Consider the following 85,689-nt stretch of genomic DNA (forward strand, 5'->3'; position numbering starts at 1 on the left):
AATAGGTGAGGTGAATGGTGGTAGGTGTGAGGTTTTTTCGCCTCCAACAGACAATTCCATCCTGACACCCGACACCCGACACCCGACACCCGACACCCTTGCTCAACCGAGCTTTCACCTTAAGTTGACACCAATGGGCAATGCCATGCCCCTACCAAAGGGTAGAGATCATTAATTTGATTAGGTAGGGACACGATACTATCGTACCCTGATCTAGGGACAAATTTATCCTTGAAACAACGAGAGCCAATTACCGATTAAAACAAAAGGTGCCCAATAATAAGGATGCCGATAATTCGCATTCCCTAAAAAAGCTTTCTGAATCCGCTGTATCGCTTCCGCTTTGCTCATCGGTTCCGTGGAATTGGTTAACTGTTGATAGAGCAATGTAATAAAATCAGTCGTTGATTTATCATTCACTTCCCATAACGTCGCAATCGTACTCCGCGCTCCAGCACGAACCGTTATTCCCGCCAGCCCTAATGTCGCCCGACTATCCCCATTGGCAGTTTGACAAGCACTCAACACTAATAGTTCAATCGGATCAGGTAAACTTTCCTCGCGACTTTTGAGATAGTGACTTAATTCATTCACCTGAATCCGTTTATCCCATGCCAAAATAAAGGTTTCATTGGGATTAGAACTAAATTGTCCGTGGGTGGCAAAGTGAACAATGGAAAAGGGGCGGGCGTTGATTTTAGATTGCAAGGCTTGACTGGTAAATGCATCATTCATCAACTTGACATCTGAGGGAATTTGTGATAATTCTATTTCAACATTGGTGAGAGGAGTAAAGCCTTGATGGGCGGGAAATTCCGATCGCACCTGAGATAGTCCAAAAGCTAGCGTCTGTAAGGGGTACTGGGAGAGAGGTACAGGGGACAGTAATTGGGGTTCTCGATTCAGCGCGATCGCATATTTTTCAATTAGGTACTGATTCCCATCCCAAAGCACCGCCATGGGAACGGTTTGTAAGGCACCATCGAGGACAAAAACGAGGGTATTTATCCCATTCGCTTCAAGCTGGGATTCAAAGGGAGAAACTAACCAATTATAGATCGGTTGAGAGGTATTTTGAATCGCTTTACTATAGCGAGAAGTACGTTGAGGATTAGTGAGTTGAGTGCGGAGTTGATCAACTCTTTCTTCCACCTGACGGGGGGAAAGCTTGACGCGATGGTGTTGTAAGGTTGGCTGGGTTCCAGATTTAGAATGACTGGGATTAATTTTCGATCGCGATGGTGTAGAGACGTTGCATGCAACGTCTCTACACTGGGGTAGTTTGAGAATCACCTCTAACCGATCATCTAAAAGAATCGTATAAATAACCGCTGTATTTGGGGCGTGTTCGTCTACAATTTGGTCAATTAAAGCCGGATCTGATGACGCACAGGCTTCTTGTAAGTAATTCTCTAATTCCGCTAATTGCAGTTGGGCTAAAACCTCTCTGGCTTGGATTAAATTTTGCGGTGCTGGCGTTTCATCTCGCAACAGCAAATCAATCAATTCCCGATAAATCGGCTCAACTTCATCTCGAAAAGAAAAGCGAACATCAGGATTAAGAGTCGCTAAATCTGGGCGAATCGTATTGACAGTATTAACGGCGGCTTGATAAGCGGCGATAGCGCCCAATCCTTCGTCAATGTTTCCCTGGGCTTTCCGTAAGCGCCCCAGTTGCCATTGCCATTGATAAGCAATATCCCACGCCTGAATTGATTGGCTAATTTGAATGGCTTTATGGGTTAACTCCAGGGCATTTTCCAGGTTCTGAGTCGATTCATAGAGTTTACCACTAATCCCCGTCGCATAAGCCTCACTACGCCGATCCTCTAACTCGTGAGATTGTTGGATAATCTGTTTATTTTTGTCAAAGGTTGCGGTTAATAAACCATCCAATCTTGTCCAAATGCTGTGACGATAAATTGTGGGAACCTGTACCTGGTTTTGGCTAACCGTTTGCTGAATTTGGTTTAAAGTAACCAGAAGTTGAGCAAACTTAATTTGGCAATCAATAGCGGTGTGATTAGTGGGTAATGTGGTGATATTGGCTTGAATCTGGGTTAAAGTCGGCAGTTGCGGTACAATTTTTTCCTGCCACCATGTTTGAGCATTTGACCAGTGACGTTGCTTAAGTAACCAGTATTGGGTATTGAATAAAACACTCAGGTGATTTAGCTGAGATTGGAGCGGAATTAGGGGCGAATTAGATAGAGTTATTGCCTGTTGATAATAATCACCAGATTGAGCCACAGCATCCAGAACAGGTTGAATCTTCTGGAGAGAGGGGCGAGTTCGTTCGTATAAACTGCGCTGGTGATGATAAGTATCCTTCGCCCAGTTTCCCAATTGGAAATACGCTTCAGCTATCGCGTCTGTATTATCCAAGCTTTGCGCCAGAATTAAGCTTTCATCTAATAAGTATTTAGATTGCTCTAAGTTAGTTAAAGTATTGAACTGGAAAGATTCTTTTAAAGACAACCAATTTGGATCAGACAGATTAGAATTACCCACAACTCGCACCAATTCTCCCAAACGAGACCAAGCCGTAAATTTAAGCAAAGAATCCGGTTGGCGTTGTAGACGCATAGTTGCCAGAGTTAACGTTTTAAATGCCTCCCGTAACTGTCCTAAACTTTGCAACGCTTGGGCTTGATTAATCAAGCTACCAATACTTCCGGTTTCATCCCCCAAGCGGGTGTAGAGGCGATGTACCTTTTCCCAAGTTTTTAGAGCATCAGCCGCATTACCCAGAGAGAGTTGTAAATGTCCTTGATTATTAAGAACTTGAGCCAAAATCAAAGATTTATCCGGCGAATCAGGAAGAGATTGGAGTTGGTTAAAACTGAGTGCGATCGCGTCTTTCGCCTCTTGCCATTTTCCCAATTCTTGAAAAGCCAAAGCCAGATAACCCAAGACTCTCGCTTGTTGAAGTTGATTCCCTTCATCAGCCAATTGGGATACCGCTTCTTCCCAGAGACTTACCGCCTCTGTAAATTGTCCATTTTGATAATAACCTTGACCTTGTTGAACTAACCCATTGATATCAACAATAGGAGTTTGGCTAAGAATTCGCGGGAGTTCGGTACTCAGTGCCGATTGACGAATCAGATAAGTTTGACCCAAACCAATCAATAGAGTAAAACAGACAGCGATAACCCCATATTTAAAGAATAATTTCAGATGACGCCATAAAAATGGGAATTTAGTCATAATTTATAATAAGAATCATTCACCCTTGTTCGTAGTTGCGCTCGTAATTGCGCTCGTAGTTGCGCTTGTAGTTGCGCTTGTAGTTGCGCTTTAGCGCCAATTCATCGTCACGCTTTCCCCTCCCCCCAATAGCGACAGACCAAGATACAGCTTACCACCAATAAAAGTGGAATTGCGATGGGGAAAGAGAAAGAAGTTAACCCTTCAAGCTACCTGTAGGGGCACGATATTATCGTGCCCTTGATATTATCGTGCTTAAGTCCTAAGTTGCAAAGGTGCGTTACGCTACGCTAACACACCCTACAGATAGATCCTTTGCGTAAGTCCTACGTTTATCTTTCCGACACGTCGGTGCAGGGCGCACGTCGGTGTGCCCCTACGGGACAATCGTCTCATTCGGTACAGGACAAATCGGAGTTTGCCAGGAACTATACAGCGTCGGATTCGGTACTTCCGCCACCAATTCCACCTCTCCGTTTTCCTTAATAATCCATCCTTGCGCTTCAATAATCTGAGTCGCTTTTCTCTCCGTTTGCGGATTATTTTCCTCTGAGTTTACCCGATTGTCCGTCGAACTTATCGGATCACGGAAATCCACCCAACCCTGATTATAACCACCATTATTAATTGGATTAGGCGGTAAACCCCCGCGCCCGGAAATAATAAATTCACTGCTTCCACGCCGTTGACCGACTTGACATCTTGGTTCAATTGGGTCTACAGGTTGTAACTGGGGTAAAGGTTCGAGTTGAGGGCGAGTTTCCGTATTCGTTTCTACTGTCCCATCAATCCCTAATTCAGAACTAGCGATAAAGTCACTCTCTGGAGTACGGCGGTCTTCAAATTGGCGAAACCCTTCAATCAGTAAAGCCGTCGCCGAAATTGTCCCACCTTGACCCGCAAAGGCATTAGCAACGACATCACTATTTTCCGAGAGAATTGCCAAAACAATTCCCCCAGCATTAATCGTAATGTTGCCCCCATTTGCCGTACCAAATGCTTCCGCCGCAATTTCACTATTGAAGCGCATAATAATAGAATCGGTCACATCTAAACGAATATTCCCCCCTTCACTAGCCGTCGTCGTTGCCCGCAAACGTCCTTGATTAGTTAAAAAGATAGAATCAGCCGTAATCTCCAAATCCCCAGACGTGCCAGATCCACTCCCACTCACGGTTAATTGTCCGCCATTTTCCACCGTTAAACGACCTGTATTCAGCGTGATTCCTCTGGCATTTGCCAAACTTCGAGACTCAAAAAATAAGCCACTTCCTGAACCGTTAACGTCTACCGATTCTGAAGCGTTAACCTCTATAATTCCGCCCTGTCCCGAATCAAAGGTTGTCGCAGATATTTGTCCACCGCCTTGGAGAACTAATCGTTCTGTGTCAATCTTCAACTCTCCCGCATTACCGGAACCCGAGGAATCAAAGACTAAAAGGCTAGGGGTTTGACCATTCGGTGACGTACCAACAACTTCTACTGATTCAGACGCATTTACAGTTAATTTTCCCGCTTCACCAGTATTCGCCGTTGTCGCCGAAACCAATCCTCCATCTTGGACAATTAATCGACTCGTATCAATCGTTAATTCTCCTGCATTTCCTCCGGTTTCTGAGGCTAAAGAATCAAACCGTAAACTACTAGGAGTGGTTCCATCAGGGGCTGTACCAATAACTTCCACCGATTCAGACGCATTTACAGCTAGTTTTCCCGCTTCACCAGTATTCGCCGTTGTCGCGGAAACCAATCCTCCATCTTGGACAATTAACCGACTCGTATCAATCGTTAATTCTCCCGCATTTCCTCCCATTTCAGAAGCCGAGGAATCAAATAATAAGCTACTAGCCCTTTGACCATCAGCCGATGTACCAATTACTTGTACGGAATCAGCGTTTACCTCCAACGTTCCAGCTTGACCTTGATCAGTGGTTTTTGCTGATACCACTCCTCCATCCCGAACCAGCAACTGTCCAGTGGTAATGGTTAAATCTCCAGCATTACCTTCATCAGACGTATCAAAAGATACGCTACTTTGAATACCTGCCTCTGAAGTACCGATTACTTCCACTGAATCCGTAGCATTCACGTTCAAATTCCCGGCTCGACCTGAACTAAAAGTGCTAGATGATAGTAATCCCCCATCTTGTATCAGCAATCGCCTCGTATTAATCACCAAATCCCCACCATTACCAGAACCGCCAGTTATCGCCCGTACTTTGCTACCATTCCCGCTAACTCTTGATGTTCCAATTAATTCCACCGACTCAAAGGCGTTGATAATCAAGTTTCCTCCCTGACCTTCACGTTCAGTACCTGTTGATATTGATCCACCATCTTGAACAATCAATCTCCCTGTTTCAATATTCAATTCTCCCGCATTTCCAGAACCGCGAGAAAATGTAAACAAACCTCCAGGTGTTCCATCAGGTCTTGTGTCAATTAATTCCACTGAATCGGAGGCTTTGATTGTGACATTTCCACCCGCTCCACTACTGGTATCTTCAGTAGCCGCAGCAATCTCCGCCCCATCCCGGATAATCAATCGCCTGGTTTCAACAAAAACATCTCCGCCATCCCCATCCAGCAAACTCTGACTATAAAAACCACTGGGACTAAGACGAGGATCTTCTATGTCTGGTGTACCAGACAATTCTATAAATTCAGACGCATTAACTCTCAATGTTCCTGACTGCGCTGAACCACACCGACTAACTGCTCCGCTTCCACAATTAGTCGTTGATAGTATCCCACCATCTCGCAGAATCAACTGTCTCGTATTTACGGTCAAATTTCCAGCATCACCATCCCCCAAAGTTCTGGCTTGCAAACTGGTACTCCTCGGCTGATTGCCACCTGGGGGTATACCTACACCAATTAATTCTACAGATTCGCTGGCGTTAATTGTCAGATTACCGCCTTGACCTGAATCCTCTCCCTTTCTTTGAGTAACCGTAAAGATTCTAGCTCCATTTACGAGGGACAGCGACCTAGTATTAATCTCAATATCACCGCCCTTACCTTGACCTAGAGTTGCGCTAATAATTGAACTATTTACACTAGGGAGAACGATTTCTTCTTGAGCCGTCACGGTAATATTGCCGCCGACACCAAATCCTAAACCATCATCAGGTCGAACCGAAGAATCAACATTGTCTGTAAAGGTAATGTTTTGGTCAGAAATAATCCTGATTTCACCGCCATTTCCGGAAAAACTGCTGGTATCAATCTGACCCATTTCTATATCACCTCTGGAGTCAATAAAAATAGAGCCACTATTTCCCACAAACCTACGTTCAAAATCATCGGTAAAAATTCCTGGCACAGTAATCACTCCCCCCGACAAGGAAAGATTGGGGCGATACTGATTGGTTAAAAGTACCAATCCATCCGCCGCCTGAATATCGATCAAACCAGCAATTCTGATATCCGCACTCGTTCCTGTACCTAAAGCGTCAATCATCGGTGCTGAATCGAAGTCGCCAAAAGGATTAAAATTATCAATGGGTGCAGCATCAGGCGTGCCAAAATCAGTCGTACCCGCACGGATATCTAAAGTTGGTCTTATCGAGCCATTAATCGTGATTTCTGTCCCATCCGATAAGACGATAATATCCCCATTAATTGCATCAGCATTTGCCTCCACACCTTCTATGGCAACATTCCCGGAAATCGTGACACTCCCCCCAGCCAAAATATGCAAAGAGGGACCTGTGTAATCATTGAAACTCACATCCCCACTAGCTCGAATTACTGGGTCATAAGGACTTGACAAATTCCCTAAACTACTATCTAATTGTTCAATCCGAAAATTGCCACCACTCCAGAAGTGAGCATCCGCACTAACCGTATTGCCAGAACGCAGCACCATATCCCCACCGGAAAATAACCCACTATCGGGATGATTCAAGGCAAAAATATCAACCGCTTGATTTCCCTGCACCAAAAGTTGACCCATCGCTGAAGCAATAAACGGACTCGCTACGCTATCCCGCACCTTCAACGTATCCGTCGCGAATAGAGTCAAAATTCCCCCAGCTTGTACCTGATTGCTGAGGTCAAGAGTTCGACCCGCGAGAATCAAATCCCCTCCTACAGCTAAACTACCAGAACTTGCGATCGCGCCTTGATAATTCGAGCCATATTGCAATCCCGGTGTTAGGTTAATCGTCAGTAATGGTGGTGCTTGGGGGTTCGTCGCACTAAACTCTGTCCCATGCTCAAACACCCACTCCTCTGCGGTAGACGCCACAAATGCACCCTGAACATCCAACTGAGCATTTTTACCAAAAACAATCCCATTCGGATTAATCAGAAACAAATTTGCCCTACCATTAACCCCCAAGGTTCCCAAAATATCCGAAACATCAGTCCCCGTCACCCGACTGAGAATATTGTCAATTCCCGTCGGATTAGCGAAATAAACCCGTTGTCCCGCGCCGACATTAAACTCCGAGAAACTGTGGAACAGATTCGCACCTCGAATCGCCCCCCCATCAATCTGATCCGCAGAGAATCCCTGAATGATCACATCCGGCGTCACTACAGAGCGTTCCCCCCCTAGAGTAGAATCTGGGATAACTTGGGCAACGGTAGGAGTTGTCCAATGGGATAGAACCCACGCGATCGCAACGCCTGCGGTGAAATGGATTCCCCGACATGATTGACTTTGCCTGCATCTGACCATGACACCCTGTCTCAGACTCCGTATTTCTACTGATAGTAAAATTAAGCCAGATGGAGAAATGCGATCGCTACCGTAGAATTACGGAAATTTGGCGCTTATGGCACGCTTCAACCCGTCAATGTCTGATAACCACTTACCGCGAACACTGGGTTCACAGAACCTGATTCGTAAATTATTTGTAATATAAATGGCAGCCTTTAATCATCGAAACGTAAACTTCTATGTCATTTGCTTGTGCTTTCCCGTAAAGGTGATTACATTAGAAATTGAAGCCTAAAGGCTTACTAATGACAGAAGTTGAACTGACAAAATCAAATTAGGAGGTATAAAGCCGACTGATAAATTTTATCTCTATTTCCTCATTGACAAGTAACAGCAACGCTCAACAAATTGCTGAGATTTCCTAAAATTGTAAACTAGGGAGATTAAGATCTAAAAACTAAGTTTTTAGTGTCACTCCAGATAGAATTAACTTAAACAGGAAATTATTCAAGCGATCTAATTTTGAGAGTTGCTGTTGCTTTATGGTTTGTCATTTGTCATTCGTCATTCGTCATTCGTCGTACTCGCTTCTCTTCACGCTAGCGCAGTTTTCAACGCAGACTAAATTATAGAACCCTTCTTTTTTGGACTGATACCAGAGTAGGATTTTGACTAATCAAGGCTTAAAACTTTGCACTTCAATGTTCCTTTAATCCTCCTCTACACCGTTATTTGTAAGGGTGGACAGTTTGTGCCGCAAGCCCTACTTATCTGACTCCTTCTGTGGAAGAATGGCTAGGGATGCTCTTGGGGATGGTGCAAGACGGATAATTAGAATGGGTGTAACGGAAAATTGATCATGATTTATTTGGATTCGGCATTAGTCAGTGAAGCGAAAACGGTAGAGAAATGGGGATGGGTCAAGGGAATCACCACCAATCCGACACTACTTGCCAAAAGTGATCTACCCCCAGAAACGACACTGGAACAACTGGCGGCAATTAGTCCGGGAGAACTGTATTATCAACTCATGGCAACCGATTTTCAAGGAATGGTAGCAGAAGGACGAAAAGCGTTTGAGATGATTGGGGAAAAAACAGTGCTGAAAGTTCCGGCTACAGCCGTAGGATTTCAGGTTGTCGCCCATCTATCTCCAGAGATTCCCTGTTCTGTTACCGCCATTTACAGCGCCGCCCAAGCCGCCGTTGCAACAGAAGCTGGAGCCAAATATGCGATCGCCTACGTGAATCGCGCCACTCGTTTACTAGGGGATGGTTTGGCGTTGGTGCAAGAAATTGCAGCTATCCTCCAAGATAGTCCCACGGAAATTCTAGCCGCCAGTCTCAAATCACCAGCAGAAGCGGCGGGGGCTTTAATTGCTGGGGCGGATCATCTAACGCTTCCGTTAGAAATGTTGAATGCGATGACAACTCACAATTTATCCGAGCAAACCATTGATGAATTTGCCCAAAAAGGGCGGGGATTGTCGTAGCAGAGGTGCAGGGGAAGCTGAGGGAGCAGAGACGTTCCGATGAAACATCTTGTGTAGGGGCGGGTTTTACCACTAACGTTTCGTGTTCACCCTGATATAACTAAACCCGCCCCGACCTAACCATTCAATTATCACAAATAATAAATAACAAATGACCAATGACCAATGACCAATGACCAATGACAATCCCCACCATTAACTTTGAATTTCCCCACCTCCTAAAAATTCCAATTGAGCCGCCAAACCAAAATGGTCAGAGGGATACAGCGTAGAGTCATCAGGCGCTGGTTCAGTCAGAATCAGTTGACAATCTTGCACACGCAAATATTGATTGAAAAAAATATAATCCCGTGTTCCCCGCTCATGTCTAAACCTACCGTAGCGCTTCCAGTTACTTATGGCGTAGCGTAGCATCCGCTGCCAGCCGCGCCATAGGGGAGTAGGAGCGGTATACTCTGGTTCATGTCCGTGGTGCGCCCCATACGCTGACGTAAATTGAGATTGCATCAGACTAATTTCCGGAGTACCGGGACTCGCGTTAAAATCACCCACCGCCACCACAGGCATGTCTGGCAGAAATTTACCCAACCAATCCAGGAGTAAACGAATCTGTTTTTCTCGTTCGGGAGAGGAACCGGGCGACCAAAAATAATGCCCATTGCATAAAATCAAGGCTTGACCCTCCACTTCCACTTGCACATACTGCGCTTTGCGCCCCTGACCTTGCAGATCCAGTTCCGCCTGCTGTACGAATGGATAACGGCTCAAAATGGCTGCCCCATATTTGGGTTGCGCTTGATTGGGTTTTTGGTACGGTATCAAATAGACGTGGGGCATTTCTAACTGTTCAGCTAACCAAGCACTTGTATCTTCTGGCAACTTGACCTCCTGTAACCCAATCAGATCCGCCTGTTGTGCCTTGAGTCCGGCTGCCAAAAGGTCTCGTCGCTGTTCCCATCTGTCCATTTCAAACAAGATATTTATGGTGACGATTTTGACCACGGGTGAGTTTGCTCCTTTGATTTGTTCCTCTAATCGAGAATAAACCGAACCGAGGGAATCTACCGGGTACAATACAGCTATATCGATAAATAGTTATCAAATATTAAGTTTTGATGTAATCGTAATCCTATTCCAGCAGAGGGGCTGTATGATTGAATCAATCACTGTTTAAATAACGAGCAATATAAGTCTGCTAATCCCCTATCAAAACCATATAAGGTAAAACGTTCAAAACATAAAGGGTCAGCTATGAACACAAAACAACGAATTCTGATCATCGGTGGTGTTGCTGGAGGCGCATCCTGTGCGGCGCGAACTCGCCGTCAGTCGGAGTCGGCTGAGATTATCATCTTTGATCGTGGTTCCTTTGTCTCCTTTGCCAATTGCGGCTTACCTTACTACGTGGGAGATGTAATTACCGACGAGAAAAAACTTCTGGTTGCCAATACACAACTGTTCAAACAGCGCTTTAATATTGAGGTGCGTCTGGAGAATGAAGTTCTGGAAATTGACCGAGACGCTAGAGAAATCTCCGTCAAAGACTTGAACTCTGGACAAGTGTACCGAGAACGCTATGACGCCCTCGTCCTGGCACCAGGCGCTTCTCCCCTGCGTCCACCCTTACCGGGAATTGACCTACCGGGAATTTTTGCCCTACGTACCATTCCTGATAGCCGTCGGATTCGGAACTGGATTGTTGAACATCAGGTGAAGCAAGCGGTTATTGTCGGGGGCGGGTTTATTGGCTTGGAGATGGCGGAGAACTTAGTTAAGCGGGGAATTGCCGTGACCCTACTGGAAATGCTACCGCAAGTCATGCCTCCCCTTGATCCCGAAATGGTGACACCTGTTCACGATCGCTTAATGGCACATGGGGTACAGTTACGCTTAGGCGATGGGGTCACTGGGTTTGAGCAAACCCGTGAGGATACATTAATTGTATCGACAAAATCCGGGGAAAAACATCCAGCCGATTTAGTTATTTTAGGCATTGGCGTGCGTCCCGAAACTCAACTAGCTAAGGATGCTGGATTAGATATTGGCGATCGCGGTGGGATTCGAGTCAACGAACAAATGCGAACCAATGATGACCATATATGGGCGGTGGGTGACGCTGTAGAAGTGCGCGACTGGGTAACGGGGGAATGGATGTTAATCCCCTTAGCCGGTCCAGCCAATCGCCAGGGACGAGTGGCGGCGGATGCGATTTGTGGACGGAATACCACGTTTCGCGGCGTACAAGGAACGACCGTTTGTGGTGTCTTTGGGTTAATTGTGGCGGCGACGGGTGCGAGTGAGAAAACCCTGAAGCGGGTGGGGATGGCGTATGAGAAGGTTTATCTGCATCCGGGTCATCATGTGGGCTATTATCCAGGGGCAAAACCGATTGATATGAAGTTACTGTTTTCTCCCCAAGAGGGTCGTATATTGGGCGCACAAGCGGTTGGCGAAGAAGGGGTAGAAAAACGGATGGATGTGATTGCCATGGCGCTGCAAAATCAGGCAACGGTGTTTGATTTAGAGGAGGCAGAATTGTGTTATGCGCCTCAATTTGGTGCGGCGAAAGACCCGGTAAATTTAGCGGGAATGGTGGCGGCGAATGTGTTGCGCGGTGATGCACCAATTATTCACTGGGATAAGTGGGCAGAAGAAGAGGCGCTGCTATTGGATGTTCGGGAAATTGGCGAATTTGAGGCGGGTCATGTTGAGGGGGCGTTGAATATTCCTTTGACACAATTGCGCGATCGCGTCCATGAATTGCCCAAAGACCAGAAAATTGCTGTCTATTGCCAAGTCGGTCAACGGGCATACTATGCCACCCGTGCGTTGCGGTTACAGGGGTTTGATGCCCACAATCTCACGGGTGGATTTAAAACCTACAAGGCGGTTCAGTAGGTTATTTGTCATTTGTCATTTGTCATTTGTCATTCGTTGAAGTTAGTACAACACGAATGAGTTTGTATAGCAACCGCCATAGCGGTTGCTATAGTACCAAGTTGCCTCTCAAAGCGTTAATCTTACACGTCGGAACACAACTTGGTCTTAGGAATCGTTATTTTACCGTTTGGTATTCTTGCTGAAGGATGTTCGCTTGTCAACTTCAGGTATTTCAGGTGTTTCTGGCTTAACATCAACCTGCGTCACTTCTGTTTCTGCGACGTTTTTTCCCACAGCAGTGACAGGTTTTGCCGCGACTACCGCAGTTGGATCGGGTTCCACAATAATGCGTTCTTGTTTTTCCACTACCTTACCATCTTGATTCTTCTGATTCGATGGCTTTGCTTTCTCTGCCTTGTCTTGAACGTTATCGGCTGCACCCATCGCCGCATTTTTGGCTTGGTCGGCTTTACTCTGGAGAGAGGGTTTAGCCTTCTCAGCCGCATCTTGCACCTTATCGGCTGTCTTCACCGCAGCACTTTTGGTTTTGTCGGCTTGACTTTCAATCGCTGGCTTAGCCTTCTCAGCCACATCTTGTACCTTGTCGGCTGCTTTTTCCGTAGCACTTTTCGCTTGGTTAGCTGCATTTTCAATCGCTGGCTTGGCTTGTTCCGCCGCACCTTGCACTTTGTTGGCTGCCTGTTCCGCAGCACCTTTGAGTTTATCGGGTGCGTCCTCCGGGGTAGCCTTAGCCGTCAAACCACCCGCTACAGCGCCTGTAACAGCACCTACAACTGCGCCTCGTTTGCCAGCCACTTGACTACCAACTACAGCACCAACGGCTGCGCCAGCTACCCCAGCGCCGACTACACCCTTGCCTTGATTATCTTGATTGTCTTTATTGGACGAAGATTCATCGGGTTGATTGGCAGTGGGTTCAATCGGTTGATTATTGTTATCCAAAAATTGCTTATTACTATTCATGTAGAGTTGTCCTCCTTTACTGATATTGAATGTTTTTCTAAGGTTTAAGGCTTTCTTGTATCTTTCACCAACTTACCAATTCGCCGTTATCGCTGACGCCAAGCTAAAGGAGGATATGACACTATCTTGAATCAGTCGATAGATACATTTCATACCACATCCGCTTTGAAAACCCTTTTTTGCCATGGCGATTGAAATCGCTGCTACACAAACATAGGCGAAGCCTTCCCGAAGGGTAGTTCGCCTGGGCGGACTGGATTATAACGGGGTAGCTAACCCGGATTTGGTATCAGGAGGGAACAGAGGATAGAAGGGTCAAAACAGGGAGAGCCTCAGCGTTTCCAGAGTTTGAGCGGTTGCAGGATTTTGGCAATCCAACGGACGGTTCCGGGTTCGGTTAAAATTCCCTGGGTGGGACTGAATAGAAATGCCAGAATAAAGAAACTAAAGACAACCATGACGATCGCGGGTCCTGATGGCAAATCCAGGTGATAGCTTAAATACATACCCGTGACACCCGCCATTACACCGATTATTGCCCCTAATCCCATCATCTGATGCAATTCTTTGACTAAAAGATAGGCAGTAATGGCGGGACCAACCAGGAGGGAGATAACCAGCAGTACACCCACGGTTTGCATACTGGCGACAATCGTCAAGGTAATCGCACAGACGAAGCCGAAATACATGGTGGTGACGGGTAAACCACTGGCTTGAGCGCCGAGGGGGTCAAAGGTGTAAAAAAGGAGTTCTTTGTAAAACAGTTTGGTTAACAGTAAAACGATGACGGTAATGATTAGCGTATGCCAGACATCGCTGGTTCTGACGCCTAAAATGTCACCAAATAGAATAGAACTGAGGTCAAATTGATTTGTTTCTAAGAGGGTAATTAGGATAACTCCCAAGCCCAAAAAACTGGTTAAAGTTAACGCCATCGCTGCATCTACTTTCACTCGCGATCGCTGATGAATACCAGCCACCACTAAAGCACTCAATGTCCCAGCTACAAACGCCCCCAGAGACAGAAATTGTTCCCCCACAAAAAAGGCAATTGATAGTCCCGGTAAAACAGCATGGGCGATCACATGAGCGATCATGACCATCTGTTGCACAATCAAATAACTCCCCACAACCGCCCCTAAAATTCCCAGCAGCACCGCAATCGCTATGGCGTCACGCATATATCCCCACTGCAGCGGTTCAATTAACCAATCCCACATCCTATCCACCTCACTTATTCTTAATTTATTCTTTACTATTAATATTTCATTAGGATCTGTATTATGCTACCTTTATTCTTTCCGAATGTTGATGTTTAATGATTGCTATTATTTGCAACTTAAATTATCGGTCACAAGCCAGGGCGGGTTTTGTTTTTCAGCTATCAGTCATACGCAAGCTTTAATGGCTCGCCCCTACAGTAGCTAAACCCACTCCTACTGCTTTGAGATTAGGCAACAACCAGGCTCATGAGTTTACCATAAGCTTTTTTGAGATTTTCAGTAGTCAATACTTCTGACTTTGATCCCACCGCAATTAACTCTTTATTTAAAAGTAATACTTGCTCATACTGCTCCAAGGTTTCGCCTAAATCGTGACTAATTACCAATACCATTTTATTTTGAAACTTTAAGTCTTGAAAAATTTCAAAAATAATCTCTTCTGTCTTTTGATCAATCCCAGCAAACGGCTCATCAAAAAAAAACAACTCTGCCTGTTGCGCCAGCGCCCTAGCTAAAAATACTCGTTGTTGTTGTCCTCCCGAAAGTTCACCAATTTGACGATGGCGATACTCAAACAAGCCTACCCGTTCTAATGCATCCTGAACAATCTCCTGGGATTGACGAGACGGATGTTTAAACCAACCCGTGTGGATAGTGCGCCCCATCATCACGACATTCCAGACTGTAACCGGATAATTCCAGTCAATTTGGGTGCGCTGCGGTACATAGGCGACTCGTTTGCGCTGACTTTTAAGGGGTTTGTCGTGAAAGGTTGCTTCTCCGCTGGTGAGGGGAATGAGTCCCAGAATCGCCTTAATAATTGTACTTTTCCCAGCACCGTTGGGTCCCAATAGCACCGTTAACTGTCCCGGTTGGATGGAAAACGAAACACCGGAGATTGCCCAGGTATTTCGGTAGTTGACCGCCAAATCATTAACTTCGAGCATTACAACCTGTTTGTGAGAATGACTACCATTAACAAATTCTGCTTTCAGCTTATCGGATAATGATTGCCGTGATTTCATGCTTTGGGAAGGGATAGGGAAGCTAGGGAGGCTGGGGGAGCTAGGGAGGCTGGGGGAGAGGAAACTGTCGCCATTCGGGTCAACTCCAATATTAGAATGATTATCATTATAATAATCTCTCGGTTAAAGGAGCTTGACTATGGTGACGTATCTATCTACCCAAACCCTGAACGGATGGAAGAGTAAGGTTTTGGTATTAGCGATCGCACTGACAGGGTGTGTTCAAACCAACCAGACAACGGTTTCACCAACAGAGGATGGGACATCAGGTGAGAAGCCTAGTGTAGTGGTGTCTCATCGCGTTCTTTGCGATTTAACTGAAGAAATTGCCCAAGACACCATTCAACTCAACTGTTTATTAGATCCGAACCAAGATCCTCACACCTACCGATCAACCCCATCCCATCGCAAAGCTGTTGAAACCGCACAACTGATCCTTTATGGTGGCTATGAGGGGGAACCGGGCGTTGAGGGATTAATTGAAGCCAGCAATACATCAGCCCCTATCGTTGCTGTATTTGAGGAAGCTGTCCCCAATCCCCTGGAGGGAGAAGCACATCACCATGACCATAATGGAGATCATCATGATCACGGGGAAAAGGAACAGGTTGAACACTCAGATCATGAAGAAAACCATGCAGCCGATAAGGGGGAAAAGGTTTTCGATCCCCATGTTTGGCATGATGTGCAAAACAGTATGGCAATAGTTGATGTCATTGGTAACCAACTAGCACAGATTAATCCCGATCATGCTGACTTTTATGCAGAAAATGCCCAACAGTTAACCAATCAACTCGACCAGTTAGATACCTGGGTCAACGCACAAGTGGCAACAATTCCCCCAGGAAAACGTAAAATTGTCACCACTCATGACGCCTTAGCTTATTATGTCAACGCTTATGGATTTGAGGCGGCGGAATCGTTGCAAGGACTCAGTACCGAAGAAACCCCCTCAGCCGCACGGGTCAAGGAATTAGTGGAAACCATTGAACAAGCCAAGGTTCCCACGATTTTTGTGGAAACCACAACCAATTCCACCGCCATTGAGACTGTTGCTAGGGAAGCGAATGTCAAGGTTTGGGACCAAAAACTGTTTGTTGGTAGTCTAGGTGCCCAAAATAGTGACACAGCAACTTATATAGGAATGATCACCCATAATACCTGTGCGATCGCGAAAGGTTTGGGCGGAACTTGTACTCCGTTCAAAGTAATGACGGGTGATAATCAGCCTGAAGAGGAAGGGTAAAGCGTCGGTTTGGTTAAGGCGGGTACGATGCGATCGCGGTTGAGAATAAGGTGGGTTTTGTTGTTCGGTTATTGGTGAGGAGGGCGGGTTTTGTTGTTCGGTTATCGGTGAATATCGGAATTTAGTCCCTAAACCCGCCCCTACAATTGTCCCTAAACCCGCCCCTACATCTAATTTTTCTGAACCAAATGCCTTGGCAAATAAATTACGCAAATTTATTTTTTTTGTCCAAAGTTCAATGAATAACTGAAGTTTAGACTACGATGCGCGACAGAGGGGGTTTCACCAAAATCAGGGGAGTGTGAGGGGTGAGATGGATGTTTTCGACAAAGAACACCTTTTCATCCCGATTCACCAGTAAATTTGCTGACTCATATAAACTTGTCAAGTTCTGATAATTTAAACGATTCTTTCCCCCAGAAAGGTTTAAATTTTCAAATCAGATTCCCGTATTAACAAAACGTCATAATTGCTCGTTTTTTACCTCGTTTTGGGAAAAAGCTACGAATTTTCAAGGGTTGCAGCGATTGTGAGAAGATTGTGTGATTTTCAGGTATATTATCTATGGTGGGTTTTTTATGGGTAAAAACAAATTTGATCCAGCTAAACCCCTTGAATATTCGTAATACTTTGTATAATTTATGGTTTTCGTCTCACGGCTAACCTCCCCCTTGGACGCATGTATTTTGTTGAACTTATGATAAAAATCATTACTAAGTCTTGACAAAAACACAGATGACACAGATGGAATGGCATTTTCTCGAACACTGAGTAGTCAGGGACACAGATTGCAGTTGAAAACTTCCAAAAAAATAAGTAGCTTTAATTATGGCTTTCTCTGAATTTCAAACTAAAAAGCTTTCCTTTGCGTTCAATAAATACGACGTATCTAATGATGGAGTTTTAACATTATCAGACTTTGAGGAAATAGCCCAAAAGGTTGCTCAAAAGCTTGGTATTAATTCAGGTTCTCCAGATCATGACAAAATTATGGCGGCTTATCGTGCTATCTGGGATGGTTATTTCAAACCTGCTGATGTTGATGGTAACAACAAAGTAGTTCTGGAAGAATACATCAAGGCTTGCGAACGTTTTATCGAGTCGCCTAGCGCCAGAAAAATGGGTACGAATTTGAATAAAAGGCTTTATGATGCTATTGATTTAGATGGTAACGGAAGCATTGATAAAAAAGAGTTTATTGTTTTCTTGACGACGATAGGGAGTTCTGAAACCGACGCTAAAATTGCTTTTTCCCATCTTGATACAGACAAAAATGGTTTCATATCCCGAGAGGAATTTGTCCAAAATTTGTATGACTACCACACAACTCAAGATACACAATCACCCGCCAATTGGTTCTACGGTTCTATGGGGTAAAAAAGTTCTTATTCCTTCCTTCACCACACAAATTATCAATAGTAGAAGCCAAAAGGCTAAGGCGATACATCCTTTGAGAAGATCGGGGAATGGAGTCAATAGCCATCCCCATCTCATGCTCCTTTACCACTGGGGTAAATTCATCATTAACTGTTCTGCGGCTTGCCGATTCAATGGCTTAGAGAAAAAGTATCCCTGACCATATTCACATCGCCGCCCTCGCAGTTGGGCTAACTGCATATTCGTTTCTATGCCTTCAGCCACAACATCCATGCCTAAGTTGTGAGCCAAGGTCACAATCGCTTGCACAATCTCCCCATTTTCTCCCGCATCCCCCATACGACTGACAAAAGAACGGTCAATTTTTAAGGCATCAATGGGAAACTGATGTAAGCGACTTAACGACGAATAGCCGGTGCCAAAATCATCAATGTACAACTGAATATTCAATGCCTTAAGTCGCTCCAATAAAGCCGACGCCGAATCGGAATGTTCCATAATGCCGCTTTCGGTAATTTCTAACTTGAGAGTGCTGGGATTGACCTCTGTCTCTTGAATAATTTGGGCAATTTGCTCAATTAAATTCGTTTGAGAAAACTGTTTCCCCGACAAATTAACGCTCATGGTTAACGGGGGATAGTGGGGAAACTGTCGTTGCCATTGGCGTAGCTGATAGCAGGATGTCCGCAACACCCACTGACCAATGGGAATAATTAAACCCGTTTCCTCAGCTAAGGGAATAAACGCGCCCGGTGAAATCATTCCCTGTTCTGGATGCTGCCAACGCACTAATGCTTCAAACCCGGTAATTTTACCTGTCCCCAGGGAAATAATCGGTTGGTAATAAACCTCAAGTTCTTGGCGTTCAATCGCCCATCGCAGTTCGGTTTCCAACCGTAACTGGGCAAGGGCGCGACCAGACATGGCGGTATCAAACATGACATAACAAGCGGTTCCCTGAAGTTTTGCCCGATGCATGGCGGTATCGGCATCTCGTAACAAATCTTCCGCTCGGTTATATCCCATACCACTCAGGGCAATCCCGATACTGGCTGTGGCAAACACCTCATACTCATCTAAATTAAATGAGGATTCCAACGTTTGGTGAATCGATTTGGCAATATCCGTAGCTGCTGCCGGATTGGGGATATCATCCAGTAGAATCGTAAATTCGTCCCCTCCTAACCGGGCTAAGGTATCGCTGGGGCGTAAGCACCCTGCTAATCGACGAGCGATCGCACTCAGCAGTCGATCGCCGACCAGATGCCCTAAACTATCATTAATCACCTTGAAACGGTCTAAATCCAAGACAATCACCGCACATAAATAGTCCCAGCGTTGCTTTGACCGTCGCAACGCATACTCCAGCCGATCCATGAATAATGCCCGATTTGGTAATCCGGTCAATACATCATGGAAAGCATCGTGGAGTAACTGTTCCTCCATGCGTTTGCGATCGCTAATATCCACCACCTGACTAATGTAGTGTAGGGGTTGACCTTGAGCGTCTCTGACCAACACAACTTTCAAAATAGCATTGACAATCCTGCCAGATTTTGATATTAATCGCCGTTCAGTTTGCAGATGAGAGAGTTCCCCCTGGGACAAGGATTGGTATTGGGTAAAGTGGAGTGCCCGTTCAGTCGGGTGGCTAATTTCTGTAAACGTAAGAGTCAACAGTTCTTGAGCCGTATACCCCAAAGCGTCACACAATGCCTGATTAACCTTGAGGAATTGACCCTTAAGGGATGTCATTGCCATGCCAATGGGAGCCAGTTCAAAGGTGAGGCGAAATTGCTCCTCACTTTTGAGTAAAGCCGCCTCTGCCTGTTTGCGTTTGGTCATATCGGTAGCAATTCCATCCATGCGAATGGCAATACCCCTTTGGTTATAAATTAGGCGGGCGCGATCGCGCAGCCAACGCACTTCGCCATCCGGTCGTACAACCCTATATTCTAGATCTTTACTCCCCTGGTGCATCAGCGTTTGAGATGCTATCTCCACCCGTTGGCGATCATCAGGATGAACGACAAACTGCCAGAGACTGGGACAATTCACAAAGTCGGATACGGGGCGACCATAAACTCGTTCTGTCGCCGGATTCAGGTAAATAAACTGTTGAGTCTCCAGAGACGCTGACCAGACCACATCATCTAGGGAACTGAGAATACTATCCAGCTTTTCCTCACTCTGTCGTAGGGCTTCCTCTGCCTGTTTCCGTTTAGTAATATCGGTTTGAATCCCGACAAAGTGGGTTAAATAGCCGTCTCCATCAAAGACGGGCGACACATAGAGTTCATTCCAGAACGTGCTGCCATCTTTGCGATAGTTCTGTAAAATGACATGGCACTCTCGTTGCTCTTGAATCGCTGTCGCCAACTTAGTCACTCCGGCTTGATTATAATCAGGTTCTTGCCAGAAACGGCAGTTGTGTCCAATCACCTCCTTTGCGGTATAACCCGTCATTGACTCGAAGGCGGGGTTGACGTAAATTACCGGATTATCCGGCTGATTGGGGTCAGTAATAATCACCCCATTATTACTCGCCGCGATCGCTCTCTGCATCAGATAGAGATTTGCCTCTGACTGCTGATGTCCAATCGCCAAGGCTAAAACATTGGCAACCGCTTGGAGAAAGTGAATGTCATCTTCACTAAAACGGCGCTGGCTGCTGGTATGTGCCCCTAACACCCCAAAGGGTTGCTCTTGACCCGGAATCACCACACTCACACCACTGACAACGCGATGATTGTAGAGCAAAGGGGGTCCACTAAAGCGAGTATCAATCGGTAGATCTTCAACCACGACAGGTTCTTGAGATATCAGATTATAACCCGCTTGGGAATTCCTGTTGGCACCGACTAAAGCATACCCAACTAATCCCGGCGACCAACCCACACCCGCTTTGAGTAAAAACACATTACCATTGGGTAGGAGTTCTAACACTTTGCAATACTCAACCTCTAAGGTTTGAGCAATCGTACTTACCGCTTCGTCCATCAGGGTATTTAAATCCAGTCCCGAAAGCGCCCGTTGGCTCAATTTAGCGATAGTTGCTTGCTGACGCGCCCGTACTCTCAGTTCTCGGTCTGGCTGTTCTCTATGGGTCAGATCTCGAATCACCAGTTGGGTTGCTCTTTGACCTTGATAAACGGCGGGTAAACGGGCAATTTCCACATCAATGATCTGACCGTCTAACTGCACAACTTGTTCGGGAACAAATTTTGTGGGTAATGTTAGGGTGTGAGGTGGATTCGACCTTCGTTTGTGGTCAGAGAATTTCTCTGTATGCTCAGAACCAATAATTTGGTGATCTCTCCTATTTCTCTGATTTCCCTGATCCTTAGAGCTAAACTCTGACCAAGGTTTACCGATAAGTTGGTTTTGACTAATGGCTCCCAGTAGTTTGACACCTTTAGGATTCATATAAACCAGGGTTCCCTGACTTTCCAGGGCGATCGCGTTGGGAGACTGTTCGACCAACGTCCGATAGCAAGCTTCACTGTCTTTGAGAACGGCTTCTGTTTGCTGATATTGGGTAATTTGCTGATAGGTATCGCTGATATCATGGAATACACTCAGAATTGTTTTTTCCTGATTTAAGGTCAACACCTGCATCGATACCGTTACCCACAAGGGCGTGCCATTAATGGTATGGACACGAACTTGATCATTCTGAACAACACCCTTTTGGTCTAATCTGGCTAACAGTCTTTGCCAGTCGGCAGGATTTTCATAAAAATCGGGCATTGAGTTACCGACTAACTCTGAGGTAGCGACACCAAACAGTACGTTCGCGTGGGAATTTCCATAGACAATCGTGCCATCAGAGGCTTGTGCGATCGCCACAGGTACAGGAAAGGCTTGAGTAATTGCCCGAAATTGTGCTTCTCGCTGTTGCAGTTCGGCGTTAGTATGTAGACAGTCTGCTATCGCTTGCTTCAGTTCATCCGACTGGGCGTTCGTGCCGCCTTGATCGTACAATTTGCAGGTATAATACTCTTCCGAGTTAGGGTATGAAGGGGACAAAATGTCTAGCTTCTTGACCTTGGCAACAAACGGTAACCATTGCCATAAACCAAGCACCAGCAGTCCAAATCCCACTAAATAAAGCAGTGTCGCTGGCATCAGCGTATCGATTGGACTAGAGTTTAGGGTTGTCAACCCAAGAGTACGGTGGACTAAATCCATAAACCCATCTAGACAAATTAAAGCGTAACCTGCCAGCATATAGAACCAGCCCGGTTGTCGTTCAATCTGTGATTTTGAGCCGATCCACCACAAATAACCAAGAATAGGCATCATTAGGGACACCCTGAGGCTCCCAATTACAATTTCCCTCATAATTCATTTAGGGCAAGTGTGAGTCATCAACAAAAGGAACAATCTAAACCGCGTCTACGTTGAAACCGGTCGTTTTTCTCTAGGAGAATCTCCAGTTTTCAACTTGGACGGGGTATCTTTTGGAAGATCCAAAGGTTTGTCAGATGTTTTCTTAAAAACGAAATAACACCAAACATTCACCTTAACTGGCTAAGAGTCGAACTCCCTGGTGTCAGATTAAGTTTGGCTCGATGCATCTGCCCTGATATTTCTTCGCCAAAGTGATATATTCAGTAATTTTTCAGCAACATCTGCTTATTGACACCAACTTGGGGATAAAAAGGAACAGTAGATTGGTGACGACAAGTACGTCGCCATCTGTTTGTATCTTAGAACACTAACTTCGTCTTAGCCGTTGACAAAATCGTCATACTATGCATTGAAAAAGCGAGTATTCTAGTCTGATTTTCCCAATCCAGTACCAGCGCCCATAGGATGACTTGACTGACTCTAGCCCTGTAGTCTCTTGTCCCTTCAAAGACGCTCAGCCAATCTCAACTTGGCAGAACGAGCGCGGGGGTTTTCATCCCGTTCCGTGGGTTGTGGAGTTATGGGTTTTTTGGTAAGCACCCGCAATATTGGTGAATCCCGCAAGTGGTGTTTAACCAGACGGTCTTCCAAGCTGTGAAAACTAATAATACCAATTCTGCCGCCTGGTTTTAACCATCTAGGCGCACAATTGAGAAATTTTTCTAGGGAGGATAATTCTTGATTAACGGCAATGCGGATCGCCTGAAAGGTTCGAGTGGCGGGGTGAATCCTGCCATAACGGTATTTTTTGGGAACTGATCGCGCGATCGCCTCGGCTAATTGGGTGGTTGTCTCAAAGGGGCGGCGTTCCACAATTGCCCGGGCAATCCGTCGGGATAAGCGTTCTTCACCATACTCATAAATAATATTTGCCAGTTGGGTTTCATCCCAGTGATTGATAATCTGGGCGGCGGTTAAGGATTGGCGTTGATCCATCCGCATATCTAGAGAGGCTTGATGGCGAAAACTAAAGCCGCGATCGGGAATATCCAGTTGGGCGGAACTAACGCCTAAATCGGCAATAATGCCATCAAATAACGAGTCCGGCGGTTGATAGTCCACAAAATTCCCCTGCCAAAATTGGATGCGATCGCGATATGGGGCTAACCGGGTTTCTGCTGCGGCGATCGCGTGAGCATCTTGGTCAATCGCGGTGACATGGACATCCGGGGCGGCTGATAGAATTAACTCACTATGTCCACCGCCGCCCACCGTCGCATCTAAGTAATGCCCACCCGGACGAATCGTCAATCCGGCGATTAACTCCTGACTTAACACCGAGCGATGAAAAAACTGCGCTGCTTGCCCCTCAGACTCCATCTGAACATCCTCCCCCACTAAATCAAAGATTGCCGAAAAACCTGTGGTCTGGAGTGTAGGGGCGACCCACTTTGTCTAATCAACAACACCATTCCCCTCAATTGGGTCGGGTCACCCTCTCATTAATTGGCTATCACCAAACAGGCTGTCCGGGGCATAATATTATCGTACTCTTACTTTGGAACGTCACTTGAATGTCTATGGTAAGTAAATAAATAGGCGTCATCGCTAAAAATTGGGTAAACCAAATACATCACTATGGCACAAATCGAAACCAGAACCGACCCAATGGTTCTCAACTTGGGTCCTCACCATCCGTCCATGCACGGTGTTCTCCGCTTAATCGTCACGTTAGACGGGGAGGATGTGATCGATTGCGAACCAGTTATCGGCTACCTGCATCGCGGGATGGAGAAAATAGCCGAGAACCGCACGAATATTATGTATGTCCCCTACGTGAGTCGGTGGGACTATGCAGCGGGAATGTTTAACGAAGCGATTACCGTTAACGCCCCGGAAAAGTTAGCGGATATTGAAGTACCCAAACGCGCCAGCTATATCCGCGTGATTATGCTGGAGTTGAATCGCATCGCCAATCACCTGTTGTGGTTAGGACCCTTTCTGGCTGATGTGGGGGCGCAAACGCCTTTCTTCTACATCTTCCGGGAACGGGAATTAATTTACGACTTGTGGGAAGCCGCCAGCGGACAACGCCTGATTAATAATAATTACTTCCGTATTGGTGGAGTAGCGGTTGATATTCCTTATGGGTGGGTTGACAAATGTGAAGACTTTTGCGATTATTTCGCCCCTAAAGTCGATGAATACGAACGCTTAATTACCAACAACCCCATCTTCCGCCGTCGTGTTGAAGGGGTGGGTACGATTACCCGTGACGAAGCAATTAACTGGGGGCTGTCGGGTCCGATGTTGCGGGGGTCTGGCGTGAAGTGGGACTTGCGGAAAGTTGACCACTACGAATGTTACGACGACTTTGATTGGGATATCCATTGGGAAACCGCTGGGGATTGTCTCGCCCGGTATTTAATTCGGATTCGGGAAATGCGGGAATCCCTGAAAATTATTCGTCAGGCATTAAAAGGATTACCGGGTGGTCCTTACGAAAATCTGGAAGCCAAACGTATGGCTGAAGGAAAGAAATCCAAATGGAATGATTTTGATTACCAGTATAGTGGTAAGAAAATTCCGCCAACCTTTAAGATTCCTCAGGGTGAACACTATGTTCGCTTGGAAAGTGGAAAGGGAGAATTGGGCATTTTCATTATTGGGGATGATAATATCTTTCCTTGGCGTTGGAAGATTCGTCCACCGGATTTCAACAATTTGCAAATTGTACCCCATATTTTGCGGGGAGTGAAAGTGGCAGATATTATGGCGATTCTTGGTAGTGTTGACGTAATCATGGGTTCAGTAGACCGCTGATTAAGTTATAGATACTGGGAAGAAGTGGCACATCAACTAACGTGCCACTTTTTTTTTGCGATATTTATAGAACTTTTTTCTTCACTATTGCCCATGACACACCGAGCGTGTTACCGAGCGCAGTTCGACTAGGCTCACTGACCGTCGAGGTAAGCGTTCGACTGAACTTCGACAGGCTCAGTTGCCGCGCTCACGCCGAAGTCCGAGGTGTTGCCCATTGCCCATTGCCTAGCGCATAGCGCTATATATTTCCATTAATGTTGATGTACTCCCTACGACTCTTGCTTGTGAACCCGATTCACCGGAAACTAGAAAAGTTGTGCCGAAACTCGTCCAGTTGAGGGGGAGAAAATTGTGACGTTTACATCAATTCATGCTTGTCGAAAAAGCATCCGTCAAAAGATGGAAAAATGCCGTATGGGTACGTTAGTTCTCGTCGAAGGGATTGACGAAACCCGATTTTATCGCCAAGCGCATTCGGATTTTAGTCCCGTGGGTTGGCATTTGGGTCATATTGCTTTTACGGAAGCGTATTGGATGCTAGAACGCTATGCTGGCAAAAAACCCCTGTTTCCAGAGTATCATCGGCTTTTTGCGGCGGATGGTTTACCCAAGTGCGATCGCCAAAAATTACCGTCCTTGGCAGAAATTCAAGATTATCTGGATATCGTCAGAACCCAAGTCTTTGACTATCTGGAAATTGCTCCCCTGGATCACCAAGAACGCTTATGGCGATGGTTAGTTCAGCACGAGAGTCAACATGCTGAAACAATTGCCTTTATCTTGCAATTACACCGCCTATCTGCTAGGAGTAATACCCTTTGCCAAACCGGGCGCACGCCTACGTCATTCGTTCTGACTGAATCCTTTGCACCTCAAGGAGATAAGACGCCGGATAAAGGACAGATGATTGAAATTCCGGCGGGTGAGTTTGAGATGGGAAGCGACGAGATTGATGCTATGGATAACGAACGTCCGTGCGATCGCGTTTTTTTAGATACCTACTGGATTGATCGCTACCCGGTTACCTGTCAACAGTATCGGGCTTTTATTGAAGCGGGGGGATATCAAAATCATAACTGGTGGTCTGTAGAAGGATGGAAATGGTTGCAGGATAATCCTGTCGCCCATCCCCTCTATTGGTCCGATGAACCCTTTTGGGATAATCATCCGGTTTATGGGGTGAGTTGGTATGAAGCCGAGGCTTATGCTAATTTTGTCGGCAAGCGATTACCCAGTGAAGCGGAATGGGAAAAAGCGGCGAGTTGGGATGTACAAAAGGGGTGTCATTACATCTATCCCTGGGGTGATACAGAACCCACATCCTATTCTTGTAACTACGATAATACGGTAGGACATACGACTCCGGTTAATGCCTATCCCCAGGGGCAAAGTGCATCAGGTTGTTATGACATGTTGGGGAATGTTTGGGAATGGACAGCGAGTTGGTTTGATGAATACAAAGGGTTTGTTAGTTATCCTTATCGCGGCTATTCTCAAGCCTATTTTGATGGCGAACATCGGGTTTTGCGCGGCGGTAGCTGGACAACTCGTCCGTGGGCGATGCGGTGTAGTTTCCGCAATTGGTATTATCCCAGTGTGCGTCAGATTTTGGCTGGGTTTCGCTGTGCGGCGGATGGATAATTCGTGTAGGGAGATGGGGTGAGCTTACTTTTCACGGGATCTGGAAAACCTCTCTCCAAAGATAAAGCGACAGATGATCCGGGCGGGTTTTGAATGGACGTTATTATCAATAGCGAAACAGAATTCCCTAAACCCGCCCCTACAGACGCGATGCACGAAACGTCTTTAACCCTAAAATCTATTGTTTATCGTTCTAAACCTTTAACCGATTAACGATTTCTACTATTAATCACCGCCGCAAAAAGCAGATAAAGTACGCCAAAGGCAATGGCAACTTCTTCAGCCCATTTCGATCCATAGATTCTATACCAATTATCGAAACTTCTTAAAATACGAAGGATGGAATCTATACCCCAATCCAGAAGTTGAAACCCAATATAAATTAATGCAGCCACTCCTAATGCTTGTATAAAAGCATTTTTGAATAAATCATTCATGGCAATTTTTTAATAGTGAGGTTATTTTATTATAATCGGGATAATATAGCATTGGCAATCCATTTAAGTTGAATCACCATCGGTAGGGAACATGTTATGTCCCTCTATCAGTGGAGTCTATGGATTTATGCGATCGCCTAACTCTATTTGGTATCTTTGGCTACAGTTTTCTCCGTCGATTCCGGAAAGGCAGGTTAAACTTGATAGAAAAAGCTGCTGAAGGGAGGTCATAAAAATGGATGAAGTTGTCAAAAAAATTGCCGCGTTGGGATTACCTGGGGTGATTCTGGTGGTGACGATGGCGGCGACAGGATTGTCGGGGGCGGCGGCGATCACGGCGGCTTTAGCCTTTCTGGGGGGTCCGGCGGGAATGTTAGGCGGAATTGCGGTTTTGGGATTGACGGGATTGATTACCGATGCGTTGGCTGAGGTGGGGCTTGAGGATTTACTCACGGCGATTTATTGTCAGCGGCGTCAGAGTGAACCTCATGGGAAGTTGATTGAGGAGATTGAAGCGCTTTCCCTATTTGATGGGGATATTAAGGATAGGTTAAAAGCGACGGTAACGGATGGGTGTGGTTGTGATACTGTCGTGAATGCTTACTTAACAGATGTGACTCAAGACGCGATCGCAATTTTAGAACGGGTTCCGGGTATGACTCCTGCACATCACCGGGATTTTAAACAGTCTCATCCGATTATTAGGCTTAGGGATAGTGCAGCGGTGAGAACCTGGAAAAATCCCTTAGGCGTTGACCATGTTTTTGTGGCGGATAGTCAGGATCGAATGGTTTATGGGGGTTATGTGGGCTGGATTCATAGTGAAGGGTTAAATTCTGCGATCGCCCAAATTAGACGTGATTTGACTTAACTTTTATTTTTATCATCTTTTGTGAGATCGGGATAGATAAGAATAGGCGACGCTTGCCCTTTCACCCATCCCGGATACCAGAACCCAAACCCCTACTGTGTCTATCTACTTCTCTACATCTTCCCCCTCATCCCCTAACCCCTTCTCCACCCCCCTCGTTCCCCCCTATTAGATCCCCCTTCCGTCCCCCTTCAAAAGGGGGAGACCAAAGGATGCTTCGCTTTTTGTTCCATGGGGGATGACAGAGGATGCTTCGCTTTTGTTGCATGGGAGAAGGGGAACCGGACTCTTTTGCTCCCCTCTTGCTCCCCTCTCCCAAGCTTGGGAGAGGGGCTGGGGGTGAGGGCTGGCGTGGGAGAGGGGTTGAGCTTAAATTGACACCAATACCCGCTTTGCTTCATCAACAACACCACTCCATTTAATTTATGCGATCGCGTCGCCCTGTCCATGGGCGAGTAGCGGCTTTGATCTGTTGCCTGTTGCCTGTTGCCTTTTCCCCAACAACCCCCAGCAGCTACAGTAGGAAAAGAGGATTCAAGACTGGCTGATGACAGAAGACGAACTACTCCAACTCATTGAACAAGCAGCGCGGGAGGAATGGACGGAACTTGACCTCTCTGGCAATAATTTAACCGTGCTACCGCCGGACATTGGCAAGCTGACTCACCTAAAAAAACTGATTCTGGGTAAATATCGGTATCACGATAAGGGTTATATTGTCGATATTATCGGAAACAGGTTGAGTGCCTTACCTAGGGAAATTGGACAGCTTCATCAGCTTGAAGAACTTCAGGTTGTTGACAATCAACTCCAAGAACTGCCCCCCGAAATTGTTCAATTCACCTCCCTGCAATCCCTTTACCTAAGCCGCAATAAACTCCAAGAACTGCCCCCGGAAATTGTTCAACTCACCTCCCTGCAATCCCTTAACCTAGGCAGCAATAAACTCCAAGAACTGCCCAGCAAAATCCTTCAACTCACCTCCCTGCAATCCCTTTCCCTAGGCAGCAATAATATCCAAGAACTGCCGCATCAAATCATTAAACTCACTTTCCTGCAATCCCTTGACCTCAGCAGCAATAATATCCAAGAACTGCCGCCTGAAATCGGTCAACTCACTTCCCTGCAATCCTTTGACCTCAGCGGCAATAAACTCCAAGAACTGCCCCCGGAAATTGTTCAACTCACCTCCCTGCAATCCCTTAATCTAGGCAGCAATAATATCCAAAAACTGCCCCCAGAAATTGGTCAACTCACTGCCCTGCAATCCCTTTCCCTCTGGGGCAATAATATCCAAAAACTGCCCCCAGAAATTGGTCAACTCACTGCCCTGCAATCCCTTTACCTAGGCAGCAATAATATCCAAGAACTGCCCCCCGAAATCGTTCAACTCACTTCCCTGCAATCCCTTGCCCTATACAGCAATAATATCCAAGAACTGCCCCCCGAAATCCTTCAACTCACCTCCCTGCAATCCCTTTACCTAAGCCGCAATAATATCCAAGAACTGCCGCCGGAAATTCAACAACTGCCCAACCTAAAAACACTAGATTTACGCGGTAATCCACTACCCATCCCCCCAGAAATTTTAGAAGGAAATAAGTTGTTCACAAACCCTGGCGATATCCAAGAAATCCTCGACTTCTATTTCCGCATCCAAGACCCCACAGAAACCGCCCCCCTCTACGAAGCCAAATTCATCATTGTCGGCGAAGGTGCAGCCGGAAAAACCACCTTAGCCAAGAAAATCGAAACCGAAACCTACGAACTCCAACCCGATGAAAAATCCACCCAAGGTATTGATGTTATCCAATGGCACTTTCCCCACGCCAACGGAGAAGACTTTCGCGTCAATATCTGGGACTTTGGCGGACAGGAAATCTATCACCAAACTCACCAATTCTTCCTCACAAAACGTTCCCTCTATGCCTTAGTCGCCGATGATCGCAAAGAAAACACCGATTTTTACTGGTGGCTAAAAGTCGTGGAACTCCTCAGCGACAATAGCCCCGTTTTAATTATCAACAATGAAAAACAAGACCGTCAATGTCCCGTCAACGAACGCCAACTCCGGGGAGAATTCACCAATCTCAAAGACGTTATCCCCGCCAACTTTGCCACCAATCGCGGACTAACTGAAATCAAAGATGCGATTGAACAATATATCACCCGCCTCCCCCACGTCGGCACACCTTTACCCAAACTCTGGGTACGAGTTCGTGCAGCCTTAGAAAATGATTCCCGTAACTATATCACCCAACAAGACTACTACCAAATTTGCCGCCGCAATCAATTAACTGACCGCCAAGATATGCGGCGTCTCAGTCGCTATTTACATGACCTCGGTGTATGCCTCCATTTCCAAGATGACCCCACCCTAAAACACTATATTATTCTCAAACCCGAATGGGGAACCACCGCCGTCTATAATGTCTTAGATAATCCCATCGTTCAGAAAAATCTCGGCTGTTTCACCCAAGACACCCTCGCTGATATTTGGCAAGACGATAAGTATAATCAAATGCAGGATGAACTCCTGCAATTAATGATCCGGTTCAAACTCTGCTATCCCATCCCCAATCAGACAAATACCTACATCGCCCCCCAACTCTTAGATATCAATCAACCCGACTACGATTGGAATGAGCAAAATAATCTAATTTTGCGCTATGACTACGACTTTATGCCCAAAGGAATCCTCACCCGCTTCATTGTCGAAACCCACCCCTGGATAGAAAACCAAACCCGCGTCTGGCGCAGTGGCGTACTCCTCAACAAATACCAAACCCGCGCTGAAATTATCGAATATTACTATCAACGCCAAATTAAAATCCGGGTATCGGGAAACCGGAAAAAAGAACTCCTCGCCGTGATTACCCATGAACTGGAAAAAATCCACGAGTCTTACGAACGATTGCGGTACAATACCCTAGTTCCCTGTAACTGTAACGAATGCTTAGGCAATCCTAATCCCTATTCCTATCGCCTGGATAACCTCCGCAAACGCTTAAACGCGGGTCGCTATGAGATTGAATGCGATAATAGTTATCAAATGGTGGATGTCCGCCGTTTAATTGATGACGTGAACCTCTCCCCCTACCCGCAAGACTATGCTGATAAACTAGGGATAGACTCACCTTTCGATAAGGCGACAGATTCCCGATTACAACAGGAACTGAACCAGGAAAGAGAAGCCTCCTTTAGCCATCCCCACCGCCAAACCTCCCCCAAGGATTCCCCGATGATGGATAAACCCGACGCCGCCGACTTCGAGAAAGAAATCTTTATCTCCTATGCTTGGAGAGGGGAAAGCGAGGATTTTGTCAACCGTCTAGATGATGTTTTTCAATCCCAGGGAATCACGATTGTGCGGGATAAGCGAGACTTAGGGTACAAAGGGCTAATCAAAGAATTCATGCAGCGCATTGGTAAGGGGAAATGCGTTATTGTTGTGATTAGCGATCGCTATCTCAAATCCGAAAACTGTATGTATGAACTCGTCCAGATTGCCAAAAATGGCGAATTCTACCAGAGAATCTTCCCGATTGTTTTATCTGACGCCAAGATTTATAAGCCCACCGATCGAGCCAAGTATATCCTGCATTGGCAAAACGAAATCAAAGAACTCGAAACTACAATAAAACAAATCGACTCTTTCGCCAACCTACCCAGTTTACAACGTTCCATCAACGAATATACCGAAATTCGCGCCACCATTGACGGACTCACCGATACGCTACAAAATATGAATACCCTCACCCCCGATATTCATAGTGAATCGGGGTTTAATCATTTAATTAACGCGATTCAACAACAACTATTGTAGGGGCGGGTTTAGGGATACAATGAATGGGGATACTGATAACTTACCCACAAAACCCGCCCGGATTCTTGTAGGGGCGGGTTTAGGGATAAAATAAATGGGGATACCGATAACTTACCCACAAAACCCGCCCGGATTCAACAGTATTAGGGTTCCGTTACTATTATCAGGGGATTCAGCCTATGGGAAGACATTACGCCATAATTGGTACAGGTGCGATCGGAGGCTTTTACGGCGCTTGCTTGCAAAAAGCGGGACTCGATGTCCATTTTCTCCTTCGGCGCGATTATGACTATGTGAAAGAGCATGGTTTGGCAATTTCGTCAACCTTCGGAGACTTTACCTTACCCCAGGTAAATGCCTACAACCATGTCAAAGACATGCCCCCTTGTGATGTAGTATTAATCGCTCTAAAAACCACCCAAAATCATCTCCTTCCTAACCTGCTTCCGCCTCTGGTTAAACCGGGAACTGTGGTGATTACGTTACAAAATGGGTTAGGGGTTGAACCCGAAATTGCCGCCATAGTCGGGGAAACTGTGGAAGTATTAGGGGGACTCTGCTTTGTCTGTTCTAATAAAATTGGTTTGGGTCAAATTCACCATCTCGATTATGGTCAAATCCAGCTAGGTGCTTATGGAAATAACCATCAGCTTCAAGGAATTACACAGACAATGCGTCAGATTGCGGCTGACTTTGAGCAAGCTAATATTCCGATTCAGCTTTCTGAGAATTTACTCCTCGCCCGGTGGAAAAAATTGGTGTGGAATATTCCCTATAATGGTCTATCTGTCGTCTTAGATTCTACAACAGATGCGATTATGAAGGATAGTTATGGGTATCAGCTATCGGAACAACTGATGCGAGAGGTTGTAGCTGGGGCGGCGGGGTATAGTTTAGAGATAAAAGAAAGCTTTGTACAAAAAATGCTGGATTATACGATGAAGATGAAACCCTATCGTACCAGCATGAAAATTGACTATGATTGTCATCGCCCATTGGAAGTCGAAGCCATGTTTGGCAACCCCATGCGGGCGGCGCAAGCGGTTGGGGTGGCGGTTCCTAAAATAACGATGCTCTATCAGCAATTAAAATTCCTAGATGCCAGAAATATCGCGATTGGGAATTAGGGATTGGGTTTGTAGGGGCGGGTTTAGGAAATTTCATGTTGCCATTGCTAATAACCTTTATACAAAACCCGCCCTGACTAAATTTTGATTTTTGCCCACAATTGTGGCGTGACACAGCTAAAATTGTGGAATAGATTTGACAATTAAATCGGGCGCAAGCTTTCATCTGCGTCATCTTAAGCTCAACCCCTCTCCCACGCCAGCCCTCACCCCCAGCCCCTCTCCCACGCTTGGGAGAGGGGAGCAAGAGGGGAGCAAGAGGGGAGCAAGATAATCCGGTTCCCCTTCTCCCATGAAACAAAAGCGAAGCATCCTTTGTCATCCCTCCTCGCAGGGGGGAACGAGGGGGGTGGGAGAAGGGGTTAGGGGATGAGGGGGAAAATGCCAAGGAGTAAAGCCAGACGCTTCAAAAGCACGTCTCTACAAATTCCTCTGTTTCTCCGCCGGATTTCCTAATTAATCCAATAAATCGGGTTCCTGTTTAATCATCATCTCATAAAGGGGTTGGAAACTAAACCAACCCAAAGAATGAGAACCCACTTGACTGTGAGTCAACTTCGCCGTATCCGGATTAATTAACTTAGGTTTACCCACCGCTTCCGCCATCAATTGCGCTTGACAACATCTATCCATGGCGATGAACCACCAGGCGGCTTCATCGACTGAATGTCCCACCGTTAATAAACCATGATTGCCAAGAATAATCGCTTTCTTCTTCCCTAAGGTTTCCGCCAAACGTTCACCTTCGTTTGTATTCAAAACAACACCCGTATAGTCATCAAACACGGCATGATCCTCATAGAAAGCACAAGCATCCTGAGTGATGGGGTCAAGGTGACGTTTCAGCGTTGACCAACTTTTGCCATAGAGGGAATGAGCATGGGCGGCGGCGATAACATCAGGTCTAGCCTGGTGAATTTGGGCGTGAATGGCAAAGGCGGCGGCGTTGACGGGGTTGTCCCCCTTGACAATTTCACCGTTATGGTTAACTAATATCAAATCAGAAACCCGAATATGACCAAAGTACATGCCAAAGGGATTTACCCAGAAATGATCGGTGAATTCGGGGTCACGCACGGTGATATGTCCCGCAATTCCTTCATCAAACCCGTAGCGGGCAAATAGACGGAAGGCGGCGGCTAAGTGTTGTTGGCGGTGCAGGCGTTCCGCTTCTTTTGAGGTAAATGTTGGCGGTTGGGGAAGTTGGGTTGATTTTGAGGTTTGAATGGCTAATTGGGGATCAATTGAAGAAACCATAGATAGTTAGTAAATTCAGTCGGTAGATAAAAATAGATTGAACTATTTTATCAATGTTTAACCCACATTTTCGTAGGGGCGCACTGACGTGCGCCCTGATACTGAAGTGAAATGGTACTGATATCATGTTTGGTTAAACACCCCTGAATGAAAACTCCTGAAACGATAGCTTTTACAGTATTGCAATTAGGAGCAATTGTCAAGATATGATTTGATTTGAGCGTTTATGGTTGGTGTTTTAACGTTTAGGGCGCTAAAGCGCAACTACAAGCGCAACTACAAGCACAACTACAAGCGCAACTACAAGCGCAACTACAAGCGTAACTATTCAAAAATTACGGATAGTTCAACAACCTCCTGTTCCGTTAAACCGAAGTATTGGGCGCGAATGGTTTTTCCGGATTCTACGGGCATTAATGGGGTGATTGTTCCTAATGATAATAAGTCGCCTTTCTTCAGTCGCTTTCCTACGGATTTTAAATCATCCCGCAACCATAAAACTACGTCTAAGGGGTGTTCTAATAGTACATTACTTGTACCTGTGGCTAATTCCTTTCCGGTTTCATCCACAATCACTATTTGAATCTTACCTAACCGTTCTTGCCATTCGGGAGTAGCCGCCAGGGGAATCGGTTCGCCCACAATTCCTAAACGCGCCCCCACGTTAATTGCTATTAAATCAGCGGCGTCTAATTTTACCCCAGAGTCATAGATTAAATCTGGCAGTTCAATAAAGGGAATGACGGCATCTAAGGCGGCTAAAACCTCTTGGCGAGTTGTGGCTTCATTAATTGCATCACTTCCGACTCTGACGATTAAATCTCCTTCAAACAGGGGACGTGCGCCAAAATTGGCGGGGACAATTGACCCACTGGGTAGCAGCATTTGTTCTAAGAGAATCCCGCGTAAGGGATGAGATACATTAAACCGTTCTTGTGCGGTTGTATTTGTGAGTCCTGCTTTATATCCGATACTTTGTCCTAAAATAGGAGCAAGTCTTTCTATAAAACGATCGCGGAATTGTTCGGCTTCGGTTACAGTTAAGTCGGGTGGTGTGGTTTCCAGAGGAATACGGTTGATGTAATGGGTAACTAATTCTTCAAGAAACCGCGAATTTGGCGTTATAACAACACCAGCACAAGCCAATTCATCCTTGGTTTGGCAAGCGGTGCGTTTCTGGTTTGCTGTCGCCTCAACCGTACCTAACCCAAAAATTTGACTCCCTAATACAATTGTGAGAACAGCAGATTGCCAATAGTTATTTGTCATTTGTCATTTGTCTTATGTCATTCGTCATTTAGTCGGGGCGGGTTTAGTAACATCAGGGTGCAAATCAAATGTTAATGGTAAAACCCGCCCCTACAACAGACGTTCCATCTTCCCCATCTTCCCCATCACTACTCGCCACTATCTCCAGTTAATCTAATCTCTTCTAACACCTCTAACCCTGCCAAAAATTGCCGATCATTGCTAATATGAGGAAACTTTAACTGAGAATCGGGAACACCGCGTTCTAACTGACGCTGACGCAAAATGGCAAAACTACCGGGTGCTAATATCCGTAAGCGGGGCGCGGGGATATAATTATCCGGTCGTTTTACGGCATAAGATGTATTTGCTTGTTGCAGTTTACGGTCAAAACTGGTGAGAAAAGCTTGGGGATTGTCCAAACGTTGACCTGGTGCTAACTCAATATTAATTAAATAATGGGCGGTGACAATACTCTCCGAAAGGGTTAGACAAAAGTCTTCTAAAGGTACGTCAAATTCCTGTTGTAAAGCTTGCATCACCTGCGTTGCATGGTGTTCCGTTGTCTTCTCTGTAGTAGCCGACAGGGTTCCGCCGCGACGATAACGGAAAACAATTAAGGGTGTCTTATTGTAAAATCCCACAACTTCGATTACATCACCAATATCGTAGCGATAAAACCCACTATAATTTGTGGTTAAAAGGCGATAGTGTTCCCCTACTTTAACCTCAGTCGCCAGTAGGGTTTTGGGATGTTCGGCGTCCCATTGATCTTCGGGAACAAATTCAAAGAAGCCGCTTTCAATCGCCAAAATACTCCCATCGGTATCTACATCCGGGTAGATACTAAATGTGGCTTCTGCTGAGGAATAAACCGCCCCAAACACAGGCGTATTGCCAAAATAATCGGGAAAGCGCTGAAAGTAAAAATCAGACGTACCGCCGCGTGCGGTGGCGACAAAGGATAACTCTGACCAAACTTGTTTCGGAGTTAGGCGTCCCTCTTGGTGTAAAATATCTCGTAGTTCCTGTGCCCGTTCCGGATACGCTGACCATTGATCCTCTAATTGTGACCGAATCCCGGATTCTAAGTCTAGCCAATCGGCTATTGTCCCTTTTTCTAAATCCCGAATTAAATCTTCGGCGTAGGTTTCCAAATAACTTGCCGTTCGTAGCAGGAGCATGGGAAAATTAGCAATCATCCCTCGCATGGTGCGATCGCGTAGCGCAAACAGTAAGCAAACGTAATGGCGGACTAGGCTATCCCCCGGTTGCAGGGTTTCAAAGGGATGGGCAAACAGTTGTTGGTAGAGAAATTTCCCCATCCGCAGTACGCCAACACTGGCATAACCGTACCGAATCCCTCCTGGCGTCTGTCCCAGGGGTTGCACGGAGTTGGTAATTAAGAGTTTACCAAACTTACGGTTGCGAGTGTTCAGCGCATCGGCTAAGAACCCCATACTGGTTAAGTTAGCCCCTCTTAGGGAATTTTGAAACCGCTTGGTTACGGGAATCAGCTTCTTTGAACCCGTAGAACCACTGGTGAGATTAAGATAGACAACGGGGTCAGGGGTTAAAATATTAGACTCACCCTGGAAAATGCGTTCAGTGTAGGGTTCATAACTACTATAGGGCAGAACCGGGACGCGATCGCGAAATTGGTCGATGGTTCTAATCTCTCTCAACCCCCATTTCCGCCCTAGTTCGGTGTTACCATACTGTCGCAACAGCTTTAGCAGAAACCGTTCCTGTACCGCCTCCGTCTGATGCGTCTTGTTCACGAAATTGGCTTTAACCTGTCGGGTTAGCGTGGTTAATAGGGGCAGTACATAGTTTGACATGACATCCTCACACCAGTTGAATTTGAGCGGATATTGGGCGTTTCTGGTTAGCAGAATCAGTTTTTGGCAATTTTTCCGGCATTTTTCGGCAATTTATGGTATCTTCTTATACCGTGTCGTTGTCCAGATTCCTATCCTTGTTCGCCAATGACCGATCGCAAATTTCATCATTTTGGTCACTTCTTTGATCAATTGTCAAGTGTTTTGAACATCATCTCGGATATCGCCCCCACCCCTACTCTTTAATATAGAGTTGAACCCTTGCCAAGATGCGCTTTGTTTAGTCTTTGTTCCCGTTTCTCAAATGTTCCCGACTGCTAGACGTTTCAGCGGCTTACCTAACCATCGACAATCTTTTCTCAGGAGTTTGATGTGCCAATGAACCTTTCGATTTCCTCTGTACCGCGTGTCGATATATCTACCCTCACGCCAGAAGCCTTTAGCCAACGCTATCAACAAACGGGTACACCTGTCGTGATTACCGGATTGCTGGAGAATGAACCAGACTGGACGCTGGATTATCTTTGTGCAAAAATTGGCGATCGTGAGTTTATAGTGCGGAATTATGAACGGGCTAATTATAACAGTGGAGAGGCTAAACATTCTCGCGTCGGTAGTGGCGTCGCCTTAGAAACGATGCGATTCTCTGACTATGCCGAACTTTTGCGCCGTGGCGAAGTTCAAGAAAATGATCTTTATCTGGGGAAAGCCCCCCTCAAGACTACCCAACTAACCCAAACCTCTACCTGGAAAACCTTGGGCGACAAACTTGGTTTTACTCAACCTGTCACCGACTTTAAAATGTATATTGGTTCAGGAAGTCATCGTTCTGGATTGCATTACGATATCCTGGATAATACCCTCATTCAACTGCATGGCGTCAAAAAAATTGTCTTGTTTCCTCCCTCTCAAACCTACAATCTTTATCCCTTTCCCATTCTCGGTCATTTACGTCATGGGATGAAGTTGCGGTGCTGTTTTAGTCAGGTGTCTTTAGAGCATCCCGATTTTGACGCCTTTCCTAAATTTAAGCAAGCCCTAGAACATAAAAAAGAGGTCATTTTAGAACGCGGAGAAACCCTTTATTTACCTGCTGGCTGGTGGCATGATGTCAGCGGAATTCATAACACGATGATGTGTTCAGTCAATCGATTCTGGCGCATTTATCCGGCTAGACGCGCCTGGTTGAATTGGGAACGATGGCGGTCTATCCTGGGAGTTTTCTGTGCTATTCCTTATATAGGAAGCAATTTAATCGCGGCTTTATTTCAGCCTCATCCCCAATCCACAATTCGCCAAATATTGTACAGAATTTAATTCGATGGTTCAAATTCCCACAAAAGAATTAACCCTAGCCGAGTTTTTAGACTTACCAGAAACTCAGCCTGCTAGTGAATACATTAATGGTCAAGTCATCCAAAAACCGATGCCCCAAGGTAAACACAGCACAATTCAGGGAGAACTAATTACAACGGTTAATGCTGAGGTTAAGCCTCAACGTATTGCTTGGGCATTTCCCGAATTACGGTGTACATTTGCTGGACGTTCCGTCGTGCCGGATATTGCTGTTTTTACGTGGAATCGTATTCCTTTAGATGAACAGGGTGATATTGCCAATGTTTTTGCTACACCTCCAGATTGGACAATTGAGATTTTATCTCCCGACCAAAGCCAAACGAAAGTAATCAGTAATATTCTTCATTGTCTCAATGCAGGTTGCCAGATGGGTTGGTTAATTGATCCGACAGAGAAGTCTGTGCTTGCCTATCCTGCTAATCAACAACCCAGGATTTTTCAAGAGCCAGATCAGGTACTTCCCACTCCAGAATTTATGGGAGACTTTAAGTTGAGTGTTGGCGAATTATTTGGCTGGCTAAAACCCAGCAATATTTAACCCTCTGATATACCGTAGGGTAGATGAGTTAAAGGTGTCTAGTTGGTCGATATAGAAGAAATCAAAGAGTTGCCACTAAGCGAAGTTAATCCGAATAAGACCTGTGAAGGCGAAAGAGCGATCGCAAAGTGGAGTAGACAAGAGGTGATTCATACAGAATTGATCTCGATTTTCCATGAGGATGCTTTGATGAGTTGTCGCTTGTCCGATATCGGACAATTGCTGAGTCCAAGGATATTATATTTGTCTGCCGTCGGGTAGTGTATGATAAGGTAATGGAAAAGAAAGGGATTAGATTAATGACAATTGGGGGAAGCTTTGCAGGTGACTCCTTGGTATTTTTGAAGGAGTTAAGCTGATGAACAGGATGACAATTGAGGATATCTATCAGTTTTTTCAAGACCCTCCTCCAAACTATCTCAACAAGGAACTAGCGGTATGTTATGTGTTGTCTGTCCTCATAGAAGGGGATACTTATGGCACTCACTTGATCCAACAACTCGAACACGAATACCCAACCTATCGCCTGTCTGATACAGTTCTGTACAGCACTCTCGTGTTTCTCGAAGAAGTTGGGGCAATTACGGGGTATTGGAAAAAAGTGGAAGGACGAGGACGCCCCCGACGTACATATGAGATCTCTGATGATTGGCGAGATAAAGCTCGCGAATTAGCAGGGTTTTGGCGTAGGTATATCACTCAAGAGAAACAAGCAATATAGCACATTTCGGCAGAATTACACCATCAGTGACCACCAAAACCAACTCAAGGCGAGGTGTAAATATGGGTTTGTGGGACTAACTGATGTGTTGCACCAAAACCCCGTGGAAAGTCTCCAGGTTGGATCGAGGGGAACAAGCGTACTAAACGAACTCGTTATCCTGTGGTCAAAAAAGGTAAAGTACGACACAAAAAGCGGTTGAGAAAAGCCTCTTAATCTCTAATTTTTCAGTAATTTTACTTCTTTCTCAGCTTTGAGTGATAGCTGGGTTAATTTTTCGTAGTCTAAACTCCAGTATATAAGGTGCGTTACGCTGCGCTAACACACCCTACATATAGACATATAGCTACATATAGCCAGTAGGGTGGGTTAGGCGGTGTTGAATTTAGGAGACAACCATTCATTCGATATCTGCCGTAACCCACCAAACATCTCACTCAGGGCGCAAGCCTTGCGCCACTACATACTGACAATCATGCACTCAAAGAATAAAAATGATGCACTAGGCGCATATTTGCTTAAATTTTGTAATTAAATATACGAAACCTCCCTGGCAAGGGTGTGATTCTTGTAGCGGACATCGGGGAACCGTAAACAAAATACTTCGGTTAATTGAGAGCAATTGAAAAGGGTATTAGTCTATCCTTGAGCAACAATTCACTCAGCCACTGATGAATTCGGTGGATAAGAAAATTGCTCGATTAAAATTGCCCCCATTCTGAAATTTTTACACAGGGTTAAGTAACAGATGCTGCAAGAATTATGGTCATTTCGCGGTCGATACCGCATCTTACATCTAACGTGGTTCGCCTTCTTTCTCTCTTTTGTCGTTTGGTTCAATTTTGCCCCATTAGCGACAGCCGTACAAGAAGAATTAGGCTTGAGTGCGGCACAAATTCGGACATTGGCGATTTGTAACGTAGCGCTGACGGTACCGGCTCGGATTATTATCGGTATGTTACTCGACCGTTTTGGTCCACGGTTAACCTATTCTGTGTTGCTGGTTTATGCCGCCATTCCTTGTATTGCCTTTTCCCTGGCACAAGACTTTAGCCAATTAGTGATCAGCCGTTTAGCCCTAAGTATTGTAGGTGCAGGCTTCGTGATTGGTATCCGCATGGTGGCGGAATGGTTTCCCCCCAAAGAAATTGGCTTGGCTGAAGGAATTTATGGGGGATGGGGTAACTTTGGTTCGGCTGCATCTGCGTTTGCCCTACCCACAATCGCGGCGTTATTAACGGTTGGCGCTGGGGGTGGATTGATCAACTGGCGATTAGCGATCGCACTCACTGGTATTATTGCTGCACTCTATGGCATCTTTTACTATAGAAACGTTCAAGATACACCTCCGGGTAAAGTTTATCAGAAACCCAAGCGTCATGGTGGCTTAGAAGTCACCACCAAGCGGGACTTTGGATTCCTGATGCTGATGAATGTTCCTCTGGTGGGTGTTCTGGCTGTCTTGGCTTGGCGTTTAAGTAATGTTGGTTTCTTAGATCGAACTGGATTAATTATCACCTGGTTAGCGCTGTTGGGGTTATATCTGTTCCAGGCTTACAAATGCTGGGATGTAAATAAAGACCTGATGACCAATCAAAAACGGTATCCTGCTAATGATCGCTATAACTTCTCCCAAGTCGCCCTTCTGGAATTAACGTATGTGGTCAACTTTGGTTCAGAATTAGCCGTTGTGTCTATGCTTCCCGCCTTTTTTGAAGGAACCTTTGGATTGAGTAAGCAATTAGCGGGAATGATTGCTGCTAGTTATGCGTTTATGAACTTAGTTTCACGTCCCGGTGGTGGATTAATTTCAGATACTTTAGGAAGCCGGAAATGGACGATGACGGTGTTGACAGGATGCATGGGAATTGGCTATCTGATGTTGAGTACCGTAAATGGGAGTTGGTGGCTACCTGCTGCGGTTATTCTCACCATGGGGTGTTCCTTCTTTGTCCAAGCTGGTGAAGGGTCTACCTTTGCCATGGTGCCGTTAATCAAACGCCGAGTTACGGGTCAGATTGCGGGGAATGTTGGGGCGTATGGTAATGTGGGTGCTGTTGCCTATCTCACCCTATTTAGTTTGCTCCCAGAAGGCGATTTCGGTAACCGCGTTTTCTTCCAAACCTTAGGAGTTACAGCATTAGTGGTTACCTTCCTCTGTTGGTTCTTCCTCAGAGAACCTAAAGGATCTTTTGCGACACATCATGAAGGGGAAGAAACCGAATTGCCAGTCGAAGGTGTTCCAGTTTTGGTGGATGAACAAACCCATTGATGATGATGATTCATTGGTAAGTTAGCCAATTATCGACATCCCTTTGTAGAGACGTAGCATGCTACGTCTCTACAGGTTTATGGAGGGATTTGAGTGAATCTTTTAAAATTTGGTTTATGTGTTTCAATCCCGTTGCCGGGATTCATTATAAGGAAACTACTACAGCTACAGCGTAGCGGTCAACGTCATGGAAGTTTCAATCCCGTTGCCGGGATTCATTATAAGGAAACCCCGCCCTCTGAAACCCTTTCTAGCCGGGACTCCCACAGTCAATTTTGACGGCTGACGAAATCCAAACGCTGAAATGGACTTTTTGCCTTTTTTGCCCTTTCTCAAAAACGGCTGAAATCTTTAATTGTCAAGGTTCCTAGCGTTTTGACGGCAAACCGGGTTTTTTGCCCCCGCTTCGTCCCGTCAAAAATCCGCTTATTCACATCATAGAATAAGGCTCTCATCTTGTCGAGGTTAGCGCGTAGGTTGGAGAGCGATCGCGACACCCAATATCCCAGACGATTGGCTGAGATGAGACGTTGTTCACCCGAATGCGATCGCGTTTGCCCAGTTCATCAACCAGCGCCTAACCTCTATTATCTCATAGTGAAATACGCTCATTTTCACACCATTCTGTAAAATTAGCATTTCTCCAATGTAATTTTTTCATATCCCATGACTTTTTGTGGCTGTTTATACCAAATCAACAATTTTATTTCCTTAACCTGAACTGAAAGATAGTCAAAAAGATATGAATTCTAAATTTTAATTCCCTGTTCCCTGTGACACACCGAGCGAAGCCGAGGTGTTCCCCGTTCCCTGTTCCCTAAAAAAATCCATGACTAACTCAACAAAAACACTTTGTCCCTATTGCGGTGTGGGCTGTGGTTTAGAGGTCACACCACCCGCCCAATCCGGTAAAGCCACTCATCGCGATAGTGAAGGAACACCAATATGGCGAGTACGGGGCGATCGCGATCATCCCTCCAGCCAGGGAAAAGTTTGTGTCAAGGGAGCGACAGTAAGCGAATCCTTAGATAAAAATCGTCTCAAATATCCGATGATGCGAGACTCATTGGATCAGCCCTTTCGACGAGTCAGTTGGGATGAAGCCCTCGATCGCATCGTCCTCCAACTGCAAACCGTCCGCTTTACCCAAGGACCTGAATCCATCTGTATGTATGGTTCCGGTCAATTTCAAACCGAAGACTATTATATTGCCCAAAAATTACTCAAAGGTTGTCTGGGTACTAACAATTTTGACGCCAATTCTCGCCTCTGTATGTCCTCCGCCGTCTCAGGTTATATCCAGAGTTTCGGATCAGATGGTCCCCCCTGTTGCTACGAGGATTTAGAACAAACAGATTGTGCCTTTTTAATTGGTACAAATACCGCCGAATGTCACCCAATCGTATTTAATCGCCTGCACAAACATTGTAAAAAGAACCGCAAGGTGAAAATGATTGTGGTTGACCCCCGGCGTACTCCTACCGCAGAAGCTGCTGATTTACATTTAGCGATTCGACCAGGTACGGATATAGACTTGCTGAATGGAATTGCCCATTTGCTGATGCGTTGGGGGAAAATTAATACCCTATTTATTGATGACTGTACGCGAGACTTTCCCCTCTACGCCGATATCATTCGCCACTATCCCCCCGAACTTGTAGCGCGTAAGTGTGGGATTCGGTTAGATGAATTGGAGAAGGCGGCTCGATATTGGGGGGATGCGGAACGAGTATTATCCCTGTGGTCCATGGGGATGAACCAATCCTCGGAAGGAACCGCCAAAGTCCGCACATTAATTAACTTACACCTGATGACCGGAACCCTTGGTAGACCGGGTTCTGGACCCTTTTCCCTCACCGGACAACCCAATGCCATGGGGGGACGAGAAGCAGGGGGACTGGCGCATATTCTTCCCGGTTATCGGTTGGTCAAGAATCCCCAACATCGGGCAGAATTGGAACAATTGTGGGGACTCAAGCCGGGACAAATTTCCCCAGAACCGGGTTTACCAGCTTGGGATATGATCCTGGGATTAGAGACAGGTGCAGTCGGATTCCTCTGGATTGCGGCGACGAATCCGGCGGTGAGTATGCCCGATTTAGAACGAACGAAAGCGGCGTTGAAACAGTCCCCGTTTACGGTGTATCAAGACGCCTATTATCCCACCGAAACCGCCGCTTATGCTCATGTCATCCTTCCTGCCGCTCAGTGGAGTGAAAAAACGGGAACGATGACGAATTCCGAACGGGTGGTAACCTTATGTCCCCAATTCCGCAACCGAGTGGGCGAATCTAGAGCCGATTGGGAAATCTTTGCCGAAGTTGGGAGGCGTTTAGGGTTTACGGAACACTTTGACTTTGCGGATTCGGCGGCGGTGCATCGGGAGTTCGTGCAACTCACCCGTGGGCGGGTTTGCGATATGACGGGTATTAGCTATGAGCAGTTACAGGAGGGTCCCATTCAGTGGCCCCATCCGCAGGAAAACCCGGAGGCGGGGTTTACCGATAAGTCCTCAACCTCTAACGAGACTAAACCCACCCCGACAAATACAAAACGATTGTACACAGATTGGCGCTTCCCCACCGCCGATGGACGGGCAAAGTTTGCGGCGTATCACTCACGGGGATTGGCAGAACCCCCTGATCCGAATTATCCGTTGGTCTTGACAACAGGACGCCTTTATGGTCACTGGCACACCCAAACTCGGACGGGTCATATTCCCAAGATTCAGCAAATGCATCCGCAACCGTTCCTAGAAATCCATCCCCGTGATGCCCAGAAACTAGGGATTGAAGACGGGAATTGGGTAGACGTGCGATCGCGCCGGGGCAAAAGTCGGTTTCCGGCTCAGGTAACGAAAGCGATCGCGCCAGGGACGGTATTTGTGCCGATGCATTGGGGGGCGTTGTGGGCAGCCAATGCCGAAGCGAATGCCTTAACCCATCCAGAATCTTGTCCGGATTCAGGACAACCGGAGTTAAAAGCTTGTGCGGTGCAGGTGAGTTTAGTCCCAGAGTCCGCAGAGGTGTTATGGGAACAGGAGGTTGAGCAACAGTCGATGTTGGGCAAATAAACCCGATTTGAATGTCCACAAGTAGGGTGGGTTAGGCGGTGCTTCGTAAAAAAACGAACCATCTAATCCCATATCCGCCGTAACCCACCAGGTTATCCCTTCAAAAACAGCGCCATTAAGTAAAGGGCGACCCGAGTCAATTGAATGGACGCCGTTGTGAATTAATGCAAGCGGGTCGCCCCTACCATAATCAACCGTAGGGGCGCACAGACGTGCGCCCTTTGTCACAGGTTATCGGTAAAACCCGTCATTCATCCCCGAATCACCACAATGGCACGATTTCCGGGAGTTTGTGCCGACTCTGTGGTTGTGCGATCGCTAATTGGTGGAAGTCCCTGGCGCTGGTCGAAAATCACCAGCCAGCCCGTATCTAGACCCAACCCCGCCAGATAGCGATCCAGTTGTTCTAACCCAGCTTTTATCGGATCAGGACGCCCCTCGCGCCACACTTTTAACTCCATCCCTAATGTGACATCCCCATAACGCAGACATAGATCCATCCGATCCGTACCAATGGCATATTCCCGTTCCAAAGTACCGCCTCCATTCACCACCCGATGCAAAAATGCCATGAGTACCAGATGAGGCGCAATCTCATGGTAGGGCGCACTTTTAAGTAACGGTTCCCCATGCTGTCGCCAAAAACTAAGAAACGCATTCAAGAGTTCCTCTGGAGCAAGTTTTCCGTCTGGAGTCAGCCAACTGGGGGAAATTTGCGGTAAGGATGCTTGCGGGGTTTGGCTTAACACCCGAGGGAGTACCTCCTGATAGATGGGATTCGCGATCGCTAATCCTCCCTGGGGACTCATGCAACACAAGCCCAAATCCATCAGGAATTGTACATCATCATTGGGAATATCCCCCAACTCCCGACCGACAAGCATGGGTTCAATAATCGCCCGTACCCGATCTTCCTGAAGTAGGCTAGCTAAACTATCCAGGTGAGTATCTTGTCGTTGAATCAATATTTCCTTAGCTTGCTCGATATGATCCACTGTGATTACCTGTTGCGGATCAGGCAAAATGACTTCCACAATTTCTTTGGCTAAGGCATTGACTAACCAGGGTTGACCCTGGGTTAATGCAAATGCTCGCTGTACTGCCTCACGCTCAAAAACCTGCCCGGTTTCGTTGGTATGCTGCTCGTACAATTGGGCGACTTCTTTGGCGGTAAAGTTGCTTAGGGTCAAGGATTTAATCTTGATATTGAAGGGACTTGAAATGTTCAAGCGGTTACTCCCCCCAGAGGCGATTTTATAGTCCCGTACATCCCGCACCCCAATCAGCGCCAGAGAGTGAGGAAATCGTTGGGGACGTTTGGGATACCCAGAACGCAATTGACGCAGTACCGAAATTAGGGTTTCATCCTGCAACGCATCAATTTCATCGATGAACAAGACAAGGGGACGGGGGGAGACTTTTGCCCAAGCCCTTAATGCGGACTGGATACGCTGTCCGGGTTCTGCCGGAGACCATTGCGGTGGATGGAGTTCTGTGGGTAAATAGTCTTCGGCATTCTCGCGCCAACTGCCCAGCATGGCGTTTTCTGCGACTCCTGGATCATGGGGAAAGGCAGCGCCGACTTCTGCGGATACCATGACGGCGGCGTATTGTCCACTGGCAGTTAACTGTTGGGCGAGGGCAAGCATGGCGGTGGTTTTGCCTGTTTGTCGGGGCGCATGGATGACAAAGTAGCCCTGCTGCTCAATCAGTCGGTCTAGGTTAGGGAGTCGCGCTAGGGGTGAGAGCATGTAGTGGATGTCGGCTTTGCAAGGACCGGCTATGTTAAACCATTTGGGCATGGGAGGCAGGTGGCAGAAGGCAGGTGGCAGAAGGCAGGAGGGAACTCTTGAGAGTTTTCCCATCATTTCAAACCCGTTACTTTATGGTATCAATAGTTTTGAATGAGAGACCCTGTAGGGGCGGGTTTCACTACTACCCTTTCGTTCCTCACCTAGATGTGACTAAACCCGCCCCGATCAAGTGCGAGAGTTTTGACCCTTGGCAATGATTGTCGGGCATGGTTTCGAGACTTCCCGTGAACAGTCAGAATGTTTAACCGGGCATGATATGAGTTGGGTTTCGTTCCTCAACCCTAATCCCATATCCGCTGTAACCCACCAGGCAGTGTCCACCTGTAGGGTGGGTTAGGCGGTGCTTCGTAAAAAAACAAACCATCTAATCCCATATCCGCCGTAACCCACCAGGTTATAAACAGCGCCATTGAGTAAAGGGCGACCCGATTCAATTAAGTGGACGCCGTTGTGAATTGATGCAAGCGGGTCGCCCCTACACATCATCCTGGCGTCCTTTGTCAAAGGTTATCGGTAAAATCCGCCCTGACCGAGTTTTGATCGCGTGGATAGTTGACATTTCGTTAATTAAATGCATTCGGGGTAAGTTGGGAAGGCGATCGCACTTGATATCATGTCCTAGAATGACTCAAATTAACGGGAATTTCGATAATAAATTCTGTGCCTTTACCTAAGTCAGACACACAGCTAATTTTACCTTGGTGTTTTTCCACGATAATCTGGTGACTTATGGCTAACCCTAACCCTGTGCCACTCCCCACTGGTTTGGTGGTGAAAAACGGGTCAAAGATATGCTGACGCACATTTTCACTCATGCCAATTCCGTTATCGCTAATCCGAATAATAATGGATTGGGGGAAGTTTTGAGTGTTGAGTGTTGACCCAAGGCTAGGCTGATCTGGAACCTGGTTTATAGGGGTAAATTTTTGGATTTTCGTTTCGCTATTGATGATAATGTTTGTGCGAAACTTGCCCTGACTGACTGTTGAGTTAACCTCCTTATCTCCCCTACTTTCAGACGCGCCATGGCACGTCTCTACACGCTCCTGTGTACCTCCAGATTCTTTATTATTAGAGACTTCAGTGGTAATGGTAATCAATCGAGGTTCGGCTTGACAGTCTAAGGCTTCAATCGCATTATCAAAGATATTGATAAAGACTTGATTTAACTGACTGGCATAACAGGCAACTTGGGGAAGTTGGCTATAGTGTCGAATCACTTGAATTTCTGGGCGATTGCCTTCAGCCCGGAGTCGATGCTGTAACATGAACAGGGTGTTATCGATGCCTTCATGAATATCAACGGGTTTTAATTCTGCTTCATCTAATTTGGAAAAGGATTTGAGCGATCGCACAATTTTCTCGATGCGTTGAACCCCTATTTCCATGGAGTTAATCAGCTTATCCCAATCCTCGACCAGAAACTCTAAATCAATGTCCTCACTCAGTTGCTGAATCTCGATGGTGGGTTGAGGATAGGTTTGCTGGTAGAGTTGCATCAGTTGTAATAAGTCTTGGAAATAGTTACGGGCATAAGTAATATTGCCGTAGATAAAGTTGGTGGGATTATTGATTTCATGTGCCACTCCCCCAACCATCCGCCCTAAACTGGACATTTTCTCGGTTTGGATCAGTTGGGCTTGGGTGCGTTTTAATTCTTTGAGGGTATCTTGTAGCGCCTTGGCTTTTTTCCGTTCCCGGGTTTCTGATGCTTGTAGTGCCAGTTCCATTTGTTTGCGATCGCTAATATCGCGGTGAGTACCTGTCATCCGCCCAGGTAAACCGTTTTCATTCTCAGCGACGACTTTCCCGTAGTTGGAAATCCACTTATAGTTCCCGGATTTCGTTCGGAGTCGATAGTCTAATTTATAGGGAATAGAGTGATCATGTAAATGTTCTTGTAATAGGTTAATTACCCCTGGTTTATCATCGGGATGGATCAGGTTTTCCCAAGTATTAATATGTCCTGATAGTTCATCACGCTCATAACCCAGCATATCGAACCAGTGATGGGAGAAATACACCTCTCCGGTGTTGACATTCCAATCCCATAACCCATCTCCAGAGGCGTCTAATGCTAGTTGTAAGCGTTCTTCACTCTGGCGTAAGGCGGCTTGCGATCGCGCCCGTTCGATGGCTATTTTGGCAAGGTAGAGAATTTGATCAATTAAGTCTTGATCTAGGTTAGTTGCGGTTTGCGGTTGGTGATAATACCCGGCAAATGTGCCTAAAATGCTGCCATTACTGGATAAAATGGGGACAGACCAACAGGCTCGCAACTCATGAGCTAAGGCTAAGTCTTTATAATCTGCCCATAACGGATCAGTGGCAATATCGGTGACAATAACCGTTTCTTGGCGATACGCCGCCGTACCACAGGAACCCACACCCTCACCAATGTCCACACCATCGATCGCTTGATTATAGGTATCAGGTAAACTCGGTGCTGCACCTAAGCACAGTTTCCCCTGTTCATCGACTAAGAGAAAGGAACAGCGCATTTGCCCAGACTGTTCCTCTAGGAACCGGGCTAACGCTTCCAGGATATCTGGGAGGGGCGCATCGGAGGCAATCTGTTTCAGGAGATCATTTTGCTGTTCTAGCACCATTTGGGCTTGCTTGCGTTCTGTTATATCCAGAACGGTTCCCATTAGTTTAATCACCTGATTTTGGGCATTCAAGACAGGTTGACCTCGACCTTCTAAATAGCGAATTTCACCATCAGGGCGGATAATTCGATATTCGATTGTGTAGGATTGAGGAGTCTTGATCGCGTTTTTTACCTGTTGGGCAAATAAAGGACGATCATCGGGATGAATCCAAGTTAGATGTTGCTTATAGGTGAGGGGGTTTGGGTTAGGTTCAAGCCCATAAATTCGGAAGAGTTCCGTTGACCAAATAATCTCCCCCGTTAGCCGATCCGACTCCCAACTACCAACAGATGCAATTTTCTGGGCTTCGGTGAGTCTGGCTTCAGACAGGCGCAGGTTGGCTTCGGCTGTTTTGCGATCGCTCATATCAATCGCAGCCCCCAGGGTTTGTCGGGTTGTCCCGTCTGCATCCTGTTTAAACACGGTTTCTCGGCAAAATAACCAACGCCATTCCCCATTTTTGTGGCGCATCCGGTACTCTAACTCAAAGACTTCCCCCACGTTGGCATGTTTAATTCGTTGGGCATGATCTGAGAGGATGGCAAAATCATCGGGATGCATCAGTAGCGAGAGAACCTGATTCCCCATGTCTTGGATTTCTTCGGGGGTGTAACCTAAAATTTCATGGATTTCCCGGTTAGCGTAGATATTGCGTCGTTCTACCCAGTCATGAATGTAGATAATATTGGGATTCGCATCATTAATTGCTTGTAACCAGCGCTGAGACTCTTGCAGGGCTTGATCCAGTTGTTGGCGTTCAATTCCTACCGCGATTTCATTCGCAACGGAGGCAAGGGTATGCAAAGTCGATAGGGATAAGGGATGACGGGCGAACATTGCCATAACCCCCACCAGTTCATCTTCAACGATCAGGGGATAACCCGCAAAGGATACCATTCCTTCCCGTCGCGCCCAGTCTGGATCACTGATTTCTGGGTCATTGAGGATATCATTGGTGAGGTGGGGTTGGCGTTGACTGGCGATGCGACCTAGTTTTGAGTCACTCAGAGGTATTTTGGCATGAGCGCCATTAATATGAGTGTATAGTCCCGCCGAGGCTTGTAACTCTAGGATATTGTCTTGGGGATTCAGCGTCCAAATTCGGGCAAAGGCGACATCCAAATGTTGGACAAAAGCCTGAGTACAGCGAAACAGCGTTGGGGATAAATCACTTTCGGAGCTCAAGGCAAATCCGATATCTGAACGCAAGGCTAAGCGCCGCGTATGTTCGGCTAAATCGGCTTGGGCTTTTTGGCGATCGCGAATTTCTTGGTGCAACTGGGCGTTTTGGTTCTGGAGTTGCTGGGTTAATAGTTTGAGATGCAGGTGAATTTTAACCCGGGCTAACACCTCATCCAGTTGAATCGGTTTGCTAATATAGTCAACCGCCCCTAAAGATAATCCTTTGACTTTTGCCTCAGAATTCGACGTATCCACCGCCGCCGTCATAAAAATGACGGGAATATCTTTGGTTTTCTCCCAGGCTTTCAGATGACGACAGGTTTCAAACCCATCCATGTCTGGCATCATCACATCCAGTAAGATCAGATCGGGATTCAATTTCTCTAAGAGTTTCAACCCTTGCTCACCACTTTTAGCAATCCGCACCTCAAAGCCAGCGTCTCTCAAGAAATCCGAAACCAGTTTCAGATTCTCTGGCGTATCATCGATGACTAGAATTTGTGCATAGCTTTCAGAATTATGAATCTCCCCCCAGACGTTCGTCAACTTGTTTGGGGAATCTGGATGTAACTGAGAGTTTGGATAGAGTGACATCTTCTCTTCGCTTAGTTTCCCTTGCCCGGTAATGCTATTCTATTCGCTTGGCACGGGATGGGGTAGATAGAGGAGTCTAGTTTTACTCAAAATTTAACTTAGCTAGCATCGGTGAAACGATCTTCAGTTTCCCGATTACTCTGTCGCCGTTTTTATCTAGCTTGACGCTAGACTAAATCTATCAAAAAGCCGATCGGGTAAAGAGGGCGGGTTTTGTCTGTTCAATTATCTCAGACGATCAACATTGATCCCTAAACCCGCCCCTAAGTTAAATGCTACTGACTTTAGAGTTTGTAGTAAGCGCTTTAGCGCTTCTGGCACTAAAGTGCCTACTACGAACCCAGCTTAAGTCAATGACATTCCCCCTAAGTTAGGTGGACACAATTAAAGTTAGCGGTGGAGATTAGGGAACAGGGAACGGTACAGAATGTCCTAACCTGTCTTGGTACTGCTATAATCTTTCAATTTCAGCAATGCTTTAGCCTTAGCCATTCGCACCAAATGTTCTAAATATTCATAACTTTGCCAAATTTTTTCTTCATCAGGTGTTAACCCGACAGTGCGATTTTTCTCCAACAATGTTTGAATTTGAGTTTGCAAAGCTGGAGAGGGACGCAGGGCAATAATTTCTTCGGGTGTTGGTAGAGTTGCTAAGAATTCCAAGACTTCAGCTATCCCAGAAAAACCAACATGAGTGATAGCTTCAAATTCTCGTAAACCCAGTTCTAGAATTTGAGGTAAGCAATTCTCCAGAGCGTTAACTCGTTGTGCTACATCGTCAGGAAGGTTAAATGTAACTTGCATGGGAAAAATTATCTAGGATATAACGTACTATTTTACAGCGCTTTTCAAGTAAGTGAGGTACACAGACAGATCCCCGACTTCTTGGAGAAGTCGGGGATCTTGCTTAGAGAATGATAAATGACAAAATACCAATCACCAATCCCCAAAATAATTATCCAATAAATCAACAATTTTGTCATAGTCAAACTGAGCCGCTAGTTCCAACACTTCAAGGGCAAAGGGAATATAATCTGGATTAATATCTTGCAGTCGCATCGTTTCCTCCTCAACGCCAGCGACATCCCCCATACTCGCCGCTTCATAGAGAACCCTTAACTCCTCCTGCGTCGGAATTACGCGATCGCCTGATTCCAAATAAGAGTTAGAGGTTTCAGCTTTATCCTGATAAACCCATGACACATTTAAATACACCTGAACTTTCTGAAGTAAGTCTGCTGTAGCAATCGGCTTGGTAATAAAATCAGTACAGCCAGCCTCTAAACTCTCAACGCGGTTATTGGCAAAGGCATTAGCTGAAATGGCAATAATTGGTGTTGTTTTAAACTCAGGGATTTGACGTAATTCTTGGGTCATCTGATGCCCATCCATCACAGGCATAACAATATCAACCAGAATCAAATCCGGTTGCCATTCCCGCGCTTTGTCTAATCCCTCTTGTCCATTCGCGGCTTCTTGGATGTCAAAGCCAATGGGTTCTAAAACACTCCTGAGAACCGCGCAATTTTCCCAGCGATCATCCACAATCAGGATTTTACGTTTAGCACCAGAATACCCCACAATTGTCTCCATCGGTTTTGCCGGAATAAACTTGGCTGAAGAAGAGACTTCCGGTAAATCCACCTCAAACCAGAATTTACTCCCCACGCCGGGATGACTTTCAACCCGAATTTGGCTTCCCATCAAGGCGATGAGTTTCTTCGTAATTGCTAATCCTAATCCGGTGCCTTCATGGTGACGAGAAGTTTCCTTAATTTGCTCGAAAGGTAAGAATATTGTCTCTAAGTCTTCGGCACTCATGCCAATTCCCGTATCTTCAACCTGGAAGCGGATTTTGTCATTTTTCATTTGTCCTTGGTCATTTATCTTTTGTCCTTTGTGAATTATATTTACTGTAAAAGTGACACTGCCTTTATCGGTAAATTTAACCGCATTGGAAAGCAGGTTCATTAAGATTTGACGCAGGCGCTTTTCATCCCCATGAACGACTTGCGGTATCGGGGTAGAATCATTGTAGTTAAAGGTAATATCTTTTTGAATAGCTTTGAGGCGAAATATTTCACAGAGTCCGACGATAAATGAGGGAAAATGAAAGTCTTCGGGATAGAGTTCCAGTTTTCCGGCTTCCACTTTCGACAGGTCTAAAATATCGTTAATCAGGGTGAGTAAGTGTTCACCGCACTGGTGAATAATTTCAATGCCGTCCTTTTGTTTAGAGGTTAAATTAGGATTGGGTTTAAGAATTTGAGCATAGCCTAAAATCCCATTTAGGGGCGTGCGGAGTTCATGACTCATTGAGGCTAAAAACGCACTTTTGGCACGATTGGCGGCTTCGGCAGCATCTTTGGCTTTGGCTAATTCGATCTCAGTTTTCTTCAGGTCAGTTATATCAATTTGAATCCCATCCCAAACCGTGCGCCCATCGGCTAAACGACGGGGGGCGGAACGTAGATAAGACCATTGGAGATCACCGCTAGGTGTTCGGTTTCGCATCTGCATTTCAAACACTGAAAGATTACGTCGCGATTCTTCAGTTAATTGATCTCGTCGCCGACAATCTTCTTCAATTGTTAAATCAAATAACACATTGGCATCCTGGAGAATTACCTCAGGTTTAATTCCGAGTAAGCGTTCAATTCCGGCGGTGATGTAGGAGAAGTAAACCTTGCCATTAGATTCTTGAACGAGTTGATAAATTAAACCATTGGGCAGATTATCGGCTAGAGTACGCAGCCTGTATTCCCGCTCTTGTAACGCTAATTCTGCCTGTTTCCGATCGGTAATATCTTTACCAATTCCCACTGTAGAACCATCGGGTAAGCGAATATTTGCCCAAGTAATTTCTAGAACTTCGCCCCTGCGGGTTTGAGTCTGAAAGTCTTGCCAAGTCCCATCGGCTTTGAGCATAAACTCTAACACTGAGGCGCGATAGTCTGGGTCAGGATAAATCTCTGCCATAATATCAATATCTCGCATTTCTGCCAGTGACCATCCCAATGTTTGCTCCAATGCTGGGTTAATGAATTCTACCTCAACTCCTTCTTTATAGAAACACAACAGGATTGGGATAGAATCAAAAATCGTCTGGAGAATTTCTTTTTGCTGACTCAATGCCAGTTCAGCCTGTTTGCGATCGCTAATATTTCGGGTGAGGGCAATGACTTCAGTTTGATTCAGGGGAACCATTCGCGCCTCGAAGTATTGTTTCCCCTGATTAAGGGGTAGGAAATACTCAACACTAACCAGGGATTCAGTTGTCAAAACCTGATCAATCGCGGCATAGAGTTTTTCTCCGGCATCAGTCGGGAATACGTCTTGAATTTTATGGTTCAGAAATGAGTCGGGTGAGGTATATAACTCCTGATAGTTTTTGGTGCGAAAATCCAGAATCGTGCCATCTGCTGCCAGCCGAAATAGGATATCCGGAAACGCATCAAAAATAGCTTGCATTTCCTGATTCGTTTGCCGTAATTGGGTTTCCACCTGTTTCAATTCGGTGAGATTCCGACAATTGACCACGACGCCGGAAATCTGCTGATTAGCATCCAGGTAAGGGATATAGGTGACGCTGATAAATTCCTGTTTCCCTACTGGATAATCAAACCATTCTTCATAGCTTACCGTTTCACCTGCCAGACAGCGATCTAAATTCGGTTTAATCACCTGTTCAAACACCTCATCTCCCAGCAATTCACTCACCGAATGACCAACAATTTCGTTATAGTGTTTTTGATTCCAATCCAGATAGGCTTGATTGACAATCTGATAAGTGTAATTGCTATCCACCAAGGAAATGGCATCGATTGTTGATGACACAATCCGTTCATACCGTCGCAAGGCATCTTCGGCTTCTTTGAGTTCAGTAATATCTTGAGACGTTCCCAAAATCCTAATCACCCGATTATTTTCATCCCGCTCAAATACCACTTCCCGTGACAGTAACCAGCGCCACGAGCCATCTTTATGGCGAAATCGACTCTCAGTGGTTAAGATATCGCTATCTGATGCCGTGTTCCAAAAGTTTATATTCCGCTCAATTAACGGCAAGTCATCGGGATGGAGGACATCCAGGAAAAACTGTATTCCTCGTCCGACAATTTCGGCGGGAGTGTAGCCTAAGATATCCAGAGATTGTCGATTAATATAGAGATCGGTTCCCGCCGTTGGGTCAAACAGGTAAAGCAGTTGTGGCGAAGTATTGATGATTTTTTCAATAAACCGTTGATTTTCCTTAAGTTGGAGTTCAATCTGTTTGCGATCGCTAATATTAAAGCTAGTGCCAATCAGTCGATAAATGCGGGATTTGCTGTCTTTAATAGGGGTTAAATTACTAATCCACCAAGAGTCTTTTCCCTTCAGGTGCAGCGAATGTTCATAGGTTATTTTTTCTCCTGCTGCCAGACAGCGGCGATACCGTTGACACACCGCCTCAGCAATGTCTGGCGCTAATACCTCTTGTGGCGTTTTCCCTTGTATTTCTGAGTTACGCAGACCGGACATCCGTTCATGGGTGGGATTAATACTAACATAGCGAAATTCACCATTGTCCAGAACGTCAACGATAAAGACAGCCGCTTCAATGCCTTCGTAAATACTGCGTAAAAATGCTTCCCCTTCTTTTAAGGATTCCTCAGCTTGCTTCCATTCCGTGATATCTTGGGCGACAACCATCCCAGCAATAATCTCTCCCGCCTCATTTCGCACCGCCCGAGTCTGTACCAGATGAATATTATTTCGATAGGGTATTTCCAGGCTTTTTTCTATCCCGGCTAAAGCGTCACGATACAGGGGTTCAACTACGGCACATTCTTGGTCAGATAAGACCTCCCCAATTGTTTTTCCTTCTAAGACATTCCGACTATATCCTGATCCTGACCGACCTAATCCTTGACCATCCGCCACTAAATACCGAAGATCCTGATCAAACAAGAAAATTGCGCCATTGGGGAAATGTTTTGCCATGGTACGATACAGTTGCTCACTGTAGCGTAAGGCTTCTTCCGCTTGTTTTCGTTCAGTAATATCTTCAACTAATCCGATAAACCGCAAAGGTTCTCCTGTTTCATCCCGCACCAAAGAAATATCAGCAGTAATCCAGCGTTGTTCACCATTGGCTCGAATGATTCGATACTCCCGCTTCACTGAATGTCCTTGAAACTGTTGGTTAAGGGAATTGAGAACCAACGGACGATCCTCTGGATGTATCGCCTCCAGCCAGGATTCTGGGTCTTGATATAAACTCTCACAGGAACGTCCCCACATCCTTTCGTAGGCGGGACTAACGTAAAGAAACGTACCGGAACTGACGGAGCGAACAAAGAAGAACTGACTCACGGTGCTGGCAATTTCTTGGAAGCGGTTCTCGCTCCTGATTAAGGCTTGTTCAAACTGCTTGCGATCGGTGATATCCTGGGTGACAACCATCCCGGCGATGATGTTACCCGCATCATTTCTCACCGCCGTACTCTGACATAAATAGGTAAACCCTCCGAGGTTAATTTCTTGAGTCTGCTCAATTCCGGCTAACGCGGCATGATAAAGTGGCTCAACCATGGCACAGTTTTCTGGCGGTAAAACCTCCAAGGGGGTTTTGCCAAGCAAGGCTTCCCCGCGATGTCCGGCTTCGGCTAACGCCTGACCATCCGCCACCAGATAGCGTAGGTTGTGGTCAAACAGAAAGATTGCTCCATTGGGGAAGTTCTTAGCCATGGCGCGATACAGGTATTCACTGGTACGGAGAGCCTCTTCTACCCGTTTGCGATCGCTAATATCCCGCGCTACCCAAATTACCGCCTGATCGGACAAAGGCGTAATAGAGATAGTAAACCATATCTCATGGTTATCTTGGTTTAAATTCCAGTCAAAATAAAGGGGTTGCTGGGTGTCCAATACCTGTTGCACTTGGCTGAACCAAAGTTCCTCCGGGTCTTGAACAAACTGCTCGACAATGATATTTAGCAGCTCAGTGTCTTCCGAGGATAAGTAGGTTCGTTTAGTCGGGGCAACTTCGATACCTTTCTGCCTATCAATAATTAGGATAATATCGTTAATCGCCTCAAAAATAGTCCGAATTCGTTGCTCAGAACTATACAGCTTACCTGTGATTAACTGACGTTCTGCTATTTCTCGCTTTAATTGTTTATTCGCTTCCCTTAACTCAGCCGTTTGTTGAGCAACGTTGGCTTCTAGAGTACGATTATAATTCCGTTGAAGTGCCTCGGCTCGCTTGCGTTCGGTGATATCAAAAAAGGCGACGATTGCGCCGATAATTGTCCCCGTTTGCTCGAATAAAGGTGTTGCATAAGCTTCTACGGGAATAATCCGACTCCGTTGATGAATGACCATATCATCCACCATCATTTGTTCCCCATTCAGAGCGCGAACGACAGGCAGATTTTCTTCCGGATACAACTGCTGGGTGTCGCTCTGATAAATCTGATAGGTTACGGCTAAGTCCTCGATTTTGGCATCGGGTAATGTCTCAATTTCCAGTAACTCTTTTGACTTTTGATTAGCATAGGTCAATTGTCCAGTTACATCATGAACCGATATGCCCACGGGTATGGCTGCCAGAATTTGATTCAACTGGTTTTTACTCTGGTTTAAAGCTTGATTGGAGGCTTGCAACTGATTAAAATACTGGTGTAATTGCGCTACCATTGTGTTAAAAGAATTTGCCAGTTGACCGACTTCATCCTTACGGTTAATCGGCAGGGATTGCTGCCATTCTCCCCGTGCGATCGCGTCAGCGGCTCTATTTAACTTCAGAATCGGTTTTGTCACCCAGCGAACGGTAATAATTCCCAGCACAATAGACAGGATTAATGCCGCAACACACAATCCTATCGTGGTGCGCGTATTGGCATAAACTTCTGCCATAAAGTCTGATTCCGGAACCACGGTAACAATTAACCAATTCAACCCCGATTGCTCCTGGATGGGGTTAATTTGCAGGAAATAGCGATTGTGGTTAAATGTAAACTTAAACGTTTGGTCTTGCTTGATTTCAGACCAGTGATTAACCTGATTCAATAGAAAGCTTACAGACGCTTGAGTCAGAGGATTCCTACTCTGTTGAACAGGTAGCCGCCAGTCTTGAGGATTTAAGTTTTTCTGATAATCTGACTCTAAATCTGGATTAAAGGGTATTTCACCCGTAGAACTAGCAACCAGTTCTCCTTTTTGATTAACAATGAAAACTTGACCCGTTTGTCCCACTTCCACATTCTCTAGAAACTCAGCCAACTCAGGCAGAAAAAAGGTAGCGACCACAATCCCTTGAAACGTCCCCTCTGAGTCATTAAACGGCAAAAAATTAGCGATCAGCAATAGGGGTTGATCAACGCCCTGGGATAAACTAACAAGCGGATGCCAAATTCCTTTACCGGCTTGCTTTGTCGCTTGATACCAAGAATCACCTTGGGGTGGATCAGTGTGGGGATCAAAGTCATATCTAACTTGGGTTCGTTTAATTCGCTGACCCTGAAGATTGGCAGTATAGTAGTGAAAGGCGTAGTTCGTCGATTGATCTAAAACACGGATAACTAAAGAATCACTTGCTAATAATTTGCCTACATTCAAGAATTCTCGTTCCTCAGTGACGATTGCCATACTACTCACCGTGTCATAAATTTGCAGTTGCTGGGCGAAGTAGCGTTCTAAACCCGGAAAATTTTTCCAGTCTACAACTCCAGTGCGAATAGCGGCGGCAAGGTTTTGAGTAATATGCTGAGGAATCTCGATATAATGAGACACATTTTGCTCGACACGTTCGTCCACCTCATCGATTAACTGATAGGCTAAGTTGTCAACTGTCTTTTGACCATTACGATAGGAAAGATACCCAACCAATCCCACGGTTCCGACAATTTGCAGGACAAACGGAACAATAATAACGGTTCTCAGAGGAAGCTTTCCGGCAACATTAGCTAGGAATGATTTTAGGGATTGACCAGGATTTAGCATACAGGAAACGGGGAATAAGTAGGTGGAAACAATTAACGTGAACGGTGAATGTCGTCATTGGTCATTTGTCATTGGTTATTGGTCATTTGTCATTCTTCATTGGTCATTTGCGATAATTGAACGGTTAGGTTAGGGCGGGTTTAGTTACATCAGGGTGACAACGAAATGTTAGTAGTAAAACCCGCCCCTACATCCCCTTATAGGTGTAGGTTTTTTTATTTTAGGGTGGGGACTAGACTTGGAGGACAAGGGAGGAAAGTAGACAAGGGGAAAACCTCCCCATCTTCCCCATCTTCCCCATCTTCCCCATCTCCCCCATCTTCCCCATCTCCCAGACGTAGCATGCTACGTCTCTACATTACTTCCCCATCTCTGGCAATCTTGGCGAAAGAAGACACAGATTGGGCTTACTATTGGGTAGTTTCCCCTGTTGGGTTCACTACCTTCTGACACATGACTGAAGGATCACATCGCATTCAGACGAGTCGTCTGATACTATTTACAACGCTTTGGCTAACCTTATTTATTTTATCGGTTAAAGTTTCTGCGGCTTGGGCGACGCGATCGCTGAGTCTTATGGCAGAATCGATGCAGACGTTACTGGTTAGCTTCAGTACCCTGCTGAGTTTATATAAGCTAATCGCCCATGAGCATCCCATCAGGCGATCGGTGTATGGTCATGGTAAGTGGGAAACCCTGATCCTATTCTTACTGATTGGCTTTTTTGGGTTTACCGGATTAAATGTCTGGGGAATGTCAGCGCAACAATTATTGAACCAACCGTCAGATGAGTGGTTGACGTTTCCGGTGCGAGTGAGTTTACCCTTGATTCAATTACTCGCCGTTGTGATCATTACCAGTTTAGGATTGGCATTAGTTGGACGGTATCAAGGGAAACAACTCAGAAGTGCTGCTTTAGGGTTTAATGCTCGACAACTGTTGTTGGATGTTTGCCTGACTCTGGTTGTACTCCTAGGACTTTTGGGCGTCGAGGCGGGGTTAGTCTGGCTGGATGTGGTGCTAGCCATTGTCCTGGTTACCGTGGCGGTGAGGAATTGCTGGCAAGTGATCAACTGGCAATTTCCCCTACTGGTTGAGCAAACCGCGATCGCTCCCGAAATTCTAGCGCAAATTGCTCACCAAGTTGGCGGAATTACCCACTGTTATCATATTCAGTCACGAGGAGTTGTCGGGCGTTATGTGTATATTCAAATGCACCTAATCATCCATCCTGAATTTGCTGGTGTAACTTCTTTACTGGTGGAACGAATTAAGGGGATGATTGAGGAAGAATATGGACCTGTACAGGTGACATTTTATATTGATGATGACTTTACGATAGCGGCAAATCGTCATCGTTCAGGGTTTATGTCAGATCAGAATCCTGATAATCAAAATAATCCTGAGTTCGGGGATTGGTAATTTGTCGTCATTGGTAATTTGTCGTCATTGGTAATTTGTCATTGGTCATTGGTCATTTGTCATTTGTCATTTGTCATTTGTCATTTATCATTCGTCATTTGCGATAATTGAACGGTTAGGTTGGGGCGGGTGTAGTGGCGTGACCCAGCTTAATTGTGACTTTATAAAAATGCTACACCCCTTACATTACAAAGCTTTGAGCTAATTTGCTAATGCACCATTTTAGTTGGATCACGCCAGTAGGGTGCGTTAGCGAAGCGTAACGCACCATTTCAAAAGATAGTAGTAAAACCCGCCCCTACAAAAGATGTTTCATCGGAACGCCTATTCTCCCCCTGCTCCCCCTGCTTCCCCTGCTTCCCCTGCTTCCCCTGCTTCCCCAGCTTCCCCTGCTTCCCCAGCTTCCCCTGCTCCCCCAGCTTCCCCTGCTCCCCCAGCTTCTCCTGCTTCACCCATTTCCCTTATCTTCCTCATCACCCTCATCTTCCTCATCCGGAAGAGTAATATTATATTTTTCTAATTGATCCTGTAACTTGGCTTCCCGTTTCTCCATGTCTTGCTGTTGGAGTTTTAATTCAATTTCCAAGGCTTGAATGTTTTCGCGACGGGCTTCCATTTCAGCACGCTGACGAGTTAAATCTTGACTTTGTAACGTCAAATCCTGTCGCCATTGTTCGGTGCGGGTCACTTCTTCCTGTAAGAACATGGGGGTAATTCCGATAGTTAGATATCGGTGGACGAAGTTTAATACCCACTCCTTGGCAGATTGAATATCCAGAACCTCTTGATTGTCAGACATATCGACCAACACTAACGATCCTTGATGAAAGGCGTTCGCACCATCCAGCGAAATGCTTTCTGGTGGATTAATGACTGCCCAGCAATCATCCGATTCTTGACGGGCTAACAATTGGAGTTCAATGCTGCCGTCTTTGTCATTTTTTTGCACTTCACCCAGATGTAGCATAGCCTGTTAGTTGTTGGTCGTTAATGAGCAAGGAATTGATTTTCACGGAGGAATAATTTATTATCGTTTTAAAGTCGCTTTAGGCGATCGCGCAAAATTTCAGATTGATGCATAGACTCACTCAATGCATCCTTAGCACCCTGGACAATAGGGGCGGGGGCTTTATTGACAAAGTTTGGATTCGCCAAACGACTCGACAGAGATTTGACTTCAGCATCGATTTTACTGAGATCTTTTTCTAACTTAGCGCGAAGTGTTTCAACATCAACTAAACCCGCTAGAGGAATAATCACTTGAACCGTACCCGTTACACCTGCCATCGTGTTTTTCAATTCTTCGGTTAAGGCTGGCACAATCGTCAAGGTATCAACTTTGCCTAAGTCTTGTAGATAAGATTCACCCTTCTGTAAAATCTCTCGTTCATCCGGATTTTCGCTTTGCAAGATCACGGGGGCTTTTGTCTTCGGTTTCACACCCGCTTCTGCACGCAGGTTACGGATGGTGCGGATTGCACCAATGAGTAACTCGAACTGCTTTTCTAGATCTTGATTGATGGGAAATACACCCGGTTGGGTTTCCGAGTCGGGTAGCGCGGGATAGGGTTGTAGCGCTAAACACTCGTCTGTCTTTTGCGTTAAAGTATGCCAGATTTCTTCGGTAATGTGCGGCATAAACGGATGTAGCAGTTTCAGGATACCATCCAGGACATGTGCCAGGGTTTGCTGGGCGATTTGCCGCGATTGGGTTCCCTGCTGGCGTAACCGTTGTTTAACCAGTTCAATATACCAGTCACAAAAGTCACCCCAGATAAAGTCATAGAGTCCCTTGGCGGCTTCTCCTAAACCGTAATGATCGATATCCTGACGGGTTTGAGTAACAACTTGATAAAAGCGGGAGAGAATCCAGCGATCGCTTAACTCTAATGTATCCCCTTCCTGCTCCAATGGCGAACCCAAGACTTGAGGCGATTTCCCATCCAGATTCATCATCACAAACCGCGCCGCATTCCACAGTTTATTGGCAAAGTTGCGCGAGGCTTCTACGGATGCCGATTCATCGGTTTGGCGATTATACTCTAAACGAATATCTTGACCTGCACCTGCGACTTCCCGGATTAAGGTATAGCGCAGCGCATCGGTTCCATATTTCTCGATCAGAAGCAGCGGATCAATACCATTATTTGCCGACTTGGACATCTTTTTGTTATTTTCATCCCGGACTAAGCCGTGGATGTAAACCGTTTGGAATGGCATTTGATCGGTGAAATATCCGCCCATCATCGTCATCCGGGCAACCCAGAAAAAGATGATATCAAAGCCTGTAACTAATACGGTGGTGGGATAGTACGTCTCTAAATCTGGCGTCTGTTGGGGCCAGCCCATGGTAGAGAAGGGCCACAAGCCGGAGGAAAACCAAGTGTCGAGGACATCGGGGTCTTGGATAAGCTTGACAGATTCGCCAAATTGTGATTTTGCTTTTTCTAAGGCTTCGGCTTCACTATGAGCCACGATAAAGGGAGTATTATCGGTAATTTGTCCCCCGGTTTCACTCACCGCATACCAAGCCGGAATTTGATGTCCCCACCAGAGTTGGCGAGAAATGCACCAGTCCTCTAATTTAACTAACCAGTCCCGGTAAACTTTTGTCCAGCGATCGGGGACAAAATTGGGAGAGTTATGCTGATCCAGTGATTCAAGGGCTTTATCCGCCAGGGGACGAATCTTAACGAACCATTGGGTGGATAATAGGGGTTCAACCGGGACTTTGCCGCGATCGCTATAGGGAACGGTATGATGGTAGTCTTCTACCTTAACCAGGCATCCATCCGCCTCGAGGCGCTGCACCACATTTTTCCGTGCCACAAATCGGTCTTGTCCTTGAAACTCGCCCGCATTTTCATTCAGCGTGCCATCTTTATTCAAAATAGTAATGAAGGGCAAGTCATGGCGTTTGCCCATTTCAAAGTCATTAGGATCATGGGCGGGTGTAACTTTGACGCAGCCTGTCCCGAAACTAGGGTCAACCAACTCATCCCCAACCACCGGAATCTCTCGCCCCATAATCGGCAAGGTCAAGGTTTTGCCAATTAAATGCTGATAGCGTTCATCGTTGGGATTAACCGCCACTGCTGTATCCCCCAGCATGGTTTCTGGGCGAGTCGTCGCCACTTCCACTGACCCATTTCCCTCAGTCAGGGGATAACGAAAATGCCACAGATGACCATTAACTTCCTTATTTTCCACCTCCAAATCCGAAACCGCCGACTGGGATTGGGGACACCAATTCACCATATATTCACCCCGGTAAATCAGTCCGGCGTCATAGAGTTGGACAAAGGCTTCCAGCACCGCATTAGACAAGCCTTCGTCCATCGTGAACCGTTCCCGCGACCAATCCACCGACACGCCTAAGCGACGCAATTGGTTAACAATCCAACCCCCTGATTCTTCCTTCCATTGCCAAGCGCGATTCAGATAGGTTTCCCGTCCTACCTCTTGACGAGTTTTGCCCTCGGCTTTCAGTTGCCGATCTAAGATTGTGGACACGGCAATACTGGCATGGTCAGTCCCCGGAACCCACAGCGTATTAAACCCCTTCATCCGGTTGTAGCGAACTAGGATATCCATAATGGTTTGTCCCAAGGCGTGACCCATGTGCAGGCTACCTGTGACATTGGGCGGTGGAATCACCATGGAATAGGGTTCGCCACCTTGTTCGGGGTGGGCTTGAAAGACGCCCTGTTCTTCCCAGAACGTCTGCCATTTAGCTTCGGTCGTGGTGGGATCGTATTGAGTGGGTAGGGAGGGAGTGGTTGCTGTCATGGAAATCTTGCGTTTTACGTTTAATTTTGCCATACCCGATGACGGGGTTTGGGTTTCACCGAGATTAAAGTCAAAAAATAGATGAATTAAGTCTTGTTATTTTTTCAGACCACGATAAGATATAAAAGCCTCATGCCGAGACCCGATTATACATAAGCAAGAGGCAATTGCCTTTGTGCCACTTTGGTGTTAGCTGATGAAACACACCCTTTCCGTTTTAGTCGAAGATGAAGCGGGCGTCTTAACTCGCATCGCTGGTTTATTTGCCCGTCGCGGCTTCAATATTGAAAGTCTCGCCGTTGGTCCTGCGGAAAAAGTGGGAATTTCGCGGATTACGATGGTAGTGCCTGGGGATGAGCGATCGATTGAGCAACTCATCAAGCAACTCTACAAGTTGATCAATGTGATCAAGGTTCAAGAGATTACCACGACTCCTTGTGTGGAACGGGAATTAATGTTGATCAAAGTCAACGGCACCAGTTCCACGCGATCGGAGATTATTGAACTTGCCCAAGTATTCCGGGCGCGGGTGGTCGATATTGCCGAAGATTCCCTAACCATTGAAGTTGTGGGAGACCCTGGAAAAATGGTCGCGATCGTCCAGATTTTGAGCAAGTTTGGACTTCGGGAAGTCGCCCGGACAGGAAAAATTGCCCTAATCCGCGAATCCGGTGTCAATACCGAATATCTCAAGTCCCTAGAAGCCAAAGTATAGCTGAAAACCCGAACCGCTCATAAAAATGTATACAATCATAATCATTCGTTGCCACAAGTATACACCACGTCCAACGAAGCGGTAGTTGAACGATTCCGCTGTGGATTTTCACCACGTCTAGAAGTGCGTTTCCGCTTGCTCTGCATTCCGTCTTGCGACTCGACGCAAAGCATGACCTCTAGTTCTCTGTTAGAGAGCGTATAATACTGGTGACGCGGCAAACGTCCCAGCTTTTTATGTAGCTCCTGCCATGCAGACCATGAGTGTTTCGCTGATTTCACACCAGCGTAAGCTCTGTGGTTAGGCACTCGCTCTGATAGTCCCATGGCTCTACGCGCTAGAACCATTGCAGCAGCAGTATCGGACGATAAACCGTACTGCCTCATAAACTTAACTAAACCGATGAGTGAACTGTAGGCTGGGTTGACCTTGATTAGTTCAATCCCAGCCATCTGAGACTTTTGCTCAAGTATGAGAGTGAATTGGCCATAGACGAAGCCTGACAGCATCCGGGCGTAACGCCTGCCTTGCTCTCTCATCTGAGATTTCTTGGCACTGAAGTCTAGATTCTCAATGGCAATGGGGCATTGCAACGACTGAGCAATCAAGACAATTTGCTTGATCACATCATGCAGTGTGGCTTCAGTCTGTCCTGACTTACGACCGTGCAAGTTCAGCCTGAACTGCCCGTGATGTTTGAGGTTTCCATCGCCATCTACATACGTCCAACCAATCACGCCTGGATTAATATCTAGTCCTAAGCAGCCATATTGACGCGGCAATGACTGGCGATCAGGTTCAGGAACATCTGTAGAGCAGGCAATGAACCATCTGAAGTCTTTGCAGTAGACACGGTAGGATAGCGCTCTATTAGCCTGGATAGCCTCATCAACCCACTGCTGTCCCTGCTCATACTCAAAACGCAACGGTGCGGCAATTGTCTTGCCATATTTCAACTCTAGAGCATAGGGAACTCGGAATTTGATGGTATCGCCATCGTACTGAGCGATCTGATTGCCAAAACTTTCCTTTGTGGCTCCAACGGTCGTGTACTGAGTTCCTTTATTGCCTAAGCTGACTGGCAACGGAGCATTCTTGAGGTGCTCTAGCTTGTTTTGTAGCAAGTGCAGACGACGTTTCTTTTGATGAATGACGAACCTCTTCTGAGTCCTAAGATGCTGCCTGAATCGAATAGAACAAGCATCAGGCAGTTTAGCCAGTGATTTGACGGCTGTTTTCAGCCACGTCCTAGTAGATTTGATTTGCTGCTCTAAGGTCTTAACATGGCGTTTGCGGCACTCTTTAGCGGATACAATAGCACCTTTTATCTCAGATCGAATAGCATTAACCTGCCGTTTGTTTAGCCCGTACTTAGGCTGCAAGTCTCGAATGAGATCATTCTCGTCTTCACTTGCCAACCTTCGATTGAGATACTCAACCCTAGCGGGTTCTACGAGCTTAGAAGCATCAATAGCGAACTGCCACAGTTCTACAGGTAATTCAGTTGTGACAGTTCTTTGAACCATTACTTCACCTCGTCGGCTACTTGCTTTATTCCATCAATAAGCCTTTTGTTTTTATTGCTTCTTTTCCCATAAAAGCAGCTTTTGTAGTCCTTTCTTCTGGTAGTTCAAACCACTGCCAAGGTCTTGAATCGTTTCATATTGCCAGCCGTTAGCTGCGCTGTAAGACTCAAGCATTTGCACTTGTCTCACCAGATCTTCTCTTTGATCGTGGCTGCTGACTCTGGCATAGTTGATGGTAATGCGGTCGCCTGGAGCAGTGCGCGGTCTTACTGTTTTGAGGTCAGACAACTTAAATCGGTAACGACCACTAGGAGATAGCTCGTAGGGCAGTTTACCAGCCTGCGCCCATCTCCTGATCGTGATTACGCTAACTCCGACTTCTTTAGCTGCTTCCCCAATGCTGACCGTTGGCACGTCCTGAATAATGTCCATACGGTATACATTTAGTATAGACCTGTATACCTTTGTATATGTTTCTGGACTCAGTTGTCAACCCCCACTCAGTTATTGACACCCTTGGGGAGGTGAGAAAGGAGACACCCCCTTTTATTCATCTGTAGGGGTTCATCTGTAGGGGCGGGTTTAGGAATTACGTTGTCCGATTAATGATAACCTTTGTTCAAAACCCGCCCTTTCTCAGTTTCCCCAAAGCAGGAGATTGGGAATTGGGAAATTGGTGATTAGTGACAGGAAAAATCAGGAAAAATTCTCCCCCAGCTTCCCCTGCTCCCCCTGCTCCCTCATCTCCCCCTGCTCTAAGAGTCCGATTGCTCGATCGCCTGTGCCACCTGCAACGCTTCAATCAGTTGAGCCATCGCATATTCTAAATGAGCGCCAGCATCAACCGCCACCCAACCATCGGTAGTTTGATGACGCCATTCAAAGTGGAGATGGGGACCCGTGGAAAATCCGGTGCTACCAACCAGCCCAATCACATTACCCTGATCCACCGATTCACCCGGTTGCACAAAAACTTCTGACAGGTGAGCATAGCGGCTTTCTTGAGTCCCTTCCTCATGGCGCAAAATCACCGTCAGTCCGTAGCCACCTAAGTAATCAGCCGTAGCCACCTCACCCGGAGCCACCGCCAAAACTGGTGTTCCCGTCGGGGCAGCGATATCTGTACCCGCATGGAAACGAGATGTCCCCGTAATCGGATGGGTGCGCCACCCGAATACTGAGCTAATTGCCGACGGAATGGTTAAGGGGAAAATAAAGCTGGCATTACCGACGATAGTACGTCCCTGGGGTCGGTTGGAGAAATTATAGTACGTCAGACCCGTGGGAGTGGTTTTAGATGATGCCGTTGGGGATAGAGAGGAGACAGGAGGACGGCGCGTAAACTGTCTGCCCCCAGAATTGCCAGACACGGCAACCCGTTGAACTGACCGGACTGGGCGTCTCACACTGGCATTGACCGCAACTGGAGGTGTAGGAAGTCGAGTTGCGGCTCCACCAGTTCCTCCCTGAGGTTGAGGGGGTTGAGGTTGAATCCGCCCTGCCACTGTTCGTGATGTTGGCGTCGCTTGACCCCCACAACTCCCACTCGTCAATCGTCCATTGCGCGACACAGTTTGACACCCTGTTGACCGCTCCGTCACAACCACAGTGGGCTTTTCAGTTCCCCGTGTTGCCCCCAGACTATAGTTCGTCGGATCAATATAGCTATTATTCGGCGCGGCTGGGGTTTGAGTTGCCGTTTGAGCCGGGGACGGATTAACAATAACCTTCGGAGGTTTGGCTAAGGTAGCGGGAGCCGGAATGGATAGATTCGGCGCATTTAGTCTCGGTTTTGCCGCTGGAGGTGTCGCCACTCGGGGTGTGGGTGCAGCCGGAGCCGGGGCTGGAGGCTTACTAACAGTAACTGGTGCAGGAGCCGCAGGTTTAGGCGCTGGGGGAGCAGGGGGACGGTAGGCAGGTTTAGGCGCTGGCGCTGGGGCTGGCGGTGCAACAATAGCTTGTGGCGCAGCAGGTTTAGGCTGGGCGGGAGGTGCTGGGGGCGGCGGGGTAAATTTAATCGCTGGGGGAGCAGGCGGTGCGGCTGGGGCTGCGCCTGCGTCGATTGGTGCATCAGTTTGAGCAACGACTAAACCACTACTGAGAACACCAAGTCCTCCCATCACACTGATGCCCTGCTTCAGCCAGGGATACCGATAAAATACGCCCGTTGGGGTGGAATTGGCGACGGTTTCTTTATTCATTTTGCGACTCACTCCTCATTGCTCACTCTTAATCTAATATCAAGTAAAAATTTTTAGTCAATTTAAGGGAATTTAATTAGGCAAGAACACCGATTCCGTAATTCAAACAACTCATACTCAACCCGTAAAATTTAACGTTGGGACTCAAGGCACCTCTTGAGAATAACCCAGACTAATTGTACCGGGCTTGAGGTGAATTTCGGGACTGATGGTGGTATCAGCATTTGTATCCATTGCCTGTGCTGAGTTTACGCTAACTCTTAGATCACCCGTTGACGTGACGCCTTTAACGATGCCACGATGTCCGTTGACTTGAATCGAGGCTCCCTGATGAAACAGTAACCTTTGATAGGACAACCGTAAATTATCAATGCCTGATTCTAACCCGTAGTGGTATCCCGATCGCAATCCCTGGATCACGATTGCGGCTAACATTTCTAGGGAGGTTACGGATGGACTCATGGATTGAGTCGCAAAAAAGGATTGTAAATTAATCCCTGTGTCTGGCACAGGATTACTCCAGTTAATGCCTACCCCAATCACCGCTTTAGTAATCTGCCCCTGAGACAGTCGAGTTTCGGTGAGAATCCCCCCCAACTTATCACCCAACAACAGCAGGTCATTATGCCATTTAATCAGGACAGGAATACCATAGCATCTTAACGCTGTAGCAATACCCCAAGCGCTGCACATCGTTAGCTGGGCGCTATTGGATGCTTCCACATTCGTGGTTAAAGCCAACGATAAGTATAGCCCACCCTGCTCCGATTGCCATTGCCGTCCCCACTGTCCTCGTCCAGCCGTCTGTTGAGCCGCGATAACAACGGTAGGAGGTGGGGTTCCTCTATCCAGCAATTCCCAGAGGGTTTGATTGGTAGACGATAAGCTGTCAAATAAGTAGATAGGACAATCCCCGATATCTTGAAGTCCTGGGAGTCCAGAGTGGGATAGCTGTGGCGTGACGGTTTGCAGGGCTATTTCCAGAGCTTGTTGATTAAGTACCACTACAGCTTAAAGATTAGCTAAGCTAGCCTATTGTACTCCTGTGCTTCGCTCTTTTTGACACAGCAGACAATAAACCATGAATCATGAACAAAAATCAATGCATACGTGGCACTGGCAAACGTGGAACAACTTACCGTATCTAACCTGTAGCCTTCTCAAACCTTGGCGTCACGGCTTCTTCACCTCAGCCTTTTCCCCTCGTCCCCCTGACCAAATCGTTGAAGCCTTGCAGCCTGAAGCGGATGTTTATCGGGTACGCCAAGTGCATGGCAATACTGTCTTGACACCCTCGGAAATTGTCAGTTCAGTCAGTCAACAGGAGAGTCAGACACCGGAAAAGCCAGAAGCTGATGGTATCCTCACAGAACAATCCCAGCAAGCGGTGTGGGTTTGTACGGCTGACTGTACGCCTGTACTGATTGGCGATAAACAAACGGGACAAGTCGCGGCGATTCATGCGGGATGGCGAGGAACAGCAGCTCGAATTGTGCCAAATACGATCGCACGATTCCTAGAAACAGGTAGCCGCTTAGACAATCTTAGGGTTGCCATGGGACCTGCGATCGCGCCAGAAGTGTATCAAGTGTCGGAAACCGTCGCCATAGAAGTAGGTTCTAGCATTATCCCCCCAGATAAAACAGATACGTCTGAATCGATTTTGGCTGAATTACAGCAGCTTCCCCATTCCCCAATTTGGGAAGATCCCCATCCAGGGCGAGTACGGTTAGATGTACGGCGGGTGAACGCCATACAACTCGAACAACTCGGCTTCCAGGATGAACAAGTCGCGATCGCGCCTCACTGTACCTATCAGCAACCGGAGTATTTCTTCTCCTATCGTCGCACTCAGCAAAAAAAGGTGCAGTGGTCAGGAATTGTCAGCAAGTAAGACTGTAGGGGCGCATAGACGTGCATTGGTGTCAATTTATAAAGAAAACCAATGCTGGCAAGGTTTTAACCTGTGTCTATCTACTCCTCGACATTTTCCCCCTCATCCCCTAACCCCAACTCCGGACCTGGGGAGAAGGGGGATCGGATTCTCTTACTCCCCTCTTGCTCCCCTCTCCCAAGCTTGGGAGAGGGGCTGGGGGTGAGGGCTGGCTTGGGAGAGGGGCTGGGGGTGAGGGCTGGCTTGGGAGAGGGGCTGGGGGTGAGGGGTTGAGCTTAAGTTGACACCAATGATAGACGTGCGCCCTTACTAGAAAAAACAAATGACCAATGACCAATGACCAATGACCAATTACATATCCGACGCTGTCGTTTGACCAATGAACGGTGACAGGTAAGCCACTAACGCCCCTAGCGCAAACGCCAATACATTCCGGAATAAAGGCAACCATTCAGCCGTCCGAGTGACAACTGGACCGATTCCGAAAGCAATGAAGAGAATACCCCACAAGGGAGAAAAGATTAACGCCCATTGCCAAGCCACAAGCTGTCCATCTTTGCGCGGAATCGCGGCAAATCCCAAAACGACACCACCCACCAAAGAGGTAATCAGGGTGAGAATCCACTGCTCTTGAGGCAAGCCCGGAACAACGTTACATCCACCCTTATTTAGGCACGTTTTAACGGTGTCTAATGACTGGACAATTGCCTGGTTTTCCCCATTCTCGCGCACAAAGTAGAGATTACCAAAGCGTGTCTGTAACTCTACCCAAAAGGTACGGGGTAGAAATTGATATAAATCGTCACCCACGTTAAAGCCCAACAGGTTACCGCCTCGTGGGTCAGCAATCAGTAAAACACTTTTATCATTGAGTCCCCAGTAATCGCGAACAGCTAAACCGGGTGTACGGTCATATTGGGTGAGTACCCGCAGCTTCCAGCCTGTTTGTGCCTCAAAGGTTTCTATATCTTGAATTAAGGCTTCTTCTTGAAGCTGGGGGAGCAGGTTCGCCAAGTCAATAATGGGCGTCTGGGTTTCCGGGAGTAGATCGGGGTTGTTATAAGCCTGAGCGGATGGTGCGATCGCCCAAACAGAGCCAGCCAGACAAAACGCTACCAAGATTACCAAAAATCGTTTAAAAAGATCCAGCATTGCGATACACAAAACAATGGACAGGGGTGAAATATTTTAAGCGGGAGATAAGATCAGGTTAAGGTACAAGTTTCTTTACACTTGTTTACTTTACTCTAATATTTGGGATTTGTCATTCGTCATTTGTCAGGGAACAGGGAACAGGGAACAGGGAACGGGGAACAGGGAATAGGCAATAGGTAAGGTAGAGTTTTGAGTTAACTTCCTCATCTCCCCCATCTCACCCATCGTCCCCTTGCCGAGAAACAGGAGCATTATCCTGAATTTCCTCATATCTCTCATACTCTTGTTCAACCGTATCCGGATCTGTATCCTGTTGTTGCAAATCAAGAGCCTTACGTTCAGAGGGGGGTAAGCGATCCAGGGAACGACGACTAGCCCCAGGGTTTCTCCAGGTTTTCCAAGCCGCTTTCACACCCGCAACAACGCTACGACTGCTGACTTGGGCTTGTTTCGCCTGATTTTTCGCACCTTTGATACTTTGATCAACTTGTTGCACGACTTGACCCGCGCTTTTAACGCCTTCATTCATATCGTTGCTCAAGTCACTAATTTCTAAACCCGTCAGACGAATCGACTCTAAAGTAGGCGGCAATTCTCGCCGCAGCGTATCTGCTAATTTTTCCACACTACGGGCTGCCCGTGCTAATTCTTGCAGCGCGGGTAATGCTGCCACTAAAACAGCCGTCAAGCTAACCGCGACTAATAAAATAGAGAGTCCGAGCCAAAATAGAGGATCAATCACCGACCGGTTGCCTACACTTGATGATCAGAAACGGACGCGGGTGATTCACTCGCCACGTCCGATTGAGTCGAGTTTAGTTCGTCTCGTGTCCTGGCGGAAGCCTCTTGTCCCGCCGCGATCGCGTCTCGTAGTCGGGTCAAGGTTCCATCCCAGTTGCGTAGGGCTGATTCAGAAAGGCGATCGGCTTGTAGTTGTACAGTCGTTGATAGATCTTCGGCTAAATCCGGTAAGGCATCTGTAGATTTTTTCAACAACCGTCGCGTATCCCGCCCTGAACGCGGGGCAATCAGCAATCCGGTGAGGGTGCCAATGACACTCCCCACGACTAAACCCCCAATAAATACTCCAGCACTCTTTTTTGACATCGTTTGGTCTCTATCCTTACACCAATTTTAGGCAGATTTGCCCAGAGAATTTGATGAGAAATCCCTGAAGACTCTGCTCAAGAACGCAGATGGCAGCCAGCTTGTGTTCTCGATAGCTTCCTTTTAACTTGACACTCCCCGTGCTAAAGCAACGGAGATTCTTGGTTCTTTGACTTGCCGTTAGACGACAGGATTGCTCCAACCGCCCAAGAGGGCAAGTCTCCCCAAGCGTAAGTTCCGGTATGTCCTACCGTACTTAATCCTTTTTGCAGGATGTTTAGACTGGCGGCAATGTCCCTGTCTTCAACGTACCCACGGTTGCCACAGACATGTGTTCGTTGGGACAGGGACTTTTTGACCCGATCGTGGCACGTCTCTACCTTCCGGCAATTTTCATAGAAACGGCTGATAGCAGTCCAAGCACGTTCAGCCGATGCTTGACGCGCCTGAGAGTTGAGTTTAGAGGCAAAGCTAAACTCTTTCGCCAATACACTGCAATATTTGTTGAGGTCGTATTTGCTGGCACCTTCGTTGTCCATCCAGTATCGTAAGCATTTGTTTTGGACAAACTGAGAAGTCTGAATCGCCTCATCAATGGCTGCGTATTGAGTTGGTTTGGCTTTTACCTTGAACTCAAAAACTATCATAATCTTGTTTTTGCTTAGGCTGGTTATTATAGCTTGACTTCTCCTGGGCATAAATGACCGAGGATTCTAAAAGGATACTCCGGAACGGGTAAGGTTCAGAGTTGGGAGCGTTCGGCAGGCGATCGCTTTCTCCGACGACGCCGCCTCGATTGATAGGTCTTTTGAATAAAGCCCAACACCATCAAGACTCGCTGTACTCGTTGTAACTGAAACTCTAAATGCTGATAGCGTTTTTTTAATCCGTGAACACCGAGTTGCCCTCTAGAGATGGCTTGGGGAGCGCCATGTAAAACCCTATAGGTACTTTGTTCAGCCCTGGCGACTAGATCAGCCGCCGCTGCTAGAACTCGCCGCAATTTCCAAATCCGCCATGCCAGATAAAAACCAAATAGCGAGATTAGCAGATTTAAAATGACAACAACGGTGAGCATATCTAGGTATTGGGCAGTGAACTGATAGCATCCGTGTCAAACAGATGCACACGGAGTTAATTTTAGGATACTAACCGTTCCCGCACTACCTTAATTTATATGGAATAAGCATTTAGGAATGCCAGGAGGCGGACTTGAACCGCCGACACGGGGATTTTCAGTCCCAGCACGGAAGTTTCGATGCATCATATTTTAACGTAAAGGGCGTAAAACTTCAAATATAAAAAACTTTGTTACAACAAGTGTAACGTAGAAGGGATGGCTTTATGGCTGAACCGATAATCGGGGAAGTATTTGGATTTCTAAACCTGGCTCTAGCCACTCGTTGATCAGCTTAGCCTTTAAACATTAATAATACATCGGCAGCTTTTTTAGGTTGGAAATCGTCATCCCACAAGCCAGCCTTACATCGGTTGCCGTACCAGTTCCAGGGAGAAGCGTCGAAAGCACTCCAAAATCCTATAAGATCGACACAATCGTAGCATACACTTATTATTTGCTGATAAGCTTTCAATTGCAGAAAATCTATATTAAATGGGGTCAAGAGCAAATTGGAAAAGCTCCTTAAGACTTCTTTTTTATAGTTGCAAGCATACTTCAAATTAACGCATTCTTGGATGAAATCAACCGATCGGTTAAAATTTATTGGTTGCCATACAACCGTTTCTGGAGCGCAAATTTTAATGTTAAAATCTGCCTTAATTTTTTTTATCCATTTTTGCGTCATCTTAAGGTCTAATGTTCCAGGGTTAAGAATTGATGGCCTTAAATTCGCCATCAATTGGACGGACAAGCCATCTATAGGAATTTCCTTTGCTAAGGCAACCTCTAGGATTTGGTAGCATTTCTCCCACTTTGACTCTTCTCTAAAATAATCGGCATAAAATAACAAGCTGTCGCTACGCTGCTCTTTTGCCATGAGAAAGCACGCCTCGAGCTTTTCTTGATTCCATCCTTTTCTAAAATTTTTGTAACCAATTACTTCATGGACACATTCCCATTCTTTTATTTCGTAAAAAGTTAATAATTTTGATTTGATTAAATGTTTATCGGGTTGTTGGTAGTGAGAAATTAAGCAATTACCTCTTAGCGATTTGTCGTGATCTGCCGCAAACTGGCTGATTAATTTTGCTCTTTTTATTTGATCGGGAGAGTTAAAATTGGAATCTGAATACAAACAGTCAAAGTGTCTGATTAATAAATCAGTATATTTTTTGTTGCCAAGCAGACGGGCACTTACACTTGTCCCAATTTTCATGTTTACCCTTTGAGTTTTTCTAAAAATTCGCTTGCAACTGAACAGCAAACAACGCAACAATCTGTGCATTTAACTTCTCCAATACCACACTTGCAAAACAAGGTATTGGTGAATTGATATTTATATGGTGAGTAAACAGATAATACGTTAATAGAATAGGTTCGTCCTGTCACTGCATTCCGAAATGTTGGTCTTCCATTTTTTATCCCAATATAACTCCAGCTTGATTGGCGAGATAAATCAAGAAGGGAACTGCGAGTATCAACCCACCCCCAAATATTTTTAAAGTCGTCTGTGCCAATTTGTCTAGTCCCAATTATGGTGTAATATTGCCCAACAGCAACCCAGCCTTTCATAAAATTGCAATTTAAATCAGTTTCTTTTGGGTGTACGGTAACAGCCATGTTTGATTTTTACCAGCCAGTAAATTGTGGTTCCACCATTCGTGGGTTCGAGTCCCATCGTTCGCCCTGGTTTTAGGGATTGTTTGCAAAAGTTTCCCTAAAATATACATTTTTGGTGGGGTAGTATAGCTATTTTAGCTGAAGTTTCTACCCTTGAAGCTTCCTTAAAGCTTCCCTCGCTTCTCATATCTCTATTGTGTGAAGATCCCGAGGGAGTTTGCCAGTGGCATCTATTAAGGTGTAGGTCGCCCGTGACCCACAAACCAGCTTGCAGGATCGAGGCACTAGATCTATCTCAGCTCCTCGTATTACGCCTGGGTATATTTCTCCAGCGATAATTTCATTGGGGGGAGTTTGATCGTAGGCTTCAGCTGGGTCAAGGTTTCGGGATAAATTTGATTGTTCCCATTTAGGGGCTTGCCCAGTAGCCGATCGAGCTAAGGCTGAAATGATTTTCCGTCCCTCAGTCTCATTGAGAACCATGTACCTCCGATCAGAGATGCCATTCAATCGATCCTGATACTTTGCGGCAAATTTCCCTTTCCTGAAAATTAAAGGCGGCTTAAAAAATTCGTCTTTAACTCTTTGGGCATAAATTTTGGTAATACTAGGAGTTAGCTCAGCTATATCCTCCTTTGTTCGGAAAGATACTTGCGTCTCATTGAAGCTTTCACCAGAAAGAGCATTCGGACGGGAATATACAATGCAAATTAGCCCTTTTTGATGGTATGTTGGTCGCTCGTCCTGGGTTTGTTGAAATTGGCGAACTTGCTGTAATTGCCTATCCGCTTCGATTCTATTTACAGCTTCATGCCCCAGTAGGGCAGACGGGCCATAAAGTAGCTGACGGTTTCTTATTGAAGAATCAGTATCCGGTACGTTTTTATTTAATCGAAGTTCCACCAAGCCTTCAGTCCCCAATGGACTAGCTTGTAATCTGTTTTCAACCAGCCAATTGTCAACGCCACCCCATAAAATATATCCTATATCTGCGCAAGCTTCAACTGTTCCCTCAAAGAGGGCTCCAATGATTGCTTTCAAGGTTTCACTATCAATTGATTCTAGAAGATTTTCCCATGCAAGGGCAAAAGACCAAGGCTCAGTTTCTTTTCTATTAGGAAAAAAGGTATCCCTGACTTTCCGAAATAAAAATGAAAAGGTTGCCCTGCCTAATTGCTGTCCCGTCAAGGTAATCAAAGTCGCCAAATTTGCGGATAGCTCGTCTAAAATTTCCTCGCCCACATTTTTTAAGGCGTAAAGCCCCAAAGATTGATTAAATTTTAAGAGTAAAGTGCCTGGCAAAGCTCCACACACTAGCTGTCCAGTTGTTGTGCCTAATGATTCGCCAAGAGTGCTGGCTAAAGCAACATTTGCAGAATCGATTTGTGCTTGCAACTCTGCATCTGTAATATTCCAATTAAAATTCCAGATCGTTTGAGTCGCGCTAACGACAGCTCCCCACAAACTCGACAGAGACCATTCTAAAAATCCCCCGAGTTGGCGAAATACGCCGCCAAATAACATTTTGCCAAACCTAAAGATGCCATTAATAATACCCGGTATAAATCCGTTTTCTTCTGTTTCAGCATCTTCTGTTTCGACAAGAAAATCGTCTATTTGGCGAATTCCGTGAAGAGTTCCTGTGATGGCTTGCCTAATCTCTCTTGATGGCAGTCCATCTAAGCTATTGAAAATATCAAATGCCATATTTAACCTGGGTTTTCTGGGTTGTTTATTATTTTGCGGATAGACACCGTATTTTCAAGTGTACCACCCCAATAGTCAGTTGTATCTCCAATGCCGGGTTCGTCCGTAAAAGCCCTTTCAATTTTTCTGTAAGATTCGTTTTCGTTATTTATGACCTTTTCTGTTAATTTTTCATCAAATATATTTTGTTGTCCAATTATTTCTTTAATTTTTGCTTTTGCCGATTCTTGTTCATTGGGTAAAGGTTGCCAGTACACCCCTCTAATTATTTTTGCAGCAAACAGAAGTTCACGGAATATTTCCTGTTGATCGAGTGAGCCGTCCCATTCTACAATTTCAATATCTGTGGTGGAAGGTTTGCTAAATCCTAGTAAATTTTTCTGTCCAGCAGTAAAAGCTAGCGGCACTGATTTCGTATCAGCTTTAGTGACCAACCCCATGGCTTTCTCTATTGCTTTAAGCCGATAAAAGTTTTTAGTAATTGCCACTTTCGATGCTCCAGCTTCTATTAAAGTTTTGCTGGATAGTTCCAACAATTTCTCTGTGTTAGTGTAGGCTTGGTATGTTAGCGGCACTATTTCAGACAATATTTCAGCCACATTCGGAAATCTAGTTGTTGCTTTGGATACTTTTAACTCAGTTTTTGGGTTTCCATTTGCGTCTAACACTGGATTGCCATTTTTATCCGTAACGACTTTTTCCTCTTTACTTGTGACGAATTCGATGGAGGATGGAAATTCGCCTAGAATTTCTTCAAAAACTATAATTGCCCATTCAAAAAAATCCATTAAATTATTTATTTGTTTGGTTTCGGGTTGAAGTGGTTTCCCGTCCTCAAATTTTGTAACAAAAGACTTGGGAAATGCCTTTGGAAAATTCCAAATGGCAAAAAACCCTTGAAATACAGATCGGCGGACTTCTGCGTCTTGATCTGCGTAAGGATAAAGGGCTGATACTGCTAGTTTTGCATCCTGGCGAGCTTCTTTAAGTTCTACCCTTGTATTATGTCCCTGGGTTAAAATTTCCGACGCTATTGGTTGCAGCTCCTCCACAATAATTTGACGAATTTCCAAAGCAGTCAGTCCAGGCTTTAAATTCAAATTTTCAATTGCAGCAATAAGCCGCTCACACTCGGTTGTGCTTGGATTGGGCTCCGGTTCGGGTTCGGCTATTGGTTCAGTAAAGGAGAGCTTCGGCAGTTGCTGCATTGTTTGCCGAATGAAGCGCAGCTCATCCAAAATGATGCTTCCTGTGGCGATTGCTAATTCATCCTCCGGAATTAAAAAAAATTGGGCTAGATCATCAAACGTAACCACCCAATCCGGCATAAATCGTTGGTATGCCTGGAAAAATTGCTCTATTTCTGCCGGGACTCCAGGGACATCATACTGACTGGCTTTCAACTCTCGCCATCGATTTATTGACAAGTCCACAAACTCAATTGCTCGGTTCAATGCAGATATCCAGGCGATGCCAAGGGGCTGCGTTTGAAATGTCATTGGCTAATTTAGTGATCTAATTACAAAACTTACTTTAATTATAATTAATAAATTTTAGATTAAGTTACTAAGCGGCTGGCTTTGCTTGAGTTAGATGTTGCTCCTAATTTTGCCTAATTTTAAGAGTTGCCGCCTCACATTAAAGGATACCGCCTAGCTTCAGCTAGCAGGAAAGCAATATCCAGCCTGAAAATTTTAGGAAATGAGTCATTGTAAGTTATTGTAAGTCATTGATGACGTTGTAAAACTCCTTAACAAAAAGTTACATAGCAACGTATGCCGCCTTGCTCATTTTCGCGATACCCTACGGTTTCGATGTACTTGCTATAAGGCGGTAAACTTTCTCGCAAGCGTTCTTAGAAGCTGTCAGCTTCCCTTTGGTTGAGATATATTAGGTTTGTTTGTTAACTTCAGAAAAGCGTGGAACAATCCAATCGGATCATTCGATTAAAGGAAACGACCAACCCCTACGGCGGCGGCGAAATGGTAAGTGAGCAAACGTTCTTAAATAACCTAAGCCAAAGGCATCCCGAGCTAGGTTCTGAATGGTTTACGGAGGGCGTCGAGGTTGAGTCTCTTCTTCCTGGCGGTCAATGGCAAAAAGGAAAGCTATTGATATCTTTGTCATTTGTTCAAGAAAGTCCAGCACCAGCAAATTCACCAGCAGCCCCTAATCCCAATACCAGCACAATTAAGTAAGGAGAGAAAAGTATGGTAGCTTCTACTTATGACGATAGAGAAATTGTTGCTTGTCGTGTTATTCCTAATAGTGATCTAAAATTTGGATGGAGAAGCCCAAGCGGGGTGAAAGAAACAACACGTACAATGCTGGGTCACGTTCCCGGAATTAACGCAGACGGAAGTTATGTTACTGGATTTATTTTAGGGGCTAATTTTCCGCAGCCTCCAAGAATGCAAAAGCGAGGTGTAGGAAATTATTATTGCGCTATTGATCGAGTAAACGAAACCCGTGCAGACGGATGGAGACAAGCTTCCCCCGCAAAATATTTAAGGGGCGGAAAAAGAGCAAAAACCACGCTTGTTGTAATTGATCTTCGATTAAATAACGAAGAAGGAAATCCAGTCGGTCCTGTCATGAAGATTGCTCGTTATATGCGAGATACTACAAAAGGCAGAATAACAGCTGCAGATTTAGCAGCTTTAGGGGTAGAAGAAACGACAGCGGCTGACTCAGATTTAATTTATGGAGCTGAGTACCCTGTTCCGCCAGAAGCCCGGTTTACTGCTGTATCTACAGAAAGCAAAGTAGATACTTATGGGACAATGATAGACCCAAAAAAAATAGACACGATGCCTGCTGGTTGGGCATTGACGGCAAATGGAAAATACTAGAATAATTACGCCAGAAAATCCACTTTTCCATTTTACTCTTGCCACTTGTCCCCCTCCAGGTAAGCAGCCAGATCAATTGTATTTTGTAGTAGATGCCGAATCTGGACTTATTCGCAATGCGGATAACCGGCAAGTGACCGAATATTTGAAAGGCGGCGAATACGACGCGCGACTAGATGTTATTGGTGAGCCAGAAGATGGCGTGGATTGAATGCAACACAACCATTGTTTCTGACGATGAAATAATGGTTGTGTCAGAAACCTCTAACCTATTTGTGCTAGAAATTCCTAAAATTAAAAAGACTTGGGATTTTGCCGGATGGTGTTTTTTGAAAATATTTAGCGATATTGGATTAATATCGACTTATTGGAAAAGGGTATATTTTGGGGAAAAGCAAAAAATTGAGTTTGCCTCAGAGCTAAATTTTCCTTACGAATTAATATTCCGAAAAGCTGCTTGGTTGCCAGCTTTTACTACCTACAGCTTTGGGTTTCAGTGTTGGCGATGGGAGCCAATCTACAAAATTAAATATTTAGAGATTGAAGTAGATATTGCTTTGGTTGAAGTGTTGCCATTAAATTTCAATAGAAAAGATTACTCAATCTTTAATCTAGGAGTGAATTCGCTAGAACTTTACTGGGGTGAAAATGCAAGTTTTACTTTTGAATTACAACCTAAATTTCAGTTAGAAGAAAATAACACGCAGAATAAAAGAAGCTTAAGTGCAAAAGCTACAAAAGAAATGACAACCATACAAGTTGCAGAAAGGAGTGAGTTGTAATGCCTATTAGAAGATTTTATTCGGAAGATCTCTTTGCTGCTGGATATACAACGGTAAACCTTCAACAAACAGAATCTGGGCAGGAAATTTATCTTGATTTAAAAGGTAAGCAAAATGCTTTGTTTATTGTCCAGCTAGGGACACTAACCGAAACAACAACAGATCCAGACACGGGACTGGAAACAACGACCCCTGTAAAAGAAATTAATCCAATTATAACTTTCGACAATTCAACTGCTAATTTTAGTCAAGGAAAAATATTAATAGTTCAAGGATCTACGACGCTACTTCCAATTTTCCCTCTTGGTTCGCAGGGTAATTTTGAAATTAATCCAAATCCAAACGGAACAACAATACTAGATTTTATACACACGGATTCTGGATACGTGTGGAATTCTTCTAGGGATTCTAGTACATATTCTTTAGCTAGTGCAGGAGTTGTTGATTTACACGTAGATCCTGTTGCAGGTGTAAACGACAAAAATCCCCAAACACCGTACCAAACGATAAATTATACTATTGGAGAAATTAAAAGGTTAATACCGCATTCTGTTGCCTATCCCCACCAAAGCTCAGGCTATTCCGGAGATAGATTTATTGCGGTTCGAGTGCATTTAGCTCCAGGAACATACGCTTTGTCTCCAGACGAACTAGATGACGAAGGAAATCCCATAGCAAGTGAAACGGTTTTTGCACAATATTTAAATAAGTATGGGATAGACTTTATTGGCGAAGGAGAAACGCCAAGTGAAGTAATTATTTACGGGAATAATTCAAACGACGGCATTAAACTATCTAATAGTTGTGAGTGCAATTTTAAAAACTTGACTATTTCTTTTAATAGAAGCGGAATTTATGTTTTAGATAGCAATGATATTAGCGTCGAAAATTGCATTTTTGAAAACAGGAGTTCAAATGTTAGAAATGCAGTTTTTTGTTATCATTCGAGGATAATATTAAAGGGGATAATTGAGCTTCGTGGGAATTTTAGGCGATTAATCAATTGCGACATGAACTCTGTCTCATTGATTAGTTGTCAGGTTATCGTTACTCCACCAACAGAAAACCCAAAGCCTTTTGAGGGTTTTCTGAGTGCATTTAGAGGCTCTGATATTTACGCTGAAAACATGACTATTCCCAGCGGTGTTCCTCAGGGCGGAAATGCAATGGAGACGGACTCTCCAAAATGCACGATTGAAATGCCCATTGATATAGAAAACCTAGTTTATCCATAAATAGTGCGGTATTTTTTAGTAATAAACGGGAAAAAATATGAAATAACAGGGAAGTCGCCTGTTACCATTGGTTCTAGTGCTGGAAATTGTAAGATTAATGAAATAGAGGATCAATACGTCAGCAGACACCAATGCACTATAATATTGTCCCCTGACGGTGACTGGTTGTTTGACGGGGATGGACTTCAGCCATCTCGGAACGGAACGCAGGTGAATGGAGCAATCTTGCGATGTGATAGCTTAAAGGAGAGCGACAAGGGAGTACAAATTTACAATAAAGACGTAATTTTGATTGGCATGACAAGAATCGAGTTCCTCAAGGAAGCCACCAAAAGCTTTGCTGAACCATGGAAGGAAACTAGTGGATTTAATAGTGGATGAAGTTATTGTTGGGGCGGTAGTTTACCTGGTACTAACTTGGGTTTTTACTACCAAGTTCATTGAATCAAAATTTGATAACACTCACAAAAGAATTAAGGAGGTAAAAAAAATTGCAGATGATAGAGGTGACGAAAATGAAGCTTACATAAGGCGATTAGAGGTAATATTGCAAGTGTATCTTCAAGGAAGCGGCTTTCCTCAGCCTTATGATTCAATCCAAACAGAAGTTAAGAAAAATCCTGAGCTTGACTGAATACTTAGCTCAGGCGCCAGATAGCGCGGGGATAATAGACAACGCTACAAATGATGTGCTTTTCCGTAATCCAGCATCAAAAACGCTTTTTAGACAATGGAAAAGGCAATTCAAAGTTGAAGTATTAAAAAACACTTCAACGACACATGATACCCAAATTACGATCGCGCAGGTAACGAAGCTCAAGGAATTTTCACTACCCCTCCACCTATGTGATGATTTCCGGGAGAGGCGTTACACCCTTCACTTTGGCAAGGTTGGAGAGATATTAGCTGTTGATAGGTTCTACCTTTTGAAATACGGCGGGCGAAATGGATGCCGGGTCTGGGTGAACCAATTTTGGTCTTATGCTTGTCTCTTATAATTGGCATAGGGTGAGGCGACAAGGAGAGCCGCCTTGCCCTAGCTCTCCTTTGTAACATCGCATGACTTTTGAAGATTGGCTATTGTGGACAGCCCCTAGGCTCTTGGCTTATCTGGCTTGGGTGGGGGTTTGGTGGTTTATGATTGGGAAGTTCGGGTATCGGGGAAAGGCTAGGATCTTCTGGCTTATTCCTTTTTTAGTGCCGCCCGCTAACCCTTACTTGGTGCCTATCGGAAGTACAGCTCTTACTTTATTGATATTTCTTCCGTGGCCTGTTTGGAGAGAAGTTAGGCGGCTACGGAAGCTGCTTGACAATCGTCCAACGGTACGACCATCAAATCTAACACCAGGACAGATATATTACATTAAGCTTGCCAATAATCGTTGGGTTGAGGCTCGATATTCCAGTTTTACGACGGCAAATGGAGAAACCAAGTACCGCTTCACCCACAATGGACAGTCGGTGGTGATTTCCCCCGAAAAGATTCGGGTTACCTGATGCGATCACAATATAATTTTAATGGGCGGGTATCCGTTGATGCCGCTAGGCGTTGAGCATTATTCTGTAAGATTCTTGCTCTTGACCACCCGCCCATTTCACCCGCTGGCAGCGATTCCGTACAAAATCGCTCCGACCACCAACGCGATCGCCTCCACCAGTGCGATCGCCTTCCACGGGAAGCTACGCTCGCACGCTGCCAAACCTGATAAAATTTCTTTAATATTTTGATCATTGTCATCAGAAAGAATCACCCACTGACTGTTATACAAAGAGCGGGGAAGCTTAAGACCTGTCTGGATGACAACTGGCAGGACTGGTTTTCTCCACCAGATTGCCACCCGCAATTCCTCCAAACACCATTCACTTTCGATTGAAGCTTGGCTCACGAAAAACAAAACACAGCTACTTTGTCGAATACCCCGATTTATTTCTCGCCGCCAATTGTAACCGGGCGGAACGTCGTCCCAGTCACTCCAAAAATCTCTGAACTCCTCTAACCCTTCAACAAGAGAACGCACCCTCTTCTTATCTTCGTGGGCGTAACTAACGAATATAGGTTTCATTTAATAATTTTTCGGCGTATTGACCTTTCTATTATCCATAGGACGACAAGATTCTTGCCGCTTCATTAAGGGCAAATAAATAGTTACTTTTGTCGTCTGTGACGATTGTCGTATCGAAGGTGGCAGCCACTGCACAAGGCTTTGAGATTTTCGGGACGGCAGTCCAGGGGCTGATGGTTGAGGTGAGCCGCAGTCAACGTGTAGCGCTGCTTTTTAAGCTTCAAACCGATCGCTTCTAGTTGCTGTAAATGATTTTCATGGATGAAAGCTTCCCAGGCTTGATCTGGACGACGACAAATTCTGCCACAATTTTCGCATTGCCATCCAGTAGCAGATTTTATCGAAAGTGCGATCGCATCCCAATTTTTTGGATATAACTCACGGCGCATCGGCATGATAAACCTCTATTGGAGTGAATCAAGATTTGTGTACCTTGCTTGTAGGAAGCGAACAAGAAAACTCTCAGACTAACAGTTTTAGCCAACATAGACCCTCTTCTATCTTGACCCTGCCTAATGATGTTGACCCAAATTTGTTCGCCGGAAAATCCCATATTTTGTAAGGTTTTCAACGTTTTCGACTGTCGTTTTGTTCGCTGGAAAAAGAAGCGCTTAGAATACCCCAAAGCAACCCCAATATTTTCAGCTCCTAAGCGTTTCTCACCGCTAGGCAGCATATAAGCCTAAAATTCGGGAGACCTTAAAAGTATTAGCAGAAGGTAATCTCAGACATTCTGACTCGGTATTTGGGAGACCCTCTAACCAGTTATCTAAAGTTGAAT

General features: G+C 45.7%; 60 protein-coding genes and 1 pseudogene. 26 read left to right on the plus strand and 35 right to left on the minus strand.

Translation table 11 applies throughout. The annotated features are described in order from the left end of the window. Positions 1-225 precede the first annotated feature (225 nt). Both RIG66_RS19705 and RIG66_RS19710 read right to left on the minus strand, forming a co-directional pair. Positions 226-3,210: a CHAT domain-containing protein gene (locus RIG66_RS19705; RefSeq protein WP_446380443.1), complete on the minus strand. Its 2,985-nt coding sequence runs from the start codon at positions 3,208-3,210 to the stop codon at positions 226-228. 376 nt (positions 3,211-3,586) lie between these two features. Continuing rightward, positions 3,587-7,897 carry a two-partner secretion domain-containing protein gene (locus RIG66_RS19710; RefSeq protein WP_446380444.1) on the minus strand — a complete coding sequence of 1,437 codons (4,311 nt, stop codon included), beginning with the start codon at positions 7,895-7,897 and terminating at the stop codon, positions 3,587-3,589. Positions 7,898-8,738: 841 nt separating this feature from the next. On the opposite strand from RIG66_RS19710, the gene RIG66_RS19715 reads away from it, so the two are divergent. After that, positions 8,739-9,371, plus strand: a complete 633-nt coding sequence (locus tag RIG66_RS19715; protein WP_446380445.1) for a transaldolase family protein — start codon at positions 8,739-8,741, stop codon at positions 9,369-9,371. 195 nt (positions 9,372-9,566) lie between these two features. On the opposite strand, the gene RIG66_RS19720 is transcribed toward RIG66_RS19715, so the two are convergent. Beyond that, positions 9,567-10,445 carry an endonuclease/exonuclease/phosphatase family protein gene (locus RIG66_RS19720; RefSeq protein WP_446380446.1) on the minus strand — a complete coding sequence of 293 codons (879 nt, stop codon included), beginning with the start codon at positions 10,443-10,445 and terminating at the stop codon, positions 9,567-9,569. A gap of 177 nt (positions 10,446-10,622) precedes the next feature. Here RIG66_RS19720 and RIG66_RS19725 point away from each other — a divergent pair, with 177 nt between their 5' ends. Beyond that, positions 10,623-12,269, plus strand: a complete 1,647-nt coding sequence (locus RIG66_RS19725) for an FAD-dependent oxidoreductase (RefSeq protein WP_446380447.1) — start codon at positions 10,623-10,625, stop codon at positions 12,267-12,269. 162 nt (positions 12,270-12,431) lie between these two features. On the opposite strand, the gene RIG66_RS19730 is transcribed toward RIG66_RS19725, so the two are convergent. From RIG66_RS19730 to RIG66_RS19740, 3 genes are all read right to left on the minus strand, one after another. Further along, positions 12,432-13,235 (minus strand): hypothetical protein, encoded by an 804-nt coding sequence (locus tag RIG66_RS19730; protein WP_446380448.1) that lies wholly within the window; start codon positions 13,233-13,235, stop codon positions 12,432-12,434. Positions 13,236-13,567: 332 nt separating this feature from the next. After that, positions 13,568-14,455, minus strand: a complete 888-nt coding sequence (locus RIG66_RS19735; RefSeq protein ID WP_446380449.1) for a metal ABC transporter permease — start codon at positions 14,453-14,455, stop codon at positions 13,568-13,570. Between the two features lie 230 nt (positions 14,456-14,685). Next, on the minus strand, positions 14,686-15,405 hold the full coding sequence (locus RIG66_RS19740; protein ID WP_446380500.1) for a metal ABC transporter ATP-binding protein: 720 nt from the start codon (positions 15,403-15,405) through the stop codon (positions 14,686-14,688). A 217-nt stretch (positions 15,406-15,622) separates the two neighbouring features. Between RIG66_RS19740 and RIG66_RS19745 the strand changes: the two genes are divergently transcribed. Both RIG66_RS19745 and RIG66_RS19750 read left to right on the plus strand, forming a co-directional pair. Continuing rightward, entirely contained in the window at positions 15,623-16,729 is a 1,107-nt protein-coding gene (locus RIG66_RS19745) for a metal ABC transporter solute-binding protein, Zn/Mn family (RefSeq protein ID WP_446380450.1), read from the plus strand. 828 nt (positions 16,730-17,557) lie between these two features. Continuing rightward, on the plus strand, positions 17,558-18,106 hold the full coding sequence (locus RIG66_RS19750; RefSeq protein WP_446380451.1) for an EF-hand domain-containing protein: 549 nt from the start codon (positions 17,558-17,560) through the stop codon (positions 18,104-18,106). A gap of 123 nt (positions 18,107-18,229) precedes the next feature. On the opposite strand, the gene RIG66_RS19755 is transcribed toward RIG66_RS19750, so the two are convergent. Together RIG66_RS19755 and rsmH are read right to left on the minus strand one after the other, a co-directional pair. After that, entirely contained in the window at positions 18,230-22,411 is a 4,182-nt protein-coding gene (locus RIG66_RS19755; protein ID WP_446380452.1) for a PAS domain S-box protein, read from the minus strand. 552 nt (positions 22,412-22,963) lie between these two features. Further along, a complete protein-coding gene (gene rsmH, locus RIG66_RS19760; RefSeq protein ID WP_446380453.1) occupies positions 22,964-23,839 on the minus strand; it encodes a 16S rRNA (cytosine(1402)-N(4))-methyltransferase RsmH in 876 nt (291 codons plus the stop codon). Between the two features lie 258 nt (positions 23,840-24,097). Here rsmH and RIG66_RS19765 point away from each other — a divergent pair, with 258 nt between their 5' ends. Further along, the gene (locus RIG66_RS19765; RefSeq protein ID WP_446380454.1) at positions 24,098-25,282 is read left to right on the plus strand and encodes an NAD(P)H-quinone oxidoreductase subunit H; all 1,185 of its coding nucleotides are present in this window, start codon (positions 24,098-24,100) and stop codon (positions 25,280-25,282) included. A gap of 354 nt (positions 25,283-25,636) precedes the next feature. Then, positions 25,637-26,926 carry an SUMF1/EgtB/PvdO family nonheme iron enzyme gene (locus RIG66_RS19770; RefSeq protein ID WP_446380455.1) on the plus strand — a complete coding sequence of 430 codons (1,290 nt, stop codon included), beginning with the start codon at positions 25,637-25,639 and terminating at the stop codon, positions 26,924-26,926. Positions 26,927-27,135: 209 nt separating this feature from the next. Here the strand turns inward: RIG66_RS19770 and RIG66_RS19775 are convergent, their stop codons facing one another. Next, positions 27,136-27,363 carry a hypothetical protein gene (locus RIG66_RS19775; RefSeq protein WP_446380456.1) on the minus strand — a complete coding sequence of 76 codons (228 nt, stop codon included), beginning with the start codon at positions 27,361-27,363 and terminating at the stop codon, positions 27,136-27,138. A gap of 235 nt (positions 27,364-27,598) precedes the next feature. On the opposite strand from RIG66_RS19775, the gene RIG66_RS19780 reads away from it, so the two are divergent. The 3 genes from RIG66_RS19780 (at position 27,599) to RIG66_RS19790 (ending at position 33,187) form a co-directional block, all read left to right on the plus strand. Continuing rightward, positions 27,599-28,234, plus strand: coding sequence for a hypothetical protein (locus RIG66_RS19780; RefSeq protein WP_446380457.1), 636 nt, complete (start codon positions 27,599-27,601; stop codon positions 28,232-28,234). A 547-nt stretch (positions 28,235-28,781) separates the two neighbouring features. Further along, complete coding sequence (locus RIG66_RS19785) at positions 28,782-32,060, plus strand: leucine-rich repeat domain-containing protein (RefSeq protein ID WP_446380458.1); 3,279 nt, start codon at positions 28,782-28,784, stop codon at positions 32,058-32,060. A gap of 179 nt (positions 32,061-32,239) precedes the next feature. Beyond that, complete coding sequence (locus RIG66_RS19790; RefSeq protein WP_446380459.1) at positions 32,240-33,187, plus strand: putative 2-dehydropantoate 2-reductase; 948 nt, start codon at positions 32,240-32,242, stop codon at positions 33,185-33,187. A gap of 456 nt (positions 33,188-33,643) precedes the next feature. On the opposite strand, the gene RIG66_RS19795 is transcribed toward RIG66_RS19790, so the two are convergent. The 3 genes from RIG66_RS19795 to RIG66_RS19805 form a co-directional block, all read right to left on the minus strand. Continuing rightward, positions 33,644-34,444, minus strand: coding sequence for a class II aldolase/adducin family protein (locus tag RIG66_RS19795; RefSeq protein WP_446380460.1), 801 nt, complete (start codon positions 34,442-34,444; stop codon positions 33,644-33,646). A gap of 324 nt (positions 34,445-34,768) precedes the next feature. Then, positions 34,769-35,713: a 2-keto-4-pentenoate hydratase gene (locus RIG66_RS19800; RefSeq protein WP_446380461.1), complete on the minus strand. Its 945-nt coding sequence runs from the start codon at positions 35,711-35,713 to the stop codon at positions 34,769-34,771. Between the two features lie 128 nt (positions 35,714-35,841). Next, complete coding sequence (locus RIG66_RS19805; RefSeq protein WP_446380462.1) at positions 35,842-37,533, minus strand: GH3 auxin-responsive promoter family protein; 1,692 nt, start codon at positions 37,531-37,533, stop codon at positions 35,842-35,844. A gap of 378 nt (positions 37,534-37,911) precedes the next feature. Between RIG66_RS19805 and RIG66_RS19810 the strand changes: the two genes are divergently transcribed. From RIG66_RS19810 to RIG66_RS19835, 6 genes are all read left to right on the plus strand, one after another. Next, on the plus strand, positions 37,912-38,850 hold the full coding sequence (locus RIG66_RS19810; protein ID WP_446380463.1) for a cupin-like domain-containing protein: 939 nt from the start codon (positions 37,912-37,914) through the stop codon (positions 38,848-38,850). A 4-nt stretch (positions 38,851-38,854) separates the two neighbouring features. Continuing rightward, positions 38,855-39,427, plus strand: coding sequence for a Uma2 family endonuclease (locus RIG66_RS19815; protein ID WP_446380464.1), 573 nt, complete (start codon positions 38,855-38,857; stop codon positions 39,425-39,427). Between the two features lie 42 nt (positions 39,428-39,469). Next, complete coding sequence (locus RIG66_RS19820; protein WP_446380465.1) at positions 39,470-39,688, plus strand: hypothetical protein; 219 nt, start codon at positions 39,470-39,472, stop codon at positions 39,686-39,688. 106 nt (positions 39,689-39,794) lie between these two features. Next, positions 39,795-40,148 (plus strand): PadR family transcriptional regulator, encoded by a 354-nt coding sequence (locus RIG66_RS19825; RefSeq protein ID WP_446380501.1) that lies wholly within the window; start codon positions 39,795-39,797, stop codon positions 40,146-40,148. Between the two features lie 748 nt (positions 40,149-40,896). Then, entirely contained in the window at positions 40,897-42,420 is a 1,524-nt protein-coding gene (locus tag RIG66_RS19830; protein ID WP_446380466.1) for an MFS transporter, read from the plus strand. A gap of 829 nt (positions 42,421-43,249) precedes the next feature. Beyond that, the gene (locus RIG66_RS19835; RefSeq protein ID WP_446380467.1) at positions 43,250-45,493 is read left to right on the plus strand and encodes a molybdopterin oxidoreductase family protein; all 2,244 of its coding nucleotides are present in this window, start codon (positions 43,250-43,252) and stop codon (positions 45,491-45,493) included. A 251-nt stretch (positions 45,494-45,744) separates the two neighbouring features. Here RIG66_RS19835 and RIG66_RS19840 read toward each other — a convergent pair whose 3' ends face one another. The 5 genes from RIG66_RS19840 to RIG66_RS19860 all read right to left on the minus strand — a co-directional run bounded on the left by RIG66_RS19840 (position 45,745) and on the right by RIG66_RS19860 (position 60,064). After that, positions 45,745-47,295 carry an AAA family ATPase gene (locus RIG66_RS19840; protein WP_446380468.1) on the minus strand — a complete coding sequence of 517 codons (1,551 nt, stop codon included), beginning with the start codon at positions 47,293-47,295 and terminating at the stop codon, positions 45,745-45,747. A 623-nt stretch (positions 47,296-47,918) separates the two neighbouring features. Beyond that, on the minus strand, positions 47,919-51,734 hold the full coding sequence (locus tag RIG66_RS19845; protein ID WP_446380469.1) for a PAS domain-containing protein: 3,816 nt from the start codon (positions 51,732-51,734) through the stop codon (positions 47,919-47,921). Positions 51,735-52,166: 432 nt separating this feature from the next. Continuing rightward, a complete protein-coding gene (locus RIG66_RS19850; protein WP_446380470.1) occupies positions 52,167-52,538 on the minus strand; it encodes a hypothetical protein in 372 nt (123 codons plus the stop codon). Positions 52,539-52,670: 132 nt separating this feature from the next. Further along, the gene (locus RIG66_RS19855; protein ID WP_446380471.1) at positions 52,671-59,720 is read right to left on the minus strand and encodes a PAS domain S-box protein; all 7,050 of its coding nucleotides are present in this window, start codon (positions 59,718-59,720) and stop codon (positions 52,671-52,673) included. Between the two features lie 215 nt (positions 59,721-59,935). Beyond that, a complete protein-coding gene (locus RIG66_RS19860; protein WP_446380472.1) occupies positions 59,936-60,064 on the minus strand; it encodes a hypothetical protein in 129 nt (42 codons plus the stop codon). Positions 60,065-60,173: 109 nt separating this feature from the next. Here RIG66_RS19860 and RIG66_RS19865 point away from each other — a divergent pair, with 109 nt between their 5' ends. Beyond that, positions 60,174-61,142, plus strand: a complete 969-nt coding sequence (locus tag RIG66_RS19865) for a cation diffusion facilitator family transporter (RefSeq protein WP_446380473.1) — start codon at positions 60,174-60,176, stop codon at positions 61,140-61,142. Positions 61,143-61,466: 324 nt separating this feature from the next. Here RIG66_RS19865 and RIG66_RS19870 read toward each other — a convergent pair whose 3' ends face one another. The 3 genes from RIG66_RS19870 to RIG66_RS19880 all read right to left on the minus strand — a co-directional run bounded on the left by RIG66_RS19870 (position 61,467) and on the right by RIG66_RS19880 (position 64,931). Further along, complete coding sequence (locus RIG66_RS19870; protein ID WP_446380474.1) at positions 61,467-61,598, minus strand: hypothetical protein; 132 nt, start codon at positions 61,596-61,598, stop codon at positions 61,467-61,469. Next, a complete protein-coding gene (locus RIG66_RS19875) occupies positions 61,591-62,109 on the minus strand; it encodes a hypothetical protein (RefSeq protein ID WP_446380475.1) in 519 nt (172 codons plus the stop codon). The genes RIG66_RS19870 and RIG66_RS19875 overlap by 8 nt, the downstream gene beginning before the upstream one ends. 68 nt (positions 62,110-62,177) lie before the next feature. Beyond that, complete coding sequence (locus RIG66_RS19880) at positions 62,178-64,931, minus strand: valine--tRNA ligase (protein WP_446380502.1); 2,754 nt, start codon at positions 64,929-64,931, stop codon at positions 62,178-62,180. A gap of 196 nt (positions 64,932-65,127) precedes the next feature. On the opposite strand from RIG66_RS19880, the gene ilvN reads away from it, so the two are divergent. Continuing rightward, positions 65,128-65,646, plus strand: a complete 519-nt coding sequence (gene ilvN, locus RIG66_RS19885) for an acetolactate synthase small subunit (protein ID WP_446380476.1) — start codon at positions 65,128-65,130, stop codon at positions 65,644-65,646. Between the two features lie 41 nt (positions 65,647-65,687). Here ilvN and RIG66_RS19890 read toward each other — a convergent pair whose 3' ends face one another. From RIG66_RS19890 to RIG66_RS19905, 4 genes and pseudogenes are all read right to left on the minus strand, one after another. Continuing rightward, on the minus strand, positions 65,688-67,172 hold the full coding sequence (locus RIG66_RS19890) for an IS200/IS605 family accessory protein TnpB-related protein (protein ID WP_446380477.1): 1,485 nt from the start codon (positions 67,170-67,172) through the stop codon (positions 65,688-65,690). A 72-nt stretch (positions 67,173-67,244) separates the two neighbouring features. After that, a pseudogene (locus RIG66_RS19895) lies at positions 67,245-67,604 on the minus strand (IS607 family transposase); the annotation flags it as partial. Between the two features lie 323 nt (positions 67,605-67,927). After that, positions 67,928-69,373 (minus strand): M23 family metallopeptidase, encoded by a 1,446-nt coding sequence (locus RIG66_RS19900; RefSeq protein WP_446380478.1) that lies wholly within the window; start codon positions 69,371-69,373, stop codon positions 67,928-67,930. Positions 69,374-69,517: 144 nt separating this feature from the next. Further along, entirely contained in the window at positions 69,518-70,378 is an 861-nt protein-coding gene (locus RIG66_RS19905) for a biotin--[acetyl-CoA-carboxylase] ligase (RefSeq protein ID WP_446380479.1), read from the minus strand. Between the two features lie 97 nt (positions 70,379-70,475). Between RIG66_RS19905 and pgeF the strand changes: the two genes are divergently transcribed. Beyond that, positions 70,476-71,267: a peptidoglycan editing factor PgeF gene (gene pgeF / locus RIG66_RS19910; protein WP_446380480.1), complete on the plus strand. Its 792-nt coding sequence runs from the start codon at positions 70,476-70,478 to the stop codon at positions 71,265-71,267. Positions 71,268-71,618: 351 nt separating this feature from the next. Here pgeF and RIG66_RS19915 read toward each other — a convergent pair whose 3' ends face one another. The 9 genes from RIG66_RS19915 to RIG66_RS19955 form a co-directional block, all read right to left on the minus strand. After that, on the minus strand, positions 71,619-72,419 hold the full coding sequence (locus RIG66_RS19915) for a TPM domain-containing protein (RefSeq protein ID WP_446380481.1): 801 nt from the start codon (positions 72,417-72,419) through the stop codon (positions 71,619-71,621). Between the two features lie 220 nt (positions 72,420-72,639). Beyond that, positions 72,640-73,164: a DUF948 domain-containing protein gene (locus RIG66_RS19920; protein ID WP_446380482.1), complete on the minus strand. Its 525-nt coding sequence runs from the start codon at positions 73,162-73,164 to the stop codon at positions 72,640-72,642. A gap of 11 nt (positions 73,165-73,175) precedes the next feature. Next, on the minus strand, positions 73,176-73,529 hold the full coding sequence (locus RIG66_RS19925; RefSeq protein ID WP_446380483.1) for a YtxH domain-containing protein: 354 nt from the start codon (positions 73,527-73,529) through the stop codon (positions 73,176-73,178). A gap of 143 nt (positions 73,530-73,672) precedes the next feature. Continuing rightward, positions 73,673-74,176, minus strand: a complete 504-nt coding sequence (locus tag RIG66_RS19930; protein WP_446380484.1) for a hypothetical protein — start codon at positions 74,174-74,176, stop codon at positions 73,673-73,675. Positions 74,177-74,271: 95 nt separating this feature from the next. After that, positions 74,272-74,607, minus strand: a complete 336-nt coding sequence (locus RIG66_RS19935; protein WP_446380485.1) for a hypothetical protein — start codon at positions 74,605-74,607, stop codon at positions 74,272-74,274. Between the two features lie 334 nt (positions 74,608-74,941). Beyond that, on the minus strand, positions 74,942-75,865 hold the full coding sequence (locus RIG66_RS19940) for an endo-1,4-beta-xylanase (RefSeq protein ID WP_446380486.1): 924 nt from the start codon (positions 75,863-75,865) through the stop codon (positions 74,942-74,944). Positions 75,866-75,867: 2 nt separating this feature from the next. After that, the gene (locus RIG66_RS19945) at positions 75,868-76,269 is read right to left on the minus strand and encodes a hypothetical protein (RefSeq protein WP_446380487.1); all 402 of its coding nucleotides are present in this window, start codon (positions 76,267-76,269) and stop codon (positions 75,868-75,870) included. A gap of 183 nt (positions 76,270-76,452) precedes the next feature. Beyond that, positions 76,453-77,976, minus strand: a complete 1,524-nt coding sequence (locus tag RIG66_RS19950) for a hypothetical protein (protein ID WP_446380488.1) — start codon at positions 77,974-77,976, stop codon at positions 76,453-76,455. 2 nt (positions 77,977-77,978) lie between these two features. Continuing rightward, positions 77,979-79,475 (minus strand): hypothetical protein, encoded by a 1,497-nt coding sequence (locus tag RIG66_RS19955; RefSeq protein ID WP_446380489.1) that lies wholly within the window; start codon positions 79,473-79,475, stop codon positions 77,979-77,981. A 420-nt stretch (positions 79,476-79,895) separates the two neighbouring features. Here RIG66_RS19955 and RIG66_RS19960 point away from each other — a divergent pair, with 420 nt between their 5' ends. The 8 genes from RIG66_RS19960 to RIG66_RS19995 are packed head-to-tail and all read left to right on the plus strand — an operon-like array spanning position 79,896 to position 83,843. Next, entirely contained in the window at positions 79,896-80,174 is a 279-nt protein-coding gene (locus RIG66_RS19960; RefSeq protein WP_446380490.1) for a hypothetical protein, read from the plus strand. Positions 80,175-80,186: 12 nt separating this feature from the next. Continuing rightward, positions 80,187-80,828, plus strand: coding sequence for a hypothetical protein (locus tag RIG66_RS19965; RefSeq protein ID WP_446380491.1), 642 nt, complete (start codon positions 80,187-80,189; stop codon positions 80,826-80,828). Continuing rightward, positions 80,815-81,039, plus strand: coding sequence for a hypothetical protein (locus RIG66_RS19970; protein WP_446380492.1), 225 nt, complete (start codon positions 80,815-80,817; stop codon positions 81,037-81,039). Before RIG66_RS19965 ends, RIG66_RS19970 begins: the two co-directional genes overlap by 14 nt. Beyond that, positions 81,026-81,610 (plus strand): hypothetical protein, encoded by a 585-nt coding sequence (locus RIG66_RS19975; protein ID WP_446380493.1) that lies wholly within the window; start codon positions 81,026-81,028, stop codon positions 81,608-81,610. Before RIG66_RS19970 ends, RIG66_RS19975 begins: the two co-directional genes overlap by 14 nt. Then, on the plus strand, positions 81,610-82,845 hold the full coding sequence (locus RIG66_RS19980) for a right-handed parallel beta-helix repeat-containing protein (protein WP_446380494.1): 1,236 nt from the start codon (positions 81,610-81,612) through the stop codon (positions 82,843-82,845). The genes RIG66_RS19975 and RIG66_RS19980 overlap by 1 nt, the downstream gene beginning before the upstream one ends. Positions 82,846-82,848: 3 nt before the next feature. Beyond that, positions 82,849-83,226: an FHA domain-containing protein gene (locus RIG66_RS19985; protein ID WP_446380495.1), complete on the plus strand. Its 378-nt coding sequence runs from the start codon at positions 82,849-82,851 to the stop codon at positions 83,224-83,226. After that, complete coding sequence (locus tag RIG66_RS19990) at positions 83,219-83,479, plus strand: hypothetical protein (RefSeq protein WP_446380496.1); 261 nt, start codon at positions 83,219-83,221, stop codon at positions 83,477-83,479. Before RIG66_RS19985 ends, RIG66_RS19990 begins: the two co-directional genes overlap by 8 nt. Continuing rightward, positions 83,433-83,843, plus strand: a complete 411-nt coding sequence (locus tag RIG66_RS19995; protein WP_446380497.1) for a hypothetical protein — start codon at positions 83,433-83,435, stop codon at positions 83,841-83,843. The genes RIG66_RS19990 and RIG66_RS19995 overlap by 47 nt, the downstream gene beginning before the upstream one ends. Before the next feature lie 597 nt (positions 83,844-84,440). Here RIG66_RS19995 and RIG66_RS20000 read toward each other — a convergent pair. Both RIG66_RS20000 and RIG66_RS20005 read right to left on the minus strand, forming a co-directional pair. Next, positions 84,441-84,908, minus strand: coding sequence for a toll/interleukin-1 receptor domain-containing protein (locus RIG66_RS20000; protein WP_446380498.1), 468 nt, complete (start codon positions 84,906-84,908; stop codon positions 84,441-84,443). A gap of 83 nt (positions 84,909-84,991) precedes the next feature. Continuing rightward, positions 84,992-85,297, minus strand: coding sequence for an HNH endonuclease (locus RIG66_RS20005; protein WP_446380499.1), 306 nt, complete (start codon positions 85,295-85,297; stop codon positions 84,992-84,994). Positions 85,298-85,689: the final 392 nt, after the last annotated feature.

The organism is Coleofasciculus sp. E2-BRE-01 (assembly GCF_040221695.1).
Classification (GTDB): Bacteria; Cyanobacteriota; Cyanobacteriia; order Cyanobacteriales; family Coleofasciculaceae; genus Coleofasciculus.

Bases quoted from the DNA above. Each gene is read 5' to 3' on its own strand.
- RIG66_RS19705 (WP_446380443.1), bottom strand. From the start codon at position 3,210: ATGACTAAATTCCCATTTTTATGGCGTCATCTGAAATTATTCTTTAAA.
- RIG66_RS19710 (WP_446380444.1), bottom strand. From the start codon at position 7,897: ATGGTCAGATGCAGGCAAAGTCAATCATGTCGGGGAATCCATTTCACC.
- RIG66_RS19715 (WP_446380445.1), top strand. From the start codon at position 8,739: ATGATTTATTTGGATTCGGCATTAGTCAGTGAAGCGAAAACGGTAGAG.
- RIG66_RS19725 (WP_446380447.1), top strand. From the start codon at position 10,623: ATGAACACAAAACAACGAATTCTGATCATCGGTGGTGTTGCTGGAGGC.
- RIG66_RS19730 (WP_446380448.1), bottom strand. From the start codon at position 13,235: ATGAATAGTAATAAGCAATTTTTGGATAACAATAATCAACCGATTGAA.
- RIG66_RS19735 (WP_446380449.1), bottom strand. From the start codon at position 14,455: ATGTGGGATTGGTTAATTGAACCGCTGCAGTGGGGATATATGCGTGAC.
- RIG66_RS19740 (WP_446380500.1), bottom strand. From the start codon at position 15,405: ATGCTCGAAGTTAATGATTTGGCGGTCAACTACCGAAATACCTGGGCA.
- RIG66_RS19745 (WP_446380450.1), top strand. From the start codon at position 15,623: ATGGTGACGTATCTATCTACCCAAACCCTGAACGGATGGAAGAGTAAG.
- RIG66_RS19750 (WP_446380451.1), top strand. From the start codon at position 17,558: ATGGCTTTCTCTGAATTTCAAACTAAAAAGCTTTCCTTTGCGTTCAAT.
- RIG66_RS19755 (WP_446380452.1), bottom strand. From the start codon at position 22,411: ATGATGCCTATTCTTGGTTATTTGTGGTGGATCGGCTCAAAATCACAG.
- rsmH (WP_446380453.1), bottom strand. From the start codon at position 23,839: ATGGAGTCTGAGGGGCAAGCAGCGCAGTTTTTTCATCGCTCGGTGTTA.
- RIG66_RS19765 (WP_446380454.1), top strand. From the start codon at position 24,098: ATGGCACAAATCGAAACCAGAACCGACCCAATGGTTCTCAACTTGGGT.
- RIG66_RS19775 (WP_446380456.1), bottom strand. From the start codon at position 27,363: ATGAATGATTTATTCAAAAATGCTTTTATACAAGCATTAGGAGTGGCT.
- RIG66_RS19780 (WP_446380457.1), top strand. From the start codon at position 27,599: ATGGATGAAGTTGTCAAAAAAATTGCCGCGTTGGGATTACCTGGGGTG.
- RIG66_RS19785 (WP_446380458.1), top strand. From the start codon at position 28,782: ATGACAGAAGACGAACTACTCCAACTCATTGAACAAGCAGCGCGGGAG.
- RIG66_RS19790 (WP_446380459.1), top strand. From the start codon at position 32,240: ATGGGAAGACATTACGCCATAATTGGTACAGGTGCGATCGGAGGCTTT.
- RIG66_RS19795 (WP_446380460.1), bottom strand. From the start codon at position 34,444: ATGGTTTCTTCAATTGATCCCCAATTAGCCATTCAAACCTCAAAATCA.
- RIG66_RS19800 (WP_446380461.1), bottom strand. From the start codon at position 35,713: ATGACAAATAACTATTGGCAATCTGCTGTTCTCACAATTGTATTAGGG.
- RIG66_RS19805 (WP_446380462.1), bottom strand. From the start codon at position 37,533: ATGTCAAACTATGTACTGCCCCTATTAACCACGCTAACCCGACAGGTT.
- RIG66_RS19810 (WP_446380463.1), top strand. From the start codon at position 37,912: ATGAACCTTTCGATTTCCTCTGTACCGCGTGTCGATATATCTACCCTC.
- RIG66_RS19815 (WP_446380464.1), top strand. From the start codon at position 38,855: ATGGTTCAAATTCCCACAAAAGAATTAACCCTAGCCGAGTTTTTAGAC.
- RIG66_RS19825 (WP_446380501.1), top strand. From the start codon at position 39,795: ATGACAATTGAGGATATCTATCAGTTTTTTCAAGACCCTCCTCCAAAC.
- RIG66_RS19830 (WP_446380466.1), top strand. From the start codon at position 40,897: ATGCTGCAAGAATTATGGTCATTTCGCGGTCGATACCGCATCTTACAT.
- RIG66_RS19835 (WP_446380467.1), top strand. From the start codon at position 43,250: ATGACTAACTCAACAAAAACACTTTGTCCCTATTGCGGTGTGGGCTGT.
- RIG66_RS19840 (WP_446380468.1), bottom strand. From the start codon at position 47,295: ATGCCCAAATGGTTTAACATAGCCGGTCCTTGCAAAGCCGACATCCAC.
- RIG66_RS19845 (WP_446380469.1), bottom strand. From the start codon at position 51,734: ATGTCACTCTATCCAAACTCTCAGTTACATCCAGATTCCCCAAACAAG.
- RIG66_RS19850 (WP_446380470.1), bottom strand. From the start codon at position 52,538: ATGCAAGTTACATTTAACCTTCCTGACGATGTAGCACAACGAGTTAAC.
- RIG66_RS19855 (WP_446380471.1), bottom strand. From the start codon at position 59,720: ATGCTAAATCCTGGTCAATCCCTAAAATCATTCCTAGCTAATGTTGCC.
- RIG66_RS19860 (WP_446380472.1), bottom strand. From the start codon at position 60,064: ATGCTACGTCTGGGAGATGGGGAAGATGGGGGAGATGGGGAAGATGGG.
- RIG66_RS19865 (WP_446380473.1), top strand. From the start codon at position 60,174: ATGACTGAAGGATCACATCGCATTCAGACGAGTCGTCTGATACTATTT.
- RIG66_RS19870 (WP_446380474.1), bottom strand. From the start codon at position 61,598: ATGGGTGAAGCAGGAGAAGCTGGGGGAGCAGGGGAAGCTGGGGGAGCA.
- RIG66_RS19875 (WP_446380475.1), bottom strand. From the start codon at position 62,109: ATGCTACATCTGGGTGAAGTGCAAAAAAATGACAAAGACGGCAGCATT.
- RIG66_RS19880 (WP_446380502.1), bottom strand. From the start codon at position 64,931: ATGACAGCAACCACTCCCTCCCTACCCACTCAATACGATCCCACCACG.
- ilvN (WP_446380476.1), top strand. From the start codon at position 65,128: ATGAAACACACCCTTTCCGTTTTAGTCGAAGATGAAGCGGGCGTCTTA.
- RIG66_RS19890 (WP_446380477.1), bottom strand. From the start codon at position 67,172: ATGGTTCAAAGAACTGTCACAACTGAATTACCTGTAGAACTGTGGCAG.
- RIG66_RS19900 (WP_446380478.1), bottom strand. From the start codon at position 69,373: ATGAATAAAGAAACCGTCGCCAATTCCACCCCAACGGGCGTATTTTAT.
- pgeF (WP_446380480.1), top strand. From the start codon at position 70,476: ATGCATACGTGGCACTGGCAAACGTGGAACAACTTACCGTATCTAACC.
- RIG66_RS19915 (WP_446380481.1), bottom strand. From the start codon at position 72,419: ATGCTGGATCTTTTTAAACGATTTTTGGTAATCTTGGTAGCGTTTTGT.
- RIG66_RS19925 (WP_446380483.1), bottom strand. From the start codon at position 73,529: ATGTCAAAAAAGAGTGCTGGAGTATTTATTGGGGGTTTAGTCGTGGGG.
- RIG66_RS19930 (WP_446380484.1), bottom strand. From the start codon at position 74,176: ATGATAGTTTTTGAGTTCAAGGTAAAAGCCAAACCAACTCAATACGCA.
- RIG66_RS19935 (WP_446380485.1), bottom strand. From the start codon at position 74,607: ATGCTCACCGTTGTTGTCATTTTAAATCTGCTAATCTCGCTATTTGGT.
- RIG66_RS19940 (WP_446380486.1), bottom strand. From the start codon at position 75,865: ATGAAAATTGGGACAAGTGTAAGTGCCCGTCTGCTTGGCAACAAAAAA.
- RIG66_RS19945 (WP_446380487.1), bottom strand. From the start codon at position 76,269: ATGGCTGTTACCGTACACCCAAAAGAAACTGATTTAAATTGCAATTTT.
- RIG66_RS19950 (WP_446380488.1), bottom strand. From the start codon at position 77,976: ATGGCATTTGATATTTTCAATAGCTTAGATGGACTGCCATCAAGAGAG.
- RIG66_RS19955 (WP_446380489.1), bottom strand. From the start codon at position 79,475: ATGACATTTCAAACGCAGCCCCTTGGCATCGCCTGGATATCTGCATTG.
- RIG66_RS19965 (WP_446380491.1), top strand. From the start codon at position 80,187: ATGGTAGCTTCTACTTATGACGATAGAGAAATTGTTGCTTGTCGTGTT.
- RIG66_RS19970 (WP_446380492.1), top strand. From the start codon at position 80,815: ATGGAAAATACTAGAATAATTACGCCAGAAAATCCACTTTTCCATTTT.
- RIG66_RS19975 (WP_446380493.1), top strand. From the start codon at position 81,026: ATGGCGTGGATTGAATGCAACACAACCATTGTTTCTGACGATGAAATA.
- RIG66_RS19980 (WP_446380494.1), top strand. From the start codon at position 81,610: ATGCCTATTAGAAGATTTTATTCGGAAGATCTCTTTGCTGCTGGATAT.
- RIG66_RS19995 (WP_446380497.1), top strand. From the start codon at position 83,433: ATGATTCAATCCAAACAGAAGTTAAGAAAAATCCTGAGCTTGACTGAA.
- RIG66_RS20000 (WP_446380498.1), bottom strand. From the start codon at position 84,908: ATGAAACCTATATTCGTTAGTTACGCCCACGAAGATAAGAAGAGGGTG.
- RIG66_RS20005 (WP_446380499.1), bottom strand. From the start codon at position 85,297: ATGCGCCGTGAGTTATATCCAAAAAATTGGGATGCGATCGCACTTTCG.